Raw genomic sequence first — 82,903 nt, forward strand, 5'->3', positions numbered from 1 at the left:
ACAACATAATAGAAATTATGTGACCACAAGCCTCATTTGTTCGATTTGACGTGCATGAACCGTACCGCTCTCCATGGTATAGATCCGGGTGGTATTTACGTTGGAGTGACCGAGAATATCCGCCAGCCGAAACAGATCCTTTTCCAGCGTGTAGTAGGTTCGGGCAAATAAATGACGCAGGTTGTGAGGAAAAACCTTTCCCGGGGCCACGCCCGCGCCTTTGCAAAGGGCTTTCATGCTTCGCCAGATATTGGAGCGATCAAGGGGTTTGCCGGTTTTTGTGATAAAAATATGCCCGGAAGTCCTCTGCTGCTTTCTGGCGTATCTGATCAGCGCGCGGCAGAGCTTTTGGGGCAAAAGGATCGTGCGTGTTTTCCCTTTGCAGTTTACAACCGCACGCCCCGCGTGTGCCGCTTCTATGGTGATGAATTGCAGCTCGGAAACCCGTATGCCGGTGGCGCAGATGGTTTGGAGCACCATGCAAAGACATTCGTTTCCTTCCCTTTGAGCTGTGTGTACCAAACGAAGGTATTCTGCGCGGGTCAGTTCTTTTTCCTCCCGACAAAACAGGCTTCTCTGTATTTTCAGCGGCTTTATTTTGCAGTCGGACCAACCGATAAAATTCAAATAAGCATTGACGCCTGCTATCATGGCGTTGACGCTGGCTGCCGCGTATCGCACGATCAGGCTTTCTTTCCATTTAATTAAGGCGCCTTTTGTGACCGGCTCATCACCGAGAAATTTGCATAATGCGGCAAGGCTGCGCTGATAGAGCTCAATTGTCGAAGCACTTTTTTCCTGTTCCTGAAGGTAAACAGTGAAATGCTTTACCGTTTTGGGGGTAATTGCTCGTTTCGCTTCTTTTTGCAACATAATATAGGATCTCCTTTCATGCGCCAGACTTATTTTACCATTGCATAGCTTTTATTGTGGAAGTCCAATGCAAAGCTATCGCTGAATCCTATATATTTTTATTTTTATTTTATGATTTATCCATCGTATAGAATATTTCAGCGCAAAGAACCGCCAGCTTTGCTGGTGGGATTGAAAATCTTTAGGTACAAGAAAAACTCCTTTTGTTAAAATAGATGCAGGTCTGTCAACCGCATTAAAAAACAAAAGGAGGTCATGTAAGACATACAAAGTTACGGGCAGCAAGAATTCCAAGGCATAATCAAAACCACGCGTTCAACGCGTGGTTTTGATTTTCACTGTCCATTTTGCAGGATATAGTCCACACAGAAGGGGATCACTATGTTAGATGCTGTAAACGAAATATCACTTTTCCGGCAGTTGCAATCTTTGAAGCGCATTATTTCAAAAATTCATACTTAAACAGCGTCGGCACGATTTCAGCGTTGTAATAAGCTTTTACAAGCTCTTTCAGGGCGTTTAAAGCTGTGTGTAGCTCCACATTGTCGTAGACGGTTTTATCCACCGCCTCATCCTTGTATGAGGTGTCCAATTCAGCGTAAATTTGATATACCCCATACGTCAAAGCGGGATTATATCCGTTTCCGCGTTCGTTCGGTTTGGCAAGTTTCGCGTATTTCAAAACAGTATTCCATTGTGTCATTAAAGCCCTTTCTGCGGCGTCCGGCGTCAAGTCCTTTATATCCCGCGCCGCTAATGTTTCGCCGTTTGCCGTGTCGAGACACAATTCATTACGATAAAACCGTCCATCACTGCCCGTGAATGTTCTCATATGGTTTTGCATTTCAAGACAGGTGAACAAAAGGCATTTCAGCAAAAACGACTTTAGTTTGCCGCTTGCCGCGTCACTGGAAAACGCCGCTGAGCCGTCCGCGCTTTTCATGATTCTGGCGCGTTCTGTCCAACCGCGATTATATGTAATATAGCGGCTTGCACAGAACATCGGCAGCTTTTCCAGGTAATTATCCTTGCGGACAAAAAAGCCATTACCATTATAACGCGCTCCTACTAAAATACTGCTATGCAAATCGGGATTATCAAAACCCGAACTATCAGCAACCATATAGCAAAGGATGTTATCATTATAAATAGGCGTAACTCGACATTTCTGCCCATTCCGCGCTTCTAATCCGTCACCTTCGGTAAGGATGCCGTCCGAATTGTCCGTGTCCGAAAAATTGCGCTTATCGTAATAAACCGCGCTGTAATTCTCATATATGCGCTTAACTGGCAGTTTTTCCGGGTATTCGGTTAGTTTTCCGTCCACAATGTCATAGCCCGTTAACGTCAAATCAGTTACGGTTTCCACATCCTCATTCGCCCATAGGGCGCACATAATACAAGCGTCTATATTCGTGTGGAAGTGGCGGCGATTAAAGGCGCAGCCACCCAAAAAACGCTTGTTAATGAGATGCTGCGCTTTCCAATACTTCACAGGCGAAAACACGATATAACTATCCGTTGGTTGACGCAGATAATACTGGAACCCGCTCCATATAAAGGCATTTCCCATATCGTTATAGGGCGAACCCTTGACTCTGCCTTTCATATCTGCTTTCATTTCCTTAACTACATAGCTTCTTTTCCACGTTGCCGAAGATTTAGCTCCCGCGCCGCGTCGTTGATGTTCCGCCGACGTCGTTTCGGCGTAGGGCGGATTCTCAAATAAGATAACCGTTCTATTCGGATCGTCTATGTATTTACGGATGATCGGATTATCAATGTATCCTTTGCTCAATGCGTCCGCACCTGTAACCAGACCCGCGTTAAACGTGTCGGCGGTTTCAATGGGCGGGATTATCTCTTTAACCCGTGAACCTAATAATTCCTGTAAAACCTTGTATTCATAGTATTCTATCGTAGACACGATTGTATGTGTTAATTCGTCATCCGTCATGGCACTTTCAAGGTTACCTGTTCCTGCGCAGCGGTCAAGAATAATGTAATCATTCCCGGCTGGAACGCGTGCAATCGCCTGCCGGACCAATTCAAGAGATTTTTTCACATATTCGGGCGGTGTATAGAACGCGCCGAGGTTTTTCTTTAATAAAAAATCGTTTAACTTATCCATAAGATAATTAAACTTTACGTTTGTCTTGCCCGTGTAGGGAATAAGGTAATCGGCGAAAACAACCGGCTTTCTTATTTCTCCTATTTTCTTATGCTTGCCCGTATCGTCACCTAAAAAATCCTCTTTACGCGCCGTCGGCATGCGGCGGTAAAAGTGTTCAGCCCAACCCACAATACAGTTTTCGTCAATGTGGGTTTTGGTAAAGTTGTTTTCTTTGAGCAGAGCAACTAGGCGTGTTGTGTCTGTAGAGCTCGCTTCATAATGAAGTAATTCCACAGCCGCCGATCCAATAAAGCCGCTGTTGTCCTTTGACGCGCCGCCACTATACGGCTTTTCAACCGCTGACAAATAGTCCGCGCTATGATAGATCCATAGCATGGCCGCGTTCAAGTCGATGATCAGAATATTAGCGGGTATCGGCTTGCCCTTGATACGCATAGCTGAAAGATATTTGACGCATTGAAACAAGACCGCGTTTAAGTCGGTTACATTTAGCTTGAATTCAAGCAAGTTGCCGTTTAAAACTCCGTCGCTGTTGTCGGCTAATATGTCCTCTATATTAAGTGCGGGATTGACACGCGGCAATACCCGATTGTAAAAGTCAAGCTGCCCATCCCGCTCCAAAATGAACTTGTCCATCGTTTCATCCTCCGTATTCTTATAACCTTTCTAAGGATAGCACAAATAAAGAGGAAAAGTAAACCAGAAAATCTACCATTATAATACGAAAACAGCCGTTACGGTACATGAATGTTCTGTAATGGCTGTTTTTACTTCAATGAAAACACAAATCCGAACTTTTTTCAATCTGCACGAATGCCCATTACTACATCATCAAGGAAGAAGACTTGATAAAAATTCAAAATCGAGAATTCTAATTTTTAAACTTATTTAGATGTATAATCCTTGTAGTTCCGGTCATTATTCTTTGCATTTTCCACCATGAGTGCTAAGCAGCTTTTCAATGTTTGTAAATCTTCCTCGCAGATACCATGAACCGTATCTGCTTTAAACTCTTCAATGACCTCCATGACTTCCTCATACAGGTTTTCTCCTAGGCTTGTCAATAGCAACTGATGGACCCTTTTATCCGTACTGCTTCCCTTTCGAACCAACAACCCCTGCTGTTCAAGTTCTCGAACCAGTCGTGCAACGGCCGGTTCACGCACGGCCAGAAAATCAGCAAGTTCTCGTTGTGTAATACAGGAATTCTGGTGAATGTAGTAGAGGGCAAAGGATTGAATTCTGGTAATGTTATGACGGCGAAGCCTGTGCTCCAATGACGTCACAAACACCTTGGAGCTTCGACAGGTAATCAGCGCAATGCAGTCATCCAGATTAAACATGATTGTTCTCCTGCGAATGAATTTCATTCATGCGCAACAAATGACCGTTCATTCGGTTTTTAAACTCCCGGCATAAAATGTGCGTCTGTTAATGAATGTTTGATTTGATTATAACATATTTCAATTTGTTGGGCAATTATACTTTCCTGAAAAAGCATTCCGATTAATTTGTTTTCACACGCGCTCCAGTCCAGCGGAAGCAATCCATCGGAGTGGATTTTTGCGCATGTAATACGGCCATTGGCAATGTTGGCGGAAATTGTTACAATACCAAAACAAAGCTGTCTTGAAAATGTTACAGCAAAGTTGGGTGTTTCGCCAAAAATCCATTCCTTTCCGCTGATCATATTCTGAACAACCGGGGTGGTAGTCTTTTGCTCCAGCGTGATGGCAGCCGGGGAGATTCCTTCCTCTTGTGCGAATGTTGCAATCAAGGCTTTCCTGATCTGTTCAACAGTGATGGAAGGAGTGATCTCCCTCAGATTTACCACCCGGCTTCTAACCGACTTGATGCCTTTGGACTGCAGTTTAAGAAATGAAGGGCGCAATGCGCGGGAAAGCATACTCATATTTACATCAACCATGATCGTTCCATGGTAAAAATAACTTCCTCGATCCGCAAAATACGCATGTCCGGAGAATTTCTTGCCCATGTAAAGCAAGTCGTTCCGGCTGCTGAATTCACACGGAATACCGACACGGCACAACGCGCTGCGGAGTATGTCCAAATACCGATCCGGAGCAGCATTTTCCTCCCGGTCCAAGAAAGTGAAATTCAAATTTCCAAGATCATGGAAAACTGCTCCTCCGCCTGAAAATCGACGTACAGGAAAGATTCCTTCCGCTTTCATGAAATCCATGTCACACTCTGCACTGAAGCTTTGATTTCGTCCAAGCACCACTGCCGGACTGTTCTGCCACAAAAAAAGGCGTGTTTGCGGTTTCTGCTCCAAGCAGAGCATGTACTCTGCGGCCACGTTAAAATATGGGTTTGTTTCCGCAGACAGAATGATTCTGCTCATATCTGATGAATTGCGCCCGAACCAAAGTCCATAGCCGCCTCATGTATGATTTCCGAAGTGGTCGGATGGGCAAAAATCATATGCGACAGTTCCTGATCGGTTAATCCTTTGGCAACGGCAGCTGTCAGTGTGGGCAGTAAAGCGGATGCGTCCGCTCCGATGATGGAGCCTCCCAGTATCTTGCCGGTTGTTTTTTCTCGGACAAGTTTGACAAACCCACTGGTTTCGTTCATAATCATTGCCTTTCCGTTGCCGGAATAGTTTATGTTGCTGGTGTCAATTTCGATGCCTTTTTTCCGGCATTCTCCGGCTGTCTGACCCACGCTTGCGATTTCGGGAGTCGTGAAAATCACATTGGGAACCGCCGCATAATCCATAGAAACCGGATTGCCTAAAACATTTTCAACAGCGACAATTCCCTGGTGGGATGCCACATGCGCCAACTGCAGGATATTTGTAACGTCACCGATGGCATAAATATTTTCGATATTACTGCGCATGTGTTCATCTACGGCAATACCCCGGCCGTGTTCACGAAGCCGGATGCCTGCATTTTCGGTGTTGAGGCTCTCTAAATTTGGTTCTCTTCCGACTGCGGCAAGCACTCGATCGCTTACCAAAATCATCGTACCGTCTTTCCCTTCACAGCTAATGACCGCCTGTCCATCCTCAGAGCAACGAATTTCCCGCACCTTGCTCCCAGTGTGCACATGAATACCCGCTTCTTCGGCAAATTCACGAATAGCTTGTGAAACTTCTTCGTCAAGCATCGCCAAGAGGCGATCAAGGAATTCCACGACATGAACTTGTACGCCAAGATTACGATAAAGAAAGGCAAATTCCATACCGATAACACCGCCGCCAATAATTGTAATCGTTTGAGGAAGATCGTCGGAAGAAAGTGCCTGCGTGCTGTTCATAACCATCGGTAAATCTATACCGGGTACGGGCAGGCTGCTACAGCGCGAACCGGTCGCTACAATGATATCCTTTGCCGTAATGTGATATCTTCTCTTTCCGTTTACACATACCTCAGTAGCTGATACGAAGGATGCTGTGCCCGAAATCACACGAATTCTATGCTTTTCCATTAGGCAAGCAATTCCGTCTATCAAACGGTTTTTAACATCTTCTTTTCGTTGGATGACTTCCTTCATGTTTACCGAGACCGTTCCTTCAACGTGTACTCCAAACCGGTATGCCTCCCGGACATGGCGAAATGTTTCGGACGCCTGAATCAAAGCCTTTGTGGGAATGCAGCCAACGTTTAAACAGGTGCCCCCGAGAGCACTCTTTTCCACCAGCGTTACCGCAATTCCCTTTTGTGCCGCATAAATTGCGGCCACATAACCACCAGGCCCGCCGCCGATTACCAGTAATTCCGTGTCCAGTTTTTCCTCCTGCTTTTCGTCCTCACTCAATTTGCAGACGGAAACAGCATCTTCATTCTCCAACTCAAACAGTGTCTGGCCTGAAGCAACCTCATCCCCCTCTTTAAAAAAGACGTTGGTAATCCTCCCGCTTTGCGGCGCACGAATGGTTTTGTTTCCCTTTCCCACTTCCACCTGCACAAGCACATCGCCTTCCTGCACACAATCACCGCAGGATACACTCATTTTCCCAATTTTGCCCGGTTTCGCACCGGTAACTGCTGTAAAAACAACGTTCACTTTGTTTCCCTCCAAAATATGAGGGCAAAGCTTAAGCTTTGCCCCATTTTAACTGATCTATTCTCTTACAACGCCGGCATTAACCAACTTCACGCCGTTTTCAAGACAATCTCCAACCGGGCAATGAGCTGCCATATACGCTGCAAAGGCTTCCGCCTTTTCCTGACTTTCCTGTGTTTTAAAATGAACTGTGTAACGGATTTCTTGAAAACCGTTTCTTACGTCGGCAAGTCCCATAAACCCGTCTGGATCCAAATCTCCTTCCAATTCAACGTGAACCTCATCAAAATGGAAATCCTGTGCCTGAGCAAACGCAGCCGCCACAATCGACTGACACGCACCAAACGCACAGAGAACTGCTTCTACAGGGTTCATACCAGCGTCAGTTCCGCCCAATTCCTCTGGCTCATCCAATAAGAAATTGAACTTTCTTGCGCCGCAGTTGACCTGTAATCCTTCGGGGAGTTTTTTTGCAGAGGCTTTGAATGTTGTTAACATGGTAAGTACTCCTTTTCTGTTTTAGTAGGTTGACTAATCTATTTTTTATATCATAACATGCGGCAGGTTCATGGTCAATACTTAATTAAGTAAGTATTTTAGACGATTATCATTTCCCCTTTTTCCGCGATGGTAATTTGGCCTTGCGCCCGCTGGAGCAGGATGGAACATGGGGCGCGAAGTGCCGGAAGGAATATGAGCTTGACGAACACGGCCAGCGTATCCGGCTTCCAAGCGGTAAGTATAAGAGCCGCCGCGTCAATACCACCGATTGGAACGACAAAAGAAAAGCCGAACAATGGCGCTCCGCGTGGGCTGATCTGTGCAACCGTGCTTTGGAGCAAAAGGGCCTGTTGGAGCGCATCGACCACCGCAGCTATAAGCGGCAGAGCGTGGAGCAGATACCCACTGTTCACATGGGCGTTGCTGCTACACAGATGGAGCGCCGGGGCATCCCCACCGAGAAAGGCGGCGTCAATCGTGAAATTGCCGCGCAGAACAAGCTACTCAAAGAAATCAAGGTCCAGATTACCCGGCTTTACAACTGGTCAAAGGAACAGGCTGCGAAGCCGGAAGAAAGGCGCAGTATATGGGAGCAGCTTCAACAGGCAAAAGCCTCCATGCCCCAGCCCGAATCGCGCTATGGCAAGGTAAAGGCGCTCAAGGAGAGCACCGCCCTGTTCAACTTTTTGCAATCCAACGGCATCACTTCCATGCGGGAGCTGTATGATAAAATCTCCGCTATGAACGGTGATTATTACGCTCTGCGCGGTGAAATCGTGAGTGCCGAGCGCCAGCTTGCCGCGCTCAATGAACGCCTTTCCTTGTGGAAGCAATATTCCGAAAACAAAGCCGTCCACAAACGTCTTTCCGGTATTAAGCCGGGTATGCGGGACACCTTCACAGAGAAGCACCGCGCTGAACTAATTTTGTTCGATGCAGCCGCCAAATATTTTGATGAACTGAAAGCCTCCGGCGAAGCCATTGATCCTAAAAAATGGCGGGCCGAGGTTGAACGCCTTACCACCCATAAAGACGAGCAATACCAGCATATGAAAGCCATGCGTGAGGACATCAGGGCTGTGGAGAAAATCCGAAAGACCGCCGATCAGCTCGCTAAAGCAGAAACACATCGGAATCAGGAACATGACCGCTGACAAGCAAAGCAAAACGCCGTACAGGTTCCCTGATACGGCGTCGCTTTATTTGTCAAACAGATCGCTGTGTGTGCCGGTGCGGGTGAGAGTCAAAACCAGCACATCATCTTCAATCCGGTAGACCAGCAGCCAGTCCGGCAGAATATGACATTCCCGATGGCCGATCCAATTTCCGGTGAGGGCATGGTCTTTGTTCTTTTCGGGGAGTATTTCACCCGCAGCAAGGAGCGTAACAACTTCCTGCAAAAGCTCGATTTTTTGGCCGCGCCTCTTTGCCAGTTTGTAGTCTTTTTTGAATACCGTGGTGTATTTTACCGTGTACTTCATGTGTCAAGGTCCGCGAAAAGCCGAGGCATATCCGTATAGCCCTTTACATTCGGGTCTTTCGCAATCCTCTCCGCTTCCTGCATAGCCGTAATGGTTTCGGCATTGGGCTGATTGAGCGAAACATCAAAGGGAATCCGGCCTTCCCGAAGCGATTGACGGACAAAAATATTGAACGCCGTGGAGAGGTTCATCCCCAATTCGTTAAACAGCGTGTCAGCCTGCGCTTTCAAGTCGGCATCCATGCGGATGCTGATGTTGGTAGTAGAGCCAGCCATACAATCATCTCCTTCCTTGCTGGTATTAATATTATATGCTGATTGCACGAAAAACACAACACAATGCACGAAAATATTTTTATTAAGGAGCCTGAACATGAGTATTGAAAAACAACCCCGAAATGATACCGAAGCGCAACAATTCCTATCCATCTATCCTATCCAAGCTCCGATACGCCTGCCTCCCGCACGGGGCCTTACAAGAGCAGAATTCCCCGGAATTGACACCGAGAAGATACAGAATATCTGCCTATCGGTTCATATCAGCGTGACAGTCGGGAAAGAGGCGTTTCCATGCCGAGAATGAGCAAGAAACGAAAACTGGAATGGGTGTTTTTCCTTGATCACCGCAACCGCATCACATACAACGCTCTCTGCCGGAAATGCATCCACGGCTGTAAGCAGAGCTTCCGGGCCGTGGTTGTGAAATGCCCGCGCTATGAATCCAAACGCGCAAGAAGAAAAGACCATAACATCATATGAGCCTTTCATTCTACAGATGGAGGGCATTTTCTTTTGAGAAGGGAGTTGTCCATGAACAATAAAAACGCCGCCACTATTACCGCCGCCGATAGAAAAGAGCCTCTACCCGCGCAGGGGGATGCGCGCCCTGCGCTTGTAAAAAAAAATCGGCAAGACCACGTATCAGGTGACGATTCATTTCAGCGCCACCAGTAGCGAAACCCTGAGCGACAAAATCAAGCGGATGCTCCGTAACGAGGTCAGCCAAATGTGATATTGAGTTTAAAAAAATCCCTAACAATTCGTTAAAACGCATAACGTGACATTGTAAATCCATCGTGCTATTATTATAGCGATAAATGGAATAATTAGCCGAACTTTGATTAAATGGCGGTTTTATTTTCTATTTGTATAACTATCCGTGGCCAAACTGAGAATCATTCAGTGTGAAACTTGTCTAACGACAGATTATAGTAATAATGAAAGTAGGTGGTTAGGATGCGTAAAAAGAAAAAATCCCCCCCAAAAAACAACAAAAAATCTGTACTCCCAAAGGCAACAATTCAAGAATTGGAAAGCTCTCGTAATGGTGGGAAAATTGCGCTAAGAGGATTTACATATCAGTTTCTATATTCTTGCTACCTGATCCTCTCAGAGTTAGAAGTTGGTACTATTTACAATCTGGAGGGAATTGAAGATATCGACCAAATAGTATATAAAGATGCAGCCCAGGACATTACTCATATACAGTTGAAGTATTCTACTGAAAAACAGGATGCGAGTTTCTTGAAGGACGTTCTGAAGAATTTTCTTGAGGCTTACCTGCTGGATAATACTCGTAATTTCAAATTGGTTTATGATTTTTCTGTAGCCAAAGGAAATTTGAGCAAGTTGTTTGCTAATGATTTAGATGATAAGGCAACTTTATATTGGGCTGGGGTTATCGAGCAAATAAAAGCAGAAAACTCTAGTTGGAATTGGAAGGACTTCATACTCCAAGATTTTGTTGCCAAGCTTTCTTTTGAAAAAATAGAGAAAAATAGTCTGGCTAATGAAATTGAAATCGAATTAATAAAGGCTTATGACATTACAACAGATAATATTTCAGTTTTTGCTAACAGCATCAAAATACGGTGTCTTGAAAAAATGGAACAAAGAGCTGGCATAGACAGACGTGAGCTTGATAGTCTAATTCAATCCGTCAAAGATGATATTAGTAAAGGACCTCAGAACCCGGCACACAGTTGGATAAAAAGACTCGATTTCCATACAACGCAAGTTGATTCGGATTTAAGCTATTTTGAAGGGAAAAAAGCTACCCCTCAAGATATCGCTCTGCAATTGCCTGTAAGGCGTTTGCAATTGGAACGAGAAATCAAAGATGCAATCCAAGATAATAGAGTCACCGTCATTAAAGCTCCAAGCGGACAAGGCAAAACAACATTAGCGCTTCAAGTTTCCTATGATTTACAGAACGAATACACTATTTATCAACTTTTATGGTGCAACGATTCCAAAGAACTGGGCAACATTGTACAATACTTCAAATCAAGAGTAAGGCTGGGCGAAAAGCCGCTTATTCTTATTGACAATTTGGATTCACAATTAAGTGAATGGAATAGACTAGCTCAGCTTTTACAGGAAGAGGTGTCTTATCACTACAAGCTCCTTCTTACAACGAGAGAAGACGATTGGTATAGATATGGCGGTGATCTGAGTAATGTGAGAGCGGTACAAACAATCAAACTGGCTCTAAAAGAAATAGAAGCACAAGAAATTTTTGAGGTGCTGAAAAAAGCTAATAAACTTCATTCGTCTATATCGGACTGGCGTAAAGCCTGGGCAATAGTAGCTGAAAAGAAGCTGCTAATTGAATACATATACCTACTTACGCACGGTGAGATGTTATCTGAGAGAATCTCATATCAAATTACGGAAATAGGTAAGTCAGACACAGGAAAAATCAAATGCGAAATTCTTCGTAAGGTGTGTTTTGCTGACGTTTGCGGCATAAAACTTTCGGCAAAAAAACTAATCTCTAGTTTATCAGAAACTTCTTCTAGTGATTATAGTGAAGTTTTGAAAAGCATTGAAAATGAATTTCTCATCCGTGTAAATTCAACAGAAAAATATGTTGAGGGACTGCATCCGGTTCGTTCCCAACATATCATTGATAAGCTGCATGAATTTTCGGAAATAAACGACACGGCAATTCAAGTGGCTCAGATAACAGATTTACTGTATTTACCAAAGCTGTTTTCCAAACTGCCTAATATAATTTCAAGTAAGGAAAGCTTTTATTCTGATATAACAGACGCACTGTGGAACAGCACTGATTTGTCGCATTATGTATTAGCTTTGCAGGGGCTATTTTCTGGAAGCGTAATGCAGTACTTTCATCAAAACAGAGAGGCTTTTGACGATGCAAACGCGCATGGAGGACTTTTTCTTGTAGCCACCGAATTAAACCCATTCACAAGATTTGAAGAATTCGACCTAACGCTAGATACTTTGGATAAGATGAAAAATATTATTCCAGATAACTCAAATATAGACTACTTGTGTAATCTTAGAGATGCTATCCCAAAACTAACTTTAGCTGAAACGGATATTTATTATTTTTGCAAAGCGTTGTATAACAAACTAAACGGTATTGACCTTTTTGAGGTTACCAGCGATGTTGCCTCATATTCCACTATTGCATATTGGCTTTACAATATTGACTTAGGCTTTAATCTCTCAAAGAACATATCCCTCCAGAGGATTTGGAATGAAAGCGAAAAACATTCAATGGATACCATGTCCTCGATTATGTATACGTGTTTCTGCGGAAATAAAGATGTATACGCGCATTTTGTTGAAGAAAACTTTTCGGTTATTCTGACATATTTAAAAGTAGCCACTAAATCTCTGAATATTTATGTCAGTGAGGACAAGAAATCGATTCATGTTGAGTATATTCTATTGTTAAGTGATATCAGAAAAGGAAACGAAGAAAGTGTTTCCAGACTGAAAGCCATTTGTAAAACACTTCCAATATTTGAGCAATACTGTGCCGATGCAATAAAACCGACATTGGAGTTCCTTTCTAGATATAAATCACCTGATGATGCTCATAAAACTATGCCTATTAGAAATATTGTGATTATGTTTCATCAGGAGTTTACTTCCCTATGGAGCAAAACCATAATGAGTAATTTTGAGTGCGATACTATTGCCGAGTGGTTGGAACATTGGTTTTCTGTTCGGAGGAATATAGTCACACTTCTCGAGAAGTGTTCATCTTGTATATGTAAAGTACTCGAAGGTAGGCATCTTGGCGATATTGCTGCGGATGTAGACAATCTCAGAACGAAGATTGTTAAAAGCCTAATTAGTGAATTTAAATATCCCAATGAAGATAGACCCTTTGAGGAAAAGGCAAAAATGCCGGAAGGTTTCAGCAAGATAAAAGGCAACTATTTTCAAAGTATACAAAACTTTTCTGAACAGTTCGCGGGCTTTCTCGTTAGAGATGGCGATAAGGCCAGACTGGCAATAGTTAACTTAAGAACTGCGCAGAGCGCATTAGGCAAAATGCAGGTATTTTTTGCTAATGTTTCCGATGAGCAAAGACTTCTTCAGAGACAGCATTCAGAAATATGCGTATTAGAAGAGCAACGGCTGGAATATCTTTTAATGGCGTGCTTATATTTTCAGGGACATCAACCAAACAAATATTTTAGTAAATATCAAATTCAAGCATGGTATAATGCAAACTATACGGAAGCCATAAAAGAGGCGCAAAGTGCGCTTAGCACACTGGCTGAAGAGAATTTTATCATATTCCCCCAAAAATATTACCGCAATAAAGCACTGAGTTATTACCCAATAATTGTTCAAGACCTTGATGTGAGAGTAAGCGAAGCGTTGATGAGGTTTTTATATGACTGCATACCGTTTACCGAAACAGCATTTGACTATTTAGTGGTATTATGTAGGAGTAGCCGAGGTGATATTTTACCCACTGGCTTAATAATGTCAAAAAACTTTTTTACAGATTTAAAACAGGCAATCGATACTAATGATGAACTCCTGGCCGAAAAAATGATTCCACCTTTTCCGATAGACATAACTACTCAAATGCTTGAATGCTTTGAAGACGAGTATGAAACATTTACTCCAATTACAACTGGCTATGAAGGAATTGATAAGGTAGGAGAATTATTATGGGCGTATTCTAAGACGCTGGAATTTTTAACTGATGAATGTGATGCTCAATACCGAGATTCTTCCAGTGATAACTTGAAGTCTGAAATTCTGAGTGTACTTGCATCATTTAAACATAAGATTTCTCCAAATGATTATGAAGAACTGCGTGCTATTTGTAAAAAAGTGTTAAGTGGTCAAGAATTTGGTGACGTCGAATTTGATGAGTTTTGCCAAAATATTATAGCATGGAATAAGTCTTAATAAATGTATATATGGTAATAAACTAAACTCCTGAATTTTTGTCTAAAAGTTTGGCAACGCCAACGAATATGAATATAAAAATATAAAGGCTCTGTAACGGAAATTTACCGTTGCAGGGATTTTATTTTTGATGAAAAAGTCCTTGACAATTCGTTTCTGGCAAGACCGCTAAAAGTATCCTGATTTCCTGCGGTGCGAGGTTGGCCCCCTTTGACATTCCGCAGCTTCGGGAGATCATGAGCTACGACGAGTTGGAGCTTGACCGCATGGGCGACCGGAAAACGGCGACGTTCTTCATCATCAGCGATACTGATACGACCTACAATTTCATTGTGGCGCTGGCTTTCTCGCAGATGTTCAACCTTCTGTGTGAACGGGCCGACAACAAGTACGGCGGGCGCTTGCCCCATCATGTGCGGGTGCTTTGGGACGAGGCAGCGAACACGGGGCAGGTGCCGCAGCTTGAAAAGCTGGTGGCCGTCATTCGATCCCGTGAAATTTCACTGTGCCTGTTTTTACAGGCGCAGGCCCAATTAAAGGCCCTTTACAAAGACAATGCCGAGACAATTTTAGGCAATATGGATTCGGTCATCTTCTTAGGGGGCCGAGAGCACACCACCGTCAAGGAGCTTTCGGAGGCTTTGGGGAAAGAAACGATCTCCATGTATACCGAGAGCGTCACGCGGGGGATGCAGGAAAGCCACGGCCAAAATCTTCAACGGCTCGGCAAGGAGCTTATGACGATAGACGAGCTGACCACAATGGATGGCTCCAAGTGCATTTTGCAGCTTCGTGGCCTCCGTCCGTTCCTGTCCCCCAAGTACGACCTGAAAAAGCACCCGAACTACAAGTATACCGCCGAGGCCGACAAGCGCAACAGCTTCGATATTTCTTCCCTGATTAACCGGCGCATGAAAGTGAAGCCGGATGAACTATATACCGTTTACGAGGTAGACGCGCCCGGAGAGGAAGCCACCGCAGGAGAGGACGAGGACATTCTCAACTACGATGATGTGGACGACCCAGATGTGTTTGCATAACTTCGGGCCAACTTGGCCCGATGGAACAAATAATCCCCCGCAAAGTAGCGGGGGATAGACTCATAACCACAATTATTTCCAAGCGGTATAAATAAGTCTTCTCTTTTCGAATGCTTCCTTGCCACCTTCCATAATATCTACAACTTCTTTATGGGTGCTTGGGCAATCAATATTGCCTTCATCTATCGCAATCTTATCGTCTTGATAAGATGTCATGATTATTTTCTCAGCATCGCCTAAAACAGGGATATTGGCATTGTGAGTAGCAAAAATGAACTGAATGAACGGCTTTTTTTCTTTGATTGTATGAATAACTTCTTTGTATATCACTTGATTATCTAAATCATCTTCGGGCTGGTCAATTATTATCACATCATTATCCTGTTGAGTAAGAATAAAAAGTAATAATGCGGATGCACGTTGACCGATCGAATGCTTTTCGAGAAGCTTTCCGTGATATAAAATTCTTACCAAATTAGGACAATCGATTCCTACTAGTTCATCGTAATTCTCTTTAATCTTATCCGACAATTTTGCAAACTCACCATCAGATAAAAATGTGTGTAATTTACTTCCGCTACTAATAAAAAGGTCTTCTACAATTGCTACAAAATCAGGAAACTCATCACACAAAGACTGATATTTTGCATCTGAAATTCCCGTGCCCTTGAATTTTTCTTTCATATCTGTTTTAAATTGCGCCTTATCTCCTTTGAACTCAATTTCAATATGAAGCTCGCCCTGACTTTCGTTGATCTTCTTTATTTCGGCTAAATAAGCGTAATAGATTAATTGTAATGCTTCATTATACTCACGGGTGTTTTTCTTTACAATTTCTGTAACTGACCTATCTTTAGCTTATTTTCTTCGAATTCACTTGTATATCTAACGAAGCTATCGGGATCAATAGTATCGTCTTGAATCTCCCGCTTGATTTCGGCAAACTCTTCTTTAAGAGAACTTACTCTGTCTGACAGCTTTTTAGATACCTTATCTAAATCGTCATTTTTCCCCTGCAAATTTTCAATATCCTGAGAAATAGCATGCAAGATGCTTATAATTGAAATTGTAATTTCATTGGCTTCTCCAAAGATATCAGCGTTATATTCTGAAGTATATTTAGACAAATCTATGTCAGCTCTTATAGTCTCAGAGTTAAAATTTTTCAAAATAGCTATTGCTTCTTGTAATGTTTTCACAGTTGATTGAATCTTAGTTAGATCAGCATTACATGAAGTTTGCTTTTTAAGTTTGTCTGCTACTCCTTTTTCTTTGAAAATTTGTAATTTATGATTAATGTCTTCATTTTTTCCTTTCAACTCAACAATTTGAGCTGGTATTGCTTCAACATTTATCAACTGACGAAAAGATTCGCACAATGCTGCTTGGTAGACATGTACATTCGCTTGTTCAGTGTCTATTTTATTGCCGACCAATTTTTTTAGTAGTTCAAGTTCATATCCGCCTTTAGTGAAGGATAAATCTTTTTGGCCAAAATAAAGAGGATTGTTTACAATAGAGTGAACAGAAATGGATAAGTCTTTTTCGTCTGAATTCAAAACAGATGGTGTCTCATTTAGAATCCTGCGAATTTCATATTCTTTTCCAAACTTATCTATAATTTTCACCGATATTTGTCCGCCTGAGCCGAGAACACTTTTAACTAGGTTGGCTTTATAATCTTTATCAATTAAAGCGGGCAAATCCAAAGCATATCGAAGGACTTCAAGTACGGAAGACTTCCCGCTACCGCGGATTCCAATAAAAGTATTGAGTCCATCTGAAAGATTTACTGTTAATCCATCTAATTTTCCGCCTGTAAAACTTGCAGATTTAATATATCCATGTTTACAAGGTTCTGTCGACGCATAGACACGATTTTGAAAATCTTGCAAGGCGTATTTTACCGCATAGTATGAAAAATCCCCGATCTTAATATATGACGAGTTCAGTCCCTTACCTATATCATCTATTACTTTGGGATCAGAACCCTCAACAAAAGCAATGCTATACCCCATCCATTGTTCCAATTTTGCTTTATTATCAATCGTCCGCAATTTTTGAAGCCCAAGCACACGGTTACAAAAATCATGCTGTTTAGATAGTGAAGAAATCAATCCACCTTGGCATTCATGAAGTAACCCACTATTCTGCTCAATGTGGGCAAAGATAATGAAATAATCTTTGCCCATATTTTCTAGTGTGTTGATTGTCGTAGGAATATCGTAATTGCAACGTGTATTTTCATTTTCTCGATTTGCAATGCCTAAGAATGCCGATGTCAAGAAAGAATCAATATAGTTTTCACCATCTTTGAGCCATTCATCAGGATTGAATACAAGAAGCGTATGAACTCCATTACTGCCTTCTTTAATAGACAATTCGACTCCGGGAAGTATAAAAATGTCCTTTTTCTTGGCTGCTTTCCTTATTGCTTTGTATTCTTCTAAATCAAATTTATTATGATTAGTGATAACGCCAACATGAATGTTTTGTGATTCTAAAGCAGATACATAGTCTGAAACGAAGGAATTTTCATCACCCATATAAGAAAATTCCTTGTCTTTTTTTGTATGTAGATGAAAATCAGCCCTTAGAATTTCACAACCGTTTTGAAATAACATTTTTAGACCTCCTCCCACTCGATAGCGAGTGCCTTATATTAAGCATCTGTTTGGGTAGTGCTAAATGGTCGTCTTTATTATAAATCAGAAATTCCCATAAAACAACAAGAAAGGAGTAAATATATGGCTCGCTCCCCTCCGATAACATGCAATTTCAATACAGAGCATTGCCGCCAGAAATGGCGGCTTTTTTGCGCTCAAAACTAAAAATGGAGGTAAAGTCTATGCAGTTTTTCACAAGTGCGGTCAGTACATTGCAAACCCTTGTTGTCGCGCTGGGTGCGGGCCTTGCCGTTTGGGGAGTTATCAACCTTCTGGAAGGGTACGGGTCAGATAATCCGGGCGCAAAATCGCAAGGCATTAAACAGCTCATGGCGGGCGGCGGCGTCATTCTCTTGGGTACGACCCTTGTTCCGATGCTGTCCGGCCTGTTCAAGTAAGGGTAGTGTGATATGGATTTTCTCACCAACTGGATTACCAAATGGCTCAAAGGCGTGCTGATCGACGGCATTATGGGAAATCTCAGCGGGCTTTTCGACAACGTGAACACCCAAGTCGGAGAGATTGCAACACAGGTGGGAACTTCCCCGGCGTCATGGAACGCCGGGGTATTCTCCATGATAAAGCAGCTTTCCGAAACGGTTGTCCTCCCGATTGCCGGGCTGGTGCTCACCTTCGTCATGTGCTACGAGCTGATCCAAATGCTGATCGACCGGAATAACCTGCACGACATCGACACATGGATGTTTTTCAAGTGGGTGTTCAAAACCTTTGTCACCGTGCTGATTCTGTCCAATACGTTCAACATCGTCATGGCCGTGTTTGACGTGGCGCAAAGTGTCGTCAACAAATCGGCGGGGCTGATTGGAAGCAGCACGACCGTCACGTCCGGTATGCTGGATAATCTCAAAACCACGTTGCAAGGCATGGACATAGGCCCCCTGCTCGGGCTGTGGATGCAGTCCATCTTTGTAAAATTCACGATGGTTGCACTGAACATCGTGGTTTTCGTGATCGTCTACGGACGCATGATTGAAATTTATATGATGACGAGTTTGGCCCCCATTCCGTTTGCCACAACGGTAAACCGGGAGCTTGGCAGCATGGGCCACAACTATTTCCGTTCCCTACTAGCCGTGGCTTTTCAAGGTTTTTTAATGCTGGTCTGCGTCGGTATCTACGCGGTTTTGATCCAGAGCATCGCCACAAGCGGCGACCCCATCGGCGCGATCTGGTCAGCCGTGGGGTACACGGTACTCTTGTGCTTCACGCTTTTTAAGACGGGGAGCCTTTCAAAAAGTATTTTCGGTGCGCATTGACTTCGGGCCAACTTGGCCCGAAGTGCCGGAAAGGAGATTCAGATGTTCAATAACCCTGAAAATTCCCCGTGGGGAAAGGTTCAAACCTGCGACGCGCTCTGCCCCGGCGTCTTTCTCGTCAGCACCGCCAGCCACGGCGGGACGTTGGTTTCCAAAGAAGTTTCAGCGATGCTTTCCTCCGCCGCGCGGAAGTGCGGTTTCAAGCAGGGTGGTTATCTCTGCTTTGAGGAAGATTGTCAGGAAAGCATTGTGCTCCGGGAGCTTTTGGACAAAAAGCTGTGGAGCATCCCCGACCGTATCCGGGATAAGGCGGCGTTCGAGGAAAACATCAACAAGTCCATCCGAGAGTACAACCCGGACTACTGGAGGGCGCGGCAAGTCGGGCTTGAAAAAGCCCCGGTCCGGCAGACAGTCCCGGTACACAGCGCCGAGCGCTGAACTTTTGGCTAAGTTAATTGGCTTGCCTTGAAAGAAATCACATACCGTTTTCTATCTTGTCAGGGTGTGCGTAGATTTTGGGAGTAAGTGTTTGGTTGGAGTAAATCTGCCGGGTACAGGTGCTGTGTTGAAGATGATTGGCCATTAGCACAAAACTTCGATTATGGATCGGCTCGATTGCATTATCGAAATACTCTTTCTGATTGGGAAGAAAATGAACAGGGTCAATCATATAGATTAACGCATCTGGTGCTACAGGAAAGAAGAATACGCACCCGGGGTCAGCCATTCCCTTCTCATTATAACTAGGGATAAATTGTGGACATAATGGATAGTCACTGGTTACAAAAGGAATGTCTGTTTCATTGCGGCAATAAATCCAAACTTTATTTCGTAGAGCTTCAGCGCCATTTCCTACAAGTTCCATACTTAGTTCAAGGGTATATTCTTTTGTGCTTTTGGAAGCAAGCAAGCGCTCAATCTTCGGAGTTGGTAAGATTCCTTTATATTCTGCGCGCATCATTTCTTTTACGGTATCAATTGCGTTCTCGGTTTTTGTCAAAGCGTCCCTAAGAACTGTTGGCTGTCGTTTGAATAAAAGCATAATGTGCTGTGCAAGCATATCTTTATTTTTTGGATTGAAAGCCGAATTCGGGGGAGCTTGGCGAAGTGTTTGAAGTAACAATCTTATAACTTCACCCAAAGCAGAATCAACCTCAGCGTAACGTTTCTCATAGAACTCGGGGTCAAGTAATCCGTCAATCGTGTTTTGACCTCTGATGTAGCACTGTACGCTTTCCGTTTTTTGAATACACTCGATATTAGATATTTTATCCCACATATGTATTGTGCTCGTTTTACGAGGCGCTTGGGGATCAATAGCAAAAAAGCGAAGATATGACCACGGTACAAAATGGTGTTTTGGTAAACTTGGCAATATTTTCACCTCCCAAATATCAATTAAGACGAAAGCAGTTTGTCACTAGAATAGCATTTTTATCTTTATTCTACTACATCCAGTAAAACCCATCAACCATAATTAACTTCGGGACAACTTGGCCCGAAGTGGGAAGGAGACTTTTCCCCCTATGGCTTATGTAAACGTACCCACCGACTTATCCAGAATCAAAACCAAAATGGCGTTCAATCTCACGAAACGCCAGCTTATCTGTTTCGGTATCGCAGCGGTCGTCGGCATCCCGACCTATCTTCTGACCCGTAAGGCTATCGGCAACACGGGAGCCATGTTCCTGATGATCGGCCTGATGCTCCCGTGCTTCCTGCTCGCCATGTACGAGCGCGACGGGCTTCCCTTTGAAAAGGTGTTGCGGAACATCGTCCGCGCGTCTTTCCTCTGGCCCCGGACGAGGCCGTACCGGACGGAAAATTTCTACGCGCCGTTCGTCGGCGCAGGGAAGGAGGAAAAAGGCTTGAAGCAAGAAAAGCAAGTAAAAAGGCACCCGCCGGTGCTCGTAAAAAGCAATAAGAAAAAGGGACGCGGCCCACAGTCGGCACAGCAGACCATCCCGTATGTGGAAATGCTCCGGGACGGAATCTGCAAGGTGCGGGAGGGCTTCTACACCAAGACCGTCGAATATGAGGACATCAACTATTCGGTTGCTTCGGCAGACGATCAGGCGGCTATCTTCGATGGTTACTGTTCATTTCTCAACTATTTTGACAGCGCCCTGCCGTTCCAGCTTTCCTTTCTCAACCACCGTTCCCGCGCTGAAAACCGATATAGCGTCAATATACCGCCGCAGCATGACGAGTACGATGCCATCCGAGGCGAGTATGTGGAAATGCTCACCGGGCAGATTGCCAAAAGCAACAACGGGATTGTCCGCTCCAAGTATATCACGTTTGGCATTGATGCGGACGGCATCGGCGCGGCCCGGCCCCGACTGGAACGTGTGGAGGCCGACCTCATGAGCAATTTCAAAAAGCTCGGCGTTCAGTCCCGACCCCTTAATGGGCGGGAACGGCTGGAAGTGCTGCATGGGCAGCTCCACCCGAACAGCCGGGAATCGTTCGTTTTCTCATGGAGCGACATTCCAAAAACGGGCATGGGGACGAAAGACTTCATCGCCCCCACGTCCTTTGATTTTAGACAGAGCCGCGCTTTCCGTGTCGGCGGTGCGACATGGGGCGCGGTTTCGTACATGCAGATTTTGGCCTCCGAGCTTTCCGACAAGCTCCTTGCGGAGCTTCTGGAAATGGACGCCGAAATGACCGTGACCCTGCATATTCAGACGGTTGACCAGACCAAAGCCATCAAAGCGATCAAGGGAAAAATCAGCGACATCGACAAAATGAAGGTGGAGGAACAGAAAAAAGCCGTGCGCGCCGGTTACGACATGGACATCCTGCCGCCCGACCTCGTCACCTTCAGCAAGGACGCGATGGCGCTGCTCTCCGATCTGCAAAGCCGCAATGAGCGCATGTTTCTCCTGACCTTCCTGATTCTGAACACGGCCCCCGCCCGCCAGCAGTTGGAAAACGAGATTTTTACTGTGGCGGGCATCGTGCAGAAATACAACTGCGCGCTCAAACGGTTGGATTTTCAACAAGAGGCCGGGTACATGTCGAGCCTGATTCTCGGCGGCAACTCCATTGAGATTAAGCGCGGCATGACAACATCATCAACGGCGATTTTCGTTCCCTTCATGACGCGGGAGCTTCGGATGGGAGGCCCGGCCATCTATTACGGGCAGAATGCCCTTTCCCACAACGTCATTATGGCTGACCGGAAAAAGCTCAAATCGGCCAACGGTCTGTATCTCGGCTCCACGGGCAGCGGCAAGAGTTTTGCCGCCAAACGGGAGCTAATCAACGTATTTCTCGCCACAAGGGATAGAATCATTGTCGTAGACCCGATGGGCGAGTATGCGCCGCTGGTACGGCGACTCGGCGGTCAGGTGATCGACATAGCGCCGGACAGCTCTCACCACATCAACCCGATGGACATTCAAATGAGCATGGCCGACGAGGAAAGCCCGCTTTCGCTGAAAGCGGACTTTTTGTTGTCCCTCTGCGAACTGATTGTCGGCGGCAGGGACGGCTTGCAGCCTATCGAAAAAACCGTGATCGACCGCTGCGTCCGTCTTGTTTACCGGAATGTCGCCCTCGGCATCGACACAAAAGAAATGCCCGTCCTGCAAGACCTCTATCAATTGTTATGCGAACAGCCGGAACCGGAGGCGAAACGCATTGCGACGGCGCTGGAGCTTTATTGCACCGGCTCCCTCAACCTGTTCAACCACACGACCAACATCAGCCTGAACGGCCGGATTGTCTGCATCGTGCTCAAAGGCCTGGGAGAAAATCTGCGTAAAATCGCCATGCACATCACGAACGAGCTTGTCACTTCGGCGGTCAACGCCAATTTTCAGCACGGCATGGCGACATGGTGCTACTTCGACGAGTTCCATATTCTGCTCCGGGATGCGTTGACCGCCAGCTATTTTGTGACAGTCTGGAAGATGTTGCGGAAAAAGGGCTGTGTGCCGAGCGTGTTAACGCAAAACGTGAAAGACCTTATGGCAAGCCGGGAAATCGAGAATATCCTTGAAAACACCGACTTCATGATTCTGCTTTCACAGGCGCAGGGCGACCGTCAGATTTTAGCTAAGCAGCTCAATATTTCACCCCATCAATTAAGCTACATTACCCACAGCAATCCCGGCGAGGGCCTGTTGTTTTACGGGAACACCACCATACCCTTTGTAGACCGCTTCCCGAAAGATACCGAAATTTATCGCCTGCTCACCACCCGCCCGGAGGACTTAGCCAATGAAGCAAAACAGAAATGAGGAAAACGACGGGCCGGAGAACGACACGGACCGCCGTTTTCATATCGAGGACAATCCCGGTGTGCAGGACGCGCCGCCGTCTGTGCGGGAGGGTTCGATCACTTCGGGCCAACTTGGCCCGAAGTCGAAACGGCGGTTTTCTGCCGCCAATGGCCCGCCGGTTCCCGCCGCGTCGAATGCTTCGCCGCCTGAACGGGGCGATTCCGGTATGCCGGGCATTGCGTCCGCCGCAAAACCCAAACAGCGATTCTCTGTTACCAATGGCCCGTCGATTCCCGAGAAACTGGATGCTCCGGCCTCCGCGCGGGATAGTTCCAGCACTTCGGGCCAGAGCAAATACCGCCCGCACAGCGAACAGGCCCGATTCTCCGATCGATTACGGCAAGAGGAAAAAACGCGGCCCGGCGAGGACGGAGGCCCCGCCGACAAAAAGGCGGCGCGGAATGACCGGCGGTTTGAAAAATCCAAGTTCCGGGCTGAAAAGACCGGCGCGAAGTTGGACGCCGCCCACGAAAAAGCGGCTGCGCAGAAACCGTCCGCCAAGCCCAATTCGGCAAAAGCAAACGTGAAAAAGGCGGTGGCTGGCGCGTGGTATTACGCCCATCAGAAAATCCATGAGGTGGAACAGGAAAATGTGGGCGTGGAGGCCGCGCACAAAACGGAGCTTGCCGGGGAAAAAGCCCTCCGGGGCGGGATGCGCTTTGTAAAGCACCGTATCCACACCAGTCCGGCCCGGCGCGTTGACAAATGGGAAAGGCGGGACATCCGGGCAAAAGCGGATTTTGAATACCGCAGGATGGCGCGGGAGCACCCAGAACTAAAGGATAACGCGCTTTCCCGCTACTTTCAGAAGCAGCGTATCAAAAAACAGTATCAGAAACAGGCACGGGAGGCCGCGAAGCAGGGCGCGCGGGCGGCGGGAAAAGCGGCGACCGCAACGGGCAAACTCACTCGCGCTGCCGCTGCTTTCATCAAACGTCACCCGGCGGGGCTTGTGATTGCGCTGATTGCTTTTCTCCTAATCGTAAGCCTGCAATCCTGCATGGCCTCGATGGTTTCCATCGGCAACGGCCTGATCGGGGCCATGGGCGCGGGAACCTACCCGTCCGCAGATTCGGACATGCTGGCGGCAGAGGCAGCGTATTCCGGAATGGAAACCAAGCTCCAAAACGAAGCCCAAAATTATGCGACGCTCCATCCCGGCTATGACGAGTACCGTTACGATCTCGACACAGTTGAGCATGACCCGTATGTGCTGATCTCCATTTTAAGCGCCCTGAACGACGGGGTGTGGACGGTGGACGGAGTACAGGACACGCTTTCCACCTTGTTTGCGAAACAGTATCAGCTTACACAGCCGGTTCAAACGGAAGTACGTTACCGGACAGAAATTGATACGGTGACGAACCCTGACGGGACTACCGAAACCGTAACCCGTCAGGTTCCATACAACTATACCATCTGCACCGTGACCCTGCACAACGAGGATTTGTCCCATATTCCCGTTGACATTACGACGGAGGATCAGCTTTCCCGGTATGCCCTCTACATGAAAACGCTCGGCAACCGGCCCGACCTGTTCCCGCAATCGCAGTACCCGAACGCTTCCACTCTTAAATCGTACACAGATTATGACATACCCGCAGAATACATGTCGGACGAAACCTTCGCTGCCATGATAACGGAGGCGAAAAAGTATCTCGGCTACCCGTATGTATGGGGCGGTTCCAGCCCGGAAACCTCGTTTGATTGCTCCGGCTATGTCAGTTGGGTACTCAATCATAGCGGCTGGAACGTGGGACGACTTTCGGCACAGGGCCTTTACAACGTCTGCACCCCAATTCCTGCTTCCAGTGCGAAGCCCGGCGACCTTGTGTTTTTCGTCGGAACCTACGACACTCCCGGCATATCCCATGTGGGCATCTATGTCGGGGACGGCATGATGATCGCGGCGGGCGACCCCATCGGATACTCGGACATTACGACAAGCTACTGGCAATCCCATTTTTACGCTTTCGGGCGTTTATCATGAAAGGAGGATTTTATGAACGCGAAAATCGAGCGCGTCTGCAAAGACATTGACAAGACCAAAGAAAAAATCAACGAATTTCAGGCCCGGCTGCGGGAACTGGAAAAGCAGAAAACCGAGCTTGAAAACATTGAAATCGTGGAGGCCGTGCGTGGCATGGACGTTCCGCTTGACGATCTCCCGGCTGTTTTAAAGGCGCTCCGTGACCAAAACGGAGCGCCTTTCACTTCGGGCCAACTTGGCCCGAAGTCTGCAAACAAAGCGGATTCTGAAAAGGAGGAACCCAAGGAATGAAAAAATTTCATAAGCTGGCGGCGCTCGGCGCCGCCCCCGCTCTAATGTGCTCTTTTACCACTGTGGCCTACGCAGCATCGGTAACGAATGAACCGGCAGGCTCCACGTCATTGTCAAGCTCGTCGGCGGCTTCCGGTTCTTCCGCCGCATCGACGGATTCGTCTTTAACGTCCGGCACTTCCAGCGCGTCCACCGTCTTTACGCCTGCCGGAACCGGCACGGTGGTCAACACCGCCACCGACGAGGACGGCAAGGAATTTTACACGATCACGACCCCGGACAAAAACGTGTTCTACCTCGTTATTGACCGGCAGCGGAACGGCGACAACGTGTATTTCCTCAACGCCGTGACGGAAACCTCCGCAAAATCTTCCTCCGCGCCGCAGAGCAACAATATGGGGATGCTCGTGCTTGTGCTGGCGGTCGTGGTGATCGGCGGCGGTGCCGGGTACTATTTCAAGATTTACCGCCCGAAGCACCAAAAGGCCGAAAGCGAGGACGATTTCGATTACGCCGACGAAAACGGCTCCGACGACGCGGATAATTTGGAATCCGACGAACTGCCCGAGGGCGAAAACGGGGACGGCGACAGCGAAAGCGGCGGGGGCGGTGAAGCATGAACTTCACCGACAGCCCGTTTGAACGGATGATGAAGGAAGTTCCCCGGCAAGGCCGGGGAACTGTTCGTAAGCCGCCGAGGGGTTCCCCCTGTCGGAACTGCGAGTATTGGACAGGCGCGCCCTGTGTCGGCATCTGTTACCGGAAATTACTTCTTGCGCGGAGGGAGGCGACTTCGGGCCAACTTGGCCCGAAGTGAAATTCTATGGAGACTGTTTCCCGCGAACTGACCCGCGACGAGCGCGCGGGTATCCGCAGGCTGGCGACAGGCATGTGCGCCAACTACGACCCGGAATACGGCTGTCTGCCGCTGGAATGCCCCTGCTACATGCTCGGCAAATGTTGGACGGGCGCGTACTGCCGGTATTTTCAGAACACGGTGCTCCCGTTGGATTCTGCTTTGGAGGCCAAGCTAACGGACAGCGTCGGTACAGCCCCCAAAAGATTTGCTCCGTCTGTGGGACGGCGTATATCCCGGTCACAAATCAGGCGTATTGTTCGGATGCTTGCCGTATGAAGGGAAAACGCGAAGCAGACCGACGCCGCCAGCGTCGGCACAGGCAAAACAACGGAGACAAAGTGTCACGAAGTTAGCCGGAAAAAGCCTGTGTTTATGCGGCTTCCCGGCCCCGGTTTCGGGGGAAGTGGTATAAATCTCTTATCCCCCTGAAATCGCGGGCAATAGCGTGACATTTTCTTATGTGAAATGGAGGCAAAAAATGAGCGACATTCCATCAGATGAAAAAGTGCATGGCTATGCGATCAGACAGTCAATCGTCTTTGAGAACGACCGGGGCTTTGCCCTCGCCGAAAATCCGAACGCCCCGCAGCCCTTTGTCACATGGCAGTTTACCGAAAATGAGGGCGGCAGGCGCGATTATTATTGGGGCCACTATACCCAAAACGCCGATTCTGCGACAAAGGACTTTGAGGCTCGCGCAGCAGAATACCAAAAGGACTACGGCGTCGCCGAAAAAGCGGCGCGTCCCGAGCCGGAAGTCTACAAATATTATTCCACGCAGCGGACCGTGGACATCGGCATGTTTCCCAAGACAGAGAACGGCCCCGCTGAAATCGTCAATTTCGATCAGCGCGAGAGCGTGGAAAATGGGCGGTTTCAGGCGTGGGGATATCTCCTGTATCACGCTCCCCTGACAGAAACACAGATATACGATTACGAGCTTCGGGCCGCACCCGATAATCCCGATCAGTTCCGGCTTCTCACGGAACAGTTGGAACAACAGGCACAGGTTGTCGGCAAATGGGAACAGGCGAAGCATATTCCCGATGTGAGGCGGCTGACTTGGTGGTATTCCGACTTCGGGATGTTCGTGAAAAACGAGTTTGTCACCGACGAGGAACTTACCGGGCGCTATGAAAAAGTCATGGAAAGCAAGGCCCGCGCCGAACAGAAAAGGGCCGAGAAGATGCCCATAGCCGAACAGAGGGTTTTTATGGATGAGAAAGACAACTACCTGAAAAACATGGAGCTTTCCACCGAACAGAATTACGACATGATCGACGGTATTCCCAACAACATAGCCTTGCCGGTTCCCCCGTCCGTCCCCGTGCCGGAAGAAAAGCCGCTGGACAGGGTGGAGGAACCGCCCCGGCGCAAACGGAGCCGGGAAGCGATAGCGACATGACACAACAAAGAAGCAAAGCGCCCCGACTTCGGGCCAACTTGGCCCGAAGTGATGGTGACTCTGTTTGTGTCAAGATGAAATTTATTATCAGAGAAAACGCTATTGACAGGCCATCTATTGCGTGATACTATATAGTGGTAGTAAGCAATACTGCATATCAGTCATGCAGAATAATGAGGGGAGGAATTATGCTGGAAAACCTAACGGAAATGCTCAAAGGCGTGCTTGAGGGCTGCGTCCTTGAAATAATAAGCCGCAAAGAAACCTACGGCTACGAAATTACGCGGCGGCTGAACGCCCTCGGATTCACAGATGTTGTGGATGGAACGGTGTATACTATCCTGCTCCGGCTTGAAAAAAGCAAGCTGGTGGAAATCACCAAGAAGTCCTCCGACATGGGGCCACCGCGGAAGTTTTTCGTGCTCAATGACGCAGGGCGTGAGGAATTGCGGAAGTTTTGGGGAAAATGGGAATTTATCGCGTCAAAAATCAACCAATTAAAGGAGGAACAATCGAATGTCTGAGTTTTTCGATAACTATTTCAATATCAAAAAAATGATTGAGAGCAAGCGCGAGTATAAACAACAGATGGCAAGGGTGGAGGCTCTGCCGAAAGACTATCAATACGTATTTAAGAAAATTCAGAGCCACATGTGGAAGTTCGCAGGGGGTTCCGGCTATGACATGATGAAAATCCATTATGACCTGATAGAACTGTTCGAAGCTGGCGCAGCGGACGGCAAGCATGTTTTGGAGATTACCGGCGAGGATGTGGCCTCATTCTGCGACGAGCTTCTACGCAGCGCCAGAACATACACGGAAGATTGGCGTGAGGCGCTCAACCGTGACATACTGAAAAAACTCGGAAAGGATAAGGATTCTAAATGAAAGACTTCGCCATTCAAGTAAAAGGGCTGCAAAAGTCCTACAAGAAACTTCATGTTCTAAAGGGCGTGGATTTTGAGGTGGAACAAGGCAGTATTTTCGCCTTGCTCGGCTCTAACGGCGCAGGCAAGACGACGATTGTCAGAATCCTCACCACGCTGCTTAAACCGGATGGCGGGAACGCGACTGTCAACGGCTTCGACATCACATCAAAGCCTGACTATGTGCGGCAGTCCATCAGTCTGACCGGGCAGTTTGCCGCCTTAGACGAGATATTGACAGGGCGGGAAAATCTTATTATGATCGCCAAGTTGCGGCACCTTGCCAATTCGCGTCAGGTTGCTGATGATCTGCTGAAACGCTTTGGCTTGATTGAGGCCGCCGACCGCAGAGTTTCCACCTATTCGGGTGGTATGCGCCGCAGGCTCGACATCGCCATGAGCCTTGTGGGAACGCCCTCCGTCATATTCCTCGACGAGCCAACGACCGGGCTTGACCCGGAGGGACGGCTTGAGGTTTGGAAAACCATCAAGGAGCTTGCCGGAGGCGGTACAACCGTGTTCCTGACCACGCAGTATTTGGAAGAGGCGGAACAGCTTTCCGACCGGATCGCCATTCTGCATGAGGGCAGGATTATCGCCAACGGCACTCTCGCGGAACTGAAAAAGCTGTTCCCGCCCGCAAAGGTGGAATATATAGAAAAACAGCCGACGTTGGAGGAAATATTCCTTGCCATCATCGGTAAGAAGGAGGAAAAGTAAATGGAAACCGTAAAGAAACACATTTTCAGCGATATGAGCGTTATGCTTGGACGTTCCATGCGCCATATTTTCCGCAGCATGGATACCATCATCACGGTCTGCATCATGCCGATCGCGTTTATGCTGCTGTTTGTATATGTGTTCGGCGGCGCCATTCAAGCCGGCACGGACAACTATGTGAATTACCTGCTACCCGGCATATTGCTGATTGCGATTGCAAGTGGCATATCCTATACGGCTTACCGTTTGTTTATGGATATGCAGCGGGGCATCTTCGAACGGTTCCACTCCATGCCGATTGCGCGTTCGGCTGCGCTGTGGGGGCATGTGCTGACCTCGCTGATATCCAATGCGATTTCGATTGCCGTCATCATTCTCGTGGCTCTCATTATGGGCTTCCGTTCGTCGGCGGGGGTATTGTCATGGCTTGCCGTATTCGGGATACTCGCGCTGTTTACGCTGGCCCTGACCTGGATCGCGGCGATTGCCGGACTGTCCGCAAAATCGGTGGACGGCGCAAGCGCCTTTTCCTACCCGCTTATTTTCTTACCGTTTATCAGCTCGGCATTTGTACCCACCGATTCGATGCCGTCAGTTGTCCGCGCTTTTGCCGAAAACCAGCCGGTCACCTCCATCGTCGATGCGATACGCTCCCTGTTGGCGGGGCAGCCTGTAGGTAATGACATTTGGGTCGCACTCGCATGGTGCTTGGGGATCACAGTTGTTGCGTATCTGTTCGCAATGCGGGCTTATAAACTCAGGGCATAATGAACCATTTGTACATAAATCCTGTGGCAATGGCTTTTGTATCAAAGCCATTGCCACTTGTTTTTTAGAATTGGATTTGAAGCAATTCAAATCCTACTTCTCAACGTAACGAAAATAAGGAATGGAGCGATAGCGACATGACGCAACAAAGAAGCGAAGCGCCACGACTTCGGGCCAAGTTGGCCCGAAGTGGCAGGGGTTTGGGGCTGGCCCCAACAAGCAATTTTTTGTGGTTTGACCGCAGGGCAAATTACAAAAAATATGCAACTGTGGCCACAGTTGCCCTGCTTGCCGTTTAGCGAAATCCTTGAAAACGCACAAAAAAAGTACACCTGCTCCATCCGCTGAGAAATTTTCAAAACGTAGTTGACTAAAAAAGTTAATGGTGATATTATTATATTGACTTTTATAGTCAGTCTTGTTTCTAATATATTGACTAATATGGTCAAGATTGGAGGGTTTACATTGGCGAAAGGAAAAAATACAAATTTCAATACGGAAGATTCAAAAAGGGAAGATATCCTAAATGCAGCGATAGCCGAATTTTCACATGGTTACGAAAAAGCCTCGACAGACGCTATCGTAAAATCCGCAGGCGTATCCAAAGGATTATTGTTTCATTACTTCGGATCAAAGAAAGAGCTATTCATAGCCACATATGAGTATGCAGTCAACGCTATGCTGTCGGAATTCTATGATTTAGTCAACCTGAATCAAAGGGATGTTTTGGAGCGTTGGCGACAAATCACGTTACTTAAGATGGATTTAATGAAAAAACACCCAAAAATTTTTACTTTCATTAAAAATGCATCGATCCCCGACAGCGAAGAAGTCAAACAGGATGTCAATGAATTGAAAAACAGACTTGCAGACAAGGTTTACCCCGACTTGTGTGATGACATTGATCGCACCTTATTTCGTGAGGATATAGATGTTAACATGGCAATCCACGTCATCTTCTTCACCATGGAAGGATATGCACAGAGTCAGGCTAATTCTGAAAAATCAGTGGAGGATTATTACAGCGAGTACGAACGGTATTTAAACGAATTGGAGAGGTATATCCAGTTTTTTAAGAAAAGTTTTTATCGACAGGAGGAAGCAAAATGAATGTTATTGAGATTAACGCACTCAACAAGAATTTTGGCGCAACAAAGGCACTGAGGGATTTGAGTTTATCGGTTGAACAAGGCAGCATATATGGGTTTATCGGCCCAAATGGCGCGGGAAAAACCACAACAATACGGATACTGTTAGGGATACTTCGTAAAAGCTCTGGGGAAGTGACGCTATTCGGCGGCGACCCCTACCACGATGCAGTAGAACTGCATCGCCGTTTGGTATATGTACCAGGCCGACGTTGCCCTGTGGCCCAATCTCACTGGGGCGGAAGTTATTGACCTGTTAGGGCGGATTCACGGCGGTATTAACACGGCTAAACGCAAGATCCTGTTGGAGCGTTTCCAGCTTGACCCCACGAAAAAATGTCGCACTTATTCTAAGGGTAATCGGCAAAAAGTCGCGCTGGTGGCCGCTTTTTCCTGCAACGCTGAATTGTTGTTGTTGGATGAACCCACCAGCGGCCTTGATCCTTTGATGGAGCAGGTATTTCAGGACTGTGTGTCAGAAATGAAACAGGCCGGAAAGACGGTTTTCTTGTCCAGCCATATACTGTCAGAAGTTGAGACGTTGTGCGATCAGGTTGGCATCATCAAGCAAGGGGCTATCGTAGATTCCGGCAAGCTGGCCGATATGCGTCACCTCACTCGCATGCTTGTTCAAACATCTACCCCTGCGACCAATTTGCAAAGCATAGCGGGCATCCACAACGCCACACAGCAGGATGGAGTATGGCATTTTGCGATAGACGCCGAGGCAATGGATTCCGTTATGAAATTTCTTGTACCGTTTGGAATCAAAGCCCTTACTGCGGAGCCGCCTACATTGGAAGAATTGTTTATGCGGCATTATAGCGCAGACACGAAGAAGGAGGTAAAGCGTCAATGAAAAGGCACTCATTTACAGGCACTAAAAATTTGGCGAAACTTTACTTTCGGCGTGACCGTTGGCTGCTGCTCCTTTGGACAGTGCTTCCCGTGTTGATGGCTATCAGCGTTGCAAAAAGCGCGATGGCATATCAGGATATACAACTATTTATTAAGGAATTAACTATCAACTCGCTTATTTCATCCATTTTGGGGCCGGGGATGTCGTCCAACATTGCTGGAGTGGTCGTGTGGCGCTCCACGGGGCAGATTGCGATTATTTTAGGCATTGCCATGATGCTGACGGTAATTCGCCACACTCGCAGCGAGGAGGAGGCCGGGCGGAGTGAAATGCTTCGTGCTTATGTAACTGGCCGATATGCCTCTTTGACCGCGGCGCTGTCAATTACAGGTGTCAGCAGTTTGATGGCGGGCCTGTTGGTAGCTATTTACTTTATTTCATTGGGGCAAGCAGCCGGTAGTTCTCTTTTATATGGAGCAACAATCGCCCTGATAGGCTATGTTCATGCGGGCATAGGTGCATTGGTGGCACAACTTAGTAAAGGAACCGATAAGGCAAGAGGGCTCGCGCTGGCTTTTGCCGGAGCGGAAATATTCTTCTTACTCGTCAATAATGGGCAGGGGGCTTATTCCGGTTGGGCATTGCTCTCACCAATGGCGTGGCACAGGCTGACACAGCCCTTTTATACCGACAGGGTTTGGACTCTTATTTTAATGGTGATCCTCGTTGCAATCCCAGTGGTAAGTGCGTATGTATTGTCTGCCCGGCGTGATCTTGGCGAAGGTGTCCTTCCTGAACGTTCGGGTAGAGATCAAGCCGCCGCTGGGTTTAGCAGTCCATTGGCTTTGGCGTGGCGTTTGCAAAAGAGTTCTGCCATCGGCGTACTCGTCGGAATGGTGCTGATTGGTGGAGCCGTTGGCGGTATGGCGCAAAGTGTATCAGAAACAGAAGGAATCGGAGATTTGCTCGGCGGTCTTGGCGGTGTGAATTGGATGGCGGAAGTGGGTAATCGTAATGCGTTTATCAGTATATTTATCTACATCCTGACAATGGCCGTAGCTGTCTATGCGATGATGAGCACTTTACGCCTGCAAAAAGAGGAATTTGATTACCACGCCGAGATGATACTGGCGAAGCCGGTCAGCCGCATAAAGTGGATGTTCAGTTATCTATTGGTATCCATACTATGTGTCACCGGCATTATGCTCGCACTTGGATTTTCAGCCGGTATCGTGTTTGGAGCGACAAGCAGTAATTTTGGGCAGAGTTTTCAGACTATCTTTGTAATGTGCCTTACGAAGATACCCGTGGTGTGGACAATGGTAGGAATTTCTGCTCTATTATACGGCATCCTGCCACGCATGGCTACTATTTTTAGTCTATTCATATGGGGAGTGTTTACAGCTATTGAGTTTTTGTGGGAAGGCCAGATCGTAAGCTGGAGTGCGATGCAATTTGTCCCCTATGCTTATGCCCATTACACGATTCCAGTGGATAGGCTTCCAATATTGCCGCTAATAGTGTTAGTTCTTCTTGCCTTTGTATTACAGGCATTAGGGCTGTTGGGGTTCAAAAAAAGGAGCATAGGACAGGTATAGACTACGGAATAAAGGATGGTACAGTGTGTAAATATAAGTGGATATTATGTCCGATTTGTGGCAACAAAACACGGGTCAAGATACGCGATGATACGGTACTTGAAAACTTCCCGTTATTTTGCCCCAAGTGCAAACAGGAAGCTTTAATCAATGTAAAACAACTGAATATGTCAGTTATCAAAGAGCCAGACGCTAAGACGCAGAGCCGATAACATGTGAGGTTACTCACAGTTACCGGCTCTTTTTTATGATTACTTTAAAAGCTATATGACTACTGATATTCTATAACAATGAATTAAAAGCCTTTGTTTGATCAGTAATATATAATAATTTAATATTATTTAGCAAACTCGTCGAAAGGCGAGGGGCGCAAAGCCACGGGTCTACGGTTTTTAAACTATGACCGCCGAGTTGCAATAAAGAGGTCAAAGCCTGTGACGGTTTTGACCTCTTTATGTTCTTATAGCTTACTCGGGCCAACTTGACCCGATGAAAAAATTTATATTTTGATATGTGATTGAAGCCGCCGTTTTCCTTTTTTAAAACAGGGCAACGGTGGGCGTAATAGTTGCGCCCCTTTTTTATTTATACGCAGCGACGGCTTTTGAGCTGGAGGGGTTCATATGTATCCAAAGCCGATGCATTCCGCACACGAGGGGCCGCTACCTTATAGTAGCGGCACGAAATAGCCGATGTTCTAATTTCTCTCGGCAACACAAAATTCACAAAAATCATGGGTGTATACTGCGCTCATTTTCCATTCAACCCCTTGCGGGGGCCTCCCTGCATAGGTGTTTTTTTGTGCCTTTTTACGGTGTTGCGGGACAAGCCCCATCACTTCGGGCCAAGTTGGCCCGAAGTCCGCGCCGGGCCTGCGCGGCATATTTGCCCCCGCTGCCGTTCTCCGCCAGTCTCCGTTTATCAGCCGTCAACCCACGACCAAAATGAACGGAGGTAACATAATGGACAAGCCCCTTGTAACGATCACATATAAAACCGCCAATGGAAACCGGATTTGTGTTGAGGTTTCAACCTCGGTCAAAGAACTGTTGGAGCAATCCGACCGGCAAATCCGTTCCCAAAGGCGGCAAGACAGGCGACATCTTGATTACATGGACTTCATAGACGGTTTGACCGACGCGGCTATGAACACACCACAGGCAGACGCCGCCGATCTCGCAATTAGGATGGAAAGTTACCGGCAGCTATATACGGCTATCGATCAACTTCCCGAAACACAGCGCCGAAGGCTGTTTTTGTATTATATGGACAACCTGACGCACCGGCAAATTGCCAAATTGGAAGGCGTGAATCGCGGCACGGTCGGCCGTTCCATCAAACATGCTCTAATTCAACTGCAAAAGGACCTCACCGAATAACGGCATTTTACCGGGCAGCCCCGTCGTTTGACGGGGCCATTTTCTTTCAGAATCAGTTTAGCAGAAAAACATATTGTACGCAAGTGCGTATACGCTTTTGCGCATTAATTGCTATGCTTATTTTGAAACTACTGAAATGACGGTGAGGCCATGAATATAAAAGACGCGATTGCAGAACGCTTCAGACAATTATGCAATGGTGCCGGTGGCCGGACTCGGGTATTGGCACGCTGAACCCGCGTTCCGCGAGTCCCTGCATTTATCCGGAAGGATCTGATTTCCTGATGTTTCTCCCAACCTGCACCGCGGTTCGGGAAATGGAGCCATCAACGCGAAAAAGCAGCCCGGCCCAACAAGGGCCGAACTGCTTTTTGGTGCCGGTGGCCGGACTCGAACCGGCACGGTATCGCTACCGGTGGATTTTGAGTCCACTACGTCTGCCAATTCCATCACACCGGCATGAACAACGTGTTATATTATATAATAAACTCATAAAAAAAGCAATATAAACCTTTATGAAAGTCGAATAAATTGGGGTGCTTCCCGGCTGGCCGGGTTACACCCCGTTTTTCATTCTATTGCTTACACTCCGAACATGGTAATGCAGTGCCTTGGACAAACGCCGGCGCAGTCGCCGCAGCCGACACATTTGGCAGGATCGACGGCCGCAAGGGAATTTACAACGTGGATGGCGCCGTGCTGACAGGTCTTTTCACATTTCATACAACCGATGCAGCCGACCTTGCAGACTTTGCTGGTCAGGGCGCCTTTGTCGCAGTTGCTGCATCGGACCACCGCCTGCTTTGTCGCGGGGACAAACGAAATCAGATGTTTCGGGCAGGCTTTTACACACATGGAACAGCCTCTGCACTTGACCGGGTCAATTTTGGCAACGCCGTTGCAAACGCTGATCGCGCCGTATTGGCAGGCGTTCATACAGTCGCCCAGGCCCATGCAGCCGTACTGACAGCTTGCCACGCCGCCGGCGACGATCGCCGCTCCCGCGCAGGTCGCGATTCCTTCGTACTCCACCTTATCGGTCGTATTGTCATAGCTGCCAAGGCAGTGAACCAAAGCCACCTTTGCTTCCACGTCGCCCGGGTCGCAGCCAAGGTATTCGGAAATGGCTTTGGCTGCCGCCGCACCGCCTACCGTGCAGAGTCCGGGTTTCGCCTCGCCCGAGGACAGCGCCGTCGCGTAGCCGTCGCAGCCGGAATATCCGCAGGCGCCGCAGTTGGCCCCCGGCAGCATGTCGCGGATTGCCTCCGCTTTCTCATCTTTCGGCACGGCCATGACGATCGACGCGATCGCAAGGATGAGGCCTGATAAAAGGCCGATCCCGGCCACAATCAGGACTGGAGTCAATATTTCATTCATATCCGCATCTCCTAACCCAGCATGCCGTCGACAAGGCCCTGAAAGCCGAGAAACGACACGGCCGTCAGCGACGCGGCAACCAGTGTGATCGGCAGACCCTGAAGGGATTTTGGAATATCGTTGTTTTCAATTCTTTCCCGCACGCCCGCGAAGATAACCATGGCCACCAGAAAGCCGATGCCGGAGCCAAACGCATTTACAAGCGACTGGATAAAGCCGAAGGTCGGATCGGACTGGCCTTTTTCAATGACCAGCATGGTTACGCCGAGCACGGCACAGTTGGTGGTAATGAGGGGGAGGTAAATGCCGAGCGCGTTGTACAGGGAAGGAATGTATTTTTTCAGTACCGTCTCAATAAACTGAACGAGGGCCGCAATAATCAAAATAAACACGATTGTCTGCAAGTACGCAAGGTCCAGCGGAACCAGTACATAGGTATAAATCGGCCACGTCGCCGCGGTGGAGATCACCATGACGACGGTGACTGCAATGCTCATGCCGGTTGCGGTGTCGAGCTTTTTGGAAACGCCCAGAAAAGGGCAGATGCCCAGAAATTTATTGAGAATGTAGTTTTCGGTCAGTATGGCAGCCAAAAAAATGGCCACTAATCCTTTGATCATTTTCCCGCACACTCCTTTTCTTTTTCAGCCATCATGGAGCAGCTTCCGCAGAGAGGACAGTTCTGACAGCCCAGCTCAGCCGGTTCGGCACCCTTTCCGGCCGCCAGTTTGTTTGCCAGCGCAATCATCATGCCGAACACGAAGAAGCCTCCCGGAGGGAGCAGAAAGATGATAATGGGCGATACGAATCCGGCGGTAATCGGGAATCCGAAAACCGTTCCGGCGCCCAGAAGTTCGCGGACGATGCCCATCACCAGCAGCGTGGCGGTAAAGCCGGCACCCATCCCCAGGGCGTCCAGAACGGACGGAAGGACCTTGTTTTTGTTCGCAAACATCTCGGCCCTGCCCAAAATGATGCAGTTTACAACAATCAGGGGAAGGTAGATGCCGAGCGCCGCTTTCAGGCTGGGGGAATACGCTTCGATCAGCATCTGCACAATGGTGACGAATCCCGCGATCAGCGTAATATAGCAGGGGATACGCACCTTATCCGGAATGATCCTGCGCAGCAGGGAAATGACCGTATTGGACCCCACCAGCACAAAGGTCGTGGCAAGTCCCATGCCGATCGCGTTGCTTGCGGAGGTGCTCAGCGCAAGCGTGGCGCAGGTGCCGAGCACAAGGCGAAGAACAGGGTTTTCCTTGATGATGCCCTTGCTGAATTCCTGCCATGGAGTTTTCGCCATTTCATTCGCCCCCCTTTATTGTCCGATATTCTTTAATCGCGTCGTTCACGCATGCGGTGACGGCTTTGCTCGTAATGGTGGCGCCCGTCATCGCCTCGATCTGCGTGTCTGAGGCCGCGCCGGATTTTATCACTTCAAATCCGTTTTCGGGGACGGCCTTTTTATACTGATCGCGAAAACTTTCTTTTTCCGCATTCAGGCCGAGGCCCGGCGTATCGCCGATGGACAGCAGGATGACGCCGGTGATTTTGCCGTCTTTATCAATGCCGGTCATCACCTTCAGATCGCCGCCGTAGCTTTTTGCCTTGGTGGTAAACACATATCCGGCAAGCGAGTTTCCGTTTTTGCCGATCGCGTACGTGCCGTCTTTGGAATCCTCAAAAGCCTTCGCGGAAGGAAGGACAAGCTGGCGGGAAGCGGATTCGGACTGTTGGTTGATCTCCACGATTTTATCGCGCGTCATCAGGTTTGTGCCTGCCAGCAGGACCGCAGTGACCAGACAGATCACAAACAGTGTGAGGGCGGGGGTGAGCACCTCTTTTGTGTCAATCTTCAACTTTCACACGCTCCTTTCCAAATGCCCTGGGACGTGTCAAGCGTTCGATATGCGGCACCAGAAGGTTCATCAGGATGATGGAGAAGGACACGCCTTCCGGAAGCTGGCCGAAAATACGGATCAGCATGGTAATGATGCCCGCGCCGACGGCGAAGACGATCTTGCCCTTCAGGTTGATCGGGGAGGTAGCGTAATCGGTCGCCATGAAGATGGCGCCGAGCAGCAGGCCCCCCGCGAGCAGGTCGAACAGAACGTTCCTTCCCGCAATCAGGGAGATCACGGCGACGGAGCCGATATAGCACAGCGGGATGGCGGGGCTGATGACCCCGCGCACCACCAGATAGATACCGCCGAGAATCAGCGCCACCGCACAGGTTTCCCCAAGACATCCCGCGCGGACGCCGACCAGCATATTGAGCAGCGTCGGCATGGTGCCGCTTGCGCCCTCTTTCAAGATGCCGAGCGGGGAAGCGGTGGTCATCGCGTCGGTGCTGTGCAGATAATAAAACGGGGCGTTCCAGCTGCTCATCTGGGCGGGGAAGGAGGACATCAGGATAATGCGCGCGGTCAGCGCCGGGTTCACAAAGTTCTGCCCGATTCCGCCGAACATCTGCTTTACCACCACAATGGCGGCGATTCCGCCGAAGATGACAATGAATGGGCTGACGCCCACGGGTACGTTAAACGCAAGGAGGATGCCGGTTACTACGGCGCTCAGGTCGCCGATGGTGTTTTCACGCTTCATGACTTTTCTGCAGACATATTCGCTGAGGACGCAGGAAGCAACGGAGCAGAGGATCAGCGCGAGGGCCTTGAATCCGAAGATGATCACGGAAGCGATTGCCGCCGGAGTCAGCGCAATGATGACGTCCAGCATGATTTTGCGGGTCGTCACGCCGCTTCTGATATGGGGAGAGGACGATACGATCAGTTTCTCTGCCATTATTTTTTACCTCCCGCTTTTACCAGTCCCTTGCCGAGCCGGATGGCCTGTACAAGAGGTCTGCCCGCCGGGCAGTTGAAAGCGCAGGTGCCGCATTCCATGCAGGCCATGACGTCGTATTCCTGAAGCTTTTCAACATCCTTGGCATTGGAGTATTTTTCAAGCTGCGCAGGGATCAGGTTCATGGGACAGCCGTCCACACAGCGGCCGCAGCGGATGCATGCGGTCGGCGCGCTCATCCGGGCTTCCTTTTCCCCGAAGGCGAGGATGCCGTTGTTCTGTTTGAGGACGGGCAGCCCGTCGCCGGCCAGGGCAAGGCCCATCATGGGGCCGCCCATCAGCAGCTTTTTCGGTTCCGACAGGTACCCGCCGCAGAACTCGATCATGTCCGCGATCCTTGTGCCGATCGGGACGATGACATTCTGTGGATTCCGGATCGCCGACCCGTCGACGGTGACTCTCTTGCTCACAAGCGGCATCCCTGTTTTCAGGTATTTGGCAATAAAGGACACAGAGGTAACGTTCATCACAAGGCAACCCACGTCGGCGGGCAGTTTTCCCATCGGGATTTCACGGTCCGTACAGGCCTTGACCAGCACTTTTTCAGCACCCTGCGGATAACGCGCGTGCAGGGGAAGAATGCGCACGCGGTCCTCCGGGTCGTTTGTTGCGCTGTCCGCGATTTTTTTCAGAATTTCAATTACGTCGGGTTTGTCGTCTTCCACGGCAATGATCACGCGTTCCAGCTTTAACAGCTCCGCCACGGCGTAAATTCCCGAAAGCACGTCCCAGGAATTTTCAATCGCCTCGCGGTGGTCCGCCGTTATGTACGGTTCGCATTCCGCCGCGTTGACAATCATGGTGTCGAGCTTTTTATCCTTCGGGACATGGAGCTTTACGTGCGCCGGGAACCCCGCCCCGCCAAGCCCCACCAGCCCCGATTCCCGGATCGCTTTCATAAACGCTTCGGGTGTTTCGGTTGCCGGCGGTTTTACGTCCGGGGAAACGGTCATCTGACCGTCGGAGTCGATGACAACCGCGTCGGTATACTGTCCGCCGGGCAGCATGACCTTGTTGATCGCGCTGACTCTGCCCGAGACGCTCGCGTGAATCGGGGCGCTGATGAATGCGCCGCTGTCCGCAATTTTCTGCCCCAGCAGAACGGTTTGGCCCACTTTTACAAGCGGGACGCAGGGAGCGCCCGCATGCTGCTGCATGGGCAGCACCACCTGTGCCGGGGGCGGCATCACGGCGGACTCAATCTGCGCCGTACTCTTATGGTGGGGAACATCCGCACCGCCATGCGTTTTGAACGGCCTGGCCGGAAATGTCAATTCCATGTTTTTTCCTCCATATTTGCTTATCTGCTGTCAATTACCGGTAAACGGTTCTGATATCCATGAAAAACACGCCTGCAGAGTTTGTCCACAGACGTGCTGCGGGGAACGAAACGTTAGGAGTGCGTTTGAGAATATCAGATATAAAGATCTTAATATTCTGATTTTAACTCATTTTATTTTAAAATATATTGCTTTTCGACAATTTTAAAAGAATTTGCGAGATTATCCGTGACGAATACCTGATGATCGCTGTTGATAAAGATTCCGCCGGCGTTGTATTCCTTCAGAAGGGCGGTCGCTTTCTCTTTTCCCAAAACGAAACAGGCGGTGGAAAGCGCGTCGCTCAGCGCGCCGTCGTCACAGACCACCGTGACGGAAAGCAGGCCGTTGTTTTCCGGGCAGCCGGTTTTCGGGTTTAAAAGATGGTGATAGGCAACACCGTTTTCCGTAAAATTCTTTTCGTAGGTACCGGAAGTGGACACAAAACCGGAGGCCAGGTCAATCGTGCCCATGGAAGCGCTCTGCGTTTCGGAGCTGAGGGGATCACGCACCGCCACACGCCAGGGCGATTTGTCCTGTTTGGTGCCGAACACCCCCACGCTGCCGCCGACGGCGACGATCCCGCAGTCCGCTCCGGCCTGCCGGTAGGCGGCGACCGCTTCGTCACAGGCGGCGCCCTTTCCGATCGCGCCCAGCTCGACCGCGGTATAGTGCAGCTTCAGGGACGCGGTGGAATCCTTTGGGTTTACTCTTAAATAATGATAATCCACATATTTTAAATAGGTATCGATCTCCGCCTCAGAGGGAACACGCTGGTTCTCTCCTCCGAAATCCCACAGGGAGGTAATCGGCAGGATGGTGGGGTCGAAGGCCCCGCCGGACTTCTGAGCGACGGTAAGGCTTTTTTGGAGCAGGGCGACGGTTCTCGCGTCGAGCTTGACCCAACTGGAACCGGAAGCCTGATTCAGCCTGTCGATATCGGAGCCTGCGATTCTCCACGAGATCAGGTTTTCCAGCTCGCCTATTTTTTTAGCGGCTGCTGCTGCCGCCGTTTTTGCGTTTTTCCCGTAAACGGTCTGCTGGACATAAGTTCCCATTGCAAAGTTCGTACATTCGTAGCTGTCCGCCCGCTGCCCGAATCTGATCCAGAGGAAGGCCAGACAGGCGATGACGGCGGCCAGCAAAACGCTGAGCGTCAGAATGATTTTCCTGTTTTTATCCATTGTTTCCTCCCTTGCGTAACTGCTTAGAATTATATCACGATTTGGGGATATTTCAAGAATTTTGGGGATTTATGAAAAGGGAAGCCGGCTGCCGGCGCAGCTGCCGGAAGCCGGCTTCCTGTGGTTTTCCGATCGTTTTCACCGAAGGGGGAGGGAATCGGATCGTTCGGGAGCGCCGTTTCTGTGCCCGGATGCTTCCAGCCCGCCGTCAAAAATGACAAACCGGCTTCTGCCGCGGCGCTTCGCCTCGTAAAGGGCGGCGTCCGCCCTTTTATATAAGTCCGCGTAGGTTCTGCCGTCTTTCGGGTAAACCGCGATACCGATGCTTCCGGAGACGGAATACGGCTCCGGTCCGTTTTCGAAAGTCTGCTGCAGGCTCCGGCGAATGGCGTCCGCTTTTTCGGCTACCAGGGACAGGTCGCCGATGCTTTTCAGAAGCACCATGAATTCATCCCCTCCGACGCGTCCCACCACGTCGGAAGCGCGAAACAGCTTTTTCAGCCTGCCGCCGATTTCGGCCAGCACCGAGTCGCCGAACATATGGCCAAGATGGTCGTTGATATCCTTGAAATGGTCGACGTCGATGAGATACAGTGCGCAAAATCCGCTGCCGGTCAGCGCCTGTTCTATATACGATTTTGTGGCGGATTTGTTCAGCAGCCCGGTCAGCCCGTCGCGCTGCGCTTTCTGCACCAGCTCGCGCATGATTTCCCGCTGGCCGGTAATGTCCGTCAGCAGGCAGTAGAGCCCGGATTCCTTCCCGCTTTCGGCCGTCAGCCGTCCTTTGTCGAGAATCCAGATCAGGGTGCCGTCCTTTCTTAACAGGCGGTACTGCACGTCGAAGACGCTGCCGTCCCGAAGCTGGGCGTCTATGCTCCGCCGGATGCCCTCGCGGTCGGGCTCGTAAATCATGAGAAGGAGCCGGTTGTGGAAAAACCGCCCGATTTCCTCCGGGGTATATCCGGTCAGCCGCGGAAGGCCGTCGCTGCAGTACACGATCGTGAGAAAGCTGTCGTATTTGCAGTGCTGTACGCAGCCGGGAATATTGGCGGCCAGCGCCTTCAGCTCCCGGCCCCTTTTTCCGCCGGCGGCGTTTTTCCGGCGCAGCAGAACGACGAAAGTTCCAAGCAGCAGAAAGATCAGCGCGGTTCCAGCCGCGGGAATTGCGCACAGCGGCAAAAGCTCACGTCCTTTCCAATATACTGTTGAAACGGTGAAGAGCAATCCGTAAAAGATGCGCCGCGCTCTTCGCGGGTGATAATCTTTATGCAAACGGCGGCGCCGTTATGCGGGACGTCCGGCTTGCCGCTGTGCGGCCGGGAAGCGAAAATTCCGGATTTTTCGGCATAGGGAAACAGATACATAAAACGGAAAAAGAATCCGTTGAAATTTGTGCCTTATTACAAATTTGAATAAAAATACTTTTTACTTTCACGCAGTATGCTATACTATAAAGAATTCCATTATTGATCGGAATACAGCGGGGAATCCCGCGGTTTTTGACCGTCCGCATGTTTTCGGCATGCCCGGACAGGTACCTATCAATATATATATCGGAAAGCCGGAGGAAATGATGTCGGTTCAGAAAGTAAAGGATTATTTAAAATTATACGGGATGGAAGAACGCCTGCACGAGTTTTCGGTTTCGAGCGCGACGGTGGAGCTGGCCGCGCAGGCGCTGAAGGTTGAGGAAGCGCGCATTGCAAAATCGATCTCTTTTCACAGCGACGGTGGCTGCGTGATTGTCGTCGCCGCGGGAGACGCCAAGGTGGACAACGCAAAATTCAAGGCGGAGTTCAACACAAAGGCGAAAATGCTTGCTCCCGGCGAGGTGGAGCAGCTGACCGGGTATCGGGTCGGGGGCGTCTGCCCGTTTGGAAATCCGCCCTGCGCAAAGGTATACTGTGACGTTTCGCTGAAACGCTTTTCCAGAATTTTTCCCGCGGGCGGCAGCGCAAGCTCCTGTGTGGAACTGAGCTGTGACGAGCTTTTCCGTGTTTCCCAAAGCGTGAAATGGGTGGATGTCTGCAAAAACTGGCAGGATCTTCCGGAAAAAGGATAGGGGTCTGCCGTCATGAGAATGCGCAATAAACCGTGGGCCGCGGCGGAGCTGGACGCGTGCAGCTTTTTTGTCCGCGATCCCGCGCGGTACATTGGAAAATGGCACGGCTTTTTCCGGCGGCGGCAGCCCATTCACCTGGAGCTTGGCTGCGGAAAGGGCCTTTTCCTCGCCGGGCTTGCCCCGCAAAATCCGCGAATCAATTATATGGGCATCGATTTGAAGGACGCCGTTCTCGGTCCGGCCAAACGGAATATTGAACAGGCGTTCCGGGAGCGGAACGCACAGCCGGACAACGTTGTGCTGATGGCGCAGGATATTGAGCGGATTCTCACCGTGATGAATGCCGAAGATACGGTGGAGAGGATCTATATCAATTTCTGCAACCCGTGGCCGAAGGCCAAGCATCACAAACGGCGGCTGACCTATCCCCGCCAGCTTGAAAATTACAAGCAGATTCTGCAAAAGGGCGGAGAAATCCACTTTAAAACCGACGACGACGCCCTTTTTGACGATTCGCTGGTGTACTTTGAAGAAAGCGGGTTTACGATTCTGTCCATGACCTACGATCTGCACGGCGGCGGTCAGCTGGGAAACGCGCTGACCGAGCATGAAAAAATGTTCATGGAAAAGGGCGTAAAAATCAAGGCGCTTGCCGCGCGGTGGACGGGAAAATAAGATTGTTTTATTTATTTTTGCAATATGCATTGACAAATTATGCAATATTAACTATAATTCCTATATGTTTAGTAATACTATTTGAGGGGGTGTCGGCTTGGGCGAGGCTATCATCGAAATTCAATCGTTGAGCAAAACCTTCCACACGAAGGATTCTGAGGTGCGGGCTTTAAGTGATATTGACCTGACGATTGAGAAAGGCGATATTTTTGGCATTATCGGTATGAGCGGCGCCGGTAAGAGCACGCTGGTACGATGTATCAACATGCTGGAAAAACCGTCGGGGGGCACCGTTCTGTTCGACGGGCGCGATCTGTCCGCCCTTTCCGATAAGGACCTGCGCACGGTTCGCCGGTCCATGGGAATGATTTTCCAGCAGTTCAATCTTCTGATGCAGCGCACGGCGGAGCAGAATATCCGTTTTCCCCTGGAGCTGGCCGGCGCTGACAAGGCGTCCGCAAAAAAAAGGACGAAAGAGCTTCTGGAGCTCGTCGGCCTGGCCGACAGGGCCGGAGCGTACCCCGCCCAGCTTTCCGGCGGCCAGAAACAGCGTGTGGCCATTGCCCGCGCGCTCGCGACCAATCCGAAGGTGCTTTTGTGCGACGAAGCCACCAGCGCCCTCGACCCCACCACCACCACGTCGATCCTGGCGCTTTTGAAGGATATCAACCGCCGGATGGGCATCACCATTGTCATTATCACGCATCAGATGAGCGTGATAGAGGAAATCTGCAACCGCGTCGCCATTATTGACGACAGCCGGATTGTCGAATCCGGTTCTGTGGAGGACATTTTCCACAGGCCGCAGACGGCGGCGGCGCAGAAGCTGGTTTACCCCGAAGGGAAACATCCCGATAAAATGATCAGCAAGCGATGTATGCGCATTGTGTTTGACGGAAATTCTTCTTTTGAGCCGGTCATTGCGAATATGGTTCTCGACTGTAAGGCTCCCGTCAATATCCTGTACGCAGACACCAAAGACATAGACGGCAAGGCGTTTGGCCAGATGGTGGTCCAGCTGCCGCAGGACGAGGCTCTGGCGCGGAAGATGTTTGATTATGTGCGCGCGAAGGGTCTGTCCGCTGAGGAGGTGAACGGTTATGTGGGATGAGTCGACGCTGAGCATGCTGGTGCAGGGCATTGGTGAAACCCTGTATATGGTGCTGGTTTCCACACTCTTTGCCTATCTTATCGGCCTGCCCGTGGGAATCCTGCTGTTCACCAGCGCAAAGGACGGGATCCGCCCTCACGCTTCTCTGTATAAGGTGCTGGACGTGATCGTCAATCTGACCCGTTCCATCCCGTTTCTGATTCTGATGATCGCCATCTTTCCGTTTACAAGGCTGGTGACGGGCAGCGCCATCGGCGCCACGGCGACCATTGTTCCGCTGACCCTGTCGGCGGCGCCCTTTATCGCGAGGCTCGTCGAGTCCTCGCTGAAAGAGATTGACATCGGCGTGATTGAAGCCGCGCAGTCCATGGGCGCGTCCGACTTTCAGATTATCTGGAAGGTCCTGCTTCCCGAATCCAAGCCTTCCCTGATTGTGGGCTGCGCCATTGCGGCGACCACGATTCTGGGATATTCCGCCATGGCCGGCGTTGTCGGCGGCGGCGGGCTGGGTACCATTGCGATCAATTACGGGCTTTACCGCTGGCAGGGCGATATGATGCTGGTGGCCACTGTTCTGCTGGTTGTGATCGTTCAGGTGCTTCAGGGCATCGGGATGAGGGCGGCCGGACGAAGCGACAAAAGAAAACATTAAACGATAAACGATTCACATCTGAATTTTGGAGGTTTTATCAATGAAAAGATTATTATCGGCAATTTTAATTGCGGCGCTCTGCGCTTCCGTATTTGCCGGTTGCGCGAATTCCGCAGCCGCGTCCTCTGAGGCCGCGTCCTCTGCCGCCCCGGCTTCCGGCGAAGCGGAAAGCACGGCGCCAGCCAAGAAAATCGTCATCGGCGCGTCCCCGACGCCCCACGCGATTATTTTGAAGGAAGCCGCCAAGCTGCTGAAAGACAAGGGCTACGAGCTTGAGATCAGGGAATTTTCCGATTATGTTCTCCCCAATAAAGCCCTGGACAGCAAGGACCTGGACGCCAACTACTTCCAGCATCAGCCGTATCTGGATGAATTCAACAAGGAAAATGGAACCAAAATTGTTTCCGCGGGCTCCATCCACTATGAACCGTTCGGCATTTACGCCGGGAAAACCAAGGCCCTTGCCGATCTGAAGGAAGGCGCGACCATTGCGGTTCCGAACGATACTTCCAACGAAGCCAGGGCGCTCCTGCTGCTTCAGGATCAGGGACTGATCAAGCTGAAGGACGGCGTCGGGATCACCGCCACTCAGAAGGACATTGCGGAAAACCCGAAGAAGCTGAAGTTTACGGAAATTGAAGCCGCCCAGCTGGTCCGTACCCTGCCCGACGTGGACCTGGCCGTCATCAACGGCAACTATGCTCTCGCGGGAAATCTGAAGGTTTCCGACGCGCTCGCGGCGGAAGCGGACGATTCCCTTGCGGCGGCCACATACGCCAACATTATCGCTGTCCGCGAGGGCGACGAAAACCGCGAGGATATCAAGGCGCTGGTGGAAGTGCTGAAGAGCGAGGAAATCAAAACCTTTATCACGGATACGTTCAAAGGGGCTGTTGTTCCGGTAAAATAAGCGAAAGCGACGGCAGAAAACACCTGCACGGAGAAATCCGTGCAGGTGTTTTGACGTTGAAATAAGGGGCGTATTTTGCTACAATGGGATTCATTCCATTGGACCCGCCTGCGAGGGGAACCACTGCAGGGCGGGAAAAGAAAACATAGGGAGTATGGTTATGAAGTGTTATCGGATTACGAAAGAAACGCTGGAGGAAGCGGACACACCGTTTGCGCCGGACACCGTCTGCGTCTGTACGCCGGAGGAGCTGCGCGCCGGCCATTTCTGCGCGGCGCCGCACACGTTCAGCGAGTGCGCGAACCCCGGTCCCGCCAAGCTGGAGGCGTACGACGGGTATGACTTTATTCTTCTGAATGTCGTCAACGACAACGAACGGTATCTGACCCACCGGATCGGGCTGTATATCCTGCCGGACCGGATGGTCTTTGCCGGCGAGGGGGAAAACCGTGCGGTACAGGACGTGCTGGATGCTTTTGCGGGCGGCAAAACGTCCAGCCTGAATATCACGCGGATTCTTTACGCGTTTTTCAACAACCTGACCATTCATGATTCGGAGGAGCTGGAAGCGCTGGAAGAGGAAATCTCCGCGCTGGAGGAACGGGTCATGGAGGGCGCGGACGAGGATTTTATCAAGGATATCATCGCGATGCGGAAAAGGCTGATGTTTTATAAAAAATATTATGAGCAGCTGCTGGACGTCGCGGAGAGCATCGAGGAAAACTCCAACGGGATTCTGTCCCCCGGCGCGCTGCGCTATTTCAAGATGTTTACGAACCGGGTGGACCGCCTGAACCGGAGCGTGCTGAACCTGCGCGACTATATCACGCAGGTGCGCGAGGCGTATCAGTCGCAGGTGGACATCGGGCTGAACGCGATTATGAAGCTGTTTACCGTGATCACCGCTGTTTTTCTTCCGCTCACGCTTCTGGTCGGCTGGTACGGCATGAATTTCAAGTATATGCCGGAGCTTCAGTGGCCGTACGGCTACGCTTTTGCCGCGGGCCTCTCGGCTGTTTTTGTGGTCGTCTGCCTTCTTTTTTTCAAAAAGAAGAAGATCCTGTAAAAATCTCCTTTTGAAAATAATTTCAAAAAGTACTGGAACTATTTTGCCCGCTGTAATATAATTATGAGGGATAAGACCGTTTTCGCGGAATGGAAAAGCTTGTTCGCTGGTCATTATCAACAAAAAATATTGTCAGTGTGAAAAAATATTGACAATCAGATAACGTTGATGTAGAATGGAAATACATTGAAACCGGTTTCAAAATTCAAAAGGAACGGGGTCCGGTTCAACCGCATTTTTAACGGGAAAGCTATGGTGATGATTTTGGCTCAGATCAGCGATGTGGCGAGATTAGCCGGTGTCTCGTCGGCAACTGTGTCCCGTGTCATCAACGGGACGGCAAAAGTAAGCGACGAAAAAGTAAAACGCGTTTTGGAAGCGATCGATGCAACCGGTTTCAAGCCGAATGAAATCGCGCGTTCGCTCTATAAAAAGTCCTCGAAGATCATCGGCTACATCGTGCCGAGCATCCTGAACGTTTTCCTGACCGAGATCGGCCGGGCGATTGAGGATGAGGCGTTTCAGAACGGCTATAAGATGATCCTGTGCAATTCGGACGAAAATCCGAAAAAGGAAGTCGCCTATATCAATATGCTTACCGCCATGAATGCGGACGGCATTATTATTACCGCCAACAATGATAATCTGGATGAAGAAATCCGCAGCTGCCCGCTGCCCGTTGTCGCTCTGGACAAGGACGCAGGCAGCCGTTATACTGCGGTGGTCCAGTCCGACAATTACTCGGGAGGGCGCCTTGCTACCGAGCATCTGATCGAGTGCGGGTGCCGCCATATCGTCCTCATGCGCGGGCCGCAGAAATATTCCAGCGGGAGCCAGCGCTTTCTGGGCTATGTGGACGTCTGCAACGAACACGGCATCCAGCCTTTGTTCATGGAAAGCCAGTACCGCTTCGACGCGGTCGAAAGCGCGCGCGAGCTGCTGAAGCGCTTTCCGTATGTGGACGGCATTCTGGCTTTGAGCGATATGACTGCGCTGTCCCTGTACAAGGTGCTGTGCGAGCAGGGTAAAAGAGTCCCGGACGACGTCATGATCGTGGGATACGACGGGGTGGAGCTCAGCTCGCTGATGACGCCCGCGCTGACCACCGTCGTACAGCCGATCGAGGAAATCGGGCGGCTTGCGGCAAAACTGATTATCGATCAGGTCGCAAAGGGGAAGCTCAGCTCCAGGGAGAACGTGCTGCCCGTTTCTCTGAAAATGGGGCAGACGACAAGAATGCGCAAATGAAGAAAGGCGGATACTATGAATAAACGTGTTTTTTTGATTGTACTCGACAGCGTCGGTATCGGCGAAGAGCCGGACGCCGCGGAGTACGGCGACGAAGGGAGCAATACGCTTGCCGCCGCCGCGACGAGCAGGTATTTCGATATGCCCAATATGCAGAAGCTGGGCCTTTTCAATATCGACGGCGTCACCTGCCGCCCGGGGGCGGAGCATCCCGCGGGCGCGGTCGCGCGCATGAGGGAAATTTCCAAGGGCAAGGACACCACGATCGGCCACTGGGAAATTGCGGGAATCCATTCGCCCAAACCGCTGCCGACTTATCCGGACGGCTTTCCGCCGGAGGTCATCCGCGCGTTTGAGGAAAAAACGGGCCGCAGGGTCATCTGCAACAAACCCTATTCCGGCACCGAGGTTATCCGGGATTACGGCAGGGAGCATGCCGAAACGGGCGCGCTCATCGTTTACACCTCCGCGGACAGCGTGTTCCAGATCGCGGCGAATGAAGAGCTCGTGCCGGTGGAAGAGCTATACCGCTGCTGCCGGATCGCAAGGGAACTGCTGGCGGGCGAGCACGGCGTCGGCCGGGTGATCGCAAGGCCCTTTGTCGGGACCTATCCGGATTATACCCGCACCTCGAACCGCCACGACTTTTCGCTGCTCCCCCCGAAGACGACGATGCTGGACCAGCTGAAGGAAAACGGCTGTGACGTGATCGCCGTCGGCAAGATCAACGATATTTTCGCCGGCAGGGGGATTACCCGGTTTATGAGGACAAAGAACAACGCGGAGGGCATTGACCGCACGATCGAGCTGACGAAGGAAACCTTCAACGGCCTGTGCTTTATCAATCTGGTCGATTTCGACATGCTTTACGGCCACCGCAACGACGTGGACGGCTACGCCAAAGGGCTGACCTATTTTGACAAAAAGCTGCCCGAAATTCTGGCGGGACTGCGCGGGGACGACCTGCTGATGATTACCGCGGACCACGGCTGCGACCCGATCACGCCCTCCACCGACCATTCGCGCGAATACACGCCCTGGGTGATTTACGGAAAACGGGTAAAGGCCGGGGCCAATCTGGGCACGCTGCCGACCTTTGCCGATATCGCGGCCACGATCCTTGATTATTTCGGGATGAAGCCGGAAATTACCGGCACGTCCCGGCTGAAAAATATTGCCGACTGAAAAGGAGAAGACTATGTCTAACGTACCAACCCCCCATAACGGGGCCAGAGAGGGAGAAATCGCAAAAACCGTCTTAATGCCGGGCGATCCGCTCCGCGCCAAATTTATCGCCGAAACCTATCTGACCGACCCGGTCTGCTTCAATACCGTGCGCAATATGCTCGGCTACACCGGAACGTACTGCGGCAAACGCGTGTCCGTCATGGGCGGCGGAATGGGAATCCCCTCCGTCGGGATTTACACCTACGAGCTTTTCAATTTCTACGGGGTGGAAAACATCATCCGCATCGGCTCCGCCGGCGGGATCGCCGACAACGTGCACGTGCGCGACGTCGTAGTCGGCATGGGTGCCTGCACCAATTCCAACTATGCGGCCCAGTACAATCTGCCGGGTACGTTTGCGCCGATTGCCAGCTACGGCCTTCTCAGAAACGCGGTTGACGCCGCGGACAAACTGGGCGTGCATACGGTCGTAGGCAATGTGCTGTCTTCGGATACCTTTTACGACGACAGCGAAAACGCGCTGGCTTCGTGGAAAAAGATGGGCGTGCTGGCGGTGGAGATGGAAGCCGCGGCTCTCTACCTGAACGCCGCGAGGGCAGACAAAAACGCGCTCTGCCTCCTTACGATCTCCGACTGCCCGTTTACCGGGGAATCCCTTTCGGCCCAGGAGCGCCAGACCGGATTTACCCAGATGATGGAAATCGCGTTGGAAATCGCCTGACTTCACAGAAAAATTGATTGCAAAATGCGGTAAAATAAAGTAAGATAATTTTCGGCGCGAAAAGAAAATGGGAGTAATATCACGTTTTCGTGGTATTCCATATATCCAAAAAAATAATCAGGAGGAAAAATCAATGAAGAAGATTGTAGCACTTTTTCTTGCAGTTATGATGGCAGTTTCTGCAACCGCCTGCGCTTCCAACACCCCGGCGGCCAGCTCGGAAGCGGCCAGCTCCGCTGCCGAAAGCAAGGCGGAATCCGCGGCTGCGACCGATTTTAAAATCGGTATGGTAACGGATACCGGCGGCGTCAACGACCAGTCCTTCAACCAGTCCGCGTGGGAAGGCCTTCAGAAGCTTTCCAAGGATACGGGCGTCACAGTCAAGTATTCTGAATCCAAGCAGGAGTCCGACTACGCGACAAACCTGGACAAAGCTGCCGACGACGGCAACAATCTGATCTGGGGCATCGGCTTTGCAATGGCCGACGCAATCCTCAATTCCGCAAAACAGAATCCTGACATCAACTATGCAATCGTAGATAACGCTTATGAGAAGACTCCCGCAAACGTGACCGGCGTGATGTTCCGCGCTCAGGAGCCTTCCTTCCTGGTCGGCTACATCGCGGCCAAAACAACAAAGACGAACAAGGTCGGTTTTGTCGGCGGCCAGACCAGCGCCATCATCGACCAGTTTGAGTTCGGCTACAAGGCCGGCGTTGCTTACGCCGCGAAGGAGCTGGGCAAAACCATTACTGTTGACTCTCAGTACGCGGAGAGCTTCACGGATTCCGCCAAGGGCAAGGCAATCGCCACCAAGATGTTCTCCAACGGATGCGATATCGTATTCCATGCCGCGGGCGGCGTTGGGGTCGGCGTTATCGAAGCAGCCAAGGAAGCCAAGAAGTACGCGATCGGCGTTGACCGCGACCAGGCTTATCTTGCGCCCGAAAACGTTCTTACCTCTGCTTTGAAGCTGGTTAACCAGGCTGTTGAGCTCGTTTCCAAGGAAGCCATGGACGGCAAGGAAATCGGCGGAAAAACTTACACCTACGGCCTGACCGAGGATGCCGTCGGGATTCCGGAAGAGCACAAGCTCATGGGCGACGACACCTATAACGCGGCGGTCGCGCTCGAAGGCAAGATCAAGGATAAGACAATCACTCCTCCGGCGAACAAAGATGAATTCGCAGAGTTCGAAAAGGGACTCAAATAATTATTACTCTTTTATTCTTTTGGGCAGCGGGGCGCATGGGTGTTATTGCGCCCCGCTGCGCTTAAAAAGAATGGATTAACGGGCAGGGGGGTCTGTTGTAATGGAAGTCAACCGGGAATACGCGGTGCAGATGCACGGTATTACAAAAATGTTCGGCTCCTTTTGCGCTTTGAACGACGTCAGTCTCGATGTTAAGAAGGGTACGATTCATGCCATATTGGGCGAGAACGGCGCCGGAAAAAGCACATTGATGAATGTTCTGTACGGCCTGTATCAGGCCGAAGCGGGGGAAATCTTCCTGAATGGGGAAAAGGTCAATATCAAAAACCCGAATGTTGCCATTGAACACGGAATCGGCATGGTCCATCAGCACTTCATGCTGGTAGACAATTTCACCGTGACCCAGAACATTATTCTGGGCAACGAAGTGACTAATCAGTTCGGCGTATTAAATATGAAAAAAGCACGCGAGGAAATTCTTGAGATCGTAAAGAAATACGGGCTGGAAGTGGATCCGGACGAAAAAATCGAAGATATTTCCGTTGGCATGCAGCAGCGTGTTGAAATATTAAAGGCGCTCTACCGCGGAGTCGACCTGCTCATTCTGGATGAGCCCACGGCGGTTCTTACTCCGCAGGAAATCGATGACCTGATTCAGATCATGCGGAATCTGATAGCGGATGGGAAAACGATCATTATCATCACCCATAAGCTCAAGGAGATCAAAGCCTCCTCGGACGTCTGCACCATTATCCGCCGCGGCGAGTATATCGACACGGTAAACGTCGCCGACGTGGACCAGGAGGAGCTTGCCACCAAGATGGTCGGCCACGCGGTCCAGCTTGTGGTCGAAAAATCCCCGGCCGATCCGGGCGAGGTCGTCTTTGAGATCGACAATCTGACGGTCAGGGACGAACGGAAGCTGGACGCGGTCAAAAATCTGTCGCTGAAGGTGCGCAAAGGAGAAATCGTCGGCGTGGCGGGCATTGACGGAAACGGCCAGAAAGAGCTGGTCGAAGCCATCACCAACCTGACAAGGGCGGAGAGCGGCACTATCAAAATCAACGGAACCGAAATCCAGAACACGACGCCGCGCAACGTCATCGACCATAAAATCTCCACGGTGCACGAAGACCGGCAGAAGCGCGGCCTGGTGCTTCCGTTCACAGTGGCGGAAAATATGGTGATCGAAAAATACCGCAGCCGGCCGTACAGCAAAAGCGGCATGCTCAACAGGAGCGAAATCCTCTCCTATACGAAGAACCTGATCAAAGAGTACGATATCCGCCCGGATAACTGCGAAAGCCAGCCGGTGCGCGGGCTTTCCGGAGGAAACCAGCAGAAGGTCATTCTTGCGCGTGAAATATCGAACGAGCCCGATCTTCTGGTCGCCGTTCAGCCGACCCGCGGGCTGGACGTAGGGGCGATTGAATACGTACATAAGACGCTGGTGCGCGAACGGGACAGGGGCAGGGCGATCCTGCTGATTTCCCTGGAGCTTGACGAGGTCATGAATGTCGCGGATACCATCGACGTGATTTACGCGGGAACGATTGTCGACAGCTTCAGGCAGGGAGAGGTCGACGAAAAAACGGTAGGACTTTTGATGGCGGGAGGTAAGCATGATGAAAACAACAGTCAAAATTCTTAAAAAACCGATTACCTCCACCCTGATTGCGATTCTGTTCGGTTTTCTGGTTGCCGCGGTCGTGCTCGTGTTTGCGGGCTACAACCCATGGGACTCCTTCGGTGCGCTGTTCCGGGGAATCTTCGCAAAGCCGAAGTACATTTCCAACGTCATTATCAAGGCGACGCCCATCATATTGACCGGGCTGAGCGTTGCGTTTGCCTTTAAAACCGGTCTGTTCAATATCGGTGCCGAGGGCCAGTACATAGCGGGAACCATCGCCGCCGTCTGCGTTGGCGTCAAATTTGACTTTGCCCCCGTTATCCAGATTCCGCTTGTGGTCCTTTCCGGCGTGCTTGCCGGGGCTCTTTTCGGCGGGATCATCGGCTATCTGAAAGCGCGGTTCGGCATCCATGAGGTCATCACCAGCATCATGCTGAACTGGATCGGCCTTTACCTTTCCAACTTTATTGTCAATACGGCGGCTTACCATCAGCCGAATTCCACAAGCTCCTTCGCGGTGAACGAATCGAGCTTCACCATGCTTCTGCCGAACTGGAAAACCTCCAAGGAGGGCATGGCCGCGCTGAAGCCGCACCAGTGGCTGTATGAAATGATGCTGAAAACGGATGTGAATTTTGGCATTCTGATCGCCGTGATCATGGCCCTTGCCATCTGGGTGCTGCTTTACCGCTCCACAAAGGGCTACGAGCTGCGCGCGGTCGGCTTTAACCGCGACGCCGCGGAATTCGCCGGCATCAACGTGGGCCGCAACATCACCCAGGCGATGCTGATCGCGGGGGCTCTGGCGGGCCTTGCGGGCGCGCTGGCGGTTACGGGAACCTCGCCGCACAAAATTTCCCAGATGGCGGCGTTTGAAAACAACGGCTTCAACGGCCTGTCCGTCGCGCTGATCGCCGGTTCCTCTCCGGTAGGCTGCATCTTTGCCGGGCTTTTGTTCGGCGGCCTGCTTTACGGCGGACAGAGCGTGCAGCAGGACGTCGGCGCCCCGACGGAAATTATCAACATCATGATCGGCACCATCGTGTTCTTTGTGGCTCTGACGAAAATTGTGCCGTCACTTGCCGACAGGCTTGAAAAGAGAGGTGCTCGCCGTGTTAAGTAAAATTCTTCTGTTGCTCGGCATTACGCTGATGTACTCGACCCCCCTGGTGTTCGGCGCGCTGGGCGGCGTCATTTCGGAGCGCTCCGGCGTCGTCAACATCGGTATCGAGGGAATGATGACGGTGGGCGCGTTTACGGCGGCCGCGGTCAGCTATTTTACCGGCAATCCGTGGCTCGGCCTGCTTGCGGCCGGGGCGGCGGGCGGCCTGATCTCCCTTTTGCACGCGGTGGCTTCCGTTACCTTTAAGGCGGACCAGACCATTTCCGGTATCGCCATCAATCTGATCGGACCGGGGCTGGCGCTGTTTTTCTGCCGCCTGATGTTCGACGACGCGACCATGACGCTTCCCGCAAAAACACTGCCGAAGCTGTTTGGGGAAAGCGGGTTTGCCGACAGCCCCCTGAAAAACCTGAACGTGGACGTCACGGTCGTGCTTGCGCTTGCGGTGTCCGCCGTCATGTGGTTTTTCCTTTACCGGACCAAATGGGGGCTCCATGTGCGCTCGGTGGGCGAGCATCCCGCCGCGGCCGACACCCTGGGCATTAACGTCAGCCGCGTCCGCTACCTGTGCGTGTTCGCATCCGGTATCCTGGCCGGTTTCGGCGGCGCTTCCATGACGCTTGCCATCATCTCTCAGTTTACGCCGACCGCGATCAGCGGGCAGGGCTTCATCGCGCTGGCAGCCGTTATCTTCGGAAAATGGACTCCGTTCGGCGCTTACGGCGCATGCCTGCTCTTCGGCTTCGCGCAGGCTCTGACGATCGTGCTGGGCGGCGGCGACTTTGCCGTTCCGTCCCAGATTCTTGCGATGCTTCCGTACATTCTGACCATTGTGGTCCTGGTTCTGTTCGTCGGCCGTTCGGTCGCCCCGAAGGCGGACGGCGAGCCTTATGAAAAGGGCGTAAGATAACGGGGCTGCAGCATTGAAAATAAAAAAGGAGATCATGAAAATGGATCACCGGGAAATACTGGAGAAAGTAGATCATACCCTGCTGACACAGACCGCGACATGGGAAGAAATCAGGCAGATCTGCGACGACGCGGTCAAATACCGCACCGCGTCGGTCTGCATCCCCGCCGCGTACGTGAAGCGCGCGAAGGAATACGTCGGAGACAAAATGGCGGTCTGCACCGTGATCGGTTTTCCGAACGGCTATTCCACGACGGCGGTCAAGGTGTTTGAAACGAAGGACGCGATTCGGAACGGCGCCGATGAAATCGATATGGTCGTCAATATCGGCTGGGTGAAAGACGGGCTTTTCGATTTGCAGCTGGACGAAATCCGGCAGGTAAAAGCCGCCTGCGGCACGCGCATCCTGAAGGTCATTATTGAAACCTGTTTGCTGACGAAGGAAGAAAAGATAAAAATGTGCGGGGTAGTGACCGAATCCGGCGCGGATTTCATCAAGACTTCCACCGGCTTTTCGACGGCGGGTGCCACGTTTGAAGACGTCGCGCTGTTTGCCGCCCACATCGGGCCGAAGGTCAGGATCAAGGCCGCCGGCGGCATCAAAACCATGGACGACGCGGAGAAATTCGTGTCGCTCGGGGCTTCCCGCCTCGGCACGAGCAGGATTATCAAAATTATAAAAAATGAAGAGGCGCACGGATATTGACCGGCTCCCGGCAAATATAAAAATTCTGAGGAGCGGCGGCAGCCGTTCCTCAATTCTATCTACAGCAATTTCATTCAATTTGCGAGACGAAACACGTTCTTCCCCGCCGAAAGCGGGGAAGAACACAACCTTGTTGCCGGAACAACTGGAAATGCTATAGGAAAAAAGGTGAAGAGATGGAAGATTATAAAGAATTGGTTGCGGCGGCTATTTCCGCAAGGGAAATGGCCTACACCCCCTACTCGGGATTCGGAGTGGGCGCGGCGCTGCTGACGAAGAGCGGAAAGCTTTACAAGGGCTGCAACATTGAAAACGCGACCTTTACCCCCACGAACTGCGCCGAGCGCACGGCTTTTTTCAAAGCGGTCAGCGAGGGAGAAACGGAGTTCGACTGCATCGCGATTGTCGGCGGTAAAACCGGGGAGCCCGTCAACGGGCTTTGCCCGCCCTGCGGGGTCTGCCGTCAGGTCATGATGGAATTCTGCGACCCGGCGACCTTTCGGATCATTCTCGGGAAAAACCCGGAGCAGTGGGAGGTTTTCACTCTGAAGGATTTGCTCCCGCTCGGGTTCAGCAAGGCGAATATGGAGGAATAGAATGATCAATCATATTGTTTTCGACATGGGACAGGTGCTGGTGGATTTTAATCCGGACTTTTTTATCAGTCATTATACCGGGGACCCGGAGGATATCCGCCTGATTCGTTCCAAGGTGTTTGAAACGGGCGCATGGAAGGAGATTGACCGCGGCACCATTACGGAGGAAGAGCTGATCGGGCCGGTCTGCTCGTGCCTGCCGGCGCGCCTGCACGGCGCCGTGACAGAGCTGCTGCTGAACTGGATCGATCACATGCGGATCATGGACAATATTCTGCCGCTGGTGCGCGAACTGAAGGAAAACGGCTATTCGCTGTATCTGCTGTCCAACGCGGGGAAAAAAATTCACGGCATCACGCCGAAAATTACGGCTCTGCGGTATTTTTCAGGTGTTTTCTTTTCGGCGGATTTCCACTGCGTCAAACCGGACGAGGAAATCTACCGGAAGTTTTTTAAGGAGTTTTCACTCGATCCGCGCGAGTGTTACTTTATCGACGACCGCGCGGACAATGTGGAAGCGGGAAGAAGATTCGGCATGGAAGGATACTGCTACGAAGGGGACCCGGACGTGCTCCGTACGGCCCTTCAGGAAAACGGAATCTTCCTGCTGGATAAAATGATCGTAGGAAGGTGACTGAAAATGAGAATGTATGATATCATTGCGAAAAAGCGCGACGGCGGGTCGCTCTCCGATGAGGAAATCCGGTTCTTTATCAACGGCTATGTCAAGGGGGAGATCCCGGATTATCAGGTATCCGCTCTGCTGATGGCCATTTATTTTCGGGGGATGACGGACAGGGAAACGGCCTCCCTGACCATGTGCATGGCCAACTCCGGCGAAACCGTGGATTTGTCCTCCATAGACGGTGTCAAGGTGGATAAACACAGCACCGGCGGAGTCGGCGATAAGACCACGCTGATCATTTCGCCGATCGTCGCGTCCCTGGGGGTACGCGTCGCGAAAATGAGCGGGCGCGGGCTGGGCCACACCGGCGGCACGGTGGATAAAATGGAAGCCATTCCGGGAATGCAGACCTCCATTGACCGTGAGAAATTCTTCGATATTGTACGGAAGGTGGGCGTCAGCGTGATCGGCCAGTCCGGCAATCTGGTGCCCGCGGACAAAAAGCTTTACGCGCTGCGCGACGTGACCGCGACGGTGGAAAGCATCCCGCTGATCGCTTCCAGCATTATGAGCAAAAAAATCGCTGCCGGCTCCGACTGCATCCTGCTGGACGTCAAAACCGGGAGCGGCGCTTTCATGAAAACGGTGGACGATTCCATCCGGCTGGCGCAGGCAATGGTGGCGATCGGCGAGCATGTCGGGCGCAGGACCATCGCGCTGATCACCGACATGGACCGTCCGCTCGGAAACGCCGTCGGCAACTCGCTGGAAATCAGGGAGGTCTGTGAAACGCTCAAGGGGCACGGGCCCGGAGACCTCACGGAAATCTGTCTGGAGCTTGCCGCCAATATGCTGTTTCTGGCGGGCAAAGGAAGTATGGAGGAGTGCAAAAAGCTTGCCGGACGCCAGATCGGCAACGGCGAGGCCTTTGCAAAGCTCAGGGAAATGGTCGCGGCGCAGGGCGGCGACACCGCCGTTTTGGACGACGGCGCAAGATTTACACAGGCAAAGGTCAAATATGACGTTCCGGCGCTGTGCGAAGGGTATCTCTACTCCATGAATACGGAGCAGTGCGGGATCGCCTCCGTCGAGCTGGGCGCGGGGCGCGAGAAGAAAGAGGATTCCATCGATTTCAGCGCGGGCATCCTGCTCCGCAAAAAGATCGGGGATTACGTCAAAAAAGGCGACGTGATCGCGGAGTTTTACTCCTCCTCTTTGGACAAATGCAGGGAAGCGGAAAAGCTGTTTGAAAGCGCGGTTTCCATCCGCCCGGAAAAACCCGCGTTTGTCCCGGTGATTCACGGCCGGGTGACCGTGGACGGCGTAGAAAAATACTAAAAAAGCAATTCCATTTCGGTTTGCGAGATAAAACGCGTTTCTCCCCCGCCGAAGGCGGGGGAGAAACGCAATGCTGTTGCAGAATCAACTGGAAATGCTGTAATCGTAAGGATTGGAGTGGGGATTTTTCTTATTTTTTGATCGATTCGATTCCGGCAATCAAAGTCACTTCATCGATCGCTCCCTGATAGGCGTTCACAATATAGCCGTCCCGGTCGATAAAGATCGTGTCCGGAATGGCAGAAATTCCGTAAGTATTCGCGGCCTGCTGCTCCTTGTCAAAGTAAACGGGGAATTCATAGCCTTGCTCTTTTACATAATTCTGCCCTTTTTCCTGCGTTTCCCGCTGACCGTCCACCAGATCGATCATCAGAAAGACCACGCCGTCTTTTTCCTTCTGGTACTGGCTGTTGAAATGCGGCATTTCTCCCTTGCACGGCGGGCACCAGGAGGCCCAGAAATTCAGCACAACGGGTTTCCCCTGAAAGTCCGACAGCCTGACCTTGTTGCCTTTTTCATCGAATACGGTAAAATCGGGAGCCTGTGTTTTCCCGCTTTCTCCCGCGGAGCCGCCTGTCTCGGACGATGCCGGCAAATTTGGCCGGAACCGGTTGGATAACGTGTTGTAGGCATAGTAAACGACGGCGAAGAATACCACGAACGCGAGAAATCCCAGCAAAATTTTTCCGTTTGTTTTCATATCGTACTCCTCAAAAAGTAAATAGGGACAAAAAGCAGCCCATAAGTCCGGTCGCCATCATCAGGCCGACGACGACGAGCAATCCGCCCGAAATCATGCCGATGATCCGGTAGTTCCTTTTGATAAAGTCAAACGCGGACATGAGGCGGTCGATCAAAACAGCGCTGATCAGAAAGGGAATCCCCAACCCAAGCGAAAACGAGAGAAGCATAAAAATGCCTTTCATGCTTTCCCCGCTCGAAGCGGCGAGCATCAGAGCGGAGCCTAAAAACGCGCCTACGCAGGGGGTCCAGCCAATGGAAAAGATTACGCCGAACAGCACGGAGGCCCCAAAATCCATATTTCTCTTTTTGAAATTCAGCTGCCGGTTTCCATTCAGAAAAGGGATTTTGATCAGCCCCATAAAATTTAACCCAAACAGGATGACGACCATACCGGTGACAAGATTCACCGCGGTTTGATATTCCTTCAGAAAGCTTCCGACCGTCCCCGCGAATGCTCCCATCGCCGTAAATACAAGGGTGAAGCCAAGCACAAACCCCAAGGAATTCCGAATGGCCGGGGCCTTTTGATTCTGAATCCCCTGTCCCGCAAAATAGGAAATATAGATCGGCAGCATGGGTAAGAGGCAGGGAGAAATAAATGTGATGATCCCTTCCAGGAATGAAATCAGATAATCCATGGCCTCTCCTTCCTTTCTGAAACTGTGTTTTCCATTTGTATTTTTTCCAAAGTGTGTATATTCATGATAACATATAAAATCTTTTGGATCGGTGATCAGGTCACATTCCCATCCAAATAAGACGAAAAAGGAATCCTCCGCCGGCTGCGGGGGATTCCTTTTCTGCTGCGGCTTTAAGCGTCCAGCCCTTCAAACTGCATGTTGTAGTATTTTGCGTAGGTGCCGTTTTTCTCGATCAGCTCCTGGTGGGTGCCGCGCTCCTCGATGCCGTCGTCGCTGATCACGATGATTTCATCCGCGTTGCTGATGGTGCTAAGCCGGTGGGCGATCACGATGGTGGTCCTGTCCCTGGACAGCTCCTCCAGCGAATTCTGGATATGGCGCTCGCTTTCGTTGTCCAGCGCGCTGGTCGCTTCGTCCAGAATCAGGATTTTCGGATTTTTCAGAAAGACGCGGGCAATGGCCAGACGCTGCTTCTGCCCGCCGGAAAGGCGCGTGCCGCGCTCGCCGACATAGGTGTCGTAGCCGTCGTCAAGCCCCGCGATAAAGTCGTGGATATTCGCGCTCCTTGCGGCGGAGATGATTTCCTCATCCGTCGCGTCCGGTTTGCCGTAGGCAATGTTTTCTTTGATGCTGCCCGCAAACATGTAGACGTCCTGCTGGACGATCCCGATTGCGCTGCGCAGGGATTTCAGCCTGATATCGCGCACATCCCTGCCGTCGATTTTTACGCTTCCGGCGGTCACGTCGTAAAAACGGGGCAGAAGGGAACAAAGAGTGGTTTTGCCGCCGCCCGAAGGCCCGACCAGCGCCACGGTTTTTCCCGCTCCAATCGAAATATTGATATTTTCCAGCACGTCGTTCGCGGAATCGTAACTGAACGATACGTTTTCATACCGGATGTCGCCTTTTACGTCCTTCAGCTCGGCCGCGCCGGGCCGGTCGATGATCTCCGGCTTCGTTTCCACCACTTCGATAAAGCGCTTGAAGCCGGAGTAGCCCTTCTGGAACTGTTCGGTAAATTCGATCAGTATGTCGATAGGGTTGATAATAATGTTGATGTACAGGGCATAGACCGCCAGGTCGACAACATGCAGCGAGCCCTGCGCGATAAACAGGCCGCCGCTGACCAGCACGGTCAGAAAGAGAAGCCCTTCAAAAAACGAGGTGCCCGCGCGGAAGCTTCCCATCACCCGGTAGCTGCTCTCTTTCGAGTCCAGAAATTTCAGGTTGCTTTCGCTGAATTTGGCCTGCTCCAGCTCTTCGTTGCCAAAGCTTTTTACCACCCGGATGCCGGACAGGCTGTCCTGTACGCGGGAATTGACGCCCGCGATTTTTCTGCGGTTGTCCATGAACACCGCGCGCATCTTCTGGTTCTGGTGAATGCTGAAAACAATCATAATCAGCGTCACTCCCAGCAGAATCAGGGTCATCGGGACGTTGATGATCATCATCAGCGCAAAGCTTCCCAGAATTTTCAAAAGTGAAATCAGAATGTTTTCCGGCCCGTGGTGGGCAAGCTCGCTGATGTCGAACAGGTCGGACACAAGCTTGCTCATCATTTCTCCGGTATTATTGCGGTCGTAATACGAAAAGGAAAGGCGCTGCAGGTGGTCAAACAGATCCTGTCTCATGTCGCTTTCCATTCTGGCGCCCATTACGTGTCCCCAGCTGGTAATGTAGTACTGGCAGCCGAGGCGGATCAGCTCCATGACCAGAAGGGCCGCCGCAATCCACGGGAGATTCTCCAAAATGGTGTGCGCTTCCCGCGCAAACAGGCCCTTGGTCAGAAGGTTCAGAATCTGCGGAAACGCGACGTCAACCGCCGACACGATCAGCGCGCAGAACATATCGAAGTAAAACATTCCCCGGTATGGCTTGTAGTATCTTATAAATTTTTTAAAAATCGACATTGCATGCTCCCTAATATCATTTCTTCCGTTACTGTTTTTCGGGTTCGCCGTATTCCTCTCCGAACGTATCGACGGTAACGCTCTTCATGATTTCGTCTTCATACGGCTTATCCCTGTAGTCGCGGCGAACCGACACAATGCGCTCCGCTTCCTCCATTCCCTCGGTCACCTTGCCGAAAGCGGCGTATTCCCCGTCAAGGTGCGGCGCGTCGGCAACCATGATAAAGAACTGGGACCCCGCGCTGTTCGGGCTCATGGACCTCGCCATGGAAATGACGCCCTTCGCGTGCTTCAGGTCGTTCTGAAAACGGTTGGAGCGGAATTCGCCCTTGATGCTGTAGCCGGGGCCGCCCATTCCGGTTCCTTCCGGGTCACCTCCCTGGATCATGAATCCGGGGATCACGCGGTGAAAGATGGTTCCGTCATAAAACCCCTTTTTGACAAGGGAAATAAAATTCCTTACGGTGTTCGGAGCAATTTCAGGATAAAGCTCGATTTTGATCGTGCCGCGGCCCGTTTGAATGGTAACAATTGGATTTTTCATAATTTTCCTCCATCAATTCTGTAAAAAGTCATATCCCTATTATAGCGGGAATCCGGGTTTCCTTCAAGGCATATTTTTGATAGAAGGAGTGCTGCGTTTCCACCGTTTCTTATGCTTTTTACGGAAGCCCTGAGGAAAATTATTTACTCTTTTCGGTATGAATATGATATAATAGCCCCAAAAGCTTTGCCTCAGCTGAAAATAAGCAGTTCCTCCGGCGGGCCGGAGGCGGAAATAGAAAAGGGAGGATGAAGGATTGAAGCTGGTATCATGGAATGTCAACGGGCTTCGCGCCTGTTTGAACAAGGGCTTTACGGACTATTTTCAGTCGGCCGACGCCGACGCCGTGTGCGTTCAGGAAACGAAAATGCAGCCGGAGCAGGCGGAGATCGTTTTGCCGGGCTACCGGCAGTACTGGAATTCCGCGGAAAAAAAGGGCTATTCCGGCACGGCTGTTTTCACCAGAATGGAACCTCTTTCCGTCGGTTACGATATCGGCGACCCGGAGCATGTCGGCGAAGGGCGTTCCATTACGCTGGAATTTGAGGATTTTTACCTTGTGACGGTGTATACGCCCAATTCCCAGCGGGACCTGGTGCGCATCGAGTACCGGATGCGCTGGGAGGACGCTTTCCGCGCTTACCTGAAACAGCTCGACGCGAAAAAACCGGTCGTTGTGTGCGGGGACATGAATGTGGCGCATAATGAGATCGATCTGAAAAATCCGAAAACGAATGTCGGCAACGCCGGCTTTTCCTTTGAGGAACGCGAAAAGATGTCCGAACTGCTCGCCGCCGGGTTTACGGACACCTTCCGCTACCTGCACCCGGAGGAAACGGGCGCCTATACGTGGTGGTCTTATATGTTTAAGGCAAGGGAGAAAAACGCGGGGTGGCGGATCGATTATTTCCTTGTGTCCGACTCCATCCGCGACAGAATCGAGGCCAGCAGCATACACCCGGAGGTGATGGGCAGCGACCATTGCCCGGTCGAGCTTATTTTGTCCATGAAAAATACACAGACGGGAGAATAGAGGATGCAACTGATATTTTACGGTGCGGACAAAGAAGTCACCGGAAGCTGCCATTGCTTACTTGTAAACGGAAAAAAGATTTTGATCGACTGCGGCCTGCAGCAGGGCGCCGATGAAGACGACAACCACAGGCTGCCTTTTTATGCGTCCCAGATCGATTACGTCATCGTGACGCATGCGCATATTGACCACAGCGGCCGGCTGCCGCTTCTGGTCAAGAACGGCTACGACGGAAAAATGTACGCGACCGGGGCGACCTGCAAGCTGCTTTCCATCATGCTGCGCGACAGTGCCCATATACAGGAGATGGACGCGATCAACGAGAACCGGAAGGGAAGGCGCGCCGGGCGCGAACCGGAGGAGCCGATTTACACCGTGGAGGACGCGCAGGAAACGCTGAACCGGCTGATCCCGTTTTCCTACGGGGAAATGGTGGAGCTTTGCGAAGGGGTCCGTTTCCGCTTTACGGACGCCGGTCACCTGCTCGGCTCCGCGGCGGTGGAGATGTGGCTGACGGAGCACGGCGAGACGAAAAAAATCGTCTTTTCCGGGGATATCGGCAACAAAAACCAGCCAATCATCCGCGACCCGCAGTATATCCGGGAAGCGGATTATGTGGTGATGGAATCGACCTACGGCGACCGCGATCATGAAAAGATGGACGACTATGTCCCGAAGCTCGCCGAGGTTTTCGATAAAACCCTTTCCGCCGGGGGCAACGTGGTCATCCCCAGCTTTGCGGTCGGCCGCACGCAGGAGCTGCTTTACTATATCCGTGAGATGAAGGAGCGCGGCCTTGTCAGAAGCAACCCGGATTTCCCGGTTTATGTGGACAGCCCGCTTGCGGCGGAAGCAACCAGAATCTACGGCGGCAATCTGGACGGTTACGCCGACGATGCCACCGTCAAGGTCATCAGAGCCGGATTTGAGCCGATTCGTTTTTCCAACCTGAATATCTGCGCCAGCGTGGAGGAATCCAAAGCGCTGAATATGGATAACGTGCCCAAGGTCATCATTTCCTCCAGCGGCATGTGCGAGGCCGGACGAATCCGCCACCACCTCAAGCATAATCTGTGGCGGCCGGAATGCGCGGTCGTGTTCGTGGGCTATCAGGCCAACGGCACCCTCGGCAGAATGCTGGTCGACGGGATCGATCAGGTGAAGCTTTTCGGTGAAGAAATCACGGTACAGGCGCATATTTACAATTTCCGTGCGCTTTCCGCGCACGCGGACCGGTCGGGCCTGATGCAGTGGATCCGGGTGTTTGACCCCAAACCGAAGCGCGTGTTTGTGGTGCACGGGGAGCTGCAGGTCAGCGAGATGTTCGGCGACACCCTGCGGCAGCTGGGCTACAACGCGATTGTCCCCAATTTTGAAGCCTCTTTTGACCTGGCGGAAAACAGCGTTCTGGAAGAGGGCGTCGCGCCGGAGCTGCGCGGCCCGCGCAGGGAGGACAGGGGAAAGAAATTCTCCGCTCCGTTTGCCCGCCTGATGGAGGCCGGAAAACGGCTGATCCAGGTGATACAGCGAAACGAGGGCGGCGCGAACAAGGACCTTGCCAAATTTGCCGACCAGATCAACGCGCTGAGCGAGAAATGGAACCGGTAATCCGCTTTCACAGGACGATAAAAATCCCCAGCCGGCAGCAATGCCGGCTGGGGATGTATTTTACACGGTATTTTTCTGTCAGTTTTCCTTTTTCAGCAGGTCACGGATTTCCGTCAGCAGCGCTTCTTCCCGGCTGGTTTCCGGGGCGGCGGGCGGGGCCTCTTCCTTTTTCCGCTTCAGGCGGTTGGACGCCTTGATAACAAGAAAAATGGAAAAAGCGATGGCGATGAAATCCAGCACCGCCTGCAGAAAATTTCCGTAGGTAATGGCAATCGGTTTGGCGCTCCCTATCGCTGTGGGGATGGTCACCGCCAGAGCCGTCAAATTGATTCTGCCGGTCACGAGCGAAAGCACGGGCATAATGATGTCGGTTACCAGCGAGGACACGATTTTCCCGAACGCGCCGCCTATGACCACGCCGACCGCCATATCCATGACGTTTCCGCGCATGGCAAATTCTTTAAATTCACTGATTAATTTTTTCATGATCTTTTCTCCGTCTCTTCATTCGTTTGTGCGGTAAGCTTCTCCCTGGCGACGGCCAGCATCAGCTTGATCCGGTTTTCCTGGTTGACACGCGTCGCGCTCGGGTCGTAGTCGATGGGGACGATATTGGACCGTTCGTCCACCGCTTTGATCCGGTGGATCATGCCTTTGCCGCAGATATGGTTCGGCAGGCAGCCAAACGGTTGTGTGCACACGATATTCTCATAGCCCTGCTCGACCAGTTCCAGCATTTCCGCGGTCAGAAGCCAGCCTTCGCCCATCTTGTTGCCGTAGCCGATGACGTTTTTCACCAGGCTTTTCGTGTGGGCGTAGGGCTCCGGCGCCAGAAAGCGGGGCTCGGCTTTCACCGCGCGGATCAGGACATCCTGCATTTTCAGCAGATAGTCCATCAATGCCTTGACGACCACGTATTTTGCCTTGTTTCCGCCGTAAAGCTTGATATCCTCCAGCCGGTTGTCGACCTTGAAAAGGGCGAAATTCAGGATGCCCGGCACGTTTACCTCACAGTCCTGCTCCGCGAGGAAATCCTCCAGATGGTTGTTGCCCAGCGCGGAATATTTCACATAGATTTCCCCGACGACGCCGACCTTGATTTTCGGCCTGCGGTCGATTTCGATCCGCGCGAAATCGCGGACGATTTTATTCAGGTTTTCTTTGAGCTGCTTCAGCGACAGGCCCTGCCCGCGATTGAACTGCTCCGTCAGGGTGTCCGTCCATTGTCTGACCATCCGGCCGCTCTCGCCGGAAACCGTTTCATATGCCTTCGTCTGGTTGTCCAGCAGCATCAGCGCGTCTCCGTAGACAAGCCCCGCGATAAATTTCCGCAGCATCGGCAGCGTCAGCGTAAATCCGGGGTTGCTTTCCAGCCCGGACATATTGAGCGAAACAACCGGCACCCGTTCCAGCCCGGCCTTTTTCAGCGCCTTGCGCAGAAGGTGGATATAGTTGGACGCGCGGCAGCCGCCGCCCGTCTGGGTAATGATCAGCGCGGTGCGGTCCAGGTCGTATTTCCCCGAGTGGAGCGCGTCGATAAACTGGCCGATGACCAGCAAAGCGGGGTAGCAGGTGTCGTTATGGACATATTTCAGGCCCTCCTGCACGACGTTCGGGCCGTCGTTCGTCAAAAGCTCAATATGGTATCCGCAGTTGTTCAGCACGTTTACGATCAGCTGAAAATGGATCGGGGCCATCATGGGACAGAGGATGGTATATTCCTTTTTCATTTCCTTCGTGAAAAGCAAGCGGCCGTCCTTGCTGAATTTCAGTTCCGCCAAAAAATCACCTCATTTCTCCAGAGCGGCAAAGAGGCTGCGCAGCCTGATCTTCACCGCGCCGAGATTCGTAATTTCATCGATCTTGATCTGTGTGTAAATTTTGCCGTTCGCTTCCAGAATGCTGCGTACCTCGTCGGTGGTAATGGCGTCTACGCCGCAGCCGAACGAAACGAGCTGGACAAGGTTCATGTCGGGCTTGTCGCCGATGTATTCGGCGGCCGCGTAGAGCCTTGCGTGATAGGTCCACTGGTTCAGGACCGTGGTGTGGAAGCGCTTTACCTTATTGCTCAGCACGTCTTCCGAGATGACCGCCGCGCCCAGGCTGACGATCAGCTTGTCGATGCCGTGGTTGATTTCCGGGTCGAGATGGTAGGGCCTTCCGCTCAGGACGATGATCGGCTTGCGCTGCTTCTGCGCTTCGGCAATGATCCGGTCGCCCTTTTCGTGCACCTTCGCAAAATAGCCGTCGTATTCGCGGTACGCTTCTTTTGCCGCCTCTTTTACCTCGGAAAGGGGGATATCGTCAAAATATCCGGAAAGAATCCCGTGCATCTTTTTCGGGAAGTCGCGCTTTCTGTGGATCCCGACATAGTCGTGGATCAGGCGGAAGCCTTCCGGCAGGCTCATGTTTGCGGAAATGACCTCCGGATAATAGGCGACGACGGGGCAGTTGTAGTGATTGTCGCCCAGACCCTCGTCGAAATTATACGACATGCAGGGGTAAAAAATATTTTTCACGCCCTCGTCGATCAAAGCCTGCACATGCCCGTGCATCAGCTTTGCGGGGAAGCAGACCGTGTCGGAAGGAATGGTGCTCTGGCCCTCGATGTAAAGCTCCCTGCTGGAAAGGGGAGAGAGCGTTACCTCAAAGCCGAGCCTGGTAAAGAAGGTATGCCAGAAGGGGAGCAGCTCGTAGAGATTCAGCCCCATCGGAATGCCGATTTTGCCCCTTCTGCCCGGTACGGGCCGGTAGGAGCGCAGCACGCCGAGCTTGTAGGCGTACATGTTGAGCTCATCCCCCGACGCGCGCCTCGTCACCGGTTTTTCGCAGCGGTTTCCGCCGATAAAGCGCCGGGTGCCGCCGAAGATGTTGATGGTCAGCCGGCAGTGGTTGTTGCACAGCCCGCAGGAGGTGACCCTGACGTCGTGCTGGAAGTTTTCCAGCTCCTCCCTGCCGATGATCGCGCTCTGTCCCTTTGAATGGGACCTGGCGTAGATCCCCGCGCCGTAAGCGCCCATCAGGCCGGAAATATCCGGGCGGGAAACGTTGACGCCCAGCTCGTTTTCAAACACGCGCAGCACCGCGTCGTTCAGGAAGGTGCCGCCCTGTACGACGATGTTGCGGCCCAGCTCCTCGGCCGAAGCCGCGCGGATGACCTTGTAGATCGCGTTTTTCACCACGCTGACGGAAAGGCCGGCGGAAATATCCTCGGTGGTCGCGCCGTCCTTCTGCGCCTGCTTGACCTGCGAATTCATAAACACGGTGCAGCGGGAACCCAGATCCACCGGGTGCTTCGCAAACAGACCCAGCTTCGCGAAATCCTCTATTTCATAGCCGAGCGTGTTGGCGAAGGTCTGTAAAAAAGAACCGCAGCCGGAGGAGCAGGCCTCGTTCAGAAAGATATTGTCGATTGCTCCGTTGCGGATTTTAAAGCATTTCATATCCTGCCCGCCGATGTCGATGACAAAATCGACGTCGGGCAGAAAACATTTGGCAGCCGTAAAGTGCGCCACCGTTTCCACGATGCCGAAGTCAATATTGAAGGCGTTTTTCAGAAGCTCCTCGCCGTAGCCCGTCACGGCGCCCGCTGCGATCCGGATTTTCGGGAAACGGTCGGAAACGCTGAGCAGGTATTCCCGGATGATTGGCACCGGGTTGCCCGAATTGCTGCGGTAAATGGAATCCAGCACCTCGCCGTCTCTGCCGAGCAGCACGGCCTTTACCGTGGTGGAACCCGCGTCGATCCCGAGGTAGGCGTCGCCCGTGTAGGTTTCCGCGCTGCCGCGCGGCGCTTTGCATTCGGCGTGGCGGCGGGTAAAGGCGTCGTAATCCGCCTGTGTTTCAAACAGCGGGGGGATGGAGAGAAAGTTCGCCGTATTGCCGTAGGCGGCGATGCTTTCGAGGGCGGTTTTCAGGTCGATTTCGGTGTCGCTGCTCAGCGCCGCCCCCAGCGCCACATAGTAAAGGGAATTTTCGGGGCATACGCCCTGGGTTTTCAGCGCCTGGTCAAAGCTTGCGCGCAGCTGCGGCAAAAAGGTGAGCGGCCCGCCCAGATAAATCACTTTTCCGGTGATTTTCCGGCCCTGCGCCAGCCCCGCGATCGTCTGGTTCGCCACGGCGGAGAAGATGCTGGCCGAAATGTCGCTTTTGCGCGCTCCCTGGTTCAGCAGGGGCTGAACGTCCGACTTTGCGAACACGCCGCAGCGCGAGGCAATGGTGTATATCTTCTCGTACTGCTCCGCCAGCCGGTCCATTTTGTCCAGAGAGATATTCAGAAGAGTCGCCATCTGGTCGATAAAGGCGCCGGTTCCTCCGGCGCAGGAGCCGTTCATGCGGACCTCCATGCCGCCGGATAAAAACAGCATTTTCGCGTCTTCCCCGCCGAGCTCGATAATGACGTCCGCGTCGGGAATCAGCTTCCCGATCGCCACGCGGGTGGCGTAAACCTCCTGAATAAACGGCAGCTTGCAGGACTGGGAAATCCCCATTCCGGCGGAACCGGAAACCGTAAGCCGGGCCTTTGCGCCTTTGAGGAGCTCGTGATCAATTTTTGTGAGAAGTTCCGACATTTTTTGCGTAATCTGGGAAAAGTGCCTCTCATAAGATTGATATATGATTTGATTGCCGTCGTCCAGCACCACGCATTTGATCGTGGTGGAGCCGACATCTAAGCCGATTTTCATAAAATGCCACCATTTCTGATTATGTTATTCCATAAGCGATAATAATACATTTTAGCCTGAAATAGTCCACATTGTCAAGCGACAGACTTTATAAATCTTCGGGTGTTCCGCGCCTGTCCCTCGGTGATAATTTTGATTCTTCCCCCGGCGAGGCACGGATTTCGACAGGTTTGCTCTTCCCACCGGCGGGGCCGTATGGTACAATTATGATCATAGGATGCTAAATATTGCTATTCCTGGAATCAGAATCCGGGTGTCCGGGCACTGTGATTCGGCCGGACGGAAAATCCGGATCGTCTTTCGTTTTTGGGAAAGGGGTGGTCGGTTTGCATGCGGATGCCGTACGGGAAAATTCAGAGGAGCAGAAGCTGGTGCTTGTCTTTTTCGGTTCCCCGAACAGGAACGGGACCACCGCGAGGCTTCTGAACGAATTCCTGAAGCCGCTGGAGGGGAATACGCGGATCGAGACCGTCAGCGCCTACGAGCGGAACATTGCGCCCTGCATTGCCTGCAACGTCTGCGCCGGGGAAGAAAGCTGCTCGCAGCCGGACTTTGACGATATTGACGCGCTGATCCGCGCCGCGGACGCGATCGTCGTCGCCACGCCGGTTTACAACCTCGGCCTGCCCGCGCCGCTCAAGGCGATTGTCGACCGTACGCAGCGGTATTTCGCGGCCCGGTTTTTCCTCGGCGTCAGGAACCCGGTTGAAAAGCATAAGCTGGCCGCCGTGCTGGTCACCTGCGGCTCAAAGGACTGCGAGGGCGCACAAATCATTGCCCGCCAGCTGAAGCCGGCGTTTTCCGCCGTCAATACCTCGCTCGCGGGCGTGGCCGTCTGGCCGGGAACGGATTTTGACGAAGGCCGCGAAACGTTTGAAAAAGCGCGGAATTCCGCCCGGGAGCTGGCGCTTGCTATAGAGTGTGAATTGTGATATCATAAAATGTAACCTAATTATTTGGGAGGAAAAAATATGTCTGGCCATTCAAAATGGAATAATATCAAACGTAAAAAAGAAAAGACAGACGGCGCAAAGGCGAAAGTATTTACAAAAATCGGCCGTGAGCTTGCCGTAGCGGTAAAAGAGGGCGGCGGCCCGGACCCCAACACCAACTCGAAATTAAAGGACTGCGTTGCCAAGGCGAAGGCCAACAATGTGCCTAATGACAATATTGAACGCATTATCAAAAAAGCTGCCGGAGACGGGGACGACACCAAGTATGAGAACATTACATACGAGGGATACGGCCCGAACGGCATCGCGGTCATTGTGGAAACGCTGACCGACAACCGCAACCGCACCGCCGGCGACGTCCGCCATTATTTCGACAAATTCGGCGGCAACCTCGGCACCACCGGCTGTGTTTCGTTTATGTTCGCCCAAAAGGGACTGATCGTCGTCGAAAGGGAGGGCCTTGAGGAAGACAAGGTCATGGAGGACAGCCTGGAAGCGGGCGCGTCCGATTTTCAGGCCGACGAGGACGTCTTTGAAATCTTCACCGAGCCGGAGGATTTCAGCGGCGTGCGCGACGACCTTGAAAAGAAAGGCTATGAGTTTGTTTCCGCGGAAGTGGAGATGGTGCCGAACACCTATACCACGCTGACCGACGAAGAATCCGTTGCCAAAATGCAGCGCCTGCTCGATGCCCTTGAGGACAACGACGACGTGCAGAATGTTTGGCACAACTGGGATAATCCGGATATGGACGACTAAGAATAATAGAAAGTTTTTCCATATTTGTGAAACATGGAGGAAGCAAGATGACTGGCTTTGACAATCTATGCATGAACTGCATGTCCGATACAAACGGCAAAACCGAATGTTCCAACTGCGGCTTCAGTTCTTCCGAGCCACAAATGCGCCATGCGCTTCCGTACAGGACCAGACTGCAGAACCGGTATATCGCCGGCCGCGCGAAAAAGAGCAACGGCGAAGGAATTACCTATATCGGCTACGATACGGTTCTGAACATACCGATTGAGCTGCGCGAGTTTTTTCCGCAGACCCTGTGCGAAAGGCCCGCCAACGGGACGGCTATCCGCGTGATCGGCGGCAGCGAGATCATCTTTGACGAATGTCTCGCCGCTTTTCTGAATTATTCCAGAGAGATCGCGCACATGCGCGAGCTTTCCGCCATCGTACAGATTTACGATATCTTTGAAGAAAATCATACGGCCTATACCGTTTCCGAGTGGAGCGAAAGCATTACGCTCCGCTATTTTGTCGAGCGCAGCGGCGGCAACCTCGGCTGGAACGCCGCCCGCCAGCTCTTTATGCCCGTTCTGTCCGCGCTCAGCTCGATGCAGGCGGCGGGGATCAGGCATCTTGGCATTTCTCCCGATACCCTGAATATCATGCAGGACGGCAGGATGAAGCTCGGCAGCTTCTGCATCGGCGCCGTCCGCCGGATGGACACGGACCTGCCGCCGGACCTCGTTCCCGGCTGCGCCGCCATAGAGCAGTATGTGATGGACTATGTCCCCAATGAATCGACGGATGTCTACGGCTTTGCCGCGTCCCTGTTTTTTGCCCTGACGGGTACCATGCCGCAGGAAGCCTTAAAAAGGCGCAACGATATGCGGCTTTTGATTCCGACCAGCATTATGCGCAGCCTGCCGCCCCATGTGGTAACGGCAATGGCCAACGCGCTGCAGGTTTCCCCGGACAAACGCACCCCCACCTTTGAGCGGCTCCGAGCCGAGCTTTCCGCCGCGCCGACCGTCACGGCGACCATTGAGGATACCCAGGGGATCCACAGGTCCGCCCCTGAGCCGGAGGAGGACGACGGCAAAAAGGGCGTTCCCAATTTCGTATGGGTCATCCTGACCTGTGTGGCGGCGCTGATCGTGTTCACCATCGTCGGGATTATCTGGATTTCCAACACCGGGCGGGGCGATACGGAAACGCTCGCCTCGGAAACCTCCCAGGTTGAGTCCGCGGCTGCGGACTCGCTGAAAATGACAATGGATTCGGCGGAATCCGCGGATTCCGCCGACCCGAATCTGATTGAAGCGCCCGATCTGGTCGGTCAGGTTTTTCAGGAGCAGGCCAATTCGGGCGAATCCTCCTCCAGCCAGGATTATCAGGTGCTTCTGTCCAGCAAGCAGTTCAGCGATACCATTCCCGAGGGCAGCATCATTTCCCAGTCGCCCGCCGCGGGCACGAAAATGGCAAAGGGAACGGCGATCGTAGTCGTTGTCAGCGAAGGGGCCGCCGTGCGCACGCTTCCGCCGATCACCGGGAAAACGCTTGCGGAGGCTTCGGAAGCGGTCACCACGGCCGGCTTTACACCCACCAAAACGGAGGAATACAGCTCCAGTGTGGAAAAGGGGATGGTCGTCGGCTACAAGGACGTGCAGGAGGGCAGCCAGATGGCCTACGGGTCCCAGGTTGCCATTGTCGTCAGCAAAGGGCCTGCGCCGGACGGCGCTTCCGGTTCGGCTCCCTGAGCACGGCGCTGCCTGAACAGCCGCTTTGAGTGTCGATGAAAAAAGGAGCCTTTCAGCCGGCTCCTTTTTTTGCGCGGTATTCGGCAAGCAGCAGGTCGACCATCCGGCCGTAGCTTTTTATGCCGTCCGCCTGTTTGTTGGCCTTCAGATAAGAATCGTTGACATGGTCGGCGGCGGCGGCGACCGGCCCCTCAAACTGCTTCCAATACGCGGAATTGTTTTCCAGATCGCGCCTGACGCCGTCGCTCAGGGTCCCGTAGATTTCATTTGCCGCCGACGGGTCCGTGCCGTAAAGCGCGTTGGAAGCGTAGATGTAGGCGAGCATCGTCCCCGAATACCGGAAATCCGCGTCCCCGCTTTTTTCACAGGCAAGGTAGCCGATGAAATTCGCCTCGTCCTCGCGCATATATCCGCGCAGATGGGAAAGCTCGTGGCACATGGTCAGCGGGATGGAATAATCGGGGATATCCACGTTGACATTCGCTTCAAAGGTAAACGGGAAAAAGATGCCCGTAGTGTCGCAGTAGGACATCAGCCGGGAGAAAAACACCGGCTTCGGCGGGCCGTACCCCGCGCGCAGAAGCGGATAGTCCGCGCTGACCGCGTCAAACGCCGTCCTCGCCTTTTTTGCCGTTTCTTCAATATCCTCCGTGTTCAGCCGCATGACGGAATTCCGGTCGGTCCGGACTCCTTTCCGTAACTCGTTTGCCCGATCGGCAAGATCGGTACAGAGCGCCGTCAGCTCGGCTTTGGACGAAGGCCGGATTTCCAGCCCGCAGGTCTGCGAAAAGGGATAGCGGTAATAATTGATTCCGCAGGAAACCACAAACGCAAAATACAGCACGCTGGCAATGCAGAGCAGATTAATTGCGAAAAGAGAAAATATTTTTCTTCGTTTTCCGCGGTTATGTATGATTTTGGCAATAAAGAAAATCATATAAAAAACGGCGCCCGCGCAAAGAAGGACGATCAGGACCTCCATAACGGAAAACGGGGCAAGGGAAGTGGCGCGGTTCACCCCGCGCGACAAAACGGGATAAATGGTGTTCGCGTACCATTCCGCAAAATCGGGACGGTTTTGTGCGGCAAGGGTAAGCAGTAGGGCGACCGGTGCAAACGCAAGGAGCCGGATTCGCCTGAGAGGAAGGAATTTTTTCAAAACAGCACCTCCGATCCCGTTTATTGTAGTATATCCGCACAGGTACGTCAATGGAAATCCGCTCTGCCTTTTCCATATTTATACGGAAAGGCGGTTGCCTATACGGTACAAAAATGATATGATAAACATTAATAATCGATTTCAAACAGGGAGGCCGGCGCATGAAATTTTACATTAAACAGAGCACCGGTACGGAAGCTCTTTTTACCGTAATAGATGCTCTTGGTCAGTCTGTCTACAGTGTTACCGGTGATTCGCTGTCCATCGGCAGCAAGGTCTGCCTGATCGACAACAACCAGAACGAGGCGGCCCGCATCTTCAGTCTGGGGATTTCGGCCATGTCGAGGTACTCCGTTTCGATCGGGGACAAGGAGCGCGCGCGCGTGACGCTGAACCTTGCCTCGTCGAAGCAGCCCATTAAAATCAAAGGCGTCGGCTGGAGCTTCCGCGGCGATCTTCTGACGCGTTCCTACGACCTGATCGACGTGGACTCCACTGTCGTGATGACGCACGGCCGGTGCTGGAATGAAAACGGCGACTGCTTCGCGGTCGATATCGCCGATCCGTCCAATGTCCTGCTTTGCCTTTGCATTGCCGTCATCCTTGACAGCACCGTGATCGGCGGCTCCGCCAAACCGGTTCCGGCAAGCTGAAAAAATTGACAAACGACCTTTGGAATGCCATAATAATCCAGTTACCAATTCCCCGCCTCCTTTACGGAGGGGCGGCGCGTCCGGCGCGCCGCGGGGAGGGATATGCCGTTATAAGGGATCAAATTCAGGAGGAAAATATATGAGCAGGGAACTTGCGAAAACCTACGACCCACAGGAAGTGGAGGACAGAATTTACGATTTCTGGCTCTCCGGCGGCTATTTTCACGCCGAGCCGGACCCTGAGAAGCAGCCATATACCATTGTGATTCCGCCCCCGAACATTACCGGCCAGCTCCATATGGGACATGCCCTGGACGAAACCCTGCAGGATATCCTGATCCGCTGGAGAAGGATGCAGGGGTATTCGGCGCTCTGGCTGCCGGGAACCGACCACGCTTCCATTGCCACAGAGGCGAAAATCGTCGAGGCGATGCGCAAAGAGGGCATTACCAAGGAAGAGATCGGCCGCGAGGCTTTTTTGGAGCGCGCGTGGAAATGGAAGGAAAAATACGGCGGAAGAATCATTGAACAGCTGAAAAAGCTGGGTTCCTCCTGCGACTGGGAACGCGAGCGCTTTACCCTGGACGAGGGCTGCTCCAAAGCCGTCCGGGAGGTTTTTGTAAGACTGTACGAAAAGGACCTGATCTACCGCGGGGAACGCATCATCAACTGGTGCCCGCACTGCCGCACCTCTATTTCCGACGCGGAAGTGGAGTTCAGCGAGCACGACGGCTTCTTCTGGCATTTGCGCTATCCTTTCAAGGACGGCAGCGGTTCCATTCAGCTGGCTACCACCCGTCCGGAAACGATGCTGGGCGACACCGCGGTCGCGGTCCATCCCGAAGACGAACGCTATGCGGGTCTGGTGGGGAAGACGCTGGTCCTTCCTCTTGTAAACCGCGAGATCCCGCTGATCGCGGATCCTTATGTCGAGCGCGATTTCGGAACCGGCGTGGTGAAAATCACCCCGGCCCACGACCCGAACGACTTTGAAGTCGGCCTGCGCCACGATCTGCCGGTCATCAATGTCATGGATGACGGCGGCAATATGAATGAGAACGCCGGGAAATACGCCGGGATGCCCGCCATGGAGGCCCGCAAACAGATCGTGGAGGACCTGAAGGCACAGGGCTTCCTTGTCAGGGTCGAACCGATCAAGCACAACGTCGGCTCCTGCTACCGCTGCGGCACCGTTGTGGAGCCGCGCGTTTCCAAGCAGTGGTTTGTAAAAATGAAGCCGCTGGCGGAACCCGCCCTTCAGGAAGTAAAGGACGGGAAAGTGAAATTTGTTCCCGACCGTTTTGAAAAGATTTACGACCACTGGATGGAAAACATCAAAGACTGGTGTATTTCCCGCCAGCTTTGGTGGGGCCACCGCATTCCCGCGTGGTACTGCCAGGACTGCGGGGAAACGGTCGTTTCCCGCGAAGAACCCCACACCTGCCCGAAATGCGGTTCCGAAAACCTGAAGCAGGACGAGGACACCCTCGACACCTGGTTCAGCTCCGCGCTCTGGCCGTTTTCCACCCTCGGCTGGCCGGACAAAACCGAGGACCTGAAATACTTCTATCCGACCGATACCCTTGTCACCGGCTACGATATTATTTTCTTCTGGGTCGCCCGCATGATTTTCTCCGGCATTGAGCAGATGGGAGAGGTCCCGTTCCATACCGTCCTGATTCACGGCCTTGTCCGCGACGCGAAGGGCAGAAAGATGAGCAAGTCGCTGGGCAACGGCGTCGACCCGCTTGAAATCATTGAAAAATTCGGCGCGGACGCGCTCCGCTTTACGCTTGCGACGGGCAACAGCCCGGGGAACGACATGCGTTTTTCCGACGAGAAGGTGGAGTCCAGCCGCAATTTTGCCAATAAAATCTGGAACGCCTCGCGCTTTATCCTCATGAATATCGACGGCCATGACGTAAAAAACGAGCTTCCCGCGAACCTTGCGATGGAAGATCGGTGGATCATCGATTCCTTCAACCGCGTGACGAAGGAAATTACGGAAAACCTGGAGCATTTCGAGCTCGGGATCGCCGTACAGAAGCTTTACGATTTTCTCTGGGACGAATTCTGCGACTGGTATATTGAAATCGCGAAAATCCGCCTGAATTCCGACGATCGGGAAACCGCGCAGGGCGTGCGTCAGGTGCTTGTCTGGGTCATGAGCGGCACCCTGAAGCTGCTGCATCCGTTTATGCCGTATATTACCGAGGAAATCTGGCAGACGCTTCCGCACGAGGGCGAATCCATCATGGTGTCCCGCTGGCCGCAGTACGAGGAAAGCCATTGCTTCCCGCAGGCCGCGGAGAACATGCGCAGCATTATGGAAGCGGTGCGCGCCGTCCGCAACCGCCGTTCCGAAATGAACGTGCCGCCTTCACGCAAGACCCATCTCTATATCGCCGCCGGCGACGCCGCCATGTTTGCAGAGGGCAGGGAAATCATCAAAAAGCTCGCCTACGCCACGGAGGTGGAAATCGGGGCCGACTATCAGCTCGACGGCGCGGCGACCATTGTCACGGCCGACGCGAAGCTGTATATCCCCATGTCCGAACTGGTGGACAAAAAGGCGGAGCTTGAACGCCTGACCAAAGAGCTGGAATCCGCACAGAAGCAGTATCAGAACGCGCAGGAGAAGCTTGCCAACGAGAAATTCATGTCGAAGGCTCCCGCGAACGTAGTGGAAGGCGTCAGACAGAACGCCGACAAGCTGCGCGACCATATTGCGCTGATTCAGTCCGGTATCGAAGCTTTGAGGTAGACGGAAAAATGATAACGTATGAGGAAGCGCTTCAAAAAATAGAAAGCCTGCTCCGCTTCGGCTCCAGACCGGGGCTTGAAAGAGTGGAAAAGCTTCTTGCCCTGCTCGGAAATCCGCAGGACAGGCTGAAATTCGTTCACGTGGCCGGCACCAACGGGAAAGGCTCCACCTGTGCGCTGATTGCTTCGGTGCTGAAAAAATCCCAGTATCAAACAGGGCTGTTTATTTCTCCTTTTGTCACGGATTTCTGCGAAAGAATGCAGATCAACGGTGAAAGGATCGGCCGTGAGGAGCTGAGCGCCCTTGTGGAAAAAATCTTTCCCCTTGTGGAGCGGATGGCGGAGAACGGCGAAATCATTACGGAATTTGAACTGATTACCGCGCTGGCAATGGAGTGGTTCGCGGAAAACCGGTGCGATATCGTCGTGCTGGAGGTGGGTCTCGGCGGCCGTCTGGACGCGACGAACGTCATTTCCACCCCGCTTGTGTCCGTCATTACGTCGATTTCTCTTGACCACACTGCGATTTTGGGCGATACCCTCTCGAAGATCGCCTATGAAAAATGCGGGATTATCAAGGAAAACGGCGTGACCGTGTGCTCGCCCGGACAGGCTCCGGAAGCGCTTGCGGTCATCAGGAGTACGGCGGAAGAACGCAAAAACCGCTTTGTCCCGGCCGACACGGACAGCGTGGAAGTGCTGTCCATGAATCTCAGCGGAACCGGGCTCGAGTACCGCGGGCTTCTGGTCAGCCTGCCGTTTCTCGGGGAACACCAGATCAGAAACGCGGTGACCGCGCTGGCCGCGATCGAGGAACTGAAAAAACAGGGGTACCAGATTGCCGACCACAGCATTGAGGCGGGATTTTCCTCGGCAAGCTTCCCCGCCCGGATGGAGGTGCTTTCCGCCGACCCGCTGATCGTGCTGGACGGCGCGCACAATCCCGGCGGCACCGCCGCGCTGGCGAAAGCGGCCGGAAAATATTTCGGCGATCGGAAAATCATAGCCATTGTGGGCATGCTTGCCGACAAAGACGTTGTCGGCGCCGTACGGAATTTTACGGGGCTGTTTTCCAAAGTGTTTACGCTGGCGCCGCCCGGTCCCCGCGCACTGGACGCACAATCGCTCGCGGAACATTTTCGGAAAATCGGTGCGGACGCGGAGCCCGCGCAAACCGCCGATGCGGCTCTTGCAAAGGCATTTTCCCTGCTGGATGGGAACAGCGCGCTGCTGATCTGCGGCTCGCTCTACCTTGCGGGCGATCTCCGCCCCCGCGTTCTCAATCTGCTTACTGCAAAATAAAAACAGCCTGTCCGCAAATTTCGAGTAAAATTTTACACAAAAGCCCTTATCTTTATAGTTAAGGGCTTTTTTTATTGCCGATTTTCTGAATTCATGAATAACAAGTCTGAAATCTGCCGATACTAATAAGATTACATATATCATGGAGGGATCCGCATGGGTGTCAGATTAATACTGAAGGATGGCGAGATGACCGCCGTGCTGAGCGGCGAGATCGACCATCATTCCGCACGGGAAATCCGCGGCGCCATTGACGAGGCGGCGTCGAAAGTAAAACCGAAGCTGCTGACGCTTGATTTTTCAGGGGTGCAGTTTATGGACAGTTCCGGTGTGGGGCTGATTATGGGGCGCTGCAAGCTGATGCAGATTTGGGGCGGCAGTGTCAGAATCGCGAATCTACAGCCGAAAATAGAAAAAATCGTTTCGCTTGCAGGTTTAAACCAGCTATGCAGTATTGTAAAGGATGTGAAGATTCATGAAGCCAATGAATGAAATGACGGTCTCCTTCCCAAGCTGTTCGGCAAACGAATCCTTCGGAAGGGCGGCGGTTGCGGCGTTTGCCGCACAGCTTGACCCTACGATCGATGAACTGAGCGATATCAAAACAGCGGTTTCAGAGGCGGTCACCAACTGTATTGTCCACGCCTACCGCAATACCATAGGGACTATATACATAACCTGTAAATTATACGAGAACGGCAGAATCAGCATCCGTATCCGGGACAAGGGCTGCGGCATCGAAGATATCGAACAGGCCATGCAGCCGCTGTTCAGCACTTCCGAGGACGAAGAACGCGCGGGGCTGGGATTTGCCGTCATGGAGAGCTTCATGGATGTTCTGAGAGTGACCTCCAAGCCGGGGCGCGGAACGTCGGTCACCATGAGCAAAACCATCCAGCGCCGCCGGACGGAAAAAAACCATTAATATGGACAGAGAGCAAACAATCAGTGATAATATCGGTCTTGTGCACGCCTGCGTCAAGCATTTCAAAGGACGCGGGGTGGAATACGACGACCTTTTTCAGGCCGGTTGTCTGGGCCTTGTCAAGGCTGTGGACAATTTCGACAGTGAGCGCGGGGTCAAGTTTTCCACTTATGCCGTCCCGGTTATTCTGGGGGAGATCAGGCGGCTTTTCCGTGACGGCGGCGCAATCAAGGTCGGCAGGGGGCTGAAAGAGCTGTCCATGCGCGCCGCACGCGAATCGGCCGCGTTCAGCGAGCGGGAAGGACGCACACCGACTGTCGGCGAGCTTGCGGAGCTGCTGGATGTGGAACCCGCCGAGGCCGCCCAGGCGCTCGGGGCTTCCCAGCTTCCGCTTTCGCTCACCGCCTCTCCGGAAGAGGGGGGAGGCCAGATCGATGTCAGCGTGGAAAGCGGAGACGACAAAATCGCGGAGCTGCTTTCCCTGAAGCAGGTTGTCACGGAGCTTCCGCCCAAGGACCGAAGCATCATCGTTTTCCGCTATTTCAAAAGCCGGACGCAGACGCAGACCGCGGAGGCGCTCGGCATGACGCAGGTGCAGGTGTCCCGGCGTGAAAAAGTAATTCTGAGCCAATTGCGCGAAAAATTGTCGTGAGTTTCGGCATAAACTGAGAAAAGAGCTCTCCGCCCGCGGGTGGAGAGCTCTTTTCAGTTATCGGTAAGTTCTTTCAGATCGTACGGCGTCTGCTGGTATACATAATAGTTCAGCCAGTTGATAAACAGAAGGTTTGCGTGGCTGCGCCACACAAAGGGCGGTTCCTGCGTAACGTCGTCATTCGGAAAATAATGTTTTGGAATATGCGGATGGATTCCTTTTCTCAGGTCCCGGAAATATTCGTTGGCCAGCGTGTTGCAGTCGTACTCCAGGTGGCCGGTAACAAAAAACTGCCTGCCGTTCTTTCTGGCGATAATATGGACCCCGGCTTCCTCCGAAGCCGTCAGGACGATCAAATCCTCTATTTTTTCAATGTCCTTCATTCTGACTTCGGTATTTCTGGAATGCGGCGAAAAGAAATTGTCGTCGAAGCCGCGGACCAGCGGATGCCGGCAGTCGAGAAGACGGTGAAGAAATACGCCCGAAAGCTTTTCGGGCAGCTGATATTTCGGCACTCCGAAGTGATAATAGAGTCCAGCCTGAGCTCCCCAGCAGATGTGCAGAGTGGAATAAACGTTGCGCCTGCTCCAGGTCATGATTTCGCAGAGCTCGTCCCAATAATCGACTTCTTCAAACGGCATGTTTTCGACAGGGGCACCCGTAATAATCATGCCGTCGAATTTTTCGTCCTCCAATTCGCCAAACGTTTTGTAAAAAGTATTGAGATGCGACGCCGAAGTATTCTTGGAAATATGCGTCGCCATCTGCATCAGTTCAACATCCACCTGTAAAGGAGAATTTCCCAAAAGCCGCAGAAGCTGCGTTTCCGTATCGATCTTTGTGGGCATCAGATTGAGGATTACGATTTTCAGCGGGCGGATATCCT

At 51.7% G+C, this 82,903-nt stretch carries 78 protein-coding genes, 1 tRNA gene, 2 pseudogenes and 1 riboswitch; of the genes and pseudogenes, 52 read left to right on the forward strand and 29 right to left on the reverse strand.

From position 1 onward, the window contains the following. Positions 1 to 15: 15 nt before the first annotated feature. The 6 genes from ACQGQ5_RS12715 to ACQGQ5_RS12740 all read right to left on the reverse strand — a co-directional run bounded on the left by ACQGQ5_RS12715 (position 16) and on the right by ACQGQ5_RS12740 (position 7,540). Entirely contained in the window at positions 16 to 873 is an 858-nt protein-coding gene (locus ACQGQ5_RS12715) for a tyrosine-type recombinase/integrase (protein ID WP_455736866.1), read from the reverse strand. A gap of 439 nt (positions 874 to 1,312) precedes the next feature. After that, the gene (locus tag ACQGQ5_RS12720; protein WP_455736867.1) at positions 1,313 to 3,643 is read right to left on the reverse strand and encodes a hypothetical protein; all 2,331 of its coding nucleotides are present in this window, start codon (positions 3,641 to 3,643) and stop codon (positions 1,313 to 1,315) included. 248 nt (positions 3,644 to 3,891) lie between these two features. After that, positions 3,892 to 4,350 carry a MarR family winged helix-turn-helix transcriptional regulator gene (locus tag ACQGQ5_RS12725; protein ID WP_455736868.1) on the reverse strand — a complete coding sequence of 153 codons (459 nt, stop codon included), beginning with the start codon at positions 4,348 to 4,350 and terminating at the stop codon, positions 3,892 to 3,894. A 59-nt stretch (positions 4,351 to 4,409) separates the two neighbouring features. After that, on the reverse strand, positions 4,410 to 5,372 hold the full coding sequence (locus tag ACQGQ5_RS12730; RefSeq protein WP_455736869.1) for a lipoate--protein ligase: 963 nt from the start codon (positions 5,370 to 5,372) through the stop codon (positions 4,410 to 4,412). Further along, complete coding sequence (gene lpdA, locus ACQGQ5_RS12735; protein WP_455736870.1) at positions 5,369 to 7,042, reverse strand: dihydrolipoyl dehydrogenase; 1,674 nt, start codon at positions 7,040 to 7,042, stop codon at positions 5,369 to 5,371. Before lpdA ends, ACQGQ5_RS12730 begins: the two co-directional genes overlap by 4 nt. A 57-nt stretch (positions 7,043 to 7,099) precedes the next feature. Then, positions 7,100 to 7,540 (reverse strand): OsmC family protein, encoded by a 441-nt coding sequence (locus tag ACQGQ5_RS12740; RefSeq protein ID WP_455736871.1) that lies wholly within the window; start codon positions 7,538 to 7,540, stop codon positions 7,100 to 7,102. 137 nt (positions 7,541 to 7,677) lie between these two features. Here ACQGQ5_RS12740 and ACQGQ5_RS12745 point away from each other — a divergent pair, with 137 nt between their 5' ends. Continuing rightward, a complete protein-coding gene (locus tag ACQGQ5_RS12745; protein WP_455736872.1) occupies positions 7,678 to 8,697 on the forward strand; it encodes a MobA/MobL family protein in 1,020 nt (339 codons plus the stop codon). 45 nt (positions 8,698 to 8,742) lie between these two features. Here the strand turns inward: ACQGQ5_RS12745 and ACQGQ5_RS12750 are convergent, their stop codons facing one another. Together ACQGQ5_RS12750 and ACQGQ5_RS12755 are read right to left on the reverse strand one after the other, a co-directional pair. Next, complete coding sequence (locus ACQGQ5_RS12750) at positions 8,743 to 9,024, reverse strand: type II toxin-antitoxin system YafQ family toxin (RefSeq protein WP_455736873.1); 282 nt, start codon at positions 9,022 to 9,024, stop codon at positions 8,743 to 8,745. Then, the gene (locus ACQGQ5_RS12755; RefSeq protein ID WP_455736874.1) at positions 9,021 to 9,299 is read right to left on the reverse strand and encodes a type II toxin-antitoxin system RelB/DinJ family antitoxin; all 279 of its coding nucleotides are present in this window, start codon (positions 9,297 to 9,299) and stop codon (positions 9,021 to 9,023) included. Before ACQGQ5_RS12755 ends, ACQGQ5_RS12750 begins: the two co-directional genes overlap by 4 nt. 294 nt (positions 9,300 to 9,593) lie before the next feature. On the opposite strand from ACQGQ5_RS12755, the gene ACQGQ5_RS12760 reads away from it, so the two are divergent. From ACQGQ5_RS12760 to ACQGQ5_RS12775, 4 genes and pseudogenes are all read left to right on the forward strand, one after another. Continuing rightward, positions 9,594 to 9,782, forward strand: coding sequence for a hypothetical protein (locus ACQGQ5_RS12760; protein WP_455736875.1), 189 nt, complete (start codon positions 9,594 to 9,596; stop codon positions 9,780 to 9,782). A gap of 51 nt (positions 9,783 to 9,833) precedes the next feature. Then, positions 9,834 to 10,035: pseudogene (locus ACQGQ5_RS12765) on the forward strand (transposon-encoded TnpW family protein). 224 nt (positions 10,036 to 10,259) lie between these two features. Next, entirely contained in the window at positions 10,260 to 14,213 is a 3,954-nt protein-coding gene (locus tag ACQGQ5_RS12770; RefSeq protein ID WP_455736876.1) for a P-loop NTPase, read from the forward strand. A 146-nt stretch (positions 14,214 to 14,359) separates the two neighbouring features. Continuing rightward, positions 14,360 to 15,253, forward strand: a pseudogene (locus ACQGQ5_RS12775) (VirD4-like conjugal transfer protein, CD1115 family); the annotation flags it as partial. A gap of 72 nt (positions 15,254 to 15,325) precedes the next feature. Here ACQGQ5_RS12775 and ACQGQ5_RS12780 read toward each other — a convergent pair. Continuing rightward, positions 15,326 to 15,937 carry a hypothetical protein gene (locus tag ACQGQ5_RS12780; protein WP_455736877.1) on the reverse strand — a complete coding sequence of 204 codons (612 nt, stop codon included), beginning with the start codon at positions 15,935 to 15,937 and terminating at the stop codon, positions 15,326 to 15,328. A gap of 143 nt (positions 15,938 to 16,080) precedes the next feature. Beyond that, on the reverse strand, positions 16,081 to 17,877 hold the full coding sequence (locus ACQGQ5_RS12785) for a hypothetical protein (protein WP_455736878.1): 1,797 nt from the start codon (positions 17,875 to 17,877) through the stop codon (positions 16,081 to 16,083). Between the two features lie 224 nt (positions 17,878 to 18,101). On the opposite strand from ACQGQ5_RS12785, the gene ACQGQ5_RS12790 reads away from it, so the two are divergent. Genes ACQGQ5_RS12790 through ACQGQ5_RS12800 form a run of 3 tightly spaced genes read left to right on the forward strand, consistent with a single transcriptional unit; the run spans position 18,102 to position 19,634 of the window. Next, the gene (locus tag ACQGQ5_RS12790; RefSeq protein WP_444645237.1) at positions 18,102 to 18,317 is read left to right on the forward strand and encodes a Maff2 family mobile element protein; all 216 of its coding nucleotides are present in this window, start codon (positions 18,102 to 18,104) and stop codon (positions 18,315 to 18,317) included. 12 nt (positions 18,318 to 18,329) lie between these two features. After that, positions 18,330 to 19,196, forward strand: a complete 867-nt coding sequence (locus ACQGQ5_RS12795) for a VirB6/TrbL-like conjugal transfer protein, CD1112 family (protein ID WP_455736879.1) — start codon at positions 18,330 to 18,332, stop codon at positions 19,194 to 19,196. A 42-nt stretch (positions 19,197 to 19,238) separates the two neighbouring features. Further along, complete coding sequence (locus ACQGQ5_RS12800; RefSeq protein WP_455736880.1) at positions 19,239 to 19,634, forward strand: DUF7007 domain-containing protein; 396 nt, start codon at positions 19,239 to 19,241, stop codon at positions 19,632 to 19,634. A 37-nt stretch (positions 19,635 to 19,671) separates the two neighbouring features. On the opposite strand, the gene ACQGQ5_RS12805 is transcribed toward ACQGQ5_RS12800, so the two are convergent. Continuing rightward, positions 19,672 to 20,571, reverse strand: a complete 900-nt coding sequence (locus tag ACQGQ5_RS12805) for a DUF4238 domain-containing protein (protein ID WP_455736881.1) — start codon at positions 20,569 to 20,571, stop codon at positions 19,672 to 19,674. 151 nt (positions 20,572 to 20,722) lie between these two features. Here ACQGQ5_RS12805 and ACQGQ5_RS12810 point away from each other — a divergent pair, with 151 nt between their 5' ends. The 16 genes from ACQGQ5_RS12810 to ACQGQ5_RS12885 all read left to right on the forward strand — a co-directional run bounded on the left by ACQGQ5_RS12810 (position 20,723) and on the right by ACQGQ5_RS12885 (position 35,431). Beyond that, the gene (locus ACQGQ5_RS12810; protein WP_455736882.1) at positions 20,723 to 23,446 is read left to right on the forward strand and encodes a VirB4-like conjugal transfer ATPase, CD1110 family; all 2,724 of its coding nucleotides are present in this window, start codon (positions 20,723 to 20,725) and stop codon (positions 23,444 to 23,446) included. Then, positions 23,427 to 25,478, forward strand: a complete 2,052-nt coding sequence (locus ACQGQ5_RS12815; protein WP_455736883.1) for a CD1108 family mobile element protein — start codon at positions 23,427 to 23,429, stop codon at positions 25,476 to 25,478. The genes ACQGQ5_RS12810 and ACQGQ5_RS12815 overlap by 20 nt, the downstream gene beginning before the upstream one ends. A 12-nt stretch (positions 25,479 to 25,490) precedes the next feature. Beyond that, complete coding sequence (locus ACQGQ5_RS12820; RefSeq protein ID WP_455736884.1) at positions 25,491 to 25,769, forward strand: DUF4315 family protein; 279 nt, start codon at positions 25,491 to 25,493, stop codon at positions 25,767 to 25,769. Beyond that, positions 25,766 to 26,389: a CD1107 family mobile element protein gene (locus ACQGQ5_RS12825; protein ID WP_455736885.1), complete on the forward strand. Its 624-nt coding sequence runs from the start codon at positions 25,766 to 25,768 to the stop codon at positions 26,387 to 26,389. The genes ACQGQ5_RS12820 and ACQGQ5_RS12825 overlap by 4 nt, the downstream gene beginning before the upstream one ends. 203 nt (positions 26,390 to 26,592) lie before the next feature. Next, entirely contained in the window at positions 26,593 to 26,904 is a 312-nt protein-coding gene (locus ACQGQ5_RS12830; protein WP_455736886.1) for a cysteine-rich VLP domain-containing protein, read from the forward strand. Positions 26,905 to 27,106: 202 nt separating this feature from the next. After that, positions 27,107 to 28,033 (forward strand): defense against restriction DarA-related protein, encoded by a 927-nt coding sequence (locus tag ACQGQ5_RS12835; protein WP_455736887.1) that lies wholly within the window; start codon positions 27,107 to 27,109, stop codon positions 28,031 to 28,033. Positions 28,034 to 28,224: 191 nt separating this feature from the next. Beyond that, positions 28,225 to 28,557 (forward strand): PadR family transcriptional regulator, encoded by a 333-nt coding sequence (locus ACQGQ5_RS12840; protein WP_455736939.1) that lies wholly within the window; start codon positions 28,225 to 28,227, stop codon positions 28,555 to 28,557. After that, positions 28,550 to 28,921 (forward strand): DUF1048 domain-containing protein, encoded by a 372-nt coding sequence (locus ACQGQ5_RS12845; RefSeq protein ID WP_455736888.1) that lies wholly within the window; start codon positions 28,550 to 28,552, stop codon positions 28,919 to 28,921. The genes ACQGQ5_RS12840 and ACQGQ5_RS12845 overlap by 8 nt, the downstream gene beginning before the upstream one ends. Beyond that, the gene (locus ACQGQ5_RS12850; RefSeq protein ID WP_455736889.1) at positions 28,918 to 29,679 is read left to right on the forward strand and encodes an ABC transporter ATP-binding protein; all 762 of its coding nucleotides are present in this window, start codon (positions 28,918 to 28,920) and stop codon (positions 29,677 to 29,679) included. The genes ACQGQ5_RS12845 and ACQGQ5_RS12850 overlap by 4 nt, the downstream gene beginning before the upstream one ends. Continuing rightward, complete coding sequence (locus ACQGQ5_RS12855; protein ID WP_455736890.1) at positions 29,680 to 30,447, forward strand: ABC transporter permease; 768 nt, start codon at positions 29,680 to 29,682, stop codon at positions 30,445 to 30,447. 465 nt (positions 30,448 to 30,912) lie between these two features. Continuing rightward, positions 30,913 to 31,557 (forward strand): TetR/AcrR family transcriptional regulator, encoded by a 645-nt coding sequence (locus ACQGQ5_RS12860; protein ID WP_455736891.1) that lies wholly within the window; start codon positions 30,913 to 30,915, stop codon positions 31,555 to 31,557. Then, positions 31,554 to 31,847 carry an ATP-binding cassette domain-containing protein gene (locus tag ACQGQ5_RS12865; protein ID WP_455736892.1) on the forward strand — a complete coding sequence of 98 codons (294 nt, stop codon included), beginning with the start codon at positions 31,554 to 31,556 and terminating at the stop codon, positions 31,845 to 31,847. Before ACQGQ5_RS12860 ends, ACQGQ5_RS12865 begins: the two co-directional genes overlap by 4 nt. Further along, positions 31,792 to 32,454: an ATP-binding cassette domain-containing protein gene (locus tag ACQGQ5_RS12870; RefSeq protein WP_455736893.1), complete on the forward strand. Its 663-nt coding sequence runs from the start codon at positions 31,792 to 31,794 to the stop codon at positions 32,452 to 32,454. Before ACQGQ5_RS12865 ends, ACQGQ5_RS12870 begins: the two co-directional genes overlap by 56 nt. After that, the gene (locus ACQGQ5_RS12875) at positions 32,451 to 34,052 is read left to right on the forward strand and encodes an ABC transporter permease (RefSeq protein ID WP_455736894.1); all 1,602 of its coding nucleotides are present in this window, start codon (positions 32,451 to 32,453) and stop codon (positions 34,050 to 34,052) included. Before ACQGQ5_RS12870 ends, ACQGQ5_RS12875 begins: the two co-directional genes overlap by 4 nt. 23 nt (positions 34,053 to 34,075) lie before the next feature. After that, the gene (locus ACQGQ5_RS12880) at positions 34,076 to 34,264 is read left to right on the forward strand and encodes a cysteine-rich KTR domain-containing protein (protein ID WP_455736895.1); all 189 of its coding nucleotides are present in this window, start codon (positions 34,076 to 34,078) and stop codon (positions 34,262 to 34,264) included. 121 nt (positions 34,265 to 34,385) lie between these two features. Beyond that, positions 34,386 to 34,471: riboswitch (cyclic di-GMP riboswitch) on the forward strand. Between the two features lie 543 nt (positions 34,472 to 35,014). After that, positions 35,015 to 35,431, forward strand: coding sequence for an RNA polymerase sigma factor (locus ACQGQ5_RS12885; protein WP_455736896.1), 417 nt, complete (start codon positions 35,015 to 35,017; stop codon positions 35,429 to 35,431). 372 nt (positions 35,432 to 35,803) lie between these two features. Here ACQGQ5_RS12885 and ACQGQ5_RS12890 read toward each other — a convergent pair. The 9 genes from ACQGQ5_RS12890 to ACQGQ5_RS12930 all read right to left on the reverse strand — a co-directional run bounded on the left by ACQGQ5_RS12890 (position 35,804) and on the right by ACQGQ5_RS12930 (position 43,355). Continuing rightward, positions 35,804 to 35,890 (reverse strand) — tRNA-Leu (locus tag ACQGQ5_RS12890). 123 nt (positions 35,891 to 36,013) lie between these two features. Next, positions 36,014 to 36,808 carry an RnfABCDGE type electron transport complex subunit B gene (locus ACQGQ5_RS12895; RefSeq protein WP_455736897.1) on the reverse strand — a complete coding sequence of 265 codons (795 nt, stop codon included), beginning with the start codon at positions 36,806 to 36,808 and terminating at the stop codon, positions 36,014 to 36,016. Positions 36,809 to 36,819: 11 nt separating this feature from the next. After that, positions 36,820 to 37,428, reverse strand: coding sequence for an electron transport complex protein RnfA (locus ACQGQ5_RS12900; protein ID WP_455736898.1), 609 nt, complete (start codon positions 37,426 to 37,428; stop codon positions 36,820 to 36,822). Next, positions 37,425 to 38,114 carry an electron transport complex subunit RsxE gene (gene rsxE, locus ACQGQ5_RS12905; protein ID WP_455736899.1) on the reverse strand — a complete coding sequence of 230 codons (690 nt, stop codon included), beginning with the start codon at positions 38,112 to 38,114 and terminating at the stop codon, positions 37,425 to 37,427. The genes ACQGQ5_RS12900 and rsxE overlap by 4 nt, the downstream gene beginning before the upstream one ends. A gap of 1 nt (position 38,115) precedes the next feature. Then, the gene (locus tag ACQGQ5_RS12910) at positions 38,116 to 38,670 is read right to left on the reverse strand and encodes an FMN-binding protein (RefSeq protein ID WP_455736900.1); all 555 of its coding nucleotides are present in this window, start codon (positions 38,668 to 38,670) and stop codon (positions 38,116 to 38,118) included. Continuing rightward, positions 38,660 to 39,613: an RnfABCDGE type electron transport complex subunit D gene (locus tag ACQGQ5_RS12915; protein ID WP_455736901.1), complete on the reverse strand. Its 954-nt coding sequence runs from the start codon at positions 39,611 to 39,613 to the stop codon at positions 38,660 to 38,662. Before ACQGQ5_RS12915 ends, ACQGQ5_RS12910 begins: the two co-directional genes overlap by 11 nt. Then, positions 39,613 to 40,953: an electron transport complex subunit RsxC gene (rsxC, locus tag ACQGQ5_RS12920; RefSeq protein ID WP_455736902.1), complete on the reverse strand. Its 1,341-nt coding sequence runs from the start codon at positions 40,951 to 40,953 to the stop codon at positions 39,613 to 39,615. Before rsxC ends, ACQGQ5_RS12915 begins: the two co-directional genes overlap by 1 nt. Before the next feature lie 173 nt (positions 40,954 to 41,126). Beyond that, on the reverse strand, positions 41,127 to 42,176 hold the full coding sequence (locus ACQGQ5_RS12925; RefSeq protein ID WP_455736903.1) for an FAD:protein FMN transferase: 1,050 nt from the start codon (positions 42,174 to 42,176) through the stop codon (positions 41,127 to 41,129). 138 nt (positions 42,177 to 42,314) lie between these two features. Then, positions 42,315 to 43,355, reverse strand: a complete 1,041-nt coding sequence (locus tag ACQGQ5_RS12930) for a GGDEF domain-containing protein (protein WP_455736904.1) — start codon at positions 43,353 to 43,355, stop codon at positions 42,315 to 42,317. 394 nt (positions 43,356 to 43,749) lie between these two features. Here ACQGQ5_RS12930 and ACQGQ5_RS12935 point away from each other — a divergent pair, with 394 nt between their 5' ends. The 17 genes from ACQGQ5_RS12935 (at position 43,750) to ACQGQ5_RS13015 (ending at position 59,950) form a co-directional block, all read left to right on the forward strand. Then, positions 43,750 to 44,238: a YbaK/EbsC family protein gene (locus tag ACQGQ5_RS12935; protein ID WP_455736905.1), complete on the forward strand. Its 489-nt coding sequence runs from the start codon at positions 43,750 to 43,752 to the stop codon at positions 44,236 to 44,238. A 12-nt stretch (positions 44,239 to 44,250) separates the two neighbouring features. Continuing rightward, positions 44,251 to 44,913: a tRNA (guanosine(46)-N7)-methyltransferase TrmB gene (gene trmB, locus ACQGQ5_RS12940; protein ID WP_455736906.1), complete on the forward strand. Its 663-nt coding sequence runs from the start codon at positions 44,251 to 44,253 to the stop codon at positions 44,911 to 44,913. A gap of 97 nt (positions 44,914 to 45,010) precedes the next feature. After that, positions 45,011 to 46,024: a methionine ABC transporter ATP-binding protein gene (locus ACQGQ5_RS12945; protein ID WP_455736907.1), complete on the forward strand. Its 1,014-nt coding sequence runs from the start codon at positions 45,011 to 45,013 to the stop codon at positions 46,022 to 46,024. Further along, the gene (locus ACQGQ5_RS12950) at positions 46,014 to 46,676 is read left to right on the forward strand and encodes a methionine ABC transporter permease (protein ID WP_455736908.1); all 663 of its coding nucleotides are present in this window, start codon (positions 46,014 to 46,016) and stop codon (positions 46,674 to 46,676) included. Before ACQGQ5_RS12945 ends, ACQGQ5_RS12950 begins: the two co-directional genes overlap by 11 nt. A 40-nt stretch (positions 46,677 to 46,716) precedes the next feature. Beyond that, positions 46,717 to 47,586: a MetQ/NlpA family ABC transporter substrate-binding protein gene (locus ACQGQ5_RS12955; RefSeq protein WP_455736909.1), complete on the forward strand. Its 870-nt coding sequence runs from the start codon at positions 46,717 to 46,719 to the stop codon at positions 47,584 to 47,586. Positions 47,587 to 47,746: 160 nt separating this feature from the next. Continuing rightward, positions 47,747 to 48,652 carry a magnesium transporter CorA family protein gene (locus ACQGQ5_RS12960; protein ID WP_455736910.1) on the forward strand — a complete coding sequence of 302 codons (906 nt, stop codon included), beginning with the start codon at positions 47,747 to 47,749 and terminating at the stop codon, positions 48,650 to 48,652. Between the two features lie 186 nt (positions 48,653 to 48,838). Continuing rightward, the gene (locus ACQGQ5_RS12965; protein ID WP_455736911.1) at positions 48,839 to 49,900 is read left to right on the forward strand and encodes a LacI family DNA-binding transcriptional regulator; all 1,062 of its coding nucleotides are present in this window, start codon (positions 48,839 to 48,841) and stop codon (positions 49,898 to 49,900) included. A 15-nt stretch (positions 49,901 to 49,915) separates the two neighbouring features. Beyond that, a complete protein-coding gene (locus ACQGQ5_RS12970; RefSeq protein WP_455736912.1) occupies positions 49,916 to 51,085 on the forward strand; it encodes a phosphopentomutase in 1,170 nt (389 codons plus the stop codon). 13 nt (positions 51,086 to 51,098) lie between these two features. Continuing rightward, a complete protein-coding gene (deoD, locus tag ACQGQ5_RS12975) occupies positions 51,099 to 51,809 on the forward strand; it encodes a purine-nucleoside phosphorylase (RefSeq protein ID WP_455736913.1) in 711 nt (236 codons plus the stop codon). Positions 51,810 to 51,942: 133 nt separating this feature from the next. Then, positions 51,943 to 53,022: a BMP family ABC transporter substrate-binding protein gene (locus tag ACQGQ5_RS12980; protein ID WP_455736914.1), complete on the forward strand. Its 1,080-nt coding sequence runs from the start codon at positions 51,943 to 51,945 to the stop codon at positions 53,020 to 53,022. A 100-nt stretch (positions 53,023 to 53,122) separates the two neighbouring features. Continuing rightward, entirely contained in the window at positions 53,123 to 54,673 is a 1,551-nt protein-coding gene (locus ACQGQ5_RS12985; protein ID WP_455736915.1) for an ABC transporter ATP-binding protein, read from the forward strand. Beyond that, complete coding sequence (locus tag ACQGQ5_RS12990; RefSeq protein ID WP_455736940.1) at positions 54,648 to 55,775, forward strand: ABC transporter permease; 1,128 nt, start codon at positions 54,648 to 54,650, stop codon at positions 55,773 to 55,775. Before ACQGQ5_RS12985 ends, ACQGQ5_RS12990 begins: the two co-directional genes overlap by 26 nt. Next, positions 55,765 to 56,685: an ABC transporter permease gene (locus ACQGQ5_RS12995; RefSeq protein ID WP_455736916.1), complete on the forward strand. Its 921-nt coding sequence runs from the start codon at positions 55,765 to 55,767 to the stop codon at positions 56,683 to 56,685. The genes ACQGQ5_RS12990 and ACQGQ5_RS12995 overlap by 11 nt, the downstream gene beginning before the upstream one ends. A gap of 40 nt (positions 56,686 to 56,725) precedes the next feature. Then, on the forward strand, positions 56,726 to 57,391 hold the full coding sequence (gene deoC / locus ACQGQ5_RS13000) for a deoxyribose-phosphate aldolase (RefSeq protein WP_455736917.1): 666 nt from the start codon (positions 56,726 to 56,728) through the stop codon (positions 57,389 to 57,391). Positions 57,392 to 57,567: 176 nt separating this feature from the next. Beyond that, positions 57,568 to 57,987, forward strand: coding sequence for a cytidine deaminase (locus tag ACQGQ5_RS13005; protein WP_455736918.1), 420 nt, complete (start codon positions 57,568 to 57,570; stop codon positions 57,985 to 57,987). 1 nt (position 57,988) lies between these two features. After that, complete coding sequence (locus tag ACQGQ5_RS13010; RefSeq protein ID WP_455736919.1) at positions 57,989 to 58,621, forward strand: HAD family hydrolase; 633 nt, start codon at positions 57,989 to 57,991, stop codon at positions 58,619 to 58,621. Between the two features lie 6 nt (positions 58,622 to 58,627). Continuing rightward, complete coding sequence (locus tag ACQGQ5_RS13015) at positions 58,628 to 59,950, forward strand: pyrimidine-nucleoside phosphorylase (protein WP_455736920.1); 1,323 nt, start codon at positions 58,628 to 58,630, stop codon at positions 59,948 to 59,950. Between the two features lie 130 nt (positions 59,951 to 60,080). Here the strand turns inward: ACQGQ5_RS13015 and ACQGQ5_RS13020 are convergent, their stop codons facing one another. From ACQGQ5_RS13020 to ACQGQ5_RS13035, 4 genes are all read right to left on the reverse strand, one after another. Then, positions 60,081 to 60,650 (reverse strand): TlpA family protein disulfide reductase, encoded by a 570-nt coding sequence (locus ACQGQ5_RS13020; protein WP_444657974.1) that lies wholly within the window; start codon positions 60,648 to 60,650, stop codon positions 60,081 to 60,083. A gap of 10 nt (positions 60,651 to 60,660) precedes the next feature. Then, positions 60,661 to 61,332 carry a cytochrome c biogenesis CcdA family protein gene (locus ACQGQ5_RS13025; RefSeq protein ID WP_455736921.1) on the reverse strand — a complete coding sequence of 224 codons (672 nt, stop codon included), beginning with the start codon at positions 61,330 to 61,332 and terminating at the stop codon, positions 60,661 to 60,663. Positions 61,333 to 61,505: 173 nt separating this feature from the next. Then, positions 61,506 to 63,245, reverse strand: coding sequence for an ABC transporter ATP-binding protein (locus ACQGQ5_RS13030; protein ID WP_455736922.1), 1,740 nt, complete (start codon positions 63,243 to 63,245; stop codon positions 61,506 to 61,508). 28 nt (positions 63,246 to 63,273) lie between these two features. After that, the gene (locus tag ACQGQ5_RS13035) at positions 63,274 to 63,789 is read right to left on the reverse strand and encodes a peptidylprolyl isomerase (protein WP_455736923.1); all 516 of its coding nucleotides are present in this window, start codon (positions 63,787 to 63,789) and stop codon (positions 63,274 to 63,276) included. Positions 63,790 to 64,045: 256 nt separating this feature from the next. On the opposite strand from ACQGQ5_RS13035, the gene ACQGQ5_RS13040 reads away from it, so the two are divergent. After that, a complete protein-coding gene (locus tag ACQGQ5_RS13040) occupies positions 64,046 to 64,822 on the forward strand; it encodes an exodeoxyribonuclease III (RefSeq protein WP_455736924.1) in 777 nt (258 codons plus the stop codon). Between the two features lie 3 nt (positions 64,823 to 64,825). After that, positions 64,826 to 66,430 carry an MBL fold metallo-hydrolase RNA specificity domain-containing protein gene (locus tag ACQGQ5_RS13045; RefSeq protein WP_455736925.1) on the forward strand — a complete coding sequence of 535 codons (1,605 nt, stop codon included), beginning with the start codon at positions 64,826 to 64,828 and terminating at the stop codon, positions 66,428 to 66,430. Between the two features lie 78 nt (positions 66,431 to 66,508). On the opposite strand, the gene mscL is transcribed toward ACQGQ5_RS13045, so the two are convergent. Genes mscL through ACQGQ5_RS13060 form a run of 3 tightly spaced genes read right to left on the reverse strand, consistent with a single transcriptional unit; the run spans position 66,509 to position 71,115 of the window. Next, on the reverse strand, positions 66,509 to 66,916 hold the full coding sequence (gene mscL / locus ACQGQ5_RS13050) for a large-conductance mechanosensitive channel protein MscL (protein ID WP_455736926.1): 408 nt from the start codon (positions 66,914 to 66,916) through the stop codon (positions 66,509 to 66,511). Continuing rightward, positions 66,913 to 68,211, reverse strand: coding sequence for a 2-hydroxyglutaryl-CoA dehydratase (locus ACQGQ5_RS13055; protein ID WP_455736927.1), 1,299 nt, complete (start codon positions 68,209 to 68,211; stop codon positions 66,913 to 66,915). Before ACQGQ5_RS13055 ends, mscL begins: the two co-directional genes overlap by 4 nt. 9 nt (positions 68,212 to 68,220) lie before the next feature. Next, positions 68,221 to 71,115: an acyl-CoA dehydratase activase-related protein gene (locus ACQGQ5_RS13060; protein WP_455736928.1), complete on the reverse strand. Its 2,895-nt coding sequence runs from the start codon at positions 71,113 to 71,115 to the stop codon at positions 68,221 to 68,223. Between the two features lie 326 nt (positions 71,116 to 71,441). Here ACQGQ5_RS13060 and ACQGQ5_RS13065 point away from each other — a divergent pair, with 326 nt between their 5' ends. Genes ACQGQ5_RS13065 through ACQGQ5_RS13075 form a run of 3 tightly spaced genes read left to right on the forward strand, consistent with a single transcriptional unit; the run spans position 71,442 to position 74,563 of the window. Then, the gene (locus ACQGQ5_RS13065) at positions 71,442 to 72,047 is read left to right on the forward strand and encodes a flavodoxin family protein (RefSeq protein WP_455736929.1); all 606 of its coding nucleotides are present in this window, start codon (positions 71,442 to 71,444) and stop codon (positions 72,045 to 72,047) included. 39 nt (positions 72,048 to 72,086) lie between these two features. Next, positions 72,087 to 72,827, forward strand: coding sequence for a YebC/PmpR family DNA-binding transcriptional regulator (locus ACQGQ5_RS13070; RefSeq protein WP_455736930.1), 741 nt, complete (start codon positions 72,087 to 72,089; stop codon positions 72,825 to 72,827). Positions 72,828 to 72,874: 47 nt separating this feature from the next. Next, positions 72,875 to 74,563: a PASTA domain-containing protein gene (locus ACQGQ5_RS13075; RefSeq protein ID WP_455736931.1), complete on the forward strand. Its 1,689-nt coding sequence runs from the start codon at positions 72,875 to 72,877 to the stop codon at positions 74,561 to 74,563. A gap of 52 nt (positions 74,564 to 74,615) precedes the next feature. Here ACQGQ5_RS13075 and ACQGQ5_RS13080 read toward each other — a convergent pair whose 3' ends face one another. Next, positions 74,616 to 75,722, reverse strand: a complete 1,107-nt coding sequence (locus tag ACQGQ5_RS13080) for a DUF3810 domain-containing protein (RefSeq protein WP_455736932.1) — start codon at positions 75,720 to 75,722, stop codon at positions 74,616 to 74,618. A gap of 161 nt (positions 75,723 to 75,883) precedes the next feature. Here ACQGQ5_RS13080 and ACQGQ5_RS13085 point away from each other — a divergent pair, with 161 nt between their 5' ends. From ACQGQ5_RS13085 to ACQGQ5_RS13110, 6 genes are all read left to right on the forward strand, one after another. Beyond that, a complete protein-coding gene (locus tag ACQGQ5_RS13085) occupies positions 75,884 to 76,375 on the forward strand; it encodes a tubby C 2 (protein ID WP_455736933.1) in 492 nt (163 codons plus the stop codon). Positions 76,376 to 76,514: 139 nt separating this feature from the next. Continuing rightward, on the forward strand, positions 76,515 to 79,139 hold the full coding sequence (locus tag ACQGQ5_RS13090; protein WP_455736934.1) for a valine--tRNA ligase: 2,625 nt from the start codon (positions 76,515 to 76,517) through the stop codon (positions 79,137 to 79,139). Between the two features lie 8 nt (positions 79,140 to 79,147). Continuing rightward, on the forward strand, positions 79,148 to 80,440 hold the full coding sequence (locus ACQGQ5_RS13095) for a bifunctional folylpolyglutamate synthase/dihydrofolate synthase (protein ID WP_455736935.1): 1,293 nt from the start codon (positions 79,148 to 79,150) through the stop codon (positions 80,438 to 80,440). Positions 80,441 to 80,596: 156 nt separating this feature from the next. After that, on the forward strand, positions 80,597 to 80,932 hold the full coding sequence (locus ACQGQ5_RS13100; RefSeq protein WP_275714664.1) for an STAS domain-containing protein: 336 nt from the start codon (positions 80,597 to 80,599) through the stop codon (positions 80,930 to 80,932). Then, entirely contained in the window at positions 80,916 to 81,365 is a 450-nt protein-coding gene (gene spoIIAB / locus ACQGQ5_RS13105; RefSeq protein WP_455736936.1) for an anti-sigma F factor, read from the forward strand. The genes ACQGQ5_RS13100 and spoIIAB overlap by 17 nt, the downstream gene beginning before the upstream one ends. A gap of 1 nt (position 81,366) precedes the next feature. Continuing rightward, on the forward strand, positions 81,367 to 82,017 hold the full coding sequence (locus ACQGQ5_RS13110) for a sigma-70 family RNA polymerase sigma factor (protein WP_455736937.1): 651 nt from the start codon (positions 81,367 to 81,369) through the stop codon (positions 82,015 to 82,017). A gap of 53 nt (positions 82,018 to 82,070) precedes the next feature. Here ACQGQ5_RS13110 and ACQGQ5_RS13115 read toward each other — a convergent pair. Beyond that, the coding region (locus tag ACQGQ5_RS13115; protein ID WP_455736938.1) for a homoserine O-succinyltransferase at positions 82,071 to 82,903 on the reverse strand (833 nt) is incomplete at its 5' end.

Source organism: Caproiciproducens sp. (assembly GCF_053840905.1).

Coding starts and splice junctions, on each gene's coding strand:
- ACQGQ5_RS12715 (WP_455736866.1), bottom strand. CDS start 873: ATGTTGCAAAAAGAAGCGAAACGAGCAATTACCCCCAAAACGGTAAAG.
- ACQGQ5_RS12720 (WP_455736867.1), bottom strand. CDS start 3,643: ATGGACAAGTTCATTTTGGAGCGGGATGGGCAGCTTGACTTTTACAAT.
- ACQGQ5_RS12725 (WP_455736868.1), bottom strand. CDS start 4,350: ATGTTTAATCTGGATGACTGCATTGCGCTGATTACCTGTCGAAGCTCC.
- ACQGQ5_RS12730 (WP_455736869.1), bottom strand. CDS start 5,372: ATGAGCAGAATCATTCTGTCTGCGGAAACAAACCCATATTTTAACGTG.
- ACQGQ5_RS12740 (WP_455736871.1), bottom strand. CDS start 7,540: ATGTTAACAACATTCAAAGCCTCTGCAAAAAAACTCCCCGAAGGATTA.
- ACQGQ5_RS12750 (WP_455736873.1), bottom strand. CDS start 9,024: ATGAAGTACACGGTAAAATACACCACGGTATTCAAAAAAGACTACAAA.
- ACQGQ5_RS12755 (WP_455736874.1), bottom strand. CDS start 9,299: ATGGCTGGCTCTACTACCAACATCAGCATCCGCATGGATGCCGACTTG.
- ACQGQ5_RS12760 (WP_455736875.1), top strand. CDS start 9,594: ATGCCGAGAATGAGCAAGAAACGAAAACTGGAATGGGTGTTTTTCCTT.
- ACQGQ5_RS12770 (WP_455736876.1), top strand. CDS start 10,260: ATGCGTAAAAAGAAAAAATCCCCCCCAAAAAACAACAAAAAATCTGTA.
- ACQGQ5_RS12780 (WP_455736877.1), bottom strand. CDS start 15,937: ATGAAAGAAAAATTCAAGGGCACGGGAATTTCAGATGCAAAATATCAG.
- ACQGQ5_RS12785 (WP_455736878.1), bottom strand. CDS start 17,877: ATGTTATTTCAAAACGGTTGTGAAATTCTAAGGGCTGATTTTCATCTA.
- ACQGQ5_RS12790 (WP_444645237.1), top strand. CDS start 18,102: ATGCAGTTTTTCACAAGTGCGGTCAGTACATTGCAAACCCTTGTTGTC.
- ACQGQ5_RS12795 (WP_455736879.1), top strand. CDS start 18,330: ATGGATTTTCTCACCAACTGGATTACCAAATGGCTCAAAGGCGTGCTG.
- ACQGQ5_RS12800 (WP_455736880.1), top strand. CDS start 19,239: ATGTTCAATAACCCTGAAAATTCCCCGTGGGGAAAGGTTCAAACCTGC.
- ACQGQ5_RS12810 (WP_455736882.1), top strand. CDS start 20,723: ATGGCTTATGTAAACGTACCCACCGACTTATCCAGAATCAAAACCAAA.
- ACQGQ5_RS12815 (WP_455736883.1), top strand. CDS start 23,427: ATGAAGCAAAACAGAAATGAGGAAAACGACGGGCCGGAGAACGACACG.
- ACQGQ5_RS12820 (WP_455736884.1), top strand. CDS start 25,491: ATGAACGCGAAAATCGAGCGCGTCTGCAAAGACATTGACAAGACCAAA.
- ACQGQ5_RS12825 (WP_455736885.1), top strand. CDS start 25,766: ATGAAAAAATTTCATAAGCTGGCGGCGCTCGGCGCCGCCCCCGCTCTA.
- ACQGQ5_RS12830 (WP_455736886.1), top strand. CDS start 26,593: ATGGAGACTGTTTCCCGCGAACTGACCCGCGACGAGCGCGCGGGTATC.
- ACQGQ5_RS12835 (WP_455736887.1), top strand. CDS start 27,107: ATGAGCGACATTCCATCAGATGAAAAAGTGCATGGCTATGCGATCAGA.
- ACQGQ5_RS12845 (WP_455736888.1), top strand. CDS start 28,550: ATGTCTGAGTTTTTCGATAACTATTTCAATATCAAAAAAATGATTGAG.
- ACQGQ5_RS12850 (WP_455736889.1), top strand. CDS start 28,918: ATGAAAGACTTCGCCATTCAAGTAAAAGGGCTGCAAAAGTCCTACAAG.
- ACQGQ5_RS12855 (WP_455736890.1), top strand. CDS start 29,680: ATGGAAACCGTAAAGAAACACATTTTCAGCGATATGAGCGTTATGCTT.
- ACQGQ5_RS12865 (WP_455736892.1), top strand. CDS start 31,554: ATGAATGTTATTGAGATTAACGCACTCAACAAGAATTTTGGCGCAACA.
- ACQGQ5_RS12870 (WP_455736893.1), top strand. CDS start 31,792: ATGTACCAGGCCGACGTTGCCCTGTGGCCCAATCTCACTGGGGCGGAA.
- ACQGQ5_RS12875 (WP_455736894.1), top strand. CDS start 32,451: ATGAAAAGGCACTCATTTACAGGCACTAAAAATTTGGCGAAACTTTAC.
- ACQGQ5_RS12885 (WP_455736896.1), top strand. CDS start 35,015: ATGGACAAGCCCCTTGTAACGATCACATATAAAACCGCCAATGGAAAC.
- ACQGQ5_RS12895 (WP_455736897.1), bottom strand. CDS start 36,808: ATGAATGAAATATTGACTCCAGTCCTGATTGTGGCCGGGATCGGCCTT.
- ACQGQ5_RS12900 (WP_455736898.1), bottom strand. CDS start 37,428: ATGATCAAAGGATTAGTGGCCATTTTTTTGGCTGCCATACTGACCGAA.
- rsxE (WP_455736899.1), bottom strand. CDS start 38,114: ATGGCGAAAACTCCATGGCAGGAATTCAGCAAGGGCATCATCAAGGAA.
- ACQGQ5_RS12915 (WP_455736901.1), bottom strand. CDS start 39,613: ATGGCAGAGAAACTGATCGTATCGTCCTCTCCCCATATCAGAAGCGGC.
- rsxC (WP_455736902.1), bottom strand. CDS start 40,953: ATGGAATTGACATTTCCGGCCAGGCCGTTCAAAACGCATGGCGGTGCG.
- ACQGQ5_RS12925 (WP_455736903.1), bottom strand. CDS start 42,176: ATGGATAAAAACAGGAAAATCATTCTGACGCTCAGCGTTTTGCTGGCC.
- ACQGQ5_RS12935 (WP_455736905.1), top strand. CDS start 43,750: ATGTCGGTTCAGAAAGTAAAGGATTATTTAAAATTATACGGGATGGAA.
- trmB (WP_455736906.1), top strand. CDS start 44,251: ATGAGAATGCGCAATAAACCGTGGGCCGCGGCGGAGCTGGACGCGTGC.
- ACQGQ5_RS12950 (WP_455736908.1), top strand. CDS start 46,014: ATGTGGGATGAGTCGACGCTGAGCATGCTGGTGCAGGGCATTGGTGAA.
- ACQGQ5_RS12955 (WP_455736909.1), top strand. CDS start 46,717: ATGAAAAGATTATTATCGGCAATTTTAATTGCGGCGCTCTGCGCTTCC.
- ACQGQ5_RS12960 (WP_455736910.1), top strand. CDS start 47,747: ATGAAGTGTTATCGGATTACGAAAGAAACGCTGGAGGAAGCGGACACA.
- ACQGQ5_RS12970 (WP_455736912.1), top strand. CDS start 49,916: ATGAATAAACGTGTTTTTTTGATTGTACTCGACAGCGTCGGTATCGGC.
- deoD (WP_455736913.1), top strand. CDS start 51,099: ATGTCTAACGTACCAACCCCCCATAACGGGGCCAGAGAGGGAGAAATC.
- ACQGQ5_RS12980 (WP_455736914.1), top strand. CDS start 51,943: ATGAAGAAGATTGTAGCACTTTTTCTTGCAGTTATGATGGCAGTTTCT.
- ACQGQ5_RS12985 (WP_455736915.1), top strand. CDS start 53,123: ATGGAAGTCAACCGGGAATACGCGGTGCAGATGCACGGTATTACAAAA.
- ACQGQ5_RS12990 (WP_455736940.1), top strand. CDS start 54,648: ATGAAAACAACAGTCAAAATTCTTAAAAAACCGATTACCTCCACCCTG.
- deoC (WP_455736917.1), top strand. CDS start 56,726: ATGGATCACCGGGAAATACTGGAGAAAGTAGATCATACCCTGCTGACA.
- ACQGQ5_RS13005 (WP_455736918.1), top strand. CDS start 57,568: ATGGAAGATTATAAAGAATTGGTTGCGGCGGCTATTTCCGCAAGGGAA.
- ACQGQ5_RS13010 (WP_455736919.1), top strand. CDS start 57,989: ATGATCAATCATATTGTTTTCGACATGGGACAGGTGCTGGTGGATTTT.
- ACQGQ5_RS13015 (WP_455736920.1), top strand. CDS start 58,628: ATGAGAATGTATGATATCATTGCGAAAAAGCGCGACGGCGGGTCGCTC.
- ACQGQ5_RS13020 (WP_444657974.1), bottom strand. CDS start 60,650: ATGAAAACAAACGGAAAAATTTTGCTGGGATTTCTCGCGTTCGTGGTA.
- ACQGQ5_RS13025 (WP_455736921.1), bottom strand. CDS start 61,332: ATGGATTATCTGATTTCATTCCTGGAAGGGATCATCACATTTATTTCT.
- ACQGQ5_RS13030 (WP_455736922.1), bottom strand. CDS start 63,245: ATGTCGATTTTTAAAAAATTTATAAGATACTACAAGCCATACCGGGGA.
- ACQGQ5_RS13035 (WP_455736923.1), bottom strand. CDS start 63,789: ATGAAAAATCCAATTGTTACCATTCAAACGGGCCGCGGCACGATCAAA.
- ACQGQ5_RS13045 (WP_455736925.1), top strand. CDS start 64,826: ATGCAACTGATATTTTACGGTGCGGACAAAGAAGTCACCGGAAGCTGC.
- mscL (WP_455736926.1), bottom strand. CDS start 66,916: ATGAAAAAATTAATCAGTGAATTTAAAGAATTTGCCATGCGCGGAAAC.
- ACQGQ5_RS13060 (WP_455736928.1), bottom strand. CDS start 71,115: ATGAAAATCGGCTTAGATGTCGGCTCCACCACGATCAAATGCGTGGTG.
- ACQGQ5_RS13070 (WP_455736930.1), top strand. CDS start 72,087: ATGTCTGGCCATTCAAAATGGAATAATATCAAACGTAAAAAAGAAAAG.
- ACQGQ5_RS13075 (WP_455736931.1), top strand. CDS start 72,875: ATGACTGGCTTTGACAATCTATGCATGAACTGCATGTCCGATACAAAC.
- ACQGQ5_RS13085 (WP_455736933.1), top strand. CDS start 75,884: ATGAAATTTTACATTAAACAGAGCACCGGTACGGAAGCTCTTTTTACC.
- ACQGQ5_RS13090 (WP_455736934.1), top strand. CDS start 76,515: ATGAGCAGGGAACTTGCGAAAACCTACGACCCACAGGAAGTGGAGGAC.
- ACQGQ5_RS13095 (WP_455736935.1), top strand. CDS start 79,148: ATGATAACGTATGAGGAAGCGCTTCAAAAAATAGAAAGCCTGCTCCGC.
- ACQGQ5_RS13100 (WP_275714664.1), top strand. CDS start 80,597: ATGGGTGTCAGATTAATACTGAAGGATGGCGAGATGACCGCCGTGCTG.
- spoIIAB (WP_455736936.1), top strand. CDS start 80,916: ATGAAGCCAATGAATGAAATGACGGTCTCCTTCCCAAGCTGTTCGGCA.
- ACQGQ5_RS13110 (WP_455736937.1), top strand. CDS start 81,367: ATGGACAGAGAGCAAACAATCAGTGATAATATCGGTCTTGTGCACGCC.